An 87,801-nucleotide genomic window follows, 5' to 3' on the forward strand; every position below is an offset into this window, starting at 1 on the left:
CACTGGTTGGCGGCGAAGTCGGCGGTCCAGATGACGTCGAGAGCCATGACGTCGTAGTCGGAGTTGCCGGCCTGCAGCGACTGCACGAGGGTCTCACGCTGGGCGTCGGCCTCGCCGGCGAGCTCGCGGAGGGTGACCTTCTCCTCCGGGTTCTCGGCGTTCCACTTCTCGATGATCGGGGTGATCTTGTCGGTGTCGTTCTTGCCCATGGCGAAGGTGATCGGACCGCGGCCCTCGGCGGTGGCGGAGGCCGACGTCGTGGTGGTGGCGGTGTCCGTGGTGGTGGCGGTGGTCGTCGTGTCGCTGTCACCGTTGTTGGTGCAGCCGGCGAGAACGACGGTGGAGACGATGGCGATGGCGGCCAGGGAACGACCCGGGCGCTGCAGAGCGATGTTCATCTGTAAATCACCTTTCTTGAGCTTCGGTTGCACCCAAATGTAGTGAGCCAGCTAATAACGGCGGCGTAATTTGTTGTGGATCACCCCCTGCCGGGGGTGGGTTCACAGTCGCTGACCGGAGGCGGGGTCGAAACGGTGCGCTGCCGCGGGGTCAAAGGCGAAGGTCACCGGGGCACCGCGCTCCGGCACCTCCTGCTCGCCCAGCCGGGCCACGAGGCGGACCCCGTCGCTGCTGGCGTAGACATAGGATTCCGATCCCAGCTCCTCCACCAGCTCGACACTCGCCTCCCGGGTGACCCAGCCCTCCGGGGCCTGCCCGGCGGCGACCACGCGCATCGCCTCGGGGCGCACCCCGAGGGTGACGCCCTCCCCGGGGAAGAGATTCATCGACGGCGATCCGATGAAGCCGGCGACGAACTCGTTGACCGGGGTGTCGTAGAGCTCCCGCGGGGGAGCCACCTGCTGGAGGATGCCGTGGTTGAGCACCGCCACGCGGTCGCCCATCGTCATGGCCTCGACCTGGTCGTGGGTGACGTAGACCGTCGTGGTGCCCAGGCGGCGCTGGAGGGCGGCGAGCTCCGCGCGGGTCTGCACGCGCAGCTTCGCGTCGAGGTTGGACAGCGGCTCGTCCATGAGGAAGACCTTGGGGTCGCGCACTATCGCCCGTCCCATGGCCACGCGCTGACGCTGACCACCCGAGAGATCCTTGGGCTTGCGGTCGAGGAATTCCTCCAGGCCGAGCATCTCGGCGGCGGCGGTGACGCGCTTGGTGATCTCCGCGGACGGCATCTTCGCCAGCTTGAGCGCGAAACCCATGTTCTTGGCCACGCTCAGGTGCGGGTAGAGCGCGTAGTTCTGGAACACCATCGCGATGTCCCGGTCGCCCGGCTCCACCCCGGTGACGTCCTTGCCGTCGATGAGCAGGTGGCCCGAATCCACCGGCTCCAGACCGGCGAGCGCGCGCAGGGTCGTGGATTTGCCGCAGCCCGAGGGGCCCACCAGCACGAGGAACTCGCCGTCCGCGATCTCCAGGTCCAGATCCTGGACCGTCGGGCGCTCAGCGCCGGGGTAGCGGATGGACACCTTGTCGAATGTGACCGTTGCCATGTGTGCACGATAACACCGGGGAGGGGCGCGGCGGCCGCCTCTGCGTACGGACGTACCCCGGTGTTTCGCCCGCCCCGCGAAACCCCAGGTGAAAAACGCGCCCCGCGCACAGGCGGGTACGCGAGAACGGCCCCCTCAGAGCCGCGCGGTCACCTTCTCGGCGCTGGCGATCTCGTCGAGGCGCCCGGCGTCGACCATGCCGGCCACGACCACGGCGGATCCGCCCGCCGACAGGGGCTGGAGTACCGCCTCCACCAGGCCGTCTTCGGTGGTCCAGCCCGTGGACAGGAGGCGTTCCGGGGTGCCCGCGGCGACCACGATGTCGACCAGCGCCGGAGCCGGGCCGTAGAAGTCATCGCCGTAGAAGCGGACTGTGGGCCCGAAGTCGATGGCCCCGGCGGGCAGTTGGCCCCCGGATTCGACCACCCCGCGGCCGAAGGGGTCGTCGGTGACCAGCACGATGTCGCGCCCCTGCCCCGTCCACTCCTCGAAGGAATCGGGCGAGGTGAAGACCACATCGCCCGGGCCGGAGAAGCCCCACTCCACCTCGGCGGCCAGCGCCCCGAGCACGATGGCGGCGGCCTGCCAGCTCACGGGCAGGTCGATGACGATGCGGGAGGTGGAGTCGAGGTCGAGCTCCTCGAGCAGCATGTTGCCCACCTTGGCGGCCCAGTTGTCCAGCGTGAGGGCGGAGAAGTCGAGGCGGGCGCCGGTGGATTCGTTGTACACGGTCAGTCGCGGCGCGGAGGGATCGGTGCGAAGCAGGTGTGAGAGAAGCTCCATGCCGCCCCATCGTAGGCAGATGAGGTGGGATACGCTTATGACCCATGTCAGAGAAGGTGGATCCCCTGCGCAGGTTCGACCGGATGGCTCAGCGGGCCGCCGGTGAGGTGATCGGCAGTTACTCCACCAGCTTCTCTCTGGCCGCCCGCCTGCTCAGCCCCACCATCCGCCGGGACGTGCGCAACATCTACGCCATGGTGCGGGTGGCCGACGAGATCGTCGACGGCCCGGCGGCGGAGGCCGGGGCCGCGCCCGCGGCGCTGCTGGACACCTACGAGCGCGCCGTCCGCGCCTCCCTCACGGGCCGTTTCTCCGCGGACCCGGTCGTCCACGCCTTCGGACTCACCGCGCGGCGCTGCCGCATCCCGGAGGAGTACGTGGAGGCGTTCTTCTCCTCGATGCGCGCCGACCTCACGGCGCGGGTGCACACCCGCGAATCGCTCGCCTCCTATATTTACGGCTCCGCCGAGGTGGTGGGCCTCATGTGCCTGGCGGTGTTCCTCGCCGACCACCCGGTCCCCGCCGGCGAGCGCGCCCGGCTGGAGGACGGGGCGCGCGCGTTGGGGGCGGCGTTCCAGAAGATCAACTTCCTCCGCGATCTGGCCGAGGATTCCGGCGAGCTGGGCCGCAGCTACCTGCCCTGGCTGGACGCCGAGACCAAGCCCGCCTTCATCGCGGAGATCCGGGGGGAGCTGGAGCGGGCCCGCGCGGTACTGCCGCTTCTGCCCGGGCAGGCACGTGTCGGGGTGGCCGCCGCCACGGAGCTCTTCGCCGAGCTCACCGAGCTTCTCGACACCGCCTCCGTCGCCGACCTCCGCACCCGCCGCGTCAGCGTGCCGCGGCGCCGGAAGGTGGGCATCACGCTGCGCACGATGCTCCGGTCCGGCCGATGAGCCGGGCTGTGGTCATCGGGGCGGGCGTCGCGGGTCTGGCCACCGCCGCCCTGCTGGGGCGGGAGGGCCATGACGTCATCGTCGTGGAGCGTACGGACGTTGTCGGCGGGCGCGCCGGGATCCACGAGGTCGCCGGTTTTCGTTTCGATACCGGCCCCTCCTGGTACCTCATGCCGGATGCCTTCGAGCAGTTCTACCGCTTGCTGGGAACGTCGAGCGAGGAGCAGCTGGACCTGGTGCCGCTGGATCCCGCCTACCGTCTGTTCCCCGAGGGGGAGGCGCCGCTGGACGTGCCCTCCGGGGAGGCGGTGTTCGCACTCGCGGAATCTCTGGAGGCCGGGGCGGGGGAGCGGCTGCGCCGGCACCTGGCATCAGCGGGCGAGACCTATGACATTTCCGTGGACCGCTTCCTCTACACCACATTCCCGGACCCGCGGGCCTTCCTGCGGCCCTCCACCCTGGCGCGTTCGGGGAAGCTCACGGGCTTGATCACGCAGAGCCTGGCGGGGTACGTGAACAAGCGTTTTGCCGATCACCGGCTCCGGCAGATGCTCACCTACCCGGCGGTGTTCCTTTCCTCGCACCCCGAGCGGACCCCGGCGCTCTATCACCTCATGAGCCACACGGACCTCGTGCAGGGCGTGCGTTTTCCGCTGGGCGGATTCGCAGCGGTGGTGGCCTCGCTGGAGAGGCTCGCCCGGGAGCAGGGGGCGGAGATCCGTCTCCGCACGGAGGTGACCGCCATCGAGTCCGTCGGGGGTCGCGCGACCGGGGTGCGCCTGGCGGACGGCTCGCTCATCGACGCCCCCCTCGTCGTCTCCGCCGCCGACCTCCACCACACCGAAACTCGGCTCCTCCCACCTGAGCTGCGGACCTACCCGGAGAAGTACTTCGCGCGCCGGGAGCCCGGCCTGGGAACGGTGCTCGTGCTGGCCGGCGTGCGCGGGGAACTGCCCGAGCTCACCCACCACAACCTCTTCTTCTCCCGCGACTGGACCCCGGACTTCGACGCGGTCTTCGACACCCCGGAATCGGGTGCTGCCTCCCGGTCCATCTATGTGTCGAAGACCTCCGCCACGGAGGGTGACGTCGCCCCGGCGGGCCATGAGAACCTCTTCCTCCTCGTGCCCGTGGCCGCCGACCCCGACCTCGGGCACGGCTCCCTCTACCGCGGGACAGGCTCGGCCCGGGTCGAGGCCATCGCGGACGCCGCTCTCGCGCAGCTGGGGGAGTGGGCCGACATCCCGGATCTCACCGAGCGTCTCGTCGTGCGGGAGACCCTCGGCCCCGCCGACTTCGCGGAGCGCTTCCACGCCTGGTCCGGTGGGTCCATCGGCCCGGCGCACACGCTGTGGCAGTCGGCCTTCCTGCGGGGGCGCAACGCCTCCCGCAAAGTCCGCGGCCTCTACTACGCCGGGGCCACGACGGTGCCCGGGGTGGGGGTGCCCATGTGCCTCATCTCCGCGGAGAACGTCATCAAGCGTCTGCGCGGGGACCGCAGCTCGGGGGCGCTGGAAGGCTGAGCGGGCCGTCTCACAGCACGATCCGAAACAAAGTCTCCCGTGCGCCTCTCCGCCTGGGCGACTGATTCTGGACACCCAGGGAACCTTTCCCGTCCGGCGGCAGTCTAAGTAGGGTGACCCCGCGCATCCGACGCGGGCTGACCCAGGGGGGAACCCATGTCCGTCATCACCGCCGACCGTCTCGCCCGCATCCAGGAACTGAGCCTGGCCCGTGCCCGGGAGTTTTTCCCGGGTGCCTTCTTCCTCGACGACACGGAAATGATGCTCATCTCCGTGGTCAACGCCGGGGGCAGTATTCGCCTGCTGCTGGAGCAACTCGAAGACAGTGAGGAAAGCCGAGAACAGGAGATTGTTGACGCCTACTGGGACTCGATCCTCCGGGTCTTTCTGGAGATCAGGAACAACGGGAGCTGACACGGCGTGCCCTGCGGGGCGGCTTAGGCGAATCCCCAGAGTTCGCGCGAGAGAAGCCGGGTGTTGTCGATGTGCACTAGACCGTCGTCCAAGGTGCGAAACTGTTCGTAGAGCCGCCGCATGTGACCTCGGTCGGCGATGAGACCGCGGTGTGCGCCCACGGTGAGAATGTCCATTGTGGACAACAGTCGGAGAGTTCCGCATCCGCCATTCGCACTTCTCATCCTCTCCAACCGAGCAGACTCCCGGTGGGCGATTCGTGTTCCCGCGGCTTCGTCGATGAGAATGATGACGTCGGTGCCGGCTTCCGCACGCACGACCGCATGAGCGATGACCATCGTCTCTCCCAGGTCCTTCTTGGGGAGGTGATGTAGCTCGATCCCCTTGCCGCGGATGCGGTAGATGACCTCGCCCAACTCCTCTGTCTGGGTGTCCGGGAGAACGTGGAGAAGCTTGTCGGGAAGCTTCCCCAGGACCGAGGCCGCGGGCTGGAAGCGAGTATCTCGGGAAGCCTTGCCGAGTATCTCCTCTTCCACGATCTGAGGAATACTCACTGCCCCGACAATCTGGAACAGGAGGCGCTCCTGTCTGGCGGAAAAGAACGTCAGTCCGGGTCCGGCATCCATGATTGTCGGGGGAGGGGTCATTCGTCGTCCAGCCCCGCGATCAGTTCAGTGAGTTCTTCAGTAATCGCGGGGAGATCCTCCTGTGAGGCGCGGAACTGCCCGGTGCCGGCCTCTCCTCCGTGTCTGATCCCGGAGGCGAGGAGTTCCTCCTCCAGTAGATCCACCGGCATGGAGCGGAGGGTGGCGATCGTCTGCGCGGAGATCACGCCGGCTTCATAACCCGCGATCGCCCGGGCCACCAGCCGCTGCGGTACCCGCGGTGTCGAGGAGTCCCGGGCCAACGCCGCATAGCGATCGGACCAGCCGAAACGGGTGGCGAGTCGGGGGGTCGTCATTCGCCTCCACTCGTCCTTGGTGACGTCGTCGATAACCCCGTGATCGCAGAGGGCGATGGCGGCCAGAGCAGGAGAGACGAGGAAATGCTGCACGACGGCGGAGAGGTCGGAGAGGGTCAGTGGCCCGCTCTCCCGGTGCCGAGTCAGCCGGAGAAAATCAGTGATCCCCTGTTGCGGAATGAGCAGGTGCCGGGCGAAGGCGTCGGCGCGAATCTCCTCGAAGGGTCGCGCAGAAAGATCGCCGGCATACTGAATTTCCCAGTCGTCGTGGAGGACATGGGAGACCTCGTGGGCCAAGGTGCTGCGCTGTCGCATGGGGTGGTGGGTTGCTGCGACACCGATGAACACGGCCCCGGTGCCGGTGTCGCGGAGAGTCATTCCGTGCTGGTCGGGATCGCCGCCGATGTCGACGACGGCCACGTCGTACCCGAGCGTCTGATCGATGAGAGTGACCAGGTCACCCAGCGGCTGCTCGCCCAGGCCGTGGGTCTGTCTGAACTTCAACGCCGCCTGTCGACCCGCGTCCTCGGCCGCCCCCCGATGCCGCCCCACGTCAGCGAACCTCCGGGATCGCGTAGTCGTCCAGGTAGTCGTTGAGCTCCACGTAGAACATGAGCTTGTCGCGCATGATGGCCATGTCGGAGCCGTTGGTGGCGCGGGCCGCCTCCTGCACGCGAGCGCTGAGATCCGCATGGCCGGTGAGCTGGCCAGTCGTCCAGCCGGTGGCCTCCGCGAGGAGGATGAGCTCCGGCATCGTCGCCGGTCGGGTGCCGTTGATGATGCGGGACAGGGTCGCCTGCGCGATTCCCGACTTCTGCGCGAGGGCACGCTGGCTGAGGCCGGCGGCCGCGCGCGCCCGCTCGATGGCGAGGCGTGAGTGCTCCGGGTCCATGTGGTTCACCTCCTGAATCACTAGAAAAGTTATGATTCACCCTAGTGGGGCGCAGAACAATTAGCAATGGACACTCCGGGGAACCATTCCCGTTCGGCGGCAGTCTAAGTAAGGTGACCCCGCGCATCCGACGCGGGCTGATCCAGGGGGAACCCATGTCCGTCATCACCGCCGACCGCCTCGCCCGCATCCAGGAACTGAGCCTGGCCCGCCTCGCGGAGCTCTTTCCGCACGCCCGCTTCATCGACGACACCGAGATCATCCTCGACGCCGGCATCGGCGCTACGGCCGACATCACGAACCTGCTCACTCTCCTGGAGAAGAACGATGCCCTGCTGGAGGAAGAAATCCTCGAGCATTTCTGGGGATCGCTGTTGCCTGCCATGCGCGATGCCTCCGAAGGACGATGCGTACCGCAGTTGGAGCGTCGGGAGGTGCTCGCCACCGTCACGAAGGTGGTCCACCACCGGGACGCCCTCCCGGATTTCTGCGAGGGATTCCCCGTCGCCGAGGAGCTCATCTTCGTCTACGCCCTCCGTGTGGATGAGATCCTGCAGGTGATGCCGCTCTCGCTCCTCACCGACCTCGTCGATCTGGAGGTCCTCGACGCTGCCGCCAACGCCAAGATCAAGGCCTACTCCCGAGGCCTCGACGTGATCCGCGAGATGGGAGGGGTCCTCGTCCGCGGCCTCCGGCAGACTCCGTCCATCGCGCTGCTTATCGACGACTGCGCCCGGAACCTTAAACTCACCCCCTGCGACGAGGGCTACTTCGTGGCCGTGCCCACCCGTGAACACGTGGCCATCGTCCCCGCGACCCGCGCTGACATGCTGCTCCCCCTCGTCGAGCTCACATTAGGCACCTACGCGCAAGGCGAGGCACAGCCACTCGTGCCCTGGGTCTACCACGTCCGCCAGGGACACTTCCACCAGCTCTTCGGGCCGCAGGGCGTGACGCTCAACGACGAGCTCCGGGCACTGCACGGGCCTTTTGCGGCCTGGCCGCTGGAGGAGGGCTACTGGGGCGATAACTATTCCGGCGATCTGAGCGATGTCGGCGGGTGGTAGTCCCTTTCAGGGGTGGTCGCGTGAAATAGTGGCGGACGTCACGGTGTCCGGACATTATGGGGGGAAGATCTGTTCAGAAAGGACACGTTCATGCAGCCGACCTCCGACCACCCTTATTCGATGGCCAAGCGTGCCGGCGATTTCATCTTCGTCTCCGGGGCCCTGTCCGTGGACCGGGACTTCCAGCCGGTCGAGGGTCGTAAGGAAGCGCTCGCCGCGGCGCTGGAGCGGATGACCGAGCGCCTGGCTACCGCCGGCGGTGAACTCAAGGACCTGGTCAAACTCACCTACTTCGTCACCGACATCACGCTGCGGGAGGAGGCCAACGAGCAGTTCTCGGAGCATTTCGCCGAGGCCCGCCCGGCCCGCACCTTCCTGGAGGCCTCCAACCTGCCCTACGGCGCCACCGTGGAGATTGACGCGATCGCGTACGTGGGGGAGTAAGGGGCCTCGATACCTGGCCAGGCGAAAGCTCTCACGTGACCGCGACGTGCAGGTCTTTATAGTTGTCTAGATATTCAGACATGCTGAGGTGTGGATCTCGGTCACTGTGAGCGAATCCATGTGATTCCCCGCCGGGTCGGGGTCCTGGCACCACAGACGTCACTAGTTCACACACTTGGGGCCGTCGCCCCCGGCGTCGATCTCCGGGGCCACCTCGGCGGCGCCGAAGTCGGAGCCCGGGGTGCCCACGGCCTCGCCGGCGCCGACTCCGGCCCCGGAGGAGGGGCCGACGGAGGAGTCGCCGACGAGGGACGCGTCGCCCAGGGGGCCGTTCCAGTCGTCGTGGGTGACCACGATGAGGGTGTCGGAATCCAGTCCGGCGTTCTCGGTGACGGTGAGGCCGCCGAGGGCCTCGGCGAGCGCCAGGGCGTCGGGGTCATTGGCATCCGCGGCCACCACCTGGGAGAAGGTGTAGATGCCGGGGAGAGCGTTGGTGACCTCGACGACGTCGTAACCCTCCTGCCGCAGCCAGCCGCCGGCGTTGCCCGCCAGGCCGGTGGTGGCGCCGGCGTTGAGGACGTGGATCTCCTTGCCCGCCAGCCGCGCCTCGGCGGAGGGGGCCGCCTCCTGCGTCTCCTCCTCGGGGCCGCCGAGCAGCTCCTCCATGAAGGCGTGCACGGTGGGGATGTCGACGGTGACGATGGACTCGCCGAAGTCGCCGACGCCGTCGATGGAGGTGACGGGAATGGTGTTGAACACGACGTTGCCGCCGGCCAGGTTGGCCAGCTGGGTGGCAAACGACATGATGTCCCAGTTCTCGTCGATGACCACGGAGCGCTCGACGGCGGTGCCCATGTCGGAGAGCTTCGTCGGGTTGGTCAGCGTGCCCGCCGCCAGGACCTTGTTCACCAGGGAGGCCATGTAGGCCTGCTGGCGGACGATGCGGTCGAGGTCGCCGCGGGGCAGGCCGTGGCGCTGGCGGACGAAGGCCAGGGCCTGCGCGCCGTCGAGGGTCTGCACGCCGGCGTGGAAGTCGGCGCCGGAGAGCTCCTCCTGGACGTCCTCGTTGAGGCAGACCTCGACGCCGCCGACGGCGTCGGTAAGCAACACGAAGCCGAAGAGGCCGATCTCGGCGTAGTGGTCGACCTCCACGCCGGTGAGGTCGGAGACGGCGCCGATGAGGCCCTGGCGGCCGGCCTCGGTGCCGGACTTCTCCAACTGCTGCTCGCTCACGGTGCCGCTGGTGTTGAGCTCCTCCATCTTCGCCAGTTTGTGGACGGCGAAGACGCCGTTGATCTTCATGTTCCCGTGCTCGGAATCGGCGACGTAGGTGTCGCGGGGGATGGAGATCGCCGTGGCGGAGGAGCCGTCGTTGGGGACACGGATGACCATGATGGTGTCGGTGTTCTCCTCGCCGTCGTCGACACCCGCGCGCAGCCGGTCGAGCTCCTCCCGGGAGAGGGGGTTGCCCTGGGCGTCGGTACGCGAATCGGAGCCGACCAGCAGGATGTCGGTCGCCCCGTCCTCGGCCCGGCCCTTGAGGCCCTGCCCACCGCCGAGGGTGAGGTTGCCGGCGGAGGCGAGGTCGGTGCCCAGTCGGCCGACCGCGAAGTACCCCAGTCCGGAGAGGAGGAGAGTCAGTACGGACAGGATCGCCAGGATCGTCTTCACCGGCGCCGGACCGTACTGGCGCGCGCGGGCGGCGGCGGTCGGGGCGGGCTGGATGTCGCGGACACGGCGATACTTGTCACTCACGGGGCCTAAGTCTAGGTCATCGGGAGTGGCGCAGCGGCCGCGTGACAACGAATCCCACTATGCTCAACGCATTGTGACCACCTCGCAGAGACCACCGGTTGGCGTCATCACCGTGACCTATTCCCCGGGACGCCACCTTCGCAGCTTCCTCGACAGCCTGCCCGCCGCCACCACCCGGGGCGTGCACGTCGTGCTCGCGGACAACGGATCGACGGACGGGGTGCCGGAGGAGGCGGCGTCGAGAAGCGATAACGTCGAGTTCCTGCCCACGGGAGGCAACCTGGGGTACGGCACCGGCATGAACGTCGGGGCCCGCCACCTGCGGCCGGCGCGCGACGCCGGGGACATTGACCCGCGCTACCTGCTGCTGAGCAACCCGGACGTGGTGTTCGGGGAGGGTGCGATCGACGCGCTCATCGAGTGCATGGAGCGTCATCCCGACGCCGCGGCCGTCGGCCCCCGGATCGTCGAGCCGGACGGCACGATCTACCCCAGCGCCCGCACTGTGCCGACCCTGCGCAACGGCATCGGGCACGCCCTGTTCGGGCAGGTCTGGCCGCGTAACCCGTGGACGCGCGCTTATCAGGACGACGCCGACATGTCTTCCGAGCGGGCGGCCGGCTGGCTGTCCGGGTCCTGCCTGCTCGTGCGGTGGGACGCCTTCGACGCCGTCGGCGGTTTCGACGAGCGCTACTTCATGTACATGGAGGACGTCGACCTCGGCGACCGTTTCGCCCGCGCGGGCTACCGCAACATCTTCTGCCCGAGCGCGGAGATCACCCACGCGAAGGGGCATGTCGCCGGCCAGCACGCGGACACGATGCTGCCCGCCCACCACGAATCGGCCTACCGTTTCCAGGCCGACCGCCTGCCGCACTGGTGGCAGGCGCCCCTGCGGGGGCTGATCCGCCTCGGCCTCCGGACGCGCAGCGCCCTCGCCGTCGCCCGCACCCGACATTCCCGAAAGGACTCCTAGTGTCTGATCTCACCGTCGACCCCGCGCGTACCGACGCCGTCATCCTCGTCGGAGGCCGCGGCACGCGCCTGCGTCCGCTGACCGTCAACACCCCCAAGCCCATGCTCCCGACGGCCGGATACCCCTTCCTGCAGCATCTGCTCGCCCGCATCAAGGCGGCTGGCATCACCCACGTGGTGCTGGGCACGTCCTACCGGGCGGAGGTCTTCGAGGAGTACTTCGGCGACGGCTCCGACATGGGACTGGAGATCGAGTACGTCGTCGAGGAGGAGGCGCTCGGCACCGGCGGCGGTATCCGCAACGTGTATGACCGCCTGCGCCACGACACGGTCATGGTCTTCAACGGCGACGTCCTCGGCGGCACGGACCTGCGCGCCATCCTGGCCACCCACGCGGAGAAGGAGGCGGACGTCACCCTGCACCTCGTGCGCGTGCCCGACCCGCGCGCCTTCGGCTGCGTGCCCACCGACGAGGACGGCCGGGTGCTCGAGTTCCTGGAGAAGACCGAGGACCCGCCGACCGACCAGATCAACGCCGGCTGCTACGTCTTCCGCCGCGAGCTCATCGCCGGGATCCCCGCCGGGCGCGTCGTCTCCGTCGAGCGCGAGACCTTCCCCGCGTTGCTCGCGGAAGGCCGCCGTGTCTTCGGCCACGTCGACTACGCCTACTGGCGCGACATGGGCCGCCCGGACGACTTCGTCCGCGGTTCCTCCGATCTCGTGCGCGGCATCGCGCACTCCCCGCTGCTCGAGGGCCGCACCGGCGAGTCGCTTGTCGACGACACCGCGGGCGTCGCCGCCGGCACCATCCTGGTCGGTGGCACGTGGGTCGGCCGGGGCTCGGAGATCGGGGCGGGCTGCCGCCTCGACGACACGGTCGTGTTCGACGGCGTGACCATCGAGCCGGGGGCCGTCATCCGCGATTCGATCATTGCCTCGGGGGCGCGGATCGGCGCCAACGCCCGGATCACCGGGTGCGTCATCGGTGAGGGGGCGCAGATCGGGGCGCGTTGTGAGCTGGAGGGCGGTATGCGCGTCTGGCCAGGTGTGATCATTCCGGACAACGGGGTGCGTTTTTCCTCGGATGCGTGACGACACGCCGGGAAACGCCCAGATTCCTGTCAGTTGTTGTCAGGGTGGGGCGGCACCACCATATGTCGTACCCCCGCGGTTTACCCCCTAGGTGATTCGAGTGGTGCGGTTGTTACTGGTGTGAATAGTCGCCTGCGGAAACGGGAAATAAGGCGATATTCCCCCCGGATTCGGTTGACGACATTTAGTGATCGCGTGTGTAATCACATCAGTGTAAGAAACACCACAAGCAACCACCGACCGGAGAAGGGGGACACCGTGGAAGACATGGCTGACGGCGCCGTTCTCCGTGGAGGAGTGGCCAGCATCAACGGAGCGGCTGCAGAGATGAGCCTCGACGAACTATTCGGGGCGGTGGAGCAGGAATGGCAGGACCAGGCCCTCTGCGCCCAGACAGACCCGGAGGCGTTCTTCCCCGAGAAGGGCGGCTCCACCCGCGAGGCCAAGCGCATCTGCCAGGCCTGCGCGGTCCGCGACGACTGCCTCGAGTACGCGCTCGAGCACGATGAGCGCTTCGGTATCTGGGGTGGGCTCTCCGACCGTGAGCGCCGCCGCCTGAAGAAGCAGATCGGCTGACGGACAGTCCCGGGCGACCCTGCGGGGTCGCCTTTTCGCGATTCCGGGACTCTCCCCGCCGCGCTAGAAGGGGAACTCCGGGTCGATGTCCCGCGGATCCAGGTTGAGGAACTGCGCCACCAGCGCGGTGAGGATCCCCGTGAGCAGTTCCTCCCGCTCCTCCGGCGTGGCGCTGCGCTGCTCGATGGGCATGCGGAAGAGGACGAGGCGGGCGCGGGTGGGCTGCCCCTGGGCGTCGATACCGGCGGGGATGACGCGGCCGAGCGGTACGGGGCCGTCGGCGACGATCTCGTCGGGAAGCACGGACATGTCGGCCCGCAGCCGCATGCGGGGCACCGTGTCCACCGCGATGTCGAGGTGGGCCAGCTGCTCCGGATAGGAGTGCTGGAGCGGGGCGTAGGCCTCCAGGACGGCGACGTCGAAGGCTTCGGCGCGGGTGCGGTAGCGCGGGGCGTCCATGGGGAGCAGGGGGCCGCGCACCCCGCGGCCGCGGCGGTCGCGGAACGTCCTGGTGTGCATGGTCCCTGATCTTAGGCAGCGCGCCCGGCGGGCCGGTCGCGGCGCGCGGGGGTTCCAGATTCTCAAGCAAGGGTTTAGACTTGGTGCTCGTGAGCCAGTTCCGACGTTGTTCCCGCCCGGGCTGCGGCAAGCCTGCCGTCGCCACCATGACCTACGCCTACGCCGAGTCCACGGCCGTCGTCGGCCCGCTGGCGCCCGCCGCCGAGCCCCACAGCTGGGACCTGTGCGACCACCACGCCGAGAAGATCACCGCCCCGCTGGGCTGGGAGATGCTCCGCGTGGACCACATCGACATCGACGATGACGAGGACCTCACGGCGCTGGCCGAGGCCGTCCGGGAGGCGGGCCGCGTGACCAGCGGTCTCGTCGACTCCACCGGGCCGCAGCTGCACCCCGAGGATCCGGCCGACCCGGACACCTCCCTGCATCCGGTGCACCGGGCCCGTCGCGTCTACGACGAGAAGCAGCGGCGTCGGGCCCACCTGCGGATCATCAGCTCGGACGATACCGGCACCGGCACCGACACCGAGGACACCCAGGCCTGAGCCCGGCTGCACTGCGCAGGCCACGGGGTATCATCTGACCTCATGACCCAGCGCAGCCGTGAAGATGTGTCCCGTGTGATCAAGGCCTATGACGTCCGAGGCGTCGTCGGTACGGAAATCACCCCTGAGTTCATCCGGGACACCGGTGCCGCCTTCGGCAGGATCCTGCGGGAGGAGGGGGAGACGACCGTGGCCGTGGGCCATGACATGCGTCCCTCCTCCCCGGAGCTGGCCGCCGCCTTCTCCGCGGGGGTGCGGGCGCAGGGCCTGGACGTCATCATGTTGGGCCTGACCTCGACGGATCAGCTCTACTTCGCCGCCGGCACCCTGCAGTGCGCGGGCGCGATGTTCACCGCCTCCCACAACCCGGCGCAGTACAACGGCATCAAGCTGTGCCGCTCGGGCGCGCGCCCGGTGTCCCAGGATTCGGGACTGCGGGAGATCACCGATCTGCTGGTGGCGGGCGTGCCGGAGTACGCGGGGGAGCGGGGTGCGGAGAAGCAGCAGGACTGCCTCGAGGTCTACGGCGAGTACCTGCGCGACCTGGTGGATCTGCACAGCATCCGGCCGCTCGTCGTGGCGGTCGACGCCGCGAACGGCATGGGTGGGCACACCGTCCCGGAGGTGTTCAAGGGGCTGCCGCTGGACGTGCGGGCGCTGTACTTCGAGCTGGACGGCACCTTCCCCAACCACGAGGCCAATCCGCTGGACCCGGAGAACCTGCGGGACCTGCAGAAGTTCGTCGTCGAGCAGAAGGCGGACATCGGGCTCGCTTTCGACGGGGACGCCGACCGCTGTTTCGTCATCGATGAGAACGGCGACCCGGTGAGTCCCTCGGCGGTGACGGCGATCGTCGCGAAGCGGTATCTGCAGGAGCATCCGGGGGCGACGATCATCCACAACCTCATCACCTCGCGCTCCGTGCCGGAGATCATCGCCGAGAACGGCGGCACCGCGGTGCGTACCCGCGTGGGCCACTCCTTCATCAAGGCGAAGATGGCCGAGACCGGCGCCGTCTTCGGCGGCGAGCACTCCGCGCACTACTACTTCACCGAGTTCTTCAACGCCGATTCCGGCATCCTCGCCGCCATGCACGTGCTGGCCGCGCTGGGGTCCCAGGAGCAGCCGCTGTCGCAGATGATGGCCGAGTACGAGCGCTATGAGGCCTCCGGGGAGATCAATTCGACCGTCGCCGATCAGGCCGCCAGCACGCAGGCGGTGCTCGACGCCTTCGCGGCGCGGACCGCGTCCGTCGATGAGCTCGACGGCGTCACCGTCGAGCTGCGGGACTCGAAGGCGTGGTTCAACGTCCGCGCCTCCAACACGGAGCCGCTGCTGCGCCTCAACGTCGAGGCCCCCACCCGCGCCGAGGTCGAGGAGCTCGTCGCCGAGATCCTCGCCGTCATCCGCGCCTGAACACGCGGCTGAGCATGCCGCGGCGGGCGCCCGGGTAGAGGTCCTCGGCCAGCTCGACCGCCGCTTCTCGACGCCCCGTCACATCCTCCACCCCCGGCCCCGGCCGGGTGGGCTCCGCGAGATCGGTCACCGGCCACCCGGAGCTCACGGAGGCGTGCTTGACCTCGTAGTAGTCGCGCTCGTGGACGGAGACGGCGATACCCTGGGCGCCGCGGGCGGCGGCGATGAGGTGCGGGTGGAAGCGGGTGGAGATCCACGTCTGACCTGCACGGGCGGGCAGGCCGTGCGCCCACAGGTCGTCGAAACCGACGTAGCGGGCCCCGGCCGTCAGCTCCGGGTCGAGCCGGCACATCGCGTCCCACACCACCCAGTCCCCGCCCGGGATGCACTCGACGAAGGCCAGGTCATCGCCCGTCGTGCCCAGCTCCCGCAGCTGGCGGACGATGCGTTGCGCCAGCTCCTCGACCGGGATGCGCAGCAGGTCGGACTGGGCGGAGACGATCGTGCCGCGCAGCCGCGCGTCCTCGGGGCCGTGCCCCAGCCCGCCGCGCGCGCGGGGATCGGCGGCCGCCAGCCAGGAGTCATCCTCGCCGGGGAGGGCAGGTGCGAAGTCGAGGGAGGGGGTGTCGCGGACGGTGAGGACGTCGAACAGCGACCACCAGTGCGCCAGCTCCCCGGCGCTCCCGTGTCCCGGGAACAGGCCCATCCCGGTGGCGAATCGACGGGCCCCGTCCCTTCCGAGGGAGGCCGCCGCCGCGATGACGCGGATGTGCTGCGGCCACAGGTCGGTCACCCAGCCGCCCCCCAGGACGTGGACGACGTCGACGGACTTCGCCAGGTTGAGTCCCGGGATGAGCGTCGGCAGGCGGGTCGGGTCCGCCACGGCGGTGGCCACCTCGGCGGGCGAGGAGCACTGGTTGGCCAGGCGCCACACGGTGTCGGTGACCGTGAGGTCCGGGTGGGCGGCGTAGTGCAGCACGGCGGCGGAGCCGGGGGAGTGGCAGTCGAGGATGACGCGGGCGCGGGGGCGTCGATAAGCGAGCTCCCGCAGCCACGACGAGACGATGAACTCATCGCCGAAGTTGGGGTGTCCGGCCGGGGCGATCAGGTAGATGACGTCCGTCATGCCCCCATCGTCGCACACAGGCTGCCCACAGGTGGTGAGCACTATCCTGGACCGCATGGACAACAGCTCTCTCGACGCCTATCTCGACGGCTCCACCTACAAGCGGGAGACGGTGAAGTTCTATGACGTGGCCCACGAAGGCGCCCAGGTGAGGGCGCTCGCCGGGGCCGTGCCGCAGTTGGCGGGACTCTACCGCCTGCAGCCGCGCAGCCTCGTCGTGGTGGCCACGGACCAGGTGGCCGCGGCCGCCGCGCGTTTCGTCGTGCGGATGCGTTCGCCGTTGCGGGTGCCGGTCGTCGTCACCGACGCGCTGCCGGCCTATGTCGGCGCCCTCGACATCGTCCTGGTGGTCGGCGACCGCGCGGATGACCCGGAGACCTCCCAGGGGCTCATCGCCGCCGACCGGCGGGGCGCGACGACGGTGCTCGTCGGGCCGCCGCGGGGGCCGATCCTCAGCGACCGCCCGACGGACACGATCCTGGTGCCGGCGCTGCCGACCGTGTTCGGGGCATCGCCGGCGCGCTCGATCATCGCCATCGGCACGGTCCTCGATCTGCTCGAGGAGGACCCGGACCTGGTGACCCAGCGGCTGGAGGGGATCGCCGCCGTCATCGACGAGGAGCTCGAGCAGCTCTCGCCCGAGCGCGACGACGTGGTCAACCCCGGCCGCCAGCTGCGCGAGTTCGCGGAGCTGGCCCGCGTGCTGCACACGGGCCGCTCCCGGCACGGTTTCGCCATCGCCGAGCTCATGTCCGTGTTGTGGTCGCTCAAGGGCCTACCCTCCGGGGTGGCCGCGATGGATGAGCTGGAGGTGCTGCCCCAGGCGCCCGTCCGCGATGTGTTCCACGACCCGCTCCTGGACGGCCCGCTCGATTTGGTACCGTTGAGGACTGTTGTCTGGGCTGAAGACCCGGACGTGGCCGCCACCCTGCCCGACGCGCTCGCCGTCAACTGCGACACCCCGGGCATCGGGCCCCTGGCCGGCGCCCTGCAGTTGATCACGCGGGGGCTGGCTGCCACGACGTACGACCTTCCTGAAGCACCAACTGAGGACTACTGAATGCAGAAGCTCACCGGCACCCCCCGGAGCTACCCCTGGGGTTCCCGCACGCTCATCCCTGAGCTGCGGGGTGAGCCGACCCCGTCCTCCCGCCCGGAGGCCGAGGTGTGGTTCGGTGCCCATCCGGTCGGCTCCTCGCTTATCGACGGCCGCCCCCTCACCGACATCATCGCCGCCGACCCCGCAGCCGCGCTGGGGGAGCGCGTCCGCGCGCAGTTCGGCGACGGCCTGCCCTTCCTGCTCAAGCTCCTGGGAGCCGCCGAGCCTCTGTCCCTGCAGGCCCACCCCTCCGCCGAGCAGGCCCGGGAGGGTTTCGAGCGGGAGAACGCCCAGCGCATCCCCCTCAACGCCCCCGACCGCAACTACCCCGACGCCTCTCACAAGCCCGAACTGGTCGTCGCGCTCACCGATTTCCACGCCATGGTCGGCTTCCGCCCCCTCGACCGCACCCGCGAACTCTTCGCGGCGCTGCACTGCCCGGAGCTGGACCGCTACCTCACCATCCTCGACCCCGAGGCGGAGGAGGACAGCCTCCGCGGCCTGTTCACCACGTGGATCACCATTCCCGCGGCCGCCCGCACCGCGCTTATCGACGCCGTCGTGGCCGCCGCCCGGGAGGAACTCGACCGCGGCGACTGGATCTCCGACGTCCTGGCCACCATCCTCGAGCTGCAGGAGCGCTACCCCGGCGACACCGGCGTGCTCGGTGCGCTGCTGCTCAACCACCTGGTGCTGCGCCCCGGCGAGGCCCTCTACCTCGACGCGGGGCACCTGCACGCCTACGTCTCCGGCCTCGGGGTCGAGGTGATGGCCAACTCGGACAACGTCCTGCGCGGTGGCCTGACCTCCAAGTACGTCGACGTCCCCGAACTGGTGCGCATCCTGCGCTTCCACTCCATCAGCGATCCCGTGGCCACCTGCGTCGACGGGGAATACCAGGTGCCGGCCGACGAGTTCCGCCTGCACCGCCACGACCTCGCCCCCGCCGGGGCCTTCACCTTCTCCCACGACGGTCCCGCCATCGCGCTGTGCACCGCGGGAGAGGTGCAGCTGGGCAACCTGGGTCTGCGCCCGGGGGAGGCGGCGTGGATCCCGGCCTCGGACCCCGCGTGGGAGGTCTCGAGCGTCGAGGGTGGCGAACTGTTCATCGCCAGCGTGTAGCGGGCGTCAGGAACTGAAGGGGAACCAGCGGGCGGGGTTCCACCAGGCCGACTGCGGCTGGGTGACCGCGGCCTGCTCGACCTCGGGCTCGGTGGGCTCGGTGGGCTCTGCAGGCTGGTCGGGTTCAGACTGCGGCTGCTGCCCGTTCGGCTCGCTCGGGGTGGCGGTCGGCGTCGGCGTCGGGGTGGCCGTCTCGCTCGGGGCCGGGGCCGGGGAGGTCGTCGTGGGCGCCGGAGCGGTGGTCGGGGTGTCCGACGTGGTCTGGAGCTCCGGCTCGACGGCGTCGGTCGGCGCGGCAGTCTCCGTCGGTTCCATCGGGGCGGTCGAGGTGGACGTGGCGCTGGGGCGCACGTTCTCCGGCCGGTAGACCGTGGTGGGCGCGATGACGCTCGGCACGGCCTGGACGAGGGCGTGGGGGGCGAGGAAGGGGTCGTCGTTACGCGGGGGTGCGGGGGTCTGCGCGGCCGCCTCCGTGCTGGTGTCCGGCTCGGGGGAGGGGGTGGTGACCTGCGGCAACTGGGTGTGCTCCGAAATTGTGGCTACCTCGGGGGTCTGCGTGGCAATATCAGAGGCGGAAGGGGTCGCGGGAGTACTGGCCCGCCAGACTCCGTATCCGATGGCGGCCGCGGCAAGTAGACCGACGACGATGAAGATGTAGACGCGACGCGCTTCGGTGTTCACCCTGCCTGTCCCTTCCTGGTATCGGTAACAACTCGGTAACAACATAGCAGACGAATAAGTAGGACACGACTAGTTTTGCGAGCCTCATGTTCCCCTCAGGGAAACTCAGCTTCGCATGAGAGTCGCTGGAGAGAGGAAAACAACACCATGAGCACCTGGGATGTCACCATCTTCGCCGAGGACGACAACATCGACTTCCTCGATGATCTCAACGAACTCGACGAGGACGACGTGGTGGAGGCCGTCCGCGACGCCTGCCTGCTGGTCCTCAAGCAGCCCAACGTCTCCGAGGTGGAGCGGCTCAACGGACTGGCCGCCGCGACCATCGCCGCCATCTGGGCCGGGGCCCCCTTCTCCGCCGGGGACGTCGCCGACAGCTACCCCTACATCCGCGAGCTCATCGGCTCCGGCGACGAGTCCCTCAACGAGGCCGCCGCGGAACTGCTCGAGAGCGTCGAGGCGGACGAGGACGTCGAGGCCTTCACGGAGGCGCTGTCCTAGATGATCATCGCCATCGAGGGCATCGACGGAGCCGGCAAGAACACCCTGGTCCGCGCCATCCGTGAGCGTGTCGACGCCGATGTCCTGGCGTTCCCGCGCTACGACACCTCCGCACCCGCCCAGCTGGTGCAGGAGGCCCTGCACGGCCGGATGGGGGACCTCACCGACTCGGCGTACGCCATGGCGACGCTGTTCGCCCTCGACCGGCACGGCGCCCGCGCGGAACTGGAACGCTACGTCGACTCCGCGGACATCGTCCTGCTCGACCGTTATGTCGCCTCCAACGCCGCGTACTCCGCGGCCCGGCTGCGCGACGACGCGGTCATGGACTGGGTCCATCAGCTCGAATTCGAACGCCTCGGCCTGCCCGTCCCTGACCTGCAGGTCCTGCTGGCGACGGAACCGGCGACGGCCGCGCAGCGGGCCCGGTCGCGGGAAGCGCTTGACGCCACCCGGGAGCGCGACCGCTACGAACGCGACGCGGACCTGCAGCAGCGCACCTATGATGCGTATCTGAGGCTGGCGGAGCAGGGCTGGGCGGGTCGGTGGCTTGTGACCACCGACGCGGACGTAATATTGCAAGAGATCGCACACATAACTCAAGGACTGTGATTTTCCATGGCGCCCAAGATTCTGGTGGTCGACGACGACCCGTCGATCTCCGACATGCTCACCCTGGTTCTCGAGACCGAGGGTTTCGATCCGGTGGCCGTCATGGACGGCAATGAGGCCGTGCCCGCCTTCCGCGAGCATCAGCCGGACCTCATCCTCCTCGACCTCATGCTGCCGGGCATGAACGGCGTCGACATCTGCCGGGCGATCCGCCTGGAGTCGCGGGTGCCCATCGTCATGCTCACCGCCAAGACCGACACGGTCGACGTGGTGCTCGGCCTGGAGACCGGCGCCGACGACTACATCACCAAGCCCTTCAAGCCGAAGGAGCTCATCGCCCGCATCCGGGCGCGCCTGCGCCGCACCGACTCCGAGCCCACCGAGATCCTCGAGGTCGGCGACCTCACCATCGACGTCCCGGAGCACACCGTCAAGCGCGGCTCCGAGGAGATCTCGCTGACGCCGCTGGAGTTCGACCTGCTCCTGGAGATGGCCCGCAAGCCCCGCCAGGTGCACACCCGTGAGGAACTGCTGGAGAACGTGTGGGGTTACCGCCACGCCTCCGACACCCGCCTGGTCAACGTCCACGTCCAGCGGCTGCGCGCCAAGATCGAGAAGGACCCGGAGAACCCGCAGATCGTGCTCACCGTGCGCGGCGTGGGCTACAAGACGGGCCTGGCGGAATAGGGGGTCGGCCCATCCTCGCCCAGATCCCCGCCTTCTTCAACCGCGCCTTTGACCGGGTCAGCGAGATGTGGCGGACCTCGCTTCAGGTCCGGGTCATCGGCTCGATCTTCGTCGCGTCCGCGGTGGTCATGTTCATCCTGGGGATGGCGCTCATCTCGGTGGTGACCTCGCGTCTCGTCGACTCGAAGTACGACATCGCCAACTCCGAGATCGACCGGGCCCGCGCCGCCGTGGAGCAGCAGATCGACGCCACCTCCGCCACCTCGACGCTGCAGGTGCGGCTCAACTCGGCCCGGGCGGCGCTCACCCAGCGCACGGACCAGTCGGGGACGGCCGCCGTCTACGAACCGGTCCTCGTCGTCTCCCAGCCGGACGGCAACACCGTCACCTCCCCGGAGGGCTACCGCATCCCGGAGAAGCTGCGGCGCTTCGTCTCCGAGGACCAGGTCTCCTACCAGTTCGCCACCGTCGACCGCACGGACGGCTCGGCGTACAACGCGCTGGTCATCGGCACCCCGACGGATTCGGACATCCCCGATCTGCAGGTCTTCCTCGTCATGTCGATGGAGTCGGACGAATCGACCCTGGCGCTGCTGCGCGGCCTGCTCTCCGCCGCCGGCGTGGTGGTGGTCGTCCTCCTCGTCGGTATCGCCTGGCTGGCCACCCAGCAGGTCACCGCACCCGTGCGCTCGGCGTCCCGCATCGCCCAGCGCCTGGCGGCCGGCCACCTGCGGGAGCGGATGATCGTCGACGGCGAGGACGAGATGGCGCGCCTGGCACTGTCCTTCAACGACATGGCGGAGAAACTGTCCAAGCAGATCCACCAGCTCGAGGAGTACGGCAACCTCCAGCGCCAGTTCACCTCCGACGTCTCCCACGAACTGCGGACCCCGCTGACCACCGTGCGCATGGCGGCCGACATGATCGCCTCCGACCCCGACAGCCTCGAGCCGCACGCCCGCCGCGCCTCGGAGCTCATGGTCCGCGAGCTCGACCGTTTCGAGGAACTCCTCGCCGATCTGCTGGAGATCTCGCGCCACGACGCCGGGGTCGCCGATCTCGCCGAGGCCCGTATCGACGTCCGCTCCTGCATCACCGCCGCCTGGGAGCAGACCCGCCACCTGGCGCAGAAGCTGGAGGTGGACGTCACCTTCGACACCCCGGAGGCGCCGGTCATGATCACCGGCGACCCGCGCCGCATCGAGCGGGTCCTGCGCAACCTCCTCGCCAACGCCATCGACCATTCCGAGGGCAACCCCGTCGAGGTGGAACTCGCCGAGAACGACGACGCCGTGGCCATCACCGTCACCGATCACGGCGTCGGCCTCAAGCCGGGGCAGGAGGAGCTCGTGTTCAATCGTTTCTGGCGCGCCGATGCTTCCCGACGCCGCCATTCCGGCGGCACCGGCCTCGGCCTGGCCATCGCCCGCGAGGATGTCGTCCTCCACGGCGGGCAGCTCGACGCCTCCGGCACGATCGGGGTGGGCTCGCAGTTCCGCATGGTGCTGCCGCGTGAGCCCCGACAGCCGGTGCCCGCCAGCCCCCTGGAACTGGAGGCCCCGTCCGCATGACACGTTTCCCGCGCCTGAGAACCCTGGCGGCCGTTGCCGCCTCCTGCGGCCTGCTCGTCGGCTGCACCACCCTGCCCACCAACACCGAGCCGCAGGCCATCCGCTCCTTCGAGCCGCAGATCGAGGAAGGCTCCAATCTGGGCCCCCAGCCCGGGCGGGAGCCGGACCTGCTGCTGCGTGACTTCTACACCGCCAACGCCCATCCCAGCCAGGACTATCAGGTGGCGCGCTCCTTCCTGGCGCGGGAGACCTCGCAGCAGTGGGATCCGCACGATTCCGTGTTGGTGGTCAACCGCATCGACCTGGTCACCGCCCCCGGCGCCACGAGCGAGCGGCGCACCTTCAACGTGCGTGGCGCGGTGGTCGGCCGGATCGCCACGGGTGGTGCCTATGAGCCGGAGAACGGGGTCTACGAGGCCACCATCGAGATGATCCGGGCCAACGGGGAGTGGCGCATCGAGTCCCTGCCCTCCGGCGTGGTCCTCGAGCGCACGGAGCTGCGCAACCAGTTCCAGCCGCAGCGCCTCTATTTCCTCGATCCCAGCGGCCAGGTGCTCGTGTCCGACCGGCGGTGGATCTACTCGGGCCACCAGTCCCTGGATTCCGCGCTCATCACCCTGCTGCTCGAGGGGCCCTCGCCCTCGCTGGCGCCGGGTGTGCGGCAGGTGGTCCCGCGCGGGGCGACCTTCGCGGGCGTGGTCGACGGGGCCTATCACTTCACCGGTTTCGCGGACGTCGAGCCGGAGGATCGCCTGCTCTTCGCCGCGCAGCTCGTCTGGACCCTCGCGGTGGCCAACATCCCGGAGCCCTACACCGTCGTCGTCGACGGCGAGCCCCTGGCCCCGGGCTACGAGACCTTGAGCAGCGACGATGTCGCGGAGTTCAACCCCCGGGTCAACGCCACCGCGCCGGTGCCGCTCTACGCGCTCACCGACGGTCGCGTCAGCCGCGTGGCCTCCAACCAGGTGAGCCCGGTGGAGGGGGCGCTCGGGCAGCTCGGTGGCCTGGAGTCCGTCGACATCTCCGCCTCGGGCAACGTCGCCGTCGTGCGGCGGGAGGGGGAGGAGTCCGTGCTGCTCACCGGGATGGTCGACGGCGAGCTCTCCGAGGCGGTGCGCGCCCGGACGATCTCCCGGCCCACCTTCGAGTTCGACCGCAACAACCAGTGGGTTGTCGTCGACGGGGACCGTATCGTCCGCGTCGTGCTCTCCGGGCCCTCGGGGGAGCGCAGTGAATCGGAGGTGGACACCTCCGCGCTGGAGTCCACCGCGGGGGAGATCTCGGTCATCCGCCTGTCGAACTCCGGAGCCCGCATCGCCATGATCATCGAGGGCCGCATCCACGTCGGCGTCGTGGAGCGGACCGGGCCGGCGGAGCGGCGCATCGTCAACGTCCGCGAGCTGGCTCCCCAGCTGGGCGGCACGGCCCTGTCGCTGGACTGGCAGCCGGACGGTTCGCTGTTGGTGGGCACCTCCACCCCGGAGACCCCGGTCTGGCGCGTCGAGCAGGACGGCTCCGCGGCGACGTCGCTGCCCTCGGGCAACATCACCGCGCCGGTGGTGGCGGTCGCCGCCACCCCGTCCATGCTCTACCTCACCGATGCGCAGGCCACGCTGCAGTTGCCCACCACCGGCGGCGACAACGTCTTCTGGCGCGAGGTCTCGGGGCTGCAGGGCCAGCGTGCCGCGCCGGTGACCGCCGACTGACATGGACCTGCTCCTCCCGCGGCGGTGCGCCGGGTGCTCCGCGCCGGGGGAGCACCTGTGCCCGCGGTGCCGGGAGCGCCTGCGCACCCCGCCGCGGCGGATCAGCACCCGCGTCGACCCGCACGTGCCCGTGTGGTCCTTCGGCCCCTACGCCGACACCCACCGCCGCGTCGTCCTGGCCATGAAGGAGCGGCGTAACCTCGCGGTCCGCCGCCACCTGGGGGCGGTCCTCGCCGCCGGGATCGCGGCTCTCCAGGCCCGCGGCGAGCTTATCGACGCCCCTCTCCTCGTCCCCGCCCCCACCCGGCCCCGCCAGGCCCGCCTGCGGGGTGGGGACCCCGTCGCCGACGTGTGCCGGGCGAGCGGACTGCCCGTGATCCGGGCGCTGCGTCACGCCGGGCGGGTGGTCGACCAGGTGGGGTTGGGCGTCGAGAAGCGGCGGGAGAATCTCGCCGGAGCGGTCGAATTGGAGCGCGTCCCGGGTGCTCCGGTGCTGCTGGTCGATGATGTGGCCACCACCGGAAGCACCCTGGCAGCCAGCTCAGAGGTGCTTTTCGCGGCCGGGTGCACCGTCGTCGGGGCGATTGTGATCTGTCACGCATGAAACGCGGGGGGTGATGGCCGCCCGGTTATGACCAGATGTACGATGGGTGTTACTGAAGTTGTCCCACCACTAGTAGGGAGGAAGCAGATGACATCACCTGCTGAGAACACCGATGTCCTGAGCCCCGAGGCACAGGTCACCATCACGGGCCGCAACGTCGAGGTGCCGGAGCACTTCGCCGAGCGCGTCAACTCCAAGCTCGCCAAGATTGAGCGGCTCGACCCGACCCTGACCTTCTTCCACGTGGAACTCCAGCACGAGCCGAACCCGCGTCGTGAGTCGGAGTCCGACCGGATCCAGATCACCGCCACCGGCAAGGGCCACCTGGCGCGCGCCGAGGCCAAGGAGGACAGCTTCTACGCCGCACTCGAGACCGCACTGGCCAAGATGGAGCGTTCCCTGCGCAAGGTCAAGGCACGTCGTTCCATCTCGCGCTCCGGCCACCGCGCACCCACCTCGACCGGCGTCGCCGCCGCCGAGATGGTCGCCGAGGCCCAGAAGATCCGCGAGGAGAACCAGTACGACGTCGACCCGTACGCCGACTCCGTCAAGGACGTTGTCCCGGGCCAGGTCGTGCGCTCCAAGGAGCACACCGCCACCCCGATGAGCGTGGATAACGCGCTGTCGGAGATGGAGCTCGTCGGCCACGACTTCTACCTCTTCATCAACGAGGAGAACAACCGTCCGTCCGTGGTGTACCGTCGCCACGCCTTCGACTACGGTCTCATCTCCCTGGCTGAAGAAGAGAAGTAGTTCTCAGCGTCGGATCCTGCGCCGCCGTTCCCCTCCCGGGGGCGGCGGCGTTGGCGTCGGCGCGTACAATGACCCGGAAGAAACTTGTACCCCTCACACCCTTAAGGACGACTGCACGTGTTCGGACTGTCCAAGCTGCTTCGCGCCGGTGAAGGGCGCACCGTCAAGCGTCTCGACAAGATGGCTGAGCAGGTGCTCGCCCTCGACGACGAGTACACCGCGCTCAGCGACGAGGAGCTCAAGGGTAAGACCGCGGAGTTCCGCGCCCGCCTGGCCGACGGCGCCTCCCTCGACGACATCTTCCTCGAGGCCTTCGCCACCGCCCGCGAGGCGGCGTGGCGCGTCCTCGGGCAGAAGCCCTACCACGTGCAGGTCATGGGCGGTGCCGCCCTGCACTTCGGCAACGTCGCCGAGATGAAGACCGGTGAGGGCAAGACCCTGACCTCGGTGCTGCCCGCCTACCTCAACGCCCTCGAGGGCCAGGGCGTGCACATCGTCACGGTCAACGACTACCTGGCCAAGCGTGACGCGGAGATGATGGGCCGTGTCCACCGCTACCTCGGGCTCGAGGTCGGCGTCATCCTCTCGGAGATGCAGCCGGACCAGCGCCGCACGGCCTATGCCGCCGACATCACCTACGGCACGAACAACGAGCTCGGCTTCGACTACCTGCGCGACAACATGGCCCGCTCCCTGTCGGATCTGGTCCAGCGCGGCCACCACTACGCCATCGTGGATGAGGTCGACTCGATCCTCATCGACGAGGCCCGTACCCCCCTCATCATCTCCGGCCCGGTCGACGGCTCCTCGCAGTTCTACAACGTCTTCGCCCAGCTCGCCCCGCGCATGAAGGAGGGCATCCACTACGAGGTGGACCACCGCAAGCGCACCGTCGGCGTGCTCGAGGACGGCGTCGGGTACGTCGAGGACCAGCTGGGTATCGACAACCTCTACGCCCCGGAGCACTCCACCCTGGTCAGCTACCTCAACAACGCCATCAAGGCGAAGGAGCTGTTCACCCGGGACAAGGACTACATCGTCCGCAACGGCGAGGTCATGATCGTCGACGCCTTCACCGGGCGCGTCCTCGGCGGACGCCGCTACAACGAGGGCATGCACCAGGCCATCGAGGCCAAGGAGCAGGTGGAGATCAAGAACGAGAACCAGACGCTGGCCACCGTCACCCTGCAGAACTACTTCCGCCTCTACGACAAGCTGGCCGGCATGACCGGTACCGCCGAGACCGAGGCCGCCGAGCTGCACCAGATCTACAAGCTCGACGTCGTCCCCATCCCGACGAACCGCCCCAACGTCCGCGAGGACCTCACCGACCGCGTGTACAAGACGCAGGAGGCCAAGTTCGCCGCCGTCGCCGACGACATCGCCGAGCGGGTCGCGAACGGCCAGCCGATCCTGGTGGGCACCACCTCCGTCGAGCGTTCCGAGTACCTCTCCGAGCTGCTCCAGCGCCGGGGCATCGCGCACAAGGTCCTCAACGCCAAGCACCACGAACAGGAGGGCCAGATCATCGCGCAGGCCGGCCTGCCCGGTTCCGTCACCGTGTCCACCAACATGGCCGGCCGTGGTACCGACATCGTGCTCGGCGGCAACCCCGAGGTCATCCTCGACATCAAGCTGCGCGAGCGCGGCCTCGACCCCTTCGCGGACGAGGAGGCCTACCAGGCCGCCTGGGACGAGGAGCTGCCGCGCGCCCGCGCCCGCGCCGCCGAGCTGGGCGACAAGGTTCGCGAATCGGGCGGCCTCTACGTCCTCGGCACCGAGCGCCACGAGTCCCGCCGCATCGACAACCAGCTCCGCGGCCGTTCCGCCCGTCAGGGCGACCCGGGCTCGACCCGTTTCTACCTCTCCATGCGCGATGAGCTCATGGTCCGCTTCGTGGGCCAGACCATGGAGAACATGATGAACCGCCTCAACGTGCCGGACGACGTCCCGATCGAGGCGAAGATGGTCACCAACTCCATCAAGGGCGCCCAGGCGCAGGTGGAGAACCAGAACTTCGAGATGCGCAAGAACGTCCTCAAGTACGACGAGGTGCTCAACGAGCAGCGCAAGGTCATCTATGCCGAGCGCCGCGAGATCCTCGAGGCGAAGGACATCCAGCAGTACATCCGGAACATGATCGACGAGACCGTCTCCGCCTACGTCGACGGCGCCACCGCCGTCGGCTACGTCGAGGACTGGGATCTCGAGCAGCTGTGGAACGCCCTCGAGTCCCTCTACGGCCCGACCTTCACGTGGCAGCAGCTTCTCGACGACCACGGGGGCGAGGTCTCCGCCGAGCAGCTCCGCGCCGCGCTCATCGCCGACGCGAACGCCCAGTACGACGAGCTGGAGGCGAATGTCAGCACCATCGGCGGGGAGGCCCAGATGCGCAACATCGAGCGCATGGTCATCCTGCCGGTCATCGACACCAAGTGGCGCGAGCACCTCTACGAGATGGACTACCTCAAGGAGGGCATCGGCCTGCGCGCTATGGCGCAGCGCGACCCGCTGGTCGAGTACCAGAAGGAGGGCGGCGACATGTTCAACGGCATGAAGGAGGGCATCAAGGAGGACACGGTGCGCAACCTGTTCATGCTGCGCAAGCAGTTCGCCCCGCAGGAGGATCCGGCCACTACAGCACCCGAAAGCTGAGGAGCCGGATATCCTCCACCCGCCCGGTGAAGGCGTAGGCCTGCCCGGCGGAGACGGCGGTGCCGAAGATCTCGCCGTCGGCACGCAGGTGGAGGGTGTCCACGCGCACGGGGGCGCGGGCCGTGATCCGCTGCCGCGCGGCCACGTGCAGGCGGACCGGCCCGGAGAACTGCGCCGGGCGCAGTTGGTGGAGGGAGCGCAGGCCGAAGGCGGCCTCGAGGGCGATCCGCACCAGGGCCTCCGCGCGGCGCTGCGCCCCCGTCTCGCGGGGTGCGGGGGGCGGTGGGGCGTCGATAAGCGGCGGTGCGGGGGTGAGCACCTTGAGGTGCGTGAAGCCGGGGACGGGGGACAACATGGCTGCTCCAGTGAGTCACCGGGGACAGACGCGGGGCGGGCTGGGTACTATTGTGGCACGCAGAGAGCGAATTGACATGAGGGAGCAGCGAGTGCGTGGACTGATCGTGGACTTTGTCGGGGTACTGGACGGGCCGGAGGAGGATCAGCGCCGCTGGCGGGAGCTGCTCGCGGCGGCGAAGACCAACGGTGTGTCCACCGCCATCCTGTCCAATGATCCGGGCGGCCCGGGGGCGGAGCACATCCGTGAGTGGGAGTACAAGGGCATCGTCGACGCCGTCGTGCTCTCCGGGGAGATCGGCGCCGAGAAGCCGGAGGCGGAAGCCTTCGCCGCCGCGGCCGCCGCCATCGACCTGCCGATGAACGACTGCGTCCACGTCGACGATTCCATCCTCAACGTCCGGGGCGCCGTCGAGGCGGGCCTGGTGGGGGTGCTCTACCAGGTCTTCGACCGGGCGGTCATCGAGATCTGCTCGATCTTCGACATCGAGGGTGAGTTCTAGCGTGCGGGTCTACCTGCCGGCGACGTTCGCCATGCTCAGCGCCCTGCACGAGACGGGGACGATGACCGCGCGTTCCGGCTGGGGCTTCGCGGCGACGCCCGCTCTGGTGGAGTTCTACACCTCCGGGGACGAGGACGAGATCGGCTACGCCGCCTTCCTCGACGCCGCTGAGGCCTCCCTGCGCCTGCTCGCCATCGGCGACGAGGAGACGTTCCCGCACCGCCGGGTGGTCGTTTCCGTCGACGTGGCGGACGAGGCGGTGACGCTGGCCCCGGAGAACGGGGAATCCGTCGTCGCGCTGCGCCCGCCGCAGATCCGGGTGGAGGACATCGCCGCGATCCACATCGACATCGCGGAATCGGAGGAGGCGACGCAGGCCGCGGTCGCGGTCATCGACGCCGCCGATCTCGGCGACGAGGACGCCGAGCTGACGGTCGGGGACGCGCAGGACAATTTCATGGCGTTCTACGACCCCACCGAACTGCCCTTCCTCATCGAGTTGCTCTGATAGTTTTGTCCGGTGATGGACAACACGGTTACGTTGACGTAGGCTACGCTGACGTAACCTACGATTTCAAGGAGAGGCCGATGACCGAATCGCCCGACCGGCTCGCACGCTTCCGCAGTGTCCTGCGCCGATTCACCACCCCGTTGCTGCCCGACGACTACACCGTCCTGGCCAACCCCCTGTGGTCCAAGCGAGAGCTCCGCGGCAAAATCGAGAGCGTCGAGCGCTTCCCGGACGACACCATCCACATGGTCATCCGCCCGGGCTGGGGCGTTCCGGTCTCCTTCGAGGCGGGCCAGTACATCGGCATCGGCCTGCGCGTCGACGGCCGCTACACCTGGCGCTCCTACTCCCTGACGAACACCCCCGACACCACCGACGGGCTGTTCTCCATCACCATCCGCGCGGTGGAGAAGGGCAAGCTGTCCAACCACCTCGTCGGCACCGCGCGCCCGGGCATCAACGTCCGCCTCGCCGCCCCGGCCGGTGACTTCCACCTGACGGACCCGCTGCCGGAGAAGCTGCTCTTCGTCACCGCCGGTTCGGGTGTCACCCCGGTCATCGCCATGCTCCGCAGCATGGAGGGCCGCCGCGAGGACACCGACATCAAGGTCGTCCACTCGGTGCGCCACCGCTCCGACCTCATCTTCGAGGACGTCCTCGCCGACTACGACGCCCACATCCAGGTCACCTCCGAGGACGGCCGCGTCTCCCCGGAGGTGCTGGAGACGCTGGTCCCGGACTTCCGCGAGCGCGTGGTCTACGCCTGCGGCCCGGCCACCATGCTCGACGAGCTCGAATCCTGGGCCTCCGACAACGACCTGGAGATCCGCGTCGAGCGCTTCACCCTCGACCGTGCCTCCGACGCCAAGGGTGGCACCATCACCTTCGCCAAGCGCGGCATCGAGACCACCGTCGACGGGGCCACCACCATCCTCGAGGCCGGCGAGGCCGCCGGCGTCCAGATGCCCTTCGGCTGCCGCATGGGCATCTGCCAGACCTGCGTCCGCGAGCTGGTCGACGGTCATGTCCATGACCTGCGCACCGGCGACACCAAGGAGCCCGGCTCCCGCATCCGTACCTGCGTCGGCGTGGCCGCCGGCGACGTCGTCATCGACGCCTAAAGGAGACCTCACACCATGGCTATCGACAACATCAAGGCATACTCCCACCTCAGCGACGAGGACATCCGCGAAATCGGCCGGCGCCTCGACGCCATCAAGGAGGAGTTCGAGGCGGACCTCGGCGAGAAGGACGTCCGCTACATCAAGAGCCTCATCCGCACCCAGCGCTACATCGAGATCGCCGGCCGCGGCGCCCTCATCTTCTCCGGCTACCGCCCGGCCTGGCTGGCCGGCGTCGCCCTGCTCTCGCTGTCCAAGATCCTCGAGAACCTCGAGATCGGCCACAACGTCATGCACGGCCAGTGGGACTGGATGAACGACCCGGAGATCCACTCCACCACCTGGGAATGGGACAACGTCTGCCCCTCCTCCCAGTGGATGCACACCCACAACTTCGCACACCACAAGTACACCAACATCCTCGGTATGGACACCGACGTCGGCTACGGCGTCCTGCGCGTCACCCGCGACCGCAAGTGGACCCCCATGCACGCCTTCCAGCCGGTGATCAACCTCACCCTGGCCTCGCTGTTCCAGTGGGCCGTCGGCTTCTACGACGTCGAGCTGGGCAAGATCCCCGCCGGCCGCGCCACCTGGGAGGAGACGGCACCGAAGTTCTGGGAGACCATGCGCAAGGCCGGCACCCAGGGCCTGCGCGACTACATCCTCTTCCCCGCGCTCTCGGGCCCGAACTTCATGCACACCGTCGCCGCCAACGCCACCGCCAACTTCGCGCGCTCCGTGTGGGCCTACGCCGTCATCTTCTGCGGACACTTCCCGGATGAGGCCGAGACCTTCACCAAGGAGCAGTGGAAGAACGAGACCCACGACGAGTGGTACCTGCGCCAGATGCTCGGGTCCGCGAACTTCAAGGGCGGCAAGATCCTCACGATCCTGTCCGGCAACCTCAACTACCAGATCGAGCACCACCTCTTCCCGGACATGCCGTCCAACCGCCTGGCGGAGATCGGCACCCGCGTCCAGGCGATCTGCGAGGAGTTCGACCTGCCCTACAACACCGACTCCTTCCCGATGCAGCTGCTCAAGGTCCAGCGCACCCTGCTCAAGCTGAGCCTGCCCAACAAGTACCTGGCCGCCGACCGCGACAACGCCCCTGAGGTGCGTTCCAACGCGGCGTTCACCAAGTACCCCTCCGTGTCGGAGAAGCTGCACGTCGGCGCCTCCGAGACCGGCGAGCGCGCCGGCCTGCGCACCGGCCTGGGCCTGCTCGCCCAGCTGCGCCCCACCGTGAAGGAGGCCGTGCTCAACTTCAGCGGCCGTACCCCGGAGTGGCGTAAGAAGGTCGCTGCGGCCGAGCCGCAGAAGGCCGTCTAAGGCATATCACGGTAGGCACATCTCGGAGGATATAGGTCGAGTGGTCGCCCTCTCTGCGAGGGGGGCCACTCGACCTATTCATGTCAGGCTATGCCTGGGGTGGTATGCCTTTCGCGAACTCCAGGGCCGGGCCGGTGAAGACACGGCCAATGGTGGCCAGGTGGGCGTCGAACAGCGCATCGCAGGGGCGGCCAGCGAACTGGCCGAGGATGCCGACGATCCCGGACGCCATGAACGCGGTGACCGCCTGCACGTCCTCCCGGGTGGTGTCGAGGTCGAAGCGGCGGACCCACACCTGCTGTAGGAGCTCCTTGAGGTGGCTGATCAGCAAGGGGGAGCCGCCGTCGCCGACGAGCAGGCACAGTCGCTCGACAGCGGACCGGGTGTGGGCATCGAGATGCACGCCCGCGACGGCCCCGCCCAGGAGGCGCTCCATGAGGTCGATGATCTCCACGGGGACCGAGGCCGCCACGGCCCGGAGAGCGTGGTTGTCGACTGAGTCGAAGTAGTAGTAGAACGTCGCCCGGTTGCAGCCGACCTCCCAAATGATCGAGAAGGCGGTGACTTCAGCGAAGGGGACGCGCGCGACCTGCCCCCAAAAGGCAGTGATCATGCGTTCGTCTGCCCCGATCGCTGACTTCGGTGGTCGTCCCATGCCTCACCTTCCCGACACTTGACACTCCTGGATCGGTCAGATTGAAAGTGGAGTAACTCTCATCTTGCACCGGCCAGGGCCCCTACATGTTGTGTGACCCTGCACCCCGCCCCGTGAACGTTCACACCTTGCTACGCACCCTCGATCCGGAAGAGCCCGTTTTCCCGGTGTTCATTTCCTGCTGGCCTACGACGAACAGACGGTGACCGAAACACTGTCTGAGACCGGCATCGCCGGAAAAGGGACGGCTGCGGGTAGAAAGTTTCTAGAGAAGATCGTTCAATATCGTTTGGCCATCCCGCCGTTGGTGCCGACCCAGCTCTTGACTCGGATCGATGAAGCCCTAGGGGGCATTGACGTCAAAGAACTTGTACGCCGGGCCATCGCTTCATTACCTGATCACGGCCCTCTTTGTCTATGGATGATCCATCCGGAAAAATAGTCGAACCGCTCACCCTTGCTCCGTCGAAGGTGTCTAAATTGCACGTGGCCCCGGTAAAGTCGGCCTGGTCGAGATTTGCACCGTCAAAGATACATCCTTCCAGATTGGAACCGGTGAAAGAGGCAAAAGCTAGTTCGCATCCTATGAACGATGATTTGGTCATATTCCCACGAACGATCAATCCTGTTGCTCTAGATTGTTCAAAACTGGAGCGCCAGAAATTGCCATTGAAGGTGGTGGATTCAAGATTAGCACCGGAAAAATTTGCTTCATTAGCCGTGGCGTCATCGAATTCCGTGTAACTGAGGTTTGCTCCCTGGAAAAGTAGTCTGGAGAGGGTCACCCCGCTAACCCTGAGGTGGGACAGGTTGATATCCGAAAAATCTACCCTTACTTCGACAGTTGGATTCTCAGGTTCGAGAGAGGCGGCTTTCCACTGATAGTTGGGGACGAACTGTGGCATATCGAAGATGGTGACAACTTGTCCACGCTCTTCGCTCGGCGGGCCAGCAAATCGTGAACACAACCCTGACAATGCCGCTTCTCGAGCACGAACAGTTGGATCTTTGTGGCGGGCGAGTACGTCCCCGGAGTCGATAAAGGTTATAAGAAGGTTGATTATCTCCTGCAATCTTCCTGTGGCGGAGTTCAGGTCAGTGATGGACCAGGAGTCTGCGAGGTGAAGCAGATCGTACACAGCGACGAGCCGAAGAAGAGAGGACCTGGATCTTAGGCTTCGGGAGGACTGGAAGAATCGTTCATCTAATCGCTGGCTCATCGTGATGTCTTTCATGGCCCCTTAGTACCTCAACTTGTTCCAGAGGTTGACGTAGTCGGGACAGCGGGAAGCTCGGGGCTCAGTGCGTTCATCACTCTTGCTGTGATGGCACCACGCTGTCACTACGCCCACCGGAAAATTATCACTAGATTTGGCGGGATAATTCTTATATTTGTTCAAGGTGCTCTTGGGTGCAGGAAGGGCAGCGTTCTTATCTGCAGCGATTACGACTTGCTGTTCATATTCAGCAACTACCTCTGGATGATCCAGTTCATACTGAATCAGCTGATCTTCAACCGACGGCTCGTTCCTATCCGGAACATGATCGGATTGCTCGATCCCCATCTCTAGCTCAAACGGCACTAACTCTTCTGGCTGGGCATGGGCGACCGGGGATACCACCCCGAGTGCTATTAACGCCATAGGACCGCACCAACGGTCTTTCTCCGAATCGCCTAGAGCACTCCTTCCTGAAAGATTAATATGATCTTCCTAAACATAAACTGCCAGAAGGCCTGAATCAGGGCAATGAAAATTAAGCAGACAAACGGTACCCCTGAACGGGTTGAAATCCCTAGTCTTAACCTCGATTCACCGAGGGCACATCGGTGGATCGAGGCTTAGAGCTCCCACTCCTCCTTGGAGCGCAGCGCCTCCAGCAGCTTGCGCACCGCATCCCGGCGTCGCGCCGAGGCGGTGTCCGGCTCGAAGTTATCGAGAGCGCACTCCGGGTCGGCCGGGGGACCGAGGTGGGTGCAGCCGCGCGGGCAGTTTTCCACCGCCGCCGCCAGGTCATCGAAGACGCCGATGACGGTGTTGTCGTCGACGTGGGCCAGGCCGAACGACCGGATGCCCGGGGTGTCGATGATCCAGCCCCCGCCCTCCACAGGTAGGCGCAGGGCCACGGACTGGGTGGAGGTGTGGCGGCCCTTGCCCACCCCGGAGACGGCGCCGGTTTCGCGGTAGGCATCGGGGACGAGGCGGTTGACCAGGGTGGACTTACCCACCCCGGAGTGGCCGACCAGTGCCGTGACCTTCCCGGAGACGAGGTCGACGACGGGGTCGAGGGGGTCGTCGACACCCGCGATGACGACCGTGACGTCGAGGTCGGCGAATTCGGCGGCGAAGGGCGTGGGGTCGGCGAGGTCGGATTTGGTCAGGCACAGCACCGGATGGACGTTGCCCACGAAGGCCGCGATGAGCGCGCGCTCGACGAAACCGGAGCGCGGCGGGGGATCGGCGACGGCGGTGACGATGAGCAGCTGATCGGCGTTGGCCACGACGATGCGCTCATAGGGGTCGGTGTCATCTGCGGTGCGCCGCAGCACCGACACCCGCTCCTCGAGTTTGACGATGCGCGCGAGGGTGCCCTCGTTGCCGGAGGTGTCCCCGACGACTCCGACGCGGTCGCCGACCTCGACCGGGGTGCGGCCCATCTCGCGGGCGCGCATGGTGACGATGGGGTCGGTGCGGCCGTCGAGCACGACCCCCCATCTGCCGCGGTCCTTGGTGACGACCATGCCGAATTCGGCGTCGTCATGGGCGGGGCGGTCCTTGGTCCGCGGACGGGTGCCGCGGCGCGAGGGTCGGACGCGGACGTCGGACTCATCCCACTGCCTACCCACGCGCGACCATGTCCTCCCACATCGTCTCGAAACCCGGGAGGGTCTTGGCGGTGGTCTGGACGTCCTCCACCTCGACGCCCTCGACGCGCAGCCCGATGATGGCGCCCGCGGTGGCCATACGGTGATCGGCGTAGGAGTGCCACACGCCGCCGTGCAGCGGAACGGGGGTGATGCGGAGGCCGTCGTGAAGCTCCTCGCACTGGCCGCCCAGCTTGTTGATCTCCGCGGCCAGCGCGGCGAGGCGGTTGGTCTCGTGCCCGCGCAGGTGCGCGATGCCCGTCAGCTCGGAGGGGGAAGAGGCCAGCACGGCCAGGGCGGCGACAGTGGGGGTGAGCTCGCCGATGTCGGACATGTCGAGGCTGATGCCCCGGAGGACGCCGTCATCCGGGCCCGTCACCTGCAGGTCGTGGCCGGGGCCGGAATCGGCGGTGAGGATGTCGACCTGGCAGCCCATCGTCTCCAGGATGAGGCGGATGGCATCGCCCGGCTGGGTCGTGGACAGCGGCCAGTGACGGACCTTGACGGTTCCTCCGGTGACCGCGGCGGCGGCGAGGAAGGGGGTGGCGTTGGACAGGTCCGGCTCGACGATCCAGGTGCGGCCCTGGATGGGGCCGGGGTGGACCTTCCAGGAGTTCTCGGTGACGTCGACCTTCACCCCGGCGTGGCGCAGCATGGCCACGGTCATCTCGATGTGCGGCAGGGAGGGCAGGCGGCCGCCGACATGGCGGACGGTGATGCCCTTGGCGAAGCGCGGGCCGGCGAGGAGCAGGCCGGAGACGAACTGGGAGGAGCCGGAGGCGTCGATCTCCACGACGCCGCCCTCCGGGGTGCCGCTGCCGTTGATGGTGAACGGCAGGGTGTCGCCGCGGACGGTGACGCCGAGGGTGCGGAGTGCGTCGAGAATCGTGTTCATGGGGCGGACCCGGGCCTGCGGGTCACCGTCGAAGACGACGACGCCGTCGGCCATGGCGGCCACCGGCGGGACGAAGCGCATGACGGTGCCGGCCAGACCGCAGTCGACCTCCCCGCCGTGGAGGCGACCGGGTTCAATGCGGACGGCGCCGTCGGTGTCGCGGATCTTCACCCCGAGGCTGCGCAGGGCACCGGCCATGAGGTCGGTGTCGCGGGAGTGCAGTGCGTTCTCGATGACCGACGGGTAGTCGGCGAGAGCGGCGAGGATGTAGGCACGGTTGGTGATCGACTTGGATCCGGGGACGTGCTGGGTCCACCGGATCGGTCCAGAGGCAGTGGGCGCAGGCCAGGGGGCGGTCATGGGGTCCATAATAGAGACTATGTGCGGTCGTTTCGTCTTGTTCACCACCGACGAGTCGCTTCTGGCGGCTGTCGGTACCCTGCCGGGGGTCACCGAGGTCCATGCGCCGGAGGGCACCCCCGGCCCCCGCTACAACCTGGCGCCCACCCAGACGGTGCCGGTGGTGCGGCTCGATCTGCCGACGGCGCAGGTGGACCCGGCCCGCTGGGGCCTGCTGCCGCACTGGAAGAAGGATGATTCCGGCCCGCCGCTGTTCAACGCGCGCGGGGAGACGGTGGCCACCAAGCCGAGTTTCCGGGACGCGTTCAAGAAGCAGCGCGGCCTCATCCCCATGGACGGCTACTACGAGTGGCACGACGACGGCAGCGGGAAGCGCCCCTACTTCGTCTCGTTGGGGGAGGTCATGTGGGTAGCGGCGCTGTGGGCGACGGGGCTGGACCGCCTCTCCGCCACGATGGTCACCACCGATTCCCACGGCCCGCTGGAGTGGCTGCACAACCGTCTGCCCCGCCTGCTGCGCACCGACGAGGTCGAGCAGTGGGTCACCGGCACGCCCGCGCAGGCCGCGGAGCTGCTGCATCCCACCCCGGTGGACTACCTCGAGCGCCTCACGGTGCGGCCGGTGGACAAGGCCGTGGGCAGTGTCCGCAACGACTACGCGGAGCTGATCGCCGAGAACTGAGCGCCCGTCAGGCGGGCGAGGTCCGCCGGGGCGAGGGCGATGTCGAGCCCGCGGCGCCCGCCGGAGACGTAGATGGTCGGCTGCTTCTCGACGCTCGCGTCCACCACCGTCGGCAGCGCCTGTTTCTGGCCGAGGGGGGAGATGCCGCCGGGGACGTAGCCGGTGGAGCGCTGGGCCTTCCGCGGGTCCGCCAGGGTCACGGCCTTGCACCCCAGGGCGGCGGCCGCCTTCTTGAGGGAGAGCCGGCGGTTGACTGGGACACAGCACACCGCCAGGCCGCGGCCGGTGTCGACGATGAGCGTCTTGAGGATCAGCCCCGGGTCCACGTCGAGCGCGGCGGCCGCGTGCTCCCCGAAATGCGAGGTGCCGGCCTCGAAGGTGTGGAGGTGATGGGGGACGGCGGCGTCGATAAGCACGTGAACAGCGGGAGTGGGCACTCCACTATGATGGAACAGACCCGTCCTGCTGACAAGAAAGGCGCCGATGTCGGAGACTGCAGGCACTGATCTCGCCACCCGCTTCGAGGAGGAGGCCCTGCCCCTGCTCGATCAGCTCTACGGCGGCGCCCTGCGCATGACCCGCAACCCGGCGGATGCGGAGGATCTGGTGCAGGAGACGTACCTCAAGGCGTTCAAGGCCTTCGACTCCTTCAAGGAGGGCACCAACCTCAAGGCCTGGCTCTACCGGATCATGACGAACACGTACATCAACGTCTACCGGAAGAAGCAGCGCCAGCCCGCGCAGACACCCACCGAGGAGATCAGCGACTGGCAGCTCTACACCACCAGTTCCCACGATTCGACGGGGCTGGAGTCCGCCGAGGTGGAGGCGCTGAAGAACATTCCCGACGGGGCCATCGCGGACGCCATGAACCAGCTCTCGGAGGACTACCGCATGGTGGTCTACTACGCCGACATCGAGGGCCTGGCGTACAAGGAGATCGCCGAGATCATGGACACTCCCATCGGCACCGTCATGTCGCGGCTGCACCGGGGAAGAAAACAACTCCGGAAGCTGTTGAAGGAAGTGGCACATGACCAGGGGATCGGCCTCGGCCATCCCGACATGGACATCACGACCCCGGAAGCGAGCGAGTAAATGACAGACCCCTGTATCGGCCGTTGCGAGGAGATCCAGGCCCAGCTGTGCGCGCTCTTCGACCCGTCGACCACCAGTGAGCAGAAGCGCGAGATCCTCCAGGGGATCGCGGAGTGTCCGGACTGTCGCGGGCGTCTGGAATCCGAGCAGGAGATCCGTTCCCTGCTGCGCAAGTGCTGCACTGCGGAGGCCTCCGCCCCGGCCACGCTGCGCCAGCGCATCACCATGGAGATCCGCCAGGTGCGGATCACGCGCTTCCGGTAGGCAACAAGAAACCGCCCGCTGAGCTGGTGCTCAGCGGGCGGTTTCGCCGCGTCAACGTCCTGGATCAGGAGTTAGGGCGCTTGCCGTGGTTGGCGCCCTTCTTGCGACGGGCACGACGCTTGCTACCACGCTTGCTCATGTGATTCTCCTTGGGTGAGATGGTTGTCAACTGGGGACAACTCTAGCGTTCGGGCCCGGTCGCAGACAATTAAGGTCCGGGTTGCCTGGTTCGCTCAGGCGGGGTGCGGTTAAGCGGCGACGCGGGTGCGGCGGCCGCGGGAGTTGCGACGCTTCAGTGCGCGACGCTCGTCCTCGGACATGCCGCCCCACACGCCGGCATCCTGGCCGCTCTCCAGGGCCCACTTGAGGCACTGGGAGGTGACGGGGCAGCGGTTGCAGACGATCTTGGCCTTGGCGATCTGGGTCAGAGCCGGGCCGGAGTTACCGACCGGGAAGAACAGCTCCGGATCCTCGTCGCGGCAGACGGCCTCATGGCGCCAATCAGACATGGGTTATTCTCCTTACACAGTTGGTGGAACGCGGGCGTAGATGTGCACACCAAGGACAGGTCACGAGTGTGACCAGGGAAAGAACTGCATCCCCCACGGTGTCGGGTCTGAGCCGGGGCTCTACCTCGGTTCACGTGACGTTAACTCTGTGGTGTGTCAGAGTTAAGGGCCGGTTAACTACCCGGCCGTTTTTGCTACCCGAGAATAATGACACGTGAACACAAAGTGCGCTAGGGGTAAACGCTCAAAAGTGAGGGAACTCACATGAATATATGGCCTGTGAAGGTTGTGAAGTGGCCTGTGTCACTGTTTGGGTTCGTGTAGACAACTTGCGTGACCTGCGGAAACAGTGTTCGTCCGGGAAGCATGTTCTTCCGCAAAACGTCAAATCTCCCTGCCCCTGAGCGGCCCCCGGGGTCCCTCCCGGTGGTCACGGCTATAGAATCAGTACCCGTGACTGACGTGAACTCCCGCTTCCAGCGCCCCCGCCCGCCCGCGCAGATCCGCTGGGCCGGGATCATCGCCATCATCCAGTCGGTGATCATCCTCGCCCTCGCCTCGCTCCTCGTCTACCGCGACGCCACCGGGCACGTCGAGGAGGACCTCATCTCCGACAGCGCGAACATCAACTGGGTGGGCACCGGCACCGCCCTGTTCCTGTGGATCATCTTCGGAGCGGCGATCTTCGCCGCCGTCTGGATGATGCGCGGCCACCAGTGGGGCCGCGGGCTCATCGTCTTCCTGGAGATCATCACCCTGGGCCTGTCCTGGTTCATGTTCTCCGCCGGCGTGTGGTGGGCGGGCCTCATCACCGCCGCCTCCGCGCTCGCCGCGCTGGTCTTCCTCTTCCACCGCAACTCCCTGGAGTGGGCCGAGGCCACGCACGGCTTCTAACGCAGGGCGTGGAGGGTGTTGCCCCGCTTCTCGACGACCGTCTCACCCGCCACGCCGAGCGTCACCGTCCCCCGGTACTCCCCGCGGTCGACGGGGATGGTGTGCAGTGTCTCGCCGTTCTCCCAGTCGATGACCGCGATCCCGCCCTCCACGGGCAGCAGCAGCCGCCCGCCGACCGCGACCCCGGTGCCCAGGGCCTGCTCGAAGACGTGCCGGACCTCGAGCTCGGCGGGGGAGAAGAGCACGAGCCGTTCGCCGTCGAACCAGCTCATGTGGTGCGGCAGGTCGGCAGTCACCGGGGAGAACAGGCCCTCCTCGGCGGCAGTCGTCCCCGCCTCCCGTCGGTGGAGCTCCACTCCTTCGTCGGAGTAGGAGATGAGCGCGGGGCCGTCGGCTACCGCAGCGGCGGAACCGCCGAGCGCGACCAGGCGGGCCGTGGGGGAGTCCAGCTGCACCGAGGAACGGATCTCCGGTTCGCGGGACTGCTCGGGGCTGGCCTCCTGCAGGCGCAGCCACGTGCCGTCCTCGCAGTTCTCGGTGACGGCCAGCAGGTCGGAGCGCGTGAGTGCGCTGGTGAGGCGGCACCCGGGGTGGGGCTGGAGGTCGGGCTCCTGGATGCCCTCCACCTCGCCGTACTCCACGGTGCGCACGAGGTCCGAGCGCCACAGCTCGAGGCGTTCCGCCCCGATGGTGCCCACCCGGTCGTTGGAGGTCACCGCGGCGACCTCGCCGGGGGATATCGCGCTGCGGGTGCGGTGGTAGCGGCCGGTCTCGGCGTCGATGCTCACCACATCACCGCAGCCGTTGCCGGCCCGCCACGTGGTGACCACCCGGCCCCAGGCCCCGCCGAGGGAACACAGCTCGAGGTCGCGGGTGTAGGACCACACGGTCTCCCCGGTGGTCGGATCAACGCCGCGGACCGCCTGCTCTTCCGGCACCGCGACCAGCCCGTCGACGATGACGGGACGGTGCACCCCGGGCAGGTCGAGAGTGGGCGCGGACCACGCCTCCGTCAGGGTCTGCGGGACCGTGTCCAGGGGGGCCGGGGAGGTGAACTCGGACTCCGCGGGAATGAGTTCGGAGGAACGGATCGGGGCGCTCGCCCACACTCCCGCCACCGCCAGCAGGGACACCCCCGTGATGGCGGCGGAGGCGATGAGATCCCCGCGCGTCCGACGCAGCGGCCCGCTCATCGACGACGGTCCCGCGGCGCACGGCCCCGCGGGGAGCGGGCGCGGACGGCGGCCGCCGCGCCCCCGAAGACGCGGCGCGGCTTGCCGACCGATTCCTGGGCGCCCTCGGGGATCGAGAGGGCGTCGAAAAGCTCGGGCGACGTGGAGAACCACTGCGGGGGCTCGGGCATGTCCAGGCCGAGTTCCTCATTGATGGCCTGCCATTTGGGCAGCTCATCGTAGCCGACGAGGGTGACGGCGGTGCCGGAGTGGCCGGCGCGCCCGGTGCGGCCGATGCGGTGGACATAGGTCATCGGATCGTCCGGGGTCTGGTAGTTGAGGACGTGCGTGACGTCGTCGATGTCGATGCCGCGGGCGGCGACATCCGTGGCGACGAGGATCTCGATGGTGCCCTCCCGGAAGGCGTTGAGCGACTTCTCGCGGGCCGGCTGGCCCATGTCGCCGTGCACCGCCCCGACGGCGAAACCGCGGCCGGCCAGTTCCTCGGCCACCTCGGCCGCGGTGCGCTTGGTGCGGGCGAAGATGATGGTGCGCCCGCGCCCCTGGGCCTGCAGGATGCGCGCGGTGACGGCGGCCTTGTCCATCCGGTGCGCCATGAACACCACCTGCTCCGTCGTGGAGTGGGTCTGCGCGGCCCCGGCGTCCTCGGCGCGGATGTGCACCGGCTGCGTGAGAAAACTGCGGGCCAGGGTGATGATCGGCCCCGGCATCGTCGCCGAAAAGAGCATCGTCTGGTGCGGATGGGTGAGGGCCGTGAGGATCTTCTCGATGTCCGGGAGGAAACCCAGATCAAGCATCTCGTCCGCCTCGTCGAGCACGAGGATGGCCACCTTGTCCAGCTGCAGATCACCGCGCTGGTAGAGGTCGATGAGGCGCCCCGGGGTGCCCACCACCACGTCGACGCCCTTCTCCAGGGCCTCGATCTGCTCCTCATAGGGACGACCGCCATAGATGGTGGTCAGGCGCACCGGGAGCTGCGTCGCCGCCCGGGCCAGATCCTCCCCGACCTGGACCGCCAGCTCGCGGGTGGGCACCACGACGAGCGCGCGCGGGGTGCCGTCGAGCTCGTCCACATCCGCGGAGTCGAAGACCCGGTCGAGCAGCGGGACGCCGAAACCGAGGGTCTTGCCCATACCGGTGCGCGCCTGCCCGATGAGATCCGTGCCGTCGAGGGCCAGTGGGAGCGTGAGCTCCTGGATGGCGAAGGTGCGGGTGATGCCCTGCGCGGCCAGGGCCTCGACGATCTCCACCGCCACGCCCAGTTCAGCGAAAGTCGGGGGCTGAGGAGTTGCCGGGGACGAAGAAGACGAGGTAGATGCGGACACAACCTAGATACTATCGCCCTCGGTCTATGATGGGCCCCATGGATATCAAGATCGGTTTTGCAGATTCGCCCCGTGAACTCGTCATCACCACGGAAGAGAGCCAGGACGACGTGGCCCAGCGGGTCGCCGAGGCCCTGGATAACGACCACGCGACGCTGCAGCTCACCGACGCCAAGGGCGTGCGCTACATCGTCCGCGCCCGTCAGATCGCCTACGTCGAGCTGGGCACCACCACGCAGCGCTTCGTCGGTTTCGCGGGCGCCTAGGTCCCCGTCACGTCCCTCATGACCTTCCGTTCCGCCCCCTCGCCGCTCGCGCGCTACGCCCGTGAACTGGGCTGGCGCGCCTACGCCATCCCGATTCTCCTCGTCATCACCATCTGGGTGCTGGTCGACGTCTTCACCTCGCCCGGCGGTTCCCGGGAGGCGGCGGAAACGTCCGTGTCGGCGACGTCGGAGACCCGGGACGGCGCGGGGACGGAGGGGCGCCCGGGCCCGGATCCCGCGGACGACCCCGAGCAGAAACTGGCCGTCAACCAGCTGCCCCCCGGCGGCCCCTACGCCGAACGCGGGGAGGGCACCTACCGCACGGTGGGCACCCCCGGCATGACCGCCGGTGAGGGAGCAGAGACGGTGGTCCGCTTCGTCGTCGAGGTGGAGAACGGCGTCGACACCGCCGGAGTCGGCGGCGACGACGCCCTGTCCGCCATGGTCGACGCGACCCTGTCCAACCCCAAGGGCTGGACCAACGACAAGGCCTACCGCTTCGAGCACGTCGGGCCCGAGGACAACCCCGACATGCGCATCCGCCTCACCAGCGTGGGCACCACCCGTGACATCTGCGGCGGCGAGGAACTGGAGCTGGAGACCAGCTGCCACATCCGCCTCGACGACGTCAGCCACGTCATCCTCAACGAATCCCGCTGGGTCCGCGGTGCCGCCCCCTTCAACGGCGACCTGGGCTCCTACCGCCAGTACCTGGTCAACCACGAGGTCGGCCACGGGCTGGGGTACGCGGCCCACGAGGCCTGCGGCGCCGACGGCGCCCTCGCCCCGGTGATGATGCAGCAGACGCTCTCTCTCACCAACGCCGAGCTGCACTCGCTCAACTCCGACGAGGTCTACCCGGATGAGCCGGTGACCTGCGTGTACAACCCGTGGCCCTACCCGCGGCCGGCGGTGCTCTAGGAGATGGCCGTGTACCAGGAGACCGTTCCCGCGCACGTGGTCGACGCCTTCCAGGGTGCGCCCGGACTGCCCGAACCCGCAGGCCACGGTTGGGACCACGGCTGGCGGATCGGCCCCTACGTCTACTCCCGGGCCTCCGGGGTGGCGGTCGGCTGGTCGGCGAAGCTACGCGGCACCCTCCAGGTGGAGGGCGTCCGCCTGGCCCGCCCCGTGCGTTCCACCGACGGCCGCTTCGTGGTCGCCGGATGGAAGGCCTCCACGTGGATCGACGGCAGCCTGGCGCGCCGGGTCGACGAGACCGTACTCGTGGCCCAGCGACTGGCCACGGCGCTGGCCCCGCTGCCGGCGCCTCCGGAACCCGAGCGGGCCGACCCCTTCGTCCTGGCCGACCAGCGGGCCTGGGAGGAGGACGCCCCGGAGTACCGCCCCCTCACCGGGCCCCTCCAGGTCGGGCATGCCGACCTCCTGGCCACCACGCTCTACCACGGGACCCAGGCGCCGGTGATCACGGATCTGGTGCCCTTCCCGGTGCCGCGCCCGGCCGGCTACACGGCGGCGCTGGTCATCGTCGACGGGCTCATCGCGGGCGCGGTGGATGACGGCATCATCGATCGCTTCCGCCACCTGCCGGACATGGATCAGCTGCTCCTGCGGGCCGTGAGCTACCGCCGCCACGTCAACGACCTGCACCCGGACTCGAACTCGAACGCACGCGCGCACATCCGGCGGGTCGAGGATCTCCTCATGTCGGGGGTACCTGATACAAACTAGGGCATGACGTCACCTGCCCCGACCCCCGTCGTCCGCCTGGTCCCCCGGGCGCGGAGCCTGCCCGCACGCACGTGGCCCGTCGAGTTGCCGACAGCGGGGCTGTGGCGCGTGACCGGCCCGGCCGGCTCCGGGGTGTCCAGCCTGCTCGTCGACACGGTCCTCGCGCGTATCGACGCCGGGGTCGACCCCACCGGCATCCTCGTCGTCGCCTCCTCCAAGGAGAGCGGCGCGCTCCTGCGCCGGGAGCTCACCGACCGCTTGGCGGGCACCACCTTCGCCTCCCAGGCCCCGCTGGTGCGTTCCGTCCACTCCCTCGCCTTCGCCCTGCTGCGCGCGAACTCCGCCGACCCCGTCCGCCTCATCACCGGCGCCGAGCAGGACGCCGTCATCCGGGAGCTTCTCGCCGGGCACGCCGAGGAGGGCCGAGGGCTATGGCCGACGGAGCACCGCCCGGCGCTCACCTTCGTCGGATTCGCCCGCCAGCTGCGTGACTTCCTTCTGCGCGCCGCCGAGCGCGGCCTGTCCCCGGAGGACCTGGAGCGGCTCGGGCAGCGCCACGGGCTGCCGATCTGGAGCGCGGCCGGTGATTTCCTCCGCGAGTACGAGCAGACGATGGCCCTGTCCGCGGCGTCCAGCTACACCAGCTACTCCGCATCGGAGCTGGTCAGCGCGGTGCTGGAGAAGCCCGTGGAGTCGATCTGGCACACCCTGGTCGTCGATGACGCCCAGCACCTCGACCCCACCTCCGCCGAACTCATCCGCCGTCTCATCCCGGGCACCGGGCTCGTCGTGGTGGGAGGTGACCCGGAGCAGTCCATCTTCCGCTTCCGCGGCGCCAGCCCCGAGTTCCTCACCACCCTGCCCGTCGACGGGGAGATCCGCCTGCCCGCCACCCGTCGCCGCCCCGCCCGGGAGGTGATCATCGTCGATTCCCCCTCCGTGCAGCACGCGCTCATCGCGGATCACCTCCGCCGCGCGCACCTGCTCGACGACGTCGCCTACTCGGACATGGCCGTCATCGTCCGCTCCACCGGCCAGCTGGCCCCCGTGCGGCGCGCCCTGCTGGCCGCCGGGGTGCCCGTGCACCTCAACCCGACGGACGTGGTGCTCTCGGAGCAGCGCATCGTGGCCAACCTGTTGCTCGGCATCCGTGCCTTGAACGAGGAACTCGGCCCCGCCGACCTGGAGGAGCTACTGCTCGGCCCCGTCGGCGGCGCCGATCCGGTGACCTTGCGTCGCCTCATCCGCGGCCTGCGCCGCTTCGATCCGGCGACCCGGGGCATGGACACCCTGCGCTCCCTGCTGCGTCCCGACGCGCCCCTGCCCGACTTCGGCACCCTGCTCACCGACCGGGAGCAGGCCATCCTCGGCCGCATCCGGGGGGTGCTCGACGCCGGGCGGCAGGCGCTCGGCGGGGGAGTGGAGGAAGTCCTGTGGGCCGTGTGGTCGGCGACGGGCCTGTCCGACCACCTCCTGGCAGCTTCCCTGCGCGGCGGGGCCACCGGCTCCCAGGCCGACCGGGACCTCGACGCCCTCATGTCGCTTTTCGACGCCGCCGGCGACTACGCCGAGCGCCGCCCCACCGGCTCCCTGCGTGGCTTCCTCACCCACATCGCGGAGCAGGAACTGCCCACCGGCGTCCGCGACCGCCGCGCCGCCACCCCGGAAGCCGTGACACTGCTCACCGCCCACGGCACCGTCGGCGCCCAGTGGAGCCACGTCGTCGTGGCCGGGGCGCAGGAGGGGGCGTGGCCCTCCCTGGGGTCCACCGGCTCCCTCTTCCGGCAGGAGGAGCTCGTCGAGCTGCTCGACTCCGGCATCGACCCCGACCTGCCCGTCTCCCACACCGCCGACCGGCTCCGCGAGGAACGCCGTCTCTTCCACGTGGCCACCTCCCGTGCGACGGAATCACTGCTCATCACCGCGGTGCACGCGCCCGCCGCCGACGAACCCACCGAACCCTCCCGCTTCATCGAGGAGTTCTGCACGGCGCATGACATCACGGCGCAGCGTTACGCTGCGGACCCGGCCGATGAGAAGGCCGAGTACCAGCCGCTCCACGTGCGCCTGCTGTCCGTGCCGGGCCTGCTCGCCGAACTGCGCCGCGTCGTCTGCGATGTGTCCGCCCGGGCCGATGAGCGGGGGCAGGCCGCCCGCCAGCTGGCACGCCTCGCGGAGGCCGGGGTTCCGGGCGCGGATCCGGAGGAATGGTGGACCACGACGACCCCCTCCACCTCCGCGCCCCTGGCCGCGGTGACCTCGCTGTCGCCCTCGCGCATCGAGGGGCTGCTCACCTGCCCGCTGCGGGAGGTGGTGGGCAAGCTCTACGACGAAGAAGACTCACCCGTCGCGCTCACCCGCGGCAACCTGGCCCACTATTTCCTCGAGGCCCTCGGACGGGGAGTCGACCCCGTCCTGGCGGCCCAGCTGACGGAGGAGGCATTCGCGGAGATCCAGGACGATCCCGTCTGGAGGGAGGGAGCCGCGCAGGAGGACTTCGCGCGCCTGCTGGCGCGTACCCGGACGTGGTACGAGAACTCCCAGGTCAACCACACCCTCGTCGGGGTGGAGATCCCTCTCGACGTGGCCGTCGCGCCGGGAGTGCGTATTGCAGGCCGCATGGACCTGCTCAACGTCGATGAGGCCGGGCGTCACACCATCGTCGACCTCAAGACCGGCCGCACCGCCCCCTCGGGGAAGCAGGTCGCCGACCACGCGCAGCTCAAGGCCTACCAGCTGGCGCTCAACCGCGGGGCACTGGTCGATGGAGCCGTCGTTGATCCGCCTCCGGGCCACCCCACCCTGGACGTCGCCGAGGGCGTGCTCGTCTTTCCGGGCACCGACTCCTCCGGCATCACCACCCGTCAACAGGCGGCGGCGAGCGCCGAGGAGCTTGCAGACTTCGCCGCGCTGTTGCCTCCGCTCCTGGCGGAACTCACCGGCCCCGAACTCACCGCCCGTGCAAATGACACGTGCGACCGTTGCCCCGTCCGCGCCATCTGCCCCATCCAGACCGAAGGAAAGCTGAGCATCGATGCCTGAGATCCCCGCCCCGAAGGTGTCCCCGGAGCTGCTCTCCGCCTGGCTCGGCCAGGAGCACCGGCCCACCCCGCAGCAGTCCGAGATCATCGGAGCCCCACCCGGGCCTCTCCTCGTCGTCGCCGGCGCAGGCGCCGGCAAGACCGAGACGATGGCGGCCCGGGTCGTGTGGCTGGTGGCCAACGGCTACGTCACGCCCGAGCAGATCCTCGGCCTCACCTTCACCCGGAAGGCAGCCCAGGAACTCGGTGCCCGAATCCGACGTCGCCTGGAGGTGCTCGCCGGCATCCCGAAGATCCGGGAGCTTGACCCCACCGGCCAGCTCGCCGACGACCTGCTCAATCTGGCCCCCACCGTATCCACCTACGACGCTTACGCGGCCCAGTTGGTCCGGGAGTACGGGCTGCTCGTCCCCGTCGAACCCGCTGGACGGATGATCACCGCCGCCGAACTCCACGGCATCGCCCACCGGGTGGTCACCGACTATCGCGGGCGGCACTCGGCGACGGGCCGGGTGGACACGGTTACCGAGCGCATCCTCGGACTCATCACCGAAATGGGCAATGCTGTCGCCCGGGAAGAGGACGTCGTCGAGGAGACCCTCGCCTTCATCCGGGAGCTGGAATCCCTGCCCCCCTACGGCAAGAAGGCCCCCGACTACTTCACCGTCGAGCAGAAGAAGTGGCTCAAGGCCCAACGGGAGAGGCTCGACCACTTCCCCCTCATCCGGGAGCTCCGCGCGGAGCTCGCCTCCCTCGGGGTGACCACCTTCAACGAGCAGATGTCCGTTGCCGCGCGCCTGGCGGCGACGAACCCCATGGTGGGGGAGTCCCAGCGACGCCGCTACCGGGTGGTCATGCTCGACGAGTATCAGGACACCTCCCATTCGCAGCGCGTCCTTCTCTCCAGTCTCTTCGGCGGTCAGGACGGAGAGGATGCCGGGCTCACCGTCACCGCGGTGGGCGACCCCATGCAGGCGATCTACGGGTGGCGCGGGGCCACCGCGGAGAACCTGCGCGAGTTCGTCAATGATTTTCCGGTCGGCGGCTCCCCAGCCCCGAAGAAGCAGCTGACCACCTCGTGGCGTAACCCGCCGGAGATCCTCGATCTGGCCAACGCCGTCTCCGCTGAGCTGCTGGGCACCGGACGGGACCGCGCCGTCGAGGCCCTGGAACCGCGCCCCGGAGCGCCCGCGGGAGAGGTGGCCCTCGGCTACTTCGCCACCGCCGCGGAGGAGATCACCTTCGTCGCTGATCGATTGGCGGCGGAGTTCCGGGAGAAGCAGCAGGCCAAGGCAGAGGCGCTGCAGCTGGGCGATGACGCGGAGCGCGCCCGCGCCCTACGGAAGGCCGCCTTCACCGGGGCGGTCCTGGTGCGCAAGAACAAGCACACCGCCGACATCGCCCACGCGCTCGACGTCCGCGGCATCCCCTATGAGATTTTCGGCCTCGGCGGCCTGCTCTCCCTCCCGGAGATCGCGGACATCGTCGCGGTGGCGACCATGCTCATCCGCCCCCAGGACTCCACGGCTGCTCTGCGTCTACTCACCGGGCCCGCCGTGGGGCTCGGTCTGGCGGATCTGGTGGCTCTGCGTCAGCGGGCCCGCAATCTCAGCGCCAGCGGAGCATCGGCGGAGCGCCGGGACGTCGACCCGGGCCTCGCGCCCGAGGAGCGGCTGCGTGCCCAGCTGGAGAGTGTGGTCGCTGACCCGCCGGAGCAGGTGGCAGGTCTCACCGACGCAGTGGCCGACCTGGGCGAACTCTCCCGCTATTCGGAGGAGGGGGTCCGGCGTCTCCAGAGGTTCAGTTCCCTCCTGCGACATCTGCGCACCCACAGCCTGAGCAAGGCCCTGCCGGATCTCTTTGCCGACATCATCGACGTCTTCGGCGTGCGCACCGAGGTGCTCGCCCGGCCGGGCGTCGTCGGGGCGGTCAACCTCGATGCCTTCCTTGACATGGTCTCCTCCTATCCGGGCGACAGTCTTGGCGCCCTGCTCGACTACTTCGATCTGGCCCGCGAGCACGAGGACGGGTTGGCACCGGGTGACGCCACCGTCAAGGATGAGCGGGTCCAGATCATGACGGTCCACAAGGCCAAGGGGCTGGAGTGGGATGTCGTCAGCGTCCTCCATGCCGATAAGCAGACCTACATGGGGAAGACAGAGACTTTCCTCACCCAGTCGCCGCGCATTCCGGACGCCGAGGTGGACACCTCGGAGGCCGAGAACCGTTCGCAGTTCGCCAAGATCTACGAGGGCTACAAGAGCGAGAAGAAGGGCGACCTGGCTCAGGAGAACGCCCGCCTCTTCTACGTGGGTGTCACCCGCGCGGAGCGGGTGCTTACCGTGACGGCCTCCCCCTCGGGCAAGAGCCCGGGCCCCTATGAGCACCTCGAGGTCCTGCGCCGCTACGCGCCTCAAGCCGTAGTCGAGTGGGCGGTCACAGAAGCAGACACCGACATTCCGGCCCCCGAACCGGAGACCGGCACCTTCCCGCAGCTGCATCCGCAGCCGGCGGCTCTGGCCGGGGCGGAGCTGGTGCGCCAGGCCATGGCCGAGCTGCCGGCGCAGGCCGCGGGCGAGACCTTCGACTTCTGGGAGGCGGAGACCACGGCCCTCATCGAGGAACACCGGGCGGCGCAGGCCCCGGTCGTCGAGGTGGAGCTGCCGGGCGAGCTCACGGCCACGGACCTGGTCAACCTGCGGGCCGATGCGCTGCAGTTCGCGCGTCGCCAGCGCCGCCCCGTGCCCTTCAAGCCGAACCAGTACGCCAAGCGGGGCACCGCCTTCCACGAGTGGCTGGAGGAGCGTTTCGGGGCCAGCTCGCTGCTCGACGAGGATCAGCTGCCCGGCCTGGACGAGCCCCCGGTCGACGCCGATCAGCTCGCGCGCCTCAAGGAGTCTTTCCTGGCCAGCGAGTGGGCGGAGCGCACCCCGGAGCACGTGGAGGAACCCTTCGAGGTGACCATCGGGGAGTCGGTGGTGCGCGGCCGTATGGACGCCATCTTCCGCGATCCCCAGGACCCAACCGGGTGGCTCATCGTCGACTGGAAGACCGGTCGCCCGCCGAAGGGTGCGGACCGCCGGGCCGCCATCATCCAGCTGGCTGTGTACCGGGAGGCCTGGCGCCGGATTCTCGGCGACGACGCGGTGTCGGTGCGGGCCGCGTTCCACTACGTCGGCTGGGGGGAGACCCTCGAACCGCACGACCTGCCCGGGCGAGAGGAGCTGGAGGGACTGCTGGCGGACGCGGTCGTCGATAAGCAGTAAAGTCAGGTCCACGACAGGAAGGAGACCGGGCATGCGCAACCGCATCCGCGAGAGGTTCCGGGGTGACACGGAGCTGAGCAAGCTGCCGGATCACGCGCTGCTCGGGATCATCAACATCCCCGGCTCCGTGGAGGCGAGCCCGTGGGCGCTCATCGGGCGCCGCGTGCTCTACGCCTTCGCGCTGCTCTTCCTCGTGGCGTTCATCGTCTACCTGGACAAGGACGGGTACACGGAGGACCTGACGTTCATCGACGCGTTCTACTACTCGGCGGTGTCGTTGTCGACGACGGGCTACGGCGACATCACCCCGGTGACGCAGTCGGCGCGCCTGGTCAACATCGTGGTCATCACCCCGATCCGTATCGCCTTCGTTATTTTGCTCGTCGGCACGACTCTGTCGGTGCTCACCGAGAATTCCCGCAAGACCCTGCAGATCCAGCGTTGGAGGAAGTCCGTGCGCAATCACACCATCGTCATCGGTTACGGCACGAAGGGACGCTCGGCGGTCGCCGCGCTGCTCGCCGACGGTGCCGCCCCCAACCAGATCGTGGTCATCGACACGGACAAGCAGGCGCTGGCCCGCGCCGAGAATCAGGGGCTGGTCACCGTCTACGGCTCGGGTACGAAGGCGGATGTGCTCAAGATCGCCGGTGTCACCCGCGCCCGCGCCGTCGTGGTGGCCCCCAGTGTCGACGACACCGCCGTGCTGGTCACCCTGTCCGTCCGCGAGATCGCGCCCTCGGCGATGATCGTGGCCAGTGTCCGGGAATCCGAGAATCAGCACCTCCTGGAGCAGTCGGGGGCCGATTCGGTCGTCATCTCCTCGGAGACCGCCGGCCGCATGCTCGGCCTGGCCACCGTCACGCCCTCGGTCGTGGAGATGATGGAGGATCTCCTCAGCCCGGACGAGGGTTTCTCCGTCGCCGAACGCCCGATCGCCGAGGACGAGGTCGGGGCGAACCCGCGGCACCTGGCAGACATCGCGCTCGGCCTGGTCCGCTCCGGCGAGCTCTACCGCATCGATTCGCCCGAGGCGGAGACCGTTGAGCCGGGCGATCGACTGCTGTTCATCCGCCATGTCACCGGGGAGGACGGGAAGCATGTTCCTGCCGATCGGTCCCGCGGGTGAGCTGGCGGTAGACGCCCACGGCACCGTCCTCCGCTTAGCGACGCCCCCCGTCTCCTCCCTCATCATCCCCGTCACCGCCACCGAGTCGGCGGCGCGGGTGAGCCGCGAGGTCCTGGAGTCTGTGGTGCCCGCCGGGGGAGCGGTGGCGGACCCGCGCACCTTCGGCGGGGACCGGGTGATCTCCCGGGCGGTGGCCCTGCTGCGGCATCGGGAGAATTTGCTCTTTGACCCCGTCGACGGCACCCCGCTGAGTTTCGAGGCGGACGGCGTCGTGGCGGTCGGCGGGGAGGGCCGCCGCATCTTCCCGCGCGTTGACCCGGCCGTCATCGGCCTGGTGCAGCTGCGCGGCGAGGAGCGCATCCTGCTCGGCCGCAACGCCCGGCGCGGCAGCTACTACTCGCTCATCGCCGGGTACGTCGAGCACGGGGAGAGCCTGGAGGAGGCCTTCGGCCGGGAGGTCCGCGAGGAGACGGGGCGGCGGGTGAGCGACGTGCGCTACTGGGGTTCGCAGCCGTGGGGCGTGAGCGGCTCGCTCATGGTGGGCTTCACCTCCGAGACCGCCGATGAGCACCCCGTGGGGGAGACCGACGGTGAGCTGCTGGAGACCCGCTGGGTCTCGCGCCGCGAACTGCCGGACCTGCCCCTGCCCCGCCCCGGTTCCATCGCGCATGCGATGATCACCCAGTGGATGGCCGACAGGAGGAACGCATGAACCGCCCCATTCTCGACCTCTCCGATCTGGATGAGGATCAGCGGGTCGCGGCCACCGCGCCCCGCGGGCCGGTGTGCATCCTGGCCGGCGCGGGCACGGGTAAGACCCGCACCATCACGTACCGCATCGCGCACCTGATCAACCAGGGTTTCGTCAGCCCCAACCGGGTGCTGGCCGTCACCTTCACCTCGCGTGCGGCAGGCGAGATGCGCCACCGTCTGCACCTCATGGGTATCGGCGGGGTGCAGGCGCGGACCTTCCATGCGGCGGCGCGGCGCCAGCTCTCCTACTTCTGGCCGCAGGTCGCCGGATCCCTGCCGTGGCGCCTGCTGGACAACAAGTTTCCCCTGGTGGGCCGCGCCGCCCGCGGGGTGGGCGTGGAGTCCACGACGGAAAACGTGCGTGACCTCCTCGGGGAGATCGAGTGGGCGAAGGCCAGCCTCATCACCCCGGACCAGTACGCCGAGCGGATCATCGGCACGGACCGCACCCCGCCGGTGCCCGCTGCGACGGTGGCGGAGGTCTACCGGCGTTACGAATCTGCCAAGACGACCGAGGAGGGCATGCTCCTCGACTTCGACGACCTCCTCCTCCACGTCGCCGCCGCGCTGGAAAACGCGCCGGGCGTGGCGGAGGAGTTTCGGGAGCAGTACCGCACCTTCGTCGTCGACGAGTACCAGGACGTCACCCCCCTGCAGCAGCGAGTGCTGCAGGCCTGGCTGGGGGACCGGGACGACCTCACCGTCGTCGGCGACGCCAACCAGACCATCTACTCCTTCACCGGCGCCACCCCCAGCTTCCTCCTCGATTTCCCGCGGACCTACGAGAACGCGACCCTGGTCAAGCTGCAGCGCGACTACCGCTCCACCCCGCAGATCACCGACCTGGCGAACACGGTCATCGGGCAGGCGACCGGGCGGGTCGCCGGCACCCGCCTCCAGCTGCAGGGCATGCGCCCCGACGGCCCCGAGCCGACCTTCCACTCCTACGATGACGAACCGACCGAGGCCCGGGAGGTCGCCGGGCAGATCCTCAGCCTGCTCAATCGCGGGGTGCCGGCGAGTGAGATCGCGGTGCTCTACCGCATCAACGCCCAGTCCCAGGTCTTCGAGCAGGCGCTGGCCGACGCCGGCATTCTCTACCAGGTCCGCGGCGGGGAGGGCTTCTTCAACCGCGCCGAGATCCGCCAGGCGGTCTCCGAGCTCGTCCGCGTGGCGCAGCGCACCGATCTTCCCGACGACCCCGTCGCGGTCACCCGCGCGGCCCTCGCCCCGCTCGGCCTGACCCCCACCGAGCCGGAGGGCGCGCAGGCCCGGGAGCGCTGGCAGTCGCTCGTGGCGCTGGTCGATCTCGTGGAGGAACTCGTCCGCGCGCAGCCGGATCTATCCCTCACCGGGGTGCTCCAGGCTCTGCGGCAGCGTGCCGAATCCAAGCATCCGCCCACCGTGGAGGGCGTGACCCTGGCCAGCCTCCACGCCGCGAAGGGCCTGGAGTGGGATGCCGTGTTCCTCGTCGGTCTGGTGGAGAACACCCTGCCCATCTCCCACGCCATCAAGGCCGGGGCGCATCAGGTGGAGGAGGAACGCCGCCTCTTCTACGTCGGCATCACCCGCGCGCGTGAGCACCTGCACCTGTCCTGGGCGCTGGCCCGGCAGGAGGGCGGGCGGCAGTCGCGCACCCGCTCCCGCTTCCTCGACGGGGTGGTGCCCGCCCTGGAGATCGAGGAGGTCCCCGCCCGCACCGTGCGCCCCAAGCGCTGCCGCGTGTGCGGTGGCCCGCTGGGCACGCCGGGGGAGAAGGTGCTCGGACGCCACGAGGGCTGCCCCTCCGGGGCGGACGAGGAGGTCTTCGAGACCCTGCGCGCCTGGCGCGCCGAGGTCTCCCGCGAGGCCGGCGTCCCCGCGTATATCGTCTTCTCCGACGCCACGCTCATGGCGCTCGCCGAGGCGCTGCCCGGCAGCCGCACCGAGCTTCTCGACGTCCCCGGGGTCGGCCCCGTCAAGGTCGAGCGTTACGGTGCGCAGTTGCTCGCCGTCATCGCCGCATTCCGGTAAGTGAGGCTGAAACACACCGGGCACCGGGGGTGGGTGCCCAGCACCTCGCGGGTGGACTCCGCCCACGGGTCGGTGACGAGGATCTCGCCCGGCGTCGGTGCCAGGGGTAGGACGCCCGGTGGGGCGGGCACCCCGGCCAGGGCCGAGACGAGCGCCGTGGCCTGTCCCGCCACCATGCCGAGGGCGGCGGGGGCGGGCCGCGCCGGGCCGCCGGGCAACTGGGTGACCACGCGGTGCCACAGCGCGTCCCGGTCGGTGCGGTGCAGGTCGTGGCACAGGGGGCAGGGCCCGTGCGCGTCGATACGCAGCGGCCCGATGACCCCCCGATGATCGACCAGCGACACCGGCACCGACGTCGGCGCGAAACGCGTGAGCATGGGGGCCATGGAACGGGAATGCGCCAGGCGGTCCACGACGACGACCGGGACCGTGATCTCGGTGGCCGCGAGGTAGGCGTACTCGGATTCGCCCCGGATGGGGGAGCGCACGCTCACCCCGGCGCTGGTGAGCAGCTCCGTGAGCAGCTGCGCCAGCCGCCCGCGGCCCAGCAGGATCACCGACGCCCCCGCGTGCGGGATGAGGATGCGGTAGGCCAGCAGATCATCGAGGAGGCTGTCGGCGGCCGCGCGGTGCAGGCCGGCCCCGGTCAACCCGGCCACCAGGTCCGGGCGGGTGCGTGGGCGGCGGCTGCCCAGGAGCGTGGCCATGATGAGCGGCGCCTGCGAGGTCTCGATGACCCCGGCCCGCGTCGCATCCACCCCGAACTGCAGCGCATCGCGGCCCCGCAGGTAGACGTGGGCCCCGTCCGCCAGCCGCAGCTTCTTCCCATCCCCCATGGGCATATCTGACCACAGATACAATGCCGTGTCATGCCCACCGTTGAGGTCATCCGCTCCGCCCGCCGTACGCGTACCGTCCAGGCGCGGCTGGTGGGCGACACCGTCGAGGTCCGCATCCCCGCCCGCATGAGCGCCGCGGAGGAGGAGAAGGCGGTGGCCGACATCCTGGCCAAACTCCGGCGCCGCACCGCCTCCTCGGCCACCTCGGATGAGGACCTGCAGGCCCGGGCGGAGGGACTCAACGCCCGCCACCTCGAGGGGCAGGCGCAGATCGGGTCAATCAGGTGGGTGTCCAACCAGAACACCCGGTGGGGTTCCTGCACGCCGTCGACGGGGGCGATCCGCATCAGCGACCGCCTACGGAGGGTCCCCGACTACGTCCTCGACGCCGTCCTCCTCCACGAGCTGGTGCACACTTTCATTCCCGGGCACGGGCCCGAGTTCTGGGCGTGGGCCGACCGGGCCCCGCAGGCCGAGCGGGCCAAGGGCTACCTGGAGGCCTATCAGCGATTCGGGTGAACGTGCCCGCGCGCCGCCTCCACGGCCCCTTCGATGGCCTTCCGGGCCTGCGGCGAGTTCCGCCAACACGTCGATCCGGTGGCGGCCGCGCCGCCGTCGAGAATCTCCTCGACATCGGCGGTGGCGAGGTCCTGCAGGCTGGTGTAGCCGAGCTGTTCCAGACGGGTGAGCACCGTCGGGCCGAGGAATCGCACCGCCAACAGCAGGTCGCGTTCCTCCGGGGGGAACCCCACTAGTCCTGCTTGCCCGGGTTTTCCTCGCCCGGGTTCTCGTCCTGCTCGCGCAGCATCTCCTCGAGCTTGGCAAATTCGCGGTCGAACTCATCGGACTCACCCTCGCCGAGGAGCCCGTCAATGAAGTCGGCGGAGTTGTCCAGCTGCTCGGCAGAGGGCATGAGGTCGGGGTGCTCCCAGATGCCGTCGCGGCGCTCCTGGCCCACGGCGACGTCGACGCGGCGCCACAGCTCCACGGCCTCGGCGACCTTGGGGGCGGCGAACTCGATGCCGACGATCTTGGCGAAGGCCTGCTCGGCGGAACCGCCGGTCGCGCGGCGGCGACGCCACGCCTCGGTCATCGTCTTGGTCGAGGGGATCCGCTCGCTCATCGCCTGGTCGACGACGTACTCGACCCAGCCTTCGACGAGCGCCAGCAGGGTCTCCAGGCGGGAGACGGCCTGGGCGTTGCGGGAGGAGATCCGCGGGGAGAGGTCCATGCCCTGCAGGCGCTGCATCGCGTCCTGGATGGCGGCGGGATCCCCGGACTCGAGGTTGAGCTCGCGGGTGGCCTCCTCGATGTGGGAGGTGTCGATGACCAGCCCGGCGGCGTACTCCTCGACGGAGGAGACGAGGCGCTCCACCAGCCACGGGACGTGCCGGTAGAGGCGCTGGCGGGCCGATTCGCGGGCGGCGATGTAGACCATGAGCTCCTGGGCGGGCACGGTGAGCTCGCGGCCCGCGGCAGTGATGTTCGCCGGCAGCAGCGCCGTGACGTCGGTCGGGGCGACGGGCAGGCCGAAGTCGGAGCCGGTGAGCGCCTGCTTGGCCAGATCCCCCAGCGCGTTGCCCAGCTGCATGCCGAAGTTCATGCCGGACATCTGGTTCATCATCTGCAGCATCGGGCCGACCATCTCCCGGGCCTCCTCCGGCAGGGACGCCAGCTGGGCCTCACTCATGTGGGTGGCCACGGGGCTGACCAGCCGCTTCCACATCGGCAGGGTCTGCGTCAGCCAGTCCTCGGCGTTCCACGCCACGACCCGGCCGCCCGCGGTGGGCATCTGCGTGGTGTCGTCGAGCCACAGCTCGGCGAGGCGGGCGGCCTCCTCGACGGCGGCGCGTTCCTGCTCGCTGACGGCGGTGGTCTGGCCGATCTGCTGCCGCGCGATGCGTTCCGCCAGGGCGTAGTTGACGGGGCCCTGCCCCTCGGGCGAGTTCATGGAGGAACCCATGCCGGAGAGCATCTGGCCGAACTGGTTGAGCATGTCGCCCAGCCCGCCGGATCCGTCCGCCCCGCCGAAACCGAAGGGGCCGAAGGGATTCTGGTCGCGCCGCGACTTGTCATCGTCGTCGTCGCCTGGTCCGAAAGAGAAGCCGAATCCACCTGTGTTCATGGCCCCCAATCTACCGGCGTGCGGCAACCGGAGGCCACGATGTGGGCAACGCTGACAGCGAACACAGGTACCCTGATTCTCCGTGAACGATTCCGCCACCCCCGCCTCCCGCCGACTGCGCACCCTCGTCTGGGGTGCCGTGCCGGTGCTGGCGCTCACCGCCCTGGTGTCGATGGACCACATCCCCGGCACCGACATCTCCCTCACCGTGCCCTATGCGGCGGAGGGGCCGGGGCCGATGTTCGACACCCTCGGGGAGGTCGACGGCACCCCGGTCGTCGAGATCAGCGGCGCGCCGGCGGACGGCACCGCCGGTGAACTGCGCATGACCACGGTGTCCGTGCGCTCCGGCATGACCCTGGCGCAGGCCCTGAGCCGCTGGCTCACCACCGAGGACACCCTCGTGCCCATCGAGCAGGTCTTCCCCCCGGATCTCAGCCCCGAGCAGGTGGAACAGGCGAACAAGGCGGCCTTCTCCTCCTCCGAGGCGGCGGCCACCGTCGCCGCGATGAACTGGCTGGGCCGGCCGGTGGAGATCGTCGTGGCCGAGGTCATCGAGGATTCGGCGGCGACCGGCCACCTGGACAGCGGTGACGTGATTACGGCGGTGGACGGACGGGGCGTCGATAAGCCGGGTCAGGTGCAGGAACTGGTGCGTGCGAAATCACCCGGGGACGAGGTCACCGTCTCGCTGCGCCGCGGCGGCGAGGAGCGCGAGGAGAAGATCGCCCTGGGCGCCAACCCGCAGGACGAGTCGGTGGCGATGCTCGGCGTGTACATGGATTCGCAGCCCGTCGACGGCGTCGAGGTGTCCTACAACCTGCAGGACATCGGAGGGCCGAGTGCGGGCATGATCTTCTCGCTGGCGGTGATCGACAAGCTCTCCCCGGGCGAGCTCAACGCCGGTCGCCGCGTGGCCGGCACCGGCACGATCGCCGAGGACGGCACCGTCGGTTCCATCGGCGGCATCGAGCACAAGGTGCGCGCGGCGGCCGACGACGGCGTCGAACTCTTCCTCGCGCCCACCGCCAACTGCGCGGAGGCGTTGCAGGGCAAGCGCGGGGACATCGTCGTCGCGCAGGTGGACACGCTCGATGACGCGATCACCGCGATGAAGGATTTCGGGGCCGGACGCGATGTCGTGACCTGCGGTTAAGCTTCCGCCTCGGCGGTCTCCTCCGGCTCCGCGGAGGGGCGTTCGACGAGGCCGAGATCGTAGATCCGCTCCTCCGGGTCGACGCGGTCGGAGGAGACCATCTGCTGCATGACCAGGCCCTCCTCATTATCGACGACCGTGATCACCGCCGTGGTCCCCAACGTCGACCACCCCACGACCGTGCGGCCGGTGTCCTCGACGACACGCGAGCTGCGCAGCTCCGTGATGAGTTGCGTCGTCGAGGCCGCCTTCGACATCGACCGGAAGAACTGGAACTGACCCACCTCCGGGCCCGAGCACTCCCAGGAATCATTGATCCCGCTGTCATTGCACGACTCGAACTGGCGGAACAGGGACGCGGGCGCGACCGAGCCGAAGATCTTCTCCACCTTCGCCACGTCGTCGGGCACGCCCCGCTTGCTTGTCGACGACACCGTGGTCCCCGTCGTGCTCGTGGCCTCCGTTGTCTGTGGCGCGCGGCTTGTCGACGGCGGGGTGGTCGGGGTGGTGGTGGGGGTGGTGGTCGCGGTCGCGGTCGTGGTCTCGGCCGGGGGAGCCGGCGGTTCCTCCGTGCCGCACGCCACCAGACCGGCGCAGAACAGAACAGCGCACGAGGCGGCGGTGACGCGGGGGAATCGCACGGGGCTCAGACTCCTAGGGTTGAGACGTTCCGGGCCAGTCTAGTCGACGTCCCCGAGGTCCTGCTCGAGGCCGAAACGCAGCGCGGACAGCACCCCGGGGGCCACCTCCGGTCCGCCGCGCAGCTGAATGTCATCCTCGGCGAAGGCACCGCGCTCCGCCAGCTCCTCCTCGGTGGGGCGCAGCTGCAGCAGGGTGAGCTCGACCCCCTCCGGGCGCAGGACGCCGGAGTAGAGGCGGGCGGGGCGGGCGGGGGCGTCGTCAAGCGAGGCCTCCCGGAACATGATCTCCTGCGCCAGCACGACACCCTCGACCTCCGCGGGCCAGGCCAGGCGGGCGAGGTAATCGCCCAGCTCATCGGAACCCGGGAGGATGTGCTCGGGCAGGTCCTGCACGACGAGAGTGAGGGGAGCGGCGTCATCGGGGTCCGCCAGCTGGTCGGCCAGCAGCCGGGTCGGCACCAGTGCGAAGAGGGTCGGGGCGGCGTCCCATCCTTCGGCGTGCACGAACTCGACAGCCTCCATCATGGCCTTGTTCAGCGCCTGCACGGTGTTTTCGGGAACTGTCACGGTCCATCCTTCGTTGGTCACACAGTGGTGTACTTCTCTAGGCTAAGGACAGTACACCGGCAAAAAGTATGTCTTAAATAATTAGGAGCAAGGACTTGGCCACCGGCCTCTCACAACCCTCCCCGTCCCTCAACCGGCCCCCACGGCTGCTGAGCTGGATCGTCGGCGTCGTCGCCGCGCTGTTCATCCTCACGCCCATGGCGATCGGTTTCTACACCGACTGGCTCTGGTTCGGTGAAGTTGATTTCCGCGGCGTGTTCACCAAGGTGCTGCTCGTGCGCCTGGCGTTGTTCTTCGTCTTCGCGTTGATCGCCGGCTTCATCGTCTGGCTGGCCGGATACTTCACCTGGCGCAACCGCCCCGACACCCTCGAGACCCTCGACCTCAACTCCCCGGTCCACCAGTACCGGCAGGCGCTGGACAAGTCCGTCCGCGCCCTGCTCATCGGCATCCCCGTCGTGGTGGGGCTGTTCGCCGGCTTCGTCGGCCAGGGCACGTGGCGCACCGTCATGATGTTCCTCAACGGCAGTGACTTCGGGGTGCAGGACCCCCAGTTCGGGCACGACCTCGGCTTCTACGCCTTCAGCCTGCCGATGATCGTCCTCGTCGTGGAGACCCTCTCCGTGCTGCTGGTCGTCGCCTTCGTCATCGCGCTCATCGGGCACTACCTGCTGGGCAGCATCCGCATCGGCAACCAGGCCATGGGCGTCAAGGGGCACATCTCCCGCGCGGCCCGCATCCAGCTCGCCGTCACCGGCGGACTGTGGATGCTGCTGCAGGCGGGCTCGTACTTCCTCGACCGCTACACCCTGCTGTACTCCACCCAGTCGCAGGGCACCTTCACCGGCGCCGGATACACCAACATCCACGCGCACCTGCCCGCCAAGATGATCCTCATGATCATCGCGATCTTCGTCGCCGTGGCGTTCTTCTCGGCGATCGTGCTCAAGGACCTGCGGATCCCGGCGCTCGGTGTCGTGCTCCTGCTGCTGTCCTCCTTCGTCGTCGGCGTCGCCTGGCCGCTGCTCATGGAGCGCTTCTCCGTCCAGCCGAACCGCGTGGCGAAGGAAGCCGAGTACATCTCCCGCAACATCGAGTCCACCCGCCAGGCCTATGGGCTTACCGACGACCAGGTCACCTACCTGGAGAACTGGGGCCAGGGCGGGGCCTCCGACGAGGCCGTCGCCGCCGACGAGGCCACCATCTCCAACATTCGCCTCCTGGACCCGGAGATCCTCGCCCCGACGTTCACCCAGATGCAGCAGCTGCGCAACTTCTACGGCTTCCCGGAGACCCTCAACGTCGACCGCTACGAGGTGGACGGCCAGCTGCGTGACTTTGTCGTCGCGGCCCGTGAGATGGACCCCAACGCCCTGCGCGAGAACCAGCGCGACTGGATCAACCGCCACACCGTGTACACCCACGGCAACGGCTTCATCGCCGCGCAGGCCAACACCGTCGACGAGGCTGCCCGCGACGCCGGCTCCACCCGCGGTGGTTTCCCGGTGTTCACCGTCTCCGACCTGCAGACCAACGCCGCCCGCCAGGCCGCCGAGGAGGCGGAGGAGCTGGGCATCAAGGTTGACCAGCCGCGGATCTACTACGGCCCGGTCATCGCCAACGCCTCCGACGGCGCCGACTACGCCATCGTCGGCGAGAACGGCACCGGAGCGGTCGAGTACGACACCGACACCTCCTTCTACACCTACGACGGTGAGGGTGGTGTCGACATCGGCAACATCATCAACCGCGGTGCCTTCGCCATGCGCTACCAGGAGATGAACCTCATCCTCTCCGACCGCGTCCACGGCAACTCCAAGATCCTCTTCGAGCGTGACCCGCGTTCCCGCGTGGAGAAGGTCGCCCCCTGGCTGACCACCGACTCCAAGACCTACCCGGCCGTCATCGACGGCCGCATCAAGTGGATCGTCGACGGCTACACCACCCTGCGCGCCCTGCCGTACACCGAGCAGACCTCGCTGACCGAGACCACTGCCGACGCCCTCAACCCGGACGGCACCACCCGCGCGCTGATCACCGACAACGTCGGCTACATCCGCAACTCCGTCAAGGCCACCGTCGACGCCTACGACGGCACCGTCGAGCTCTACGAATTCGACACCGAGGACCCCGTCCTCAAGGCGTGGAAGGGCATCTTCCCCGACACCGTGAAGCCGGAGTCGGAGATCTCCGCCGAGCTGCGCCAGCACCTGCGCTACCCCGAGGACCTGTTCAAGGTGCAGCGCGACCTGCTGGCCCGCTACCACGTCGACGATCCGGGCGTCTTCTTCACCAACGACGCCTTCTGGTCCGTCTCCGAGGATCCCACCGCACCGGAGGGGCGCAACAACCTCAACCAGCCGCCGTACTACGTCGTCGCCGCTGACCCGGAGACCAAAGAGCCTAGCTTCCAGCTGATCACCCCGTTCCGCGGCCTCGAGCGCCAGTTCCTCTCCGCGCACATGGCCGTCAGCTCCGACCCGGAGACCTACGGGCAGATCACCGTCCGCGTCCTGCCGACCAACACCCAGACCCAGGGTCCGAAGCAGGCGCAGGATGCGCTCATGTCCTCCGACCAGGTGGCGCGTGACCGCACCCTGTGGGAGGGCACCAACCAGCTGCACAACGGCAACCTGCTCACCCTGCCGGTCGGCGGCGGGGAGATCCTCTACGCGGAGCCGATCTACTCCCAGCGCAAGAACCAGGAATCGGCCTTCCCGAAGCTGCTGCGCGTGCTCGTCTCCTACAAGGGCCGCGTCGGTTACGCCCCGACGATCTCCGAGGCGCTCGCCCAGGTGGGCATCGACCCGCGCGCCGCGCAGGACATCGCCGGCACGCCCGCCGAGGTGACCCCGGAGACCGGCGACACCCCGGAGGAGCAGGACACCCAGGCCCCGACCCCGCCGGCCGCCGGCGGCGGAACCGAGGGAGAGGCCATCGACCGCATCAACGACGCACTGCGCAAGATCGAGGACGCGCGCAACGGCTCCTTCGAGGAGTACGGCAAGGCCCTCGACGAGCTCGACCGCGCCGTCGCCGATTACCGCTCCGCGGGCGGCAACTAACCCGTCGTAGCCTGGGGATTTGTGAAGATCCCCGGGCTGTGGGTATAGTTCAACATCTGCCACGGAAACGTGGTCAGGTGCACAAAGTGAATAGCACCCGTCGCGGGGTGGAGCAGCTCGGTAGCTCGCTGGGCTCATAACCCAGAGGTCGTAGGTTCGAATCCTGCCCCCGCTACCAATTCACCACGACACCCTCCCAGCCTCACGGCCGGGAGGGTGTTGTCGTTGGTGGGGGAGGGCACTGGTCTTGTCGGGGACGGGGCGTCGATAAGCGGGCTGCCTGGGGATTTGGGGGAAGCGGCGGCAGGTTGCTATAGTCACACATGTCGTTAAGGCGACGGTGAAAGTGAATAGCACCCATCGCGGGGTGGAGCAGCTCGGTAGCTCGCTGGGCTCATAACCCAGAGGTCGTAGGTTCGAATCCTGCCCCCGCTACCAATTCACCACAACACCCTCTCAACTCCGGTTGGGAGGGTGTTGTCGTTGGTGGGGTGCGTGCCTCGGTAACCTTTCGGACACGACATTCATGTCCATCCTCGGGAAGTGGGCGGGCGTGGCATGATGTGGAGGTATTCATTCGGCTCCACCAGAAGAGGACCCCACCCACATGCGACGGCACGCCCGCATACACAAGATCATGACGGCAGTACTGGTGACCGGAGCGGTGACGTGGGCGATGCCGTCCGTGGCGGCGCAGGAGCAGCCCCTTGAGGTGGCCTCGGCGGATGTCATCAACGGGGTGCGGGCGCAGCTCGCCTCCCTCGGGGTGCAGACCGCGCCGGTGGACCCGGCGCTCACCGATGCCGTTGACCAGGCGATCATCACCCATCTGCCCAACACCCGTCTCCGCGAGGAACCGGCCCCGGCCCCGTACGCCAACGGCGAGGCCTGGGTCGAAGGCGCGGAAGCCGCCCTGGACCAGAACTACCTGTGGACCGATCATCCGATCGACAAGGCCATGGCCGGCAAGCCCGCCGCGGAGTGGGTCCTGCACCGCGTGCCGGGTTCCTGGTTCGATGCCCCGCGCATCCCGGAGGAGTCGGTGGTGGTGCAGAACCAGGACAAGTCCCTCTACGGGCCGGGCACCCCGATTTTCGTCGGTGACCAGATGATGTGCACCCTCGGCGTGGTGGGTACGGACGCCGCCGGCCGCAAGGTCGGCATCACCGCCGGTCACTGCGGCGATCCGGGGGACAAGGTCTGGTCCGCCGACTCCTGGCAGGTGGGGGCTTCGGGCACCGTCGCCGCCAGCAACAAGCTGCACGACTACTCCGTCATCGAGCTGGGCTCCAACACGGAGATCTCCCGCACCTACAACGGCGTGACCGTCAACAGTGTCGGCGGCCCGGTCGTGCCGGGGCAGATGCTGTGCAAGCAGGGTGTGGCCACCGGCACCACCTGTGGACATGTGTGGTCCGCAGATGAGGCGATGCAGATCTCCCAGCTGTGCGCCATGGTCGGCGATTCCGGCGCTCCGGTGCTCGCGGGGGACCGCATGGTGGGCATGGTCTCCGGCGGTGTTCTCGCTGATCAGCGCTACTCCTGCCGGACCCCGCTGCAGGGTGGACTGTTCATGCCGACCGTGTCGACGAACGTGGACAACGTCCTCGCGGACATGAACAACCGGGGCGGTGTCGGCGCCGGTTTCCACCTCGCCGACTAGCTTATCGACGCCCCCTTCAACGCCTCGGCCCCCACTGTCACCGGACAGTGGGGGCCTTAGTGTTGCGGGGGTTATCCGCGGAGGGCGTCGAGGGCGGCGTCATGGAGCAGGCCGTTGGTGGCGATGGCGTCCCCGCCGTGGGGCCCGTCCTGCCCGGCGAGTGAGGTGAAGCGCCCGCCGGCCTCGGTGACCAGCACCGACAGGGCGGCCAGGTCCCAGAGGGAGACCTCGGGCTCGGCGGCGATGTCCACCGCCCCCTCGGCGACGAGGCAGTAGGAGAAGAAGTCCCCGTAGCCGCGCAGTCGCCAGGTGGCATCGGTGAGGGCGACGAAGTTCTCCCGCAGTCCGCGCGCGGCCCAGCCTTCGAGGGAGGAGAAGGAGAGGGAGGCGTCGGCAAGCGAGGCGACCCCGGAGACGCCGAGCTTCTTCGGGGAGCCGCCGCTGAAGGTGCGCCAGGCGCCGGACTCGGCGGCGGCGTACCAGCGCCGGGCCAGTGCCGGGGCGGAGACGACGCCGACGACCGGGACGCCGTCGACCAGCAGGGAGATGAGGGTGGCCCACACGGGCACGCCGCGGACGAAGTTCTTGGTGCCGTCGATGGGGTCGATGACCCACTGGCGGCCTTCGTGGCTGGCCTCCCCACCGAACTCCTCGCCGAGGATGGCGTCCGCGGGGCGGGCTTCCGCGAGCTTGGCGCGCAGGGCCTCCTCGCACGCGAGGTCCGCGTCGGAGACCGGGGTCATGTCGGGCTTGGCGGTGACGTTGAGGTCCGTGGCCTCGAAGCGCTCGAGGGTCAGCGAATCGGCGAGGTCGGCGAGTTCGAGGGCGAGGGCGAGGTCATCGGCGTAACTGGTCATGCCGTCATCCTAGCCAGCGCCGCAGCGACGTGTTCCACGGCGCGGGAATTGCCGGCCACGCACCACGTGACCCCTCCGGCCTCGACCTTCACCCCGACACCCCCGGCGCCCTCGACCAGCGCGAGGCCGGGCAGCCAGTCCCAGTCGGCGACGGAATGCTGCACCCACACGCCCAGGGTGCCGTCGGCCACGGAGGCCAGGTCGACGGAACCCGCACCCAGCATGCGCAGGGTCGCCACTTCGGTGACCGCCCGCATCCAGGCCTCCGCGCGCTCCGGCCGGGCCAGGGAGGTGGGGTGGATGTAGGTGCCCAGGCTCAGCTGCGAGGCGTCGACCTCCTGCAGTCGCGCCACCTCCTGGCCGTCCCGCGTGGTGGGAATCTCGGGCCCGCCCACCCAGGTGTAGCCCATCGCCGGGCGATGGACGGCGCCGAGGATGATCTTCTCCGGGTTATCCGGGCTCCCCTCGACGAGCGCCAGGGCGGAGCACCAGTAGTCCGAACCGGAGGCGAAGTTGTAGGTCCCGTCGACCGGGTCGACCACCCAGTAGCGGGTGGAGCTGGAGGGACGCTCGGCGCCCTCCTCGCCGAGGATGCCGTCCTCGGGCCGCAGCTGAGCCAGCGCCCCGGAGATGAAGTCCTCGGCGGCGCGGTCGGCGATGGTGACGACATCCGAGACCGAGGTCTTCTGTTCGGTGGGCAGGCCCTGCTCCCGCAGCCGCCACGCCAGGCGGCCGGCGTTGTAGACGAGCGTCTGGGCGAGGTGGAGATCGGAATCCTGCTCGTGCGCGATGACGAAGGTCTTCGTGATGGCGGCGATCATGTCGTCGAGGGAGGCGGCGGGATGCTGTTCGTTCATGCGCACCATTGTGCCCGGAGCGCCAGCGGGTGTCCGGATGAGGGTTGGTCGCGGCGACAGGCATATCACCCCAGGCATAGCTTCCCATGGATAGAGCGAGAGGTCCGGGTGGCTGGGGTCCCGCGTACTCGACCTATAGCTGCCCTGATATTGCTGCCGAGATATGCCTTCCGGCGTAGCGTGAAGGCATGCTCTTCCTAGTGCTGTTGACCATCGCCAGCGGCTTCGCCCTGGCTGGGGGATTCTGGGCCCGTCAACTTGACGGGACCGGGCAGCTGACAGGGGTGCTCAGGCTGCGGAGGGCGGCGTGAGTGCCGTCGGGCTCATCGTGGCGGGGGCCCCGCTCCTCTGGCCGCTCGGCATGATGGTCATCGCCGGGCTCTCCCTGCGGGCTTGAGGCTCGCTCATCCTGGGGGTGGCCGGTGGTTTCGTCATCTGGATGATCACCATGCCCCGGATGCTGCTGGGCCACGAGTACCACTGGGCGCAGGTGGTGGCGTGCGGGCTGGCCTCGGTCATCCTCGTCATCGTCCTGGGCACCAAGGTCTCCCCCAAAGGGCTCCTGCCGGCGTGGGCCACGTCCTTCGGCCTCACGCTCGGCTTCCTGGTCGCCGAGGTGATCCCGGATGAGACCAGCATGAACGCGATGGGGCTGCCCTTCATCGCCGCCGGCACCGCCCTCGGGTTGGCCGTGCCCGCGGGGTTCGCGCGCGCCTTCGCGGAGCCGGGGCAGGGGGCTGCGGAGGGGCGTCGAGAAGCACAGTAGAGTAGGGCCTTATGCGACCGGATATTTCTGCAGCACTCGATGACCTCAACGCGACCCTCACCACGATCGAGAAGGTGATGGACCCGGAGGAGATGTCGGCCCGCGTGCGCGAGCTCGAGCAGCAGGCTGCGGACCCGGGTCTGTGGGACAACCCGGATCACGCCCAGCAGGTGACGTCGGAGCTCTCGGCGGTGCAGGGGAAGCTGCGCAAGCTCACCGACCTGCGGCAGCGGCTGGAGGATCTCCCGGTCATGTACGAGCTGGCCGAGGAGGAGGGGGAGGGCGATGAGTTGGCCGATGAAGAGCTGGCCGACATGCGCACCCAGATCGAGGCGCTCGAGGTGCAGACCATGCTCTCGGGCGATTATGACCAGCGTGAGGCGCTGATCAACATCCGCTCCGGTGCCGGTGGCGTCGACGCCGCGGACTGGGCCGAGATGCTCATGCGCATGTACACCCGCTGGGCGGAGAAGAACGGCCACAAGGTCGACGTCTACGACATCTCCTACGCGGAGGAGGCGGGCATCAAGTCCGCGACCTTCGTCGTCCACGGCGATTACATGTACGGCCAGCTCTCGGTGGAGCAGGGGGCGCATCGCCTCGTGCGCATCAGTCCCTTCGACAACCAGGGCCGCCGCCAGACCTCCTTCGCGGAGGTGGAGGTGCTGCCGGTCGTCGAGCAGGTGGACTCCATCGAGATCCCGGACAACGACGTGCGTGTCGACGTCTACCGGTCCTCGGGTCCCGGCGGCCAGTCGGTGAACACGACCGACTCGGCGGTGCGGTTGACGCACATCCCGACGGGCATCGTCGTGACCTGTCAGAACGAGAAGTCCCAGATCCAAAACAAGGCCTCGGCCATGCGGGTCCTGCAGGCGAAGCTGCTGGAGCAGAAGCGTCAGGAGGAGCGCGCCGAGATGGATGCGCTCGGCGCCGGCGGGCAGGCCTCGTGGGGTAACCAGATGCGCTCCTACGTGCTGCACCCCTATCAGATGGTCAAGGACCTGCGCACGAACTTCGAGGTCAATGACCCCTCCAAGGTGCTCGACGGCGACATCGACGGTTTCCTCGAGTCGGGGATCCGCTGGCGGATGGCCGAGCAGCAGGGGGAGTAGCGCTTGCTTTCCGGTTGCCTGTGAATGGTCACACTCGCCCCATGCGTCACACGGGGTTGGCTACAGTGTGAGAGGTGATCACCTTCGATTCCGTCACCAAGGTCTATCCGACCTCGACACGGCCGGCGCTGGACAACATCTCGCTCACCATCGACAAGGGTGAGTTCGTGTTCCTCATCGGCCCCTCGGGGTCGGGCAAATCCACCTTCCTCGAGCTGATGATCCGGGAGGAGAACGTCTCCTCCGGCGACATCCACTTCGCGGACTTCCACGTCAACCGCCTCAAGGGCGGGCAGGTCAACCAGCTGCGCCGCCGGATCGGCTACGTGTTCCAGGATTTCCGCCTCCTGCCGAAGATGAACGTCCACGACAATGTGGCCTTCGCCCTGGAGGTCATCGGCAAGTCACGCGCCCAGATCGCCAAGGCGGTGCCCGAGGTGCTCGACATGGTGGGCCTGGCCGCCAAGGCCGACCGCATGCCCAACGAACTCTCCGGTGGTGAGCAGCAGCGCGTGGCCGTGGCCCGCGCCGTGGTCAACCGCCCGCTGCTCCTGCTCGCCGACGAGCCCACCGGCAATCTGGACCCGGAGACCTCCGACGACATCATGGCCCTGCTCAATCAGATCAACCGCGGAGGCACGACCGTCATCATGTCGACCCACAACGCCCGCACCGTCGATGACATGCGCCGCCGCGTCGTCGAGCTGCACCTGGGCAAGCTCGTGCGCGACGATGCCCGCGGCGTCTACGGCGAGACCCGCTAGGGAAGGAAGCAGCACATGAAACTCGGATTCGTCTTCCGCGAGGCCTTCCGCGGCCTGGGCCGTAACTTCACCATGACCATCGCCCTTATCATCACCACCGCCATCTCCCTGGCGCTGCTGGCCACCGGTTTCCTGGTGACCAAGATGACCGAGGACACCAAGGACATCTACCTCGACCGCGTCGAGGTAATGGTCCAGCTCGACGAGGACATCTCCGCCAACGATGCGGACTGTTCCTCCGCGGCGTGCCGCGAGGTCCGCGAGCTTCTCGACGGCGCCGAGGGCGTCGACTCCGTCACCTACCGTTCCCGCGAGCAGTCCTTCGAGCGTTTCGTCGAAGTCTTCGGCGACACCGACCCGCAGCTGGTGGCCGAGACCTCCCCGGATGCCCTGCCTGCCGCCCTCCACGTGCGGCTCAGCGATCCGCTGGATCAGTCCCCGCTGGAGCCCATCCGGGACCTCGAGCAAGTGGACACCATCGTCGACCAGGTCGATGACCTGCGCGGCGCCACCGAGAACCTCGACGCCGTCCGCAACGCCACCTTCCTGGTGGCGGGCGTGCAGGCCATCGCGGCGATCTTCCTCATCGCCAACATGGTGCAGATCGCGGCGTTCTCGCGCCGCGATGAGATCTCCATCATGCGCATGGTCGGCGCCTCCCGCTGGTACACGCAGGCCCCCTTCGTCCTCGAGGCCGTGCTGGCCACGATCATTGGTGCCCTGCTGGCCACGGCGGGGCTGTTCCTGGGCAAGCAGTTCGTCATCGACAAGGCGCTGCGCGGCCTCTACGATTCGCAGCTCATCGCCCCGGTCACCACGGCGGACATCTGGCTGGTGGTGCCCATCGTCGCCGTCATCGGCATCATCTTCGCCGGCCTGACCGCACAGGTGGCCTTGCGCAGCTATGTGAGAAAGTAGAGCCCATGACCTGGACCCTGGCGTTGACCGCCACCCCCTTAGGCCTCGGCGCCGCCAAGCTCGGCGCCGCCGGCACCCCGGAGATCACCGGCTTCTTCCCGGAGGTCGACCGCGCCGTGCGCCTGTCCTCCGAGGGAGAGGAATCCCGCTCCCCGGAAAAGGCGATCCTCATCGTCGAGACCGACCTCAAGCCGCACGAGCTCAAGTGGTACCTCGGCGAACTCATCATCTCCGGCATCCCGGGGCACAAGGTGCAGGTCCGCACGGACGTCGAGGTGCTCTCGACCGCGGAAGGGGAGCAGGCCACCCTCGTCGAGTACCCGGTCGAGGCGCCGAAGAAGAACCTCTTCGGCGCGCAGCCCGAGCCGGTGCCCACGCCCGTCACCGTCACCTTCCCCACGGCGGGGGAGAAGTCCTACGAGCGTGTCGACGTCGCGCAGCTCGCCCTCGAGCACCCGAGTTCCGAGTCCCTCATCTCCGTTCCCGAGCCTTCCGACGCGCCCCAGGACCTCGCCCCGGAACGCAGCTCCAGCGCGACCCGCTTCGTGCTCATCCTGGCCATCGCACTCATCGTCGTGCTGGGAGTCGTGTTCCTCCTCTGATGTGGGAACTGGGGCTGTCGTACGGGGAGAGCGGCGTCGGGTCGGCCGCCGGAAAGCACCTTATGGGTGTGTTCCCCACGGTGGCCCGCGCCGTCCATGCCGCCGCCCAGCTCGGCGACGGCCCGCCCGCGCGCGTCGTCCTCGTCCACCCCTCCGGGATGTCCGTCACTGACCTCGGCCGCGTCGTCGGTGAGCTGGCCATCGCCGGCGTCGCCGACGATGACGTCCAGCTGCTCGCCGACATCGAGGTCCTGCACCGCCTCACCGGTCACCGCGTCCTGCTTATCGACGCCGACCGGGACCTCCTCACCACCTACCCCGGCCGGAGCGAGACCTTCGATGCGGATCGGGTGGCGGCGCTCGTCGCGAAGCAACCCTATGAGACGACCGTGGCGCTGACCGGCCACCCGGAGCTGCGCGACCGCTTCCACGTCGCCGTGCGCGACTACGCTCCGATGATCGTCGAACGCGCCGCGCTCGCTGCGCTGGCGCTGCAGGTGCCCGCCACCACCGAACTCAGTTCCACCCCGCGCACCGCCGGGGCCCTACGTCGGCGGCCCATTGCGCCGCTCGTGGGGTCCGCGATACTGGTTGCGGCGATCATCGTGCTGATTCTCCTGCTGTAACATGGTTCGGACTATGGGCAAGAAGAAGAAAACACAGGACCGCAGCGTCCTGGCCACCAACCGCCGGGCCCGGCACGACTACCACATCCTGGAGACCTACGAATGCGGCGTCGTGCTGGTGGGCACGGAGATCAAGTCGCTGCGCGAGGGCAAGGTGTCCATCGCCGATGCCTTCGCCACCGTCGACGAGGGCGAGGTGTGGCTGCGCAACCTCCACATCCCCGAGTACTCCCTGGGATCGTGGACCAACCACTCGCCGAAGCGCACCCGCAAACTCCTGCTCCACCGCCGGGAGATCGATTCCATCATGGGCAAGGTCCGCGACGGCAACCGCACCCTCGTGCCGCTGCAGCTCTACCTCAAGGACGGTCGCGTCAAGCTCGAGCTCGGGCTCGCGCAGGGTAAGCAGGACTACGACAAGCGCCAGGACATCAAACGCCGCACCGAGGAGCGCGAGATCACCCGCGAGCTCGGACGCCGCGTCAAGGGCATCGCCGGGTGATCCGCGCGGCGAAGCTGCACGACGTCCTGCACGGCACGGATGTTGTGTCAGGCCGCGGCGTGCTCGTCGACCGGCTGTGGCCGCGCGGCGTGTCGAAGGAGGACATGCCGTGGGACTGGGAGCCCTCCGTGGCCCCCTCGCCTGAACTGCGGAAGTGGTTCGGACACGACGTGTCCAGGTGGGAGGAGTTCCACCGCCGCTACCGGGCTGAGCTTGCCGCCGGGGCCGGCGCCGCCCTGGCCGGGGAGGATGACCTCACGCTTCTCTACGCCGCCGCCGACCGTGAGCACAACCACGCCATCGTGCTCGCCGCATGGTTGACAGAGCAGATTCACAGCAGTTAACATGGGCCATCCTGCGGAAAGATTGCACAATCCCGTCCGCAGAGTACGGGGCTGATTTTGGTTTCGACTTCGTACATTGAGCCAGGGGAAGCGTGCCGGTGCAGGCTGAGGACCACCGTGAGCGTCGCAGCAAACCCATAAGCGCCGAGAACACTCAGCGCGACTACGCCCTCGCTGCCTAAGTAGCGACCGCGTGTCTGTCAGACCGGGCTCGTTCCCGACCCGGACCCTGGCATCGACTAGGGAACTTGCCGTCTCGCCGCGTCAGCGGGGTGAGACGGGACTCTTACCGCTGACTGGGCCCATCATCCGGAACGTGTTCGTCCGAGCCGGAGGGTCGAGCAGAGATCTGGCGCGAACTGCGCACGGAGAAGCCCTGGCGAGGTGACGGAGGACCCGGGTTCAATTCCCGGCAGCTCCACAAATAGGCCCCTGACCTGCACTAATAGGTCGGGGGCCTTCCCTTTTCCTGTCCCGCGGGGCCACCGGCCACTACAGTGGTGCCATGTCGAGAGTCAGGACCCAGGACATCGTCGTCGACCCCGCGAAGTCGGCCGTGATCATCGTGGTGAGTGTCCACGCAGGTAGTGAAGGCCCGGTGCGGAGTCTGCTCGCGGATGTGCCCGCCCTCATCCGCTCGGTCGGGTTCCGGGCGAAGGAGGATCAGCTGTCCGCGACCGTCGGGGTCGGCTCCGACGTGTGGGACCGTCTCATCGGTGGCCCGCGGCCGGCGTCGCTGCATCCCTTCCAGCGTCTCGACGGCGCGGTGCACCACGCACCCGCGACGCCCGGCGACCTCGTCCTCCACATCCGTGCGCAGCGCTTCGACCTCTGCTTCGAGCTGGCGCGGGTCATCATGGACCGTCTCGACGGACACGTGGATGTCGTCGACGAGACCCACGCCTTCAAGTACTTCGACGAGCGCGACCTGCTCGGTTTCGTCGACGGCACGGAGAACCCGGACGGGGACGAGGCCGTGGAGGCCGTGCTCGTCGGTGACGAGGACCCGGGGTTCCGGGGTGGCTCCTACCTCATCGTCCAGAAGTACCTGCACGATCTCGGCGCCTGGCATGCGCAGCCGGTCGAGGAGCAGGAGAAGGTCATCGGCCGCACGAAGCTCGACGACATCGAGCTTCCCGACGACATCAAGCCCTCCAACTCCCATGTCGCCGCCAACTCCATCACCGATGAGGACGGCAATGACCTGGCCATCCTCCGCGAGAACATGATCTTCGGGGAGGTCGGCGCCAAGGAGTTCGGCACCTATTTCCTCGGTTACGCGGGGGATCCGGCGGTGACGGAGAAGATGCTGCACAACATGTTCATCGGGGATCCGCCCGGGAATTACGACCGCATCCTCGACTTCTCGACGCCCGTGACCGGCACCCTCTTCTTCATCCCCACCGTCTATCAGCTGGAGGGTCTGGACCGCCCGTCGGACTGACGTCCCGAGTCGAGACCGGTCGCGCCCTGGGGAAACGCGGGCGCGAGGTCAGCCGGACGGGCGGCGCCCCGTCTATCCCTTCACCGCCCCCGTGATGCCGGAGACGATGTAGCGCTGCAGCACGATGAAGAGCAGCACCACCGGGGCTGCGGCGATGACGGCGCCGGCGGTGAACACGCCCCAGTTCTCGCCGAACTGGACGGAGACGAACTGGTAGAGGCCGACGGCGAGGGTCCACTTCTGCGGGTCCTGCAGGACGATCTGCGCCATGAGGAAGTCGGAGAAGCTGGCCACGAAGGCGAGCATGCCGACCACCACGAGGGACGGGGTGATCAGCGGCAGGACGATGCGCCAGTACACCTGGGAGTGGCTGGCGCCGTCGATGACCGCGGCCTTGTCGATCTCGGTGGGCACCGTGTTGAAGAAGCCGAACATGAGGAACGTGTTCGAGCCCAGCGATCCGCCGAGGTAGATGAGGATGAGGCCGGGCAGGGAGTTGAGGCCCAGCCAGGGGTAGACGGACTTGATGGAGAACATGAGCAGGAAGATCGCCACGAAGGCGAGCAGCTGCGGGAACATCTGCACGATGAGCAGGGCGATCAGTCCGGGGCGGCGGGCCCGGAAGCGGTAGCGGGAGAACGCGTACGCCGCCGCGGCACCCATGAGGACGGTGCCGATCGCCGTCACGGAGGAGACGATCATCGAGTTGAGGAACCACCGCAGGTAAGGGTGCTGCTCATCGGTGAGCAGGTTCTGGTAGTTCTCGGCCCCGATGGACTGGAAGAGCTGGTTGGAGCCGGTGAGGGTGCCCTCGGAGGACAGGGACGCCGAGACCACGTAGAGGATGGGGAACAGCGCGTAGACGATGATGATCCAGGCGACGATGTGGCGCCAGCCGCCCCGCTTGAACTGGAGCCACGCTGAACGGCGGTGGATGTCGGTGACGGGGGCGGACATCAGTCGATCTCCTTGAGCGAGTTGGAGCGGATGAGGGTGATGGCGGAGACCACCGCGACCATGATGAAGATCAGCAGGGAGATGGCGGAGGCGACGCCGTACTGGTTCTCACCCGAGGCGAAGGCGATCTTGTAGACGAAGCTGATGAGGATGTCCGTGGCGCCGACGCCGGTGGGGGAGTCGAGGTCGCGGGGGCCGCCGCCGGTGAGCAGGTAGATGACGTTGAAGTTGTTGAAGTTCATGGCGAAGCTGGCCACCAGCAGCGGGCCGACGGCGACCATGAGCAGCGGCAGGGTGATCTTCCGGAAGGTGGTTCCGGCACCGGCGCCGTCGATCTTGGCGGCCTTGTACACGTCGTCCGGGATGGACTGCAGCGCGCCGGTGGTGACCAGGAACATGTAGGGGAAGCCCAGCCAGAGGTTGACCATGACGGCGGAGAGCCGCGCCAGCCAGGGGTCGCCGAGCCAGTTGATGTCGGCCCCGCCGAAGAGCACCTGGTTGAAGAAGCCGAAGTCGGTGTTGAGCAGTCCGGCCCAGATGAGGATCGACAGGAAGGCGGGGAAGGCGTAGGGCATGATGACCAGTGCCCGGTAGAAGCCGCGGAACTTCATGTTCGGGTCATTGAACAGCAGGGCCATGAGCAGCCCGGCGAAGAAGGTGAGCGCCACGGAGAGGAAGGCGAAGACGAAGGTCCAGGCGGTCACCTTGAGGAAGGGGCCGGCGTAGGTGGAGTCGGCGAAGACCTGGGTGAAGTTGGACAGTCCGACGTTGACGCGCCAGCCGGGGAGCAGTTCCGTGCCGTTGGGGGACTGGAAGCTGCCGGTGTCGTTGGGGGTGTAGACGGTGCCGTCGGCGGCGATCATGGCGTCGCGCGCCTCGTCGTAGGTCATCGTCGAGGTGTAGGTGGTGGCGGTGCGGGCGTCGTTGGTGCGCACGACGTCGCCGTCGTCGGGGGAGAGGACGCGGACGTCGAGAACCTCCTGTTGGCGGGCCATCGCGTCCGCGGTGGAGAGCACCTCCCAGCCCTCGACCGCGGTGATGCGCCCGTCCTCGACGGTCGCCTCGACCGGGGTGAGCTGCTCGCCGGTGGGGGCGGCGAGGACGCGGGCGTCGTCAAGCACGGCGAGGCCGAGCCCCGCATCGCTGTCCAGGACCGCGACCGGGCGGACCGGCGCGTCGGGGACGGGCTCGTCGTATTTCAGCTCGATGGCGGTGATGGCGTCGGATTTGGTGGAGTTGTGGCCGTCGCCGTAGTTGGTGAACGCGATGCCCGCGGTGTAGATGACCACGAACACCTGGAAGATGAGCAGCATGATCGCCGCGGGATAGAGGTATTTCCAGGGCAGGGTGCGGCGGTCGTTCCAGAAGTAGACGACGTTCGCGCCGATGAGCGCGAGCACCAGGAAGACCAGCATGCCCCACTGCCCGGCGAGCCAGGAGGCGGCGATGCCGTAGAACCCGAAGGCATTGAGCGCGGCCATGACCAGGAGTTTCAGCCACAGTCCGGCACCTGCTTGTCGACGCCGCGGTTCGAGTGCGGTGGTCACGATTCAATCGCCCTCTCGATGTTGGTGATCATGTTGTCCCAGAGTTGCGCGGGGTCGCCGGCGCCGGTGACGATGCCGTTTTCCGTGGTGCCCCAGAAGTTCCACACCGCACCCATCTGCGGGATCGACGGCATGGGGGCGCCGTCCTCCTGGGCGATGCGGGCGTACTCGGCGAGCACGGGGTCGTCCATACCCGCGAGGGCCTCCCGGTTGGCGGGGGGACGTTGGTTGTTGGTGAACAGCTCCAGCTGGACCTCGGGCCGGGACAGGTAGTTGAGCGCCAGGTCGCGCGCCGCGAGCGGGGAGGCGGAGTTGGCGTTGATCATGAAGGAGGACACGCCGACGAAGGGGATCGCGGGCCGCCCGCCGGCCGAGGGCACGGAGAGGACCGCGATGTCCATGCCCGCGGCCTGGATGTCCGGCAGATTCCAGGGGCCGGCGATGAAGTAGGGTGTCTCGCCGTCGATGAAGGCCTGCTTGGAGATGTCCGGGGTCATGGTGACGATGAGGTCGCGGTTGCGCCCCAGCTCCGCCAGGTAGGCGGCGAAGGCGCGCCCCTCCTCGCCGCCCATGCCCAGCTCCGTGGTGTAGGCGCCGTCCGCGTCGCGACGGAACACCTCGGCGCCGAAGGAGGACTGGAGGGGATAGAGGTGATACGGGTCGCCGGAGGCCTCGGACTGGCTGGTGGTGAAGGCGTACTTCGCCGCACCCGCGTCGATGAGGCGGTGGCCCTCGGCGAGCAGATCGTCGAAGGTGTCCGGGGTGTGCTCGGTGAGGGCGTTGTTCCGGAGCAGGGCGACGTTCTCGATGATGAAGGGCACGCCGTAGTAGCGGCCGTCATAGGTGATCGCCTGCAGGGCGATGTCGAGGAAGGTCTCCTCCGGGTCGATGAGGTCGACGGGGGAGACCGCGCCGTTGTTCACCACCTGGCCGAGCACGTCGTGCGGGGCGACGATGATGTCCGGGCCCTCTCCGGTGGGGACCTGCGTGAGGAAGTCCGAGAGCATCTGGCCGTTGTAGTTGCGCTGGATGACGCGGATGCTCACACCCGTGTCCTCCTGGAAGCGCGCGGCGACCTTCTCCAGTCCCGGGACCTCATACTGGCTGGCCCAGATGGTCAAGGGGCGGGGCCCGCCGAGGAGAGCCCCGGACGTTGTCGGCTGCCCGCCCCCGCAGGCGCTGAGCGCACCCCCGGCGAGGAGGAGACCGGTCGCGCCGAGGAAGCCGCGCCGGGAGATTCTGCGGTCTTTCACCGGGCCAGCACCTCATCCGCACGCAGTGCCTGGCCGTTCTCGCCGTCGAAGAGGTAGAGCGACTCGGGGCTGAACCACAGGTCCATGGCCTCGCCGGTGGCGACGCGGGTGGCGTTGCTCAGGCGGGCCACCAGTTCGCCACCGAGCTCATCGACGCCCGCCTCACGCGCCGCCTGCCGCGCCTCCTCGGTCGGTTGCTCCACCTCGGGCGGGGAGAAGTACACGAAGCGGTCGGCGCCGGTGGATTCGACGAGGTTGAGGGTGGCGGAGATGGTCATGCCGGAGTCGCGCTGCTCCGGGGCGACGAGGTAGGCGTCCTCGAAGGCCTCCGGGCGGATGCCGAGGATGACGGAGTCGCTGGTGGCGCGGGAGGCGGCGTCGATAAGCGCGTCGGGGAGGAGGATCGCTCCGAAACCGGTGCTGACGACGCCGTCGTGGAGGCGTCCCGGCATGAAGTTCATCGACGGCGAGCCGATGAAGCCGGCCACGAAGAGGTTCTCGGGGGAGGCGTAGAGCTCGTCAGGCGAGCCGACCTGCTGGATGACGCCCTTGCGCATGACGACGACGCGGTCGCCGAGGGTCATGGCCTCGGTTTGGTCGTGGGTGACGTAGACGGTGGTCACGCCGAGGTCCTGCTGGAGGCGGGCGATTTCGGCGCGCATCTGGACGCGGAGTTTGGCGTCGAGGTTGGACAGGGGCTCGTCCATGAGGAAGACCTTCGGCCGGCGGACGATGGCGCGGCCCATGGCCACGCGCTGGCGCTGGCCGCCCGAGAGCTGGGCGGGCTTGCGGTCGAGGTACTCGTCGAGGCCGAGGGAGGCGGAGACCTCCGCTACCTTGCTCTGGATCTCGGATTTCGGGAGGCGGGAGAGTCGGAGGGGGAACTCGATGTTCTCCCGGACCGTCATGTGCGGGTAGAGGGCGTAGGACTGGAAGACCATGGCGATGTCGCGGTCGCGGGCGGAGAGGTCGTTGACCACCTGGTCGTCGAAACGCAGTTCTCCGCCGGTGATGTCCTCCAGGCCGGCGATCATGTTGAGGAGGGTGGATTTACCGCAGCCGGAGGGTCCGACGAGGATGACGAATTCTCCGTCACGGATATCCAGGTTCGCGTCCTTGATGGCGTGGTAGCCGTTGGGGTACAGCTTGTCCACATGGTCCAGGGTGATGGTGGCCATTCAGTAGTCCTTCAGTGGGGGAGTGCAGACCGATGCTTCCGAGTGTATATGTGAGGCCTGACCATGCGCAGCCTATGGTGTGATCTGTATCTACTTGTCCGGAGGGTGGTTGACGGGACGCTGTACATTCGGCTACCTTGTGGATACGTCAACAACAACACCTCAAGGGGAAACAATGTCCAAGATTTCTGATGTCATCCTGCGCGGCGTGACCGGCGCCTTCATCACCAACTCCGGCGTGGGCAAGATCGGCATGCCCGCCGAGCACTCCGCCGGCCTCCAGCAGGCCGCTGCCTCCGGCATCCCGCTGATGGCCAAGCTGCCCTCCGACAAGTTCGGCACCTTCATCGGCTACTCCGAGGTCGGCATCGGCGCAGCTCTCCTCGCCCCCTTCGTGCCGAACAAGATCGCCGGCGCGGCCCTGACCGCCTTCACCGGTGGCCTGCTCTCCATGTACTTCCGTAACCCGGAGAACACCCAGGCTGACGGCATCCGCCCCACCCAGGAAGGCATGCCCCTGGCCAAGGACTTCTTCATGCTGGCCATCGGCCTGGCGCTGATGACGCAGAACGAGAAGTAGTCTCCCTCTGAGGCTCGTGCCCCGCTCCAGATCTGGAGCGGGGCACAGTGCTTTGTTGCTCTGATTTCCGGGTCCGCACGACGCTGGCGGTGGTGTTAGCCTGCGGGCATGGAGAAGGACTTCCAGGACCTGGCCCGCGAGCTGGGCCAGGCCATCGCTGAGGTACTGCGCGCCCACGCCACAGCTTTCGACGGGCGCCCAGTCGCGGGCCTGGCGTTGTGTCCCGTGGACGACTACCTGGTTCCTTACCTGGCGGTGGTGTGTGCGGAGGGGGATGCTCCGCCTGAGGACCTCCACGATCCGTGGAGCCCGGAGGAAATGGGCGAGCAGATCAGCAACGAACGCCTCGACCAGGCCACCGGACGTACCCATGACCTGGCCGATGCCTGGCCGGACGAGGACTGGGACAGCTTCGGACCCCTCCTGCGAGAAGCGCTGGTGACGGCACTCGGATCGGGAGAGGTGCAGGAGGCGCTGGCCAGCATCGGGTGGGACCCCATGCTGTACCTCTACCTGGTGGAGGAAGGGCGGGTGGACAGAGCGTCACTGGCCACCCTCAACCCCGGTCGGCAGGGCGATCCGGAGTACCGGGCCCTGGCGCGCCTGGGGTGAGGGGTGCGGTGGTTCACTCCGGCCGCGAGACCCTGCGGATCCGGTCGAGCCGAAAGATGCGGTCCTCAGAGCGCAGGTGGCAGTAGCCGCGCAGGAGGGTCTTGTTCACCAGGGTGGGGTTGGAGACGGTCCGCAGCGACTCGACGCCCGCCTCGTTCCGGTACTCGATCTCCACGGCGGTGCCTAAGGTGACCGCTTCCGCGAGGATCCCGGCTTCCGAAGCTGTGAAATACTCCGCCAACTCGGTCTCCGTGCGCGCCATCTCGATGCGGGTGCGCAGGGAGAGAGCCGGGGCCTCCTCCCGCACCTCGATGCCGAGGGCGCGGAAAAGTGGGGTCGCGTCGCGCCGCGTGACCATGAGTCCGCCGCCGATGACCTGCGGCTCGTATTCGGCGAGCAGGGGATCGGAGGCCGCCCGCGAACCGGCGAACTGGGAGGCCTCGAAGACGTAGAGGTAGGAACGTCCGAGGGCGCGGACGGGGGATTCCGCCAGCACGATGGGGGTGCGGACCTCAAAGGTCGGGTAGAGGTACAGCTCGGCGCGGCTCAACTGCTGCATGTCGAAGATCCAACGCTGCGGGTCGACGTCCGCCAACAGGGCCGCATATTCCTCGACGGCCAACGCCCGGCCGTCGGCGGACAGCACCCGGCGCACGGGATCGAGCTCCGGGTGGCTGCCTTCCCACCCCAGGACGCGGCAGAGCGCGGTCTCGCCGGCGCTGAGGTTGAGGCGGGCGGCGAAGGTCCGGTCCTGCAGACCTGCCACCTCCCGGTTCGCGGCGGCCAGCAGGAAGGCCGGGTCGAGGGGTTCGGGCTGGGCCGCCACGGCGTCGCGGAAGCGGGAGGACGCCAACAGGTGGCCCGCGGCGGTGGCGAACACCGAACCCTCGGGGTACTTCTGCGGCAGGCTGCGGCGCAATCGGTGGGCCAGCAGCGTCAGGGCGGCGGCGGAGCGGGAGAGCGCTTCGCGGATGTCCACCGTCCAGTCGGTGACCTCGAAGATCGGATGCTCGGGAAGCCCTTGCTCGGACAGATCCAGCAGCTCGCGGGCGGGGAGCTGGAAGGTCGTGCCATCGGTGTCGAGGCGGCCGGCCATGACCAGGTCATGGAGCTGCCAGGCCAGCTTGTCGACGTGCGCGGGCACCGGCCAACCGCACGGGTCGAGGACCCGGGTCTGCTGGGCGGCGTCCTGCAGGGTGAAGGTTTCCCCGAGGTGAGGCAGGGCGTGGAGGAGGTGCTCGGCGGGTGTCATGGCTGCAGACTAGGACGCGGCCCCGACATGACCCCGGGTGCGCGTTCGAATCCGCAGGTCAGGGCATCGAACGCGCATCCCGTGGGGCACGTCAGTAGATGTAAGGGCAATCGGCCAGGATGACGGAGTTGATGTGATCCTTGTGGACGAGCTTTTCGTGGCCCGAGAGCAGGAAACCGCGCACATAGGTGTTCCCGACGAGCGTCGGGCTCGCCATATGGGATGTGTGTTCGCTGGAGTGTGGGGTCCAGTAGTCGACAATAATGGGCCAGCCGTGATAGACCCCGCGCGCCAAAGCGTCGGCGGAGGACTCGTCGGCCCATTCCTCCAGGGTGGCACGGAGATCGATGATCTCATCCCGGCCGTTGTAGGGCTCGCCTATGTGGGCGTCCTCCGGCCTGCTGATGGAGAAGTCGGGCCAGTAGGTCACCTCGGCGCCGTGGAGGAAATTGTCCTCGACGTAGTACCAGATCTCTTCGCGGCTGTCCGTACCTTCGTCGCCGAGAGCACTGAAGATGTTCTTGGCCAGCTGAGGGGTGGCGAGGCCGGGGGTGAGGAGGTCGACGATGATGGGATCCCAGGTGTCCTGCGGGCCGAGGCAGGCGAAAGGGACACCGACGTACTGCTGCACGTCCTCGTCTTCCTCGAGCGCCTGGGCGATCTCTGTGGCGGTGACGGCCAGCACCCGGTAGGGGTCGAGGGGTTCGGGCAGGGCGAGGATCCGGTCGATGAAGGTGGTGCGGTCGTGGAGGAAATAGGTGAGTCGATCGAGTCCGTAGTGGCCGGTATCGGTCGCCTGCAGCTGCGCGCGGCGCGCTCTGTGGGCGATGAGCAGGAGGGCGGCGGTGGTGCGGGCCAGCCCCTCCTCGAGGGAGTGGCCGTAGAAGTCCTCGAGGGCAGGGGTGATGAAGGCGGGCAGGTCATCGGAGGTTTCGGAATTGGGATTCCGCAGGGTGTAGAGGCGGCCGTCGAGAAGCAGATCACCGCGGTCGATGAGGGCGGAGAGCCCGAGCCGCAGGTTGTGCGTGTGGGCTGGGACGTACCATCCGCACGGGTCGATGGTGCGGAGGGTGCGCTGGGCGTCGGCGAGGGTGAAGGGGCTGGGTAGGTGGGTGAGAGCGGCGCGGAGGTCGTTCGCGAAATCGTTGAAGGTGAACATGGGGCAGACCCTAGGGGATGGGACCGACACGAGGGGGCGCTCTACCGAACGGGCGTGTGAGGGGAATCCCCGGAATGCTCCCAGGGGGGTGGGCACAAACCGCAGGTGGCGCGGTTCGCGCGCCGCACGGCCTCTGAGCAGGGGTGTTGTAGGGCACAGTCCGGTGGCTATGGTGAGCCACAGCAAAGGCATGGGACCAGCGACGCCAAGATAGGCTTGCCTTACTTAGGGTCGCCTTGTAACGTTCCCGCGCAGGGGTTCCCCACACTGCCAGGACGCTGGTTTCCCACGCTTCGACACCTGAAGGACACAACAGACACCATGGCTCGCATCCGCCACTCCCTGATCGCCGCCGTCGCGGCCTCCGCCCTGTTCCTGGGAGCCTGCTCCGACAGCACCGGCACCTCCTCGACCGAGACGAGCGCCTCCGCTGCCGCCGAGGCCCGCACGATCACCGTCGAGGACAACCACGGCACCCAGGAGATCCACCTTCCCGTCGAGAAGGTGGCGGCCACGGACAACCGTTCCTTCGAGATTCTCGACGCCTGGGGCGTCGACCTCGTCGCCGCGCCGAAGCAGCTCGTGCCGTTTACCGTCGAGAAGTACAAGAACGACGAGAACATCATCGATCTGGGCACCCACCGTGAGCCGAACCTCGAGGCGCTGGCCGCCGCGCAGCCTGACCTCATCGTCAACGGGCAGCGCTTCGCGCAGCACTACGACGCCATCACCAAGCTCACCCCCGGCGCCGCCATCGTCGAATTCGAGCCGCGCGAGGGCGAGCCCCTCGCCGCCGAGCTCAAGCGCCAGACCGCGGAGCTGGGCACGATCTTCGGCAAGGAGGCCGAGGCGGACAAGCTCATCGCCGACTTCGACGCGGCCCTCGAGCGCGCCAAGGCGGCCTACGACCCGGCGCAGAAGGTCATGGCCGTCAACGTCTCCGGTGGCACCATTGGCTACATCGCGCCGAAGGTGGGTCGCACCTACGGCCCCGTCTTCGAGATGCTCGGCCTCACCCCCGCCCTCGAGGTGGCCAACGCCTCCGACGATCACCAGGGCGATGACATCTCCGTGGAGGCCATCGCCTCCGCCAACCCGGACTGGATCCTCGTGCTCGACCGCGACGGCGCCACCAACACCCGCAACACAGAGGAGTACATCGCCGCCTCCCAGGTCATCGAGGAGTCCGCGCCGCTGAAGAACGTCACCGCCATCAAGGAGGGGAAGGTCGTCTACGCCCCGGAGGACACGTACACCAACGAGTCCATCATCACCTACACCGAGATCCTCAACGGACTGGCCGACGCCTTCGAAGGCAAGAACTAACAGGCTCAAGGACACCGACTGATGACGACGACTGCGCCACCGCGCCGGGACGCCCGGACGAGGAAGAAGCTCTTCGACTGGAAGCTCATCCTCGGGATCCTCGTGGTCCTCGGGCTGCTCGTGGCGTCGCTGTCGGTCGGTGAATACGACATCCTCAGCACGGACGACGGCTGGGAGATGTTCGCCGAAACGCGCATCCCGCGCACCATCGCGCTCGTGCTGGCCGGCGCGGCGATGGCCATGTCCGGCCTGGTCATGCAGCTGCTCACCCAGAACCGCTTCGTCGAGCCGACCACCACGGGCACCACCGAGTGGGCCGGCCTCGGCCTGCTCGCGGTGACCTATTTTCTCCCGGCCGCGACCATCATGGAGCGCATGCTCGGCGCGGTGCTCTTCGCGTTCATCGGCACCATGGTCTTCTTCCTCTTCCTGCGCCGGGTGTCCCTGCGTTCGAGCCTTATCGTCCCGATCATCGGCATCATGCTCGGCGCCGTCGTCAGCTCGGTGTCCACCTTCTTCGCCCTGCAGACAGACATGCTGCAGAGCCTGGGCGTCTGGTTCGCCGGATCCTTCACCGACATTCTCCGCGGCCAGTACGAGGTGCTGTGGGTGGTCGTGCTCGTGGTGGTCGCGATCTTCCTCTTCGCCGACCGTCTCACCGTGGCGGGGATGGGCGAGGAGGTGGCCACCAACGTCGGACTCAACTACAACCGGATGGTGCTCATCGGCACCGGGCTCATCGCGGTCGCCACCGGCGTGGTCACCGTCGTGGTCGGAAGCCTGCCGTTCCTGGGGCTCATCGTCCCCAACATCGTCTCCCTGTTCCGCGGCGATGACCTGCGGTCCAACCTGCCGTGGGTGGCCCTGCTGGGCATCGGCATCGTCACCACGTGCGACCTCATCGGGCGCACCATCATCTCCCCCTTCGAGATTCCCGTGTCGGTCATCCTGGGCATCATCGGCGCGATCGTCTTCGTCACCCTGATCGTGAGGCAGCGCCGTGGATAAGAACCGCTACGTCGAGAGCATGGTGGATGAATCCACCGCGGACGGCGTCGACGCCTACCTCCGTGACATCGACCCGGAGGCCCGCCGCTCCGAGCGCGCCGAGCAGTCCTGGCCGCCCCACGCGGTGAAGCCGCAGGTCGCCCGCCGGGCGGGCGCCTTCCGGGACGCCGCGGCGGCCCGCCGGTACTGGATCGCGCTGGGCTCGCTCCTTTTCGCCGGGGCGCTCTTCGCCTTCGGCCTGCTGGCGTGGAACAACCCCATGCCCTTTGGGTCGGAGACCTTCTGGCTCATCGCGGAGCGGCGAGCCGACGCCGTCATCGCCATGCTCATCGTGGCCATCTGCCAGGCCGTGGCCACCGTCGCCTTCCAGACGGTGACCAACAACCGGATCATCACGCCGTCGATAATGGGCTTTGAATCGCTGTACACGGCGATCCACACCTCGACGATCTACTTCTTCGGCGCCGCCGGACTCATCGGGGCCCGCACGCTGGAGACGTTCCTCGTGCAGCTGGCGCTCATGATCGGGCTGTCGCTGGTGCTCTACTCCTGGCTGCTCACGGGGCGGCACGCCAACATGCACGCGATGCTGCTGGTCGGCATCGTCATCGGCGGCGGCCTGGGGTCGGTGTCCACGTTCATGCAGCGCATGCTCACCCCGAGCGAGTTCGACGTGCTCACCGCGCGGCTGTTCGGCTCCGTCAACAACGCGGATCCGGCCTATTATCCAATCGCCATTCCGCTGGTCGTGGCGGCAACGGCGCTGCTCTACCTCAACTCCCGCAAGCTCAACGTCCTGGCCCTCGGGCGCGACACCGCCCTCAACCTGGGGCTCAACCACAAGGTGCTGGCGATCTCCACCCTGGTGCTCATCTCGGTGCTCATGGCCGTGTCCACCGCGCTTGTCGGCCCCATGACCTTCCTCGGTTTCCTCGTGGCCACCCTGGCCTACCAGTTCGCCGACACCTACGATCACCGCTTTCTCTTCCCCATGGCGGCAGCAATCGCGTTCGTGGTGCTCAGCGGCGCGTACTTCATCATGAACCACGTCTTCTACGCGCAGGGTGTCGTGTCCATCATCATCGAGCTCGTCGGTGGTTCCGTGTTCCTCTTCGTCATCCTCCGAAAGGGTCGACTGTGATCACTCTCAGCAATGTCCGCAAGGACTACAACAGCGATGTCGCCATCGGTCCGGTGAACCTGGAGATCCCCGCGGGCGGCATCACCGCCCTCGTCGGACCCAACGGCGCCGGCAAATCGACGCTGCTCACCATGATCGGGCGCCTGCTGGGGATGGATTCCGGCGACATCAAGGTCGCGCAGTATGACATCACCACGACGAAGTCGAAGGACCTGGCGAAGATCCTGTCCATCCTGCGCCAGGAGAACCACTTCATCACCAAGCTCACCGTCCGCCAGCTCGTCGGCTTCGGCCGTTTCCCCTACTCGCACGGCCGGCTCACCGCGGAGGACGAGGAGATCATCTCCCGCTACATCGACTTCCTCCACCTCACCGACCTGGAGGACCGCTACCTCGACCAGCTCTCCGGCGGCCAGCGCCAACGCGCGTACGTGGCGATGGTGCTGTGCCAGGAGACGGACTACGTGCTTCTCGACGAACCCCTCAACAACCTCGACATCGCCCACTCCGTCGAAATGATGACACACCTGCAGTCCGCCGCCCGCGAATTCGGCCGCACCATCATCGTCGTCCTGCACGACATCAACTTCGCCGCCCGCTACGCCGACTACATCTGCGCTGTGAAGAACGGGAAGATCGTCGAGTTCGGATCGCCCGCCGAGGTCATGCGCGATGACACCCTCACCGCGATCTTCAACACTCCGGTGCAGGTCATCGACGGTCCCCACGGTCTGCTCGCGGTCTACCACTAGATGATCCGCTGGCTCATCCTCGCCGTCGTCGCCGGCCTGCTTATCGACGCCCCCGCCCTCCGGCCCCTGTCCACCCCGGTGCTCGGGGCGCTGCTTTTTGTCACGTTCCTGTCTATACCCCTGCGCCGACTGCGTATCGACGCCCGCTTCCTCACCGTCCTCCTCCTGCTCAACTTCGTCGTCGTCCCCCTGGTCGTCGCAGCGTTGACCTGGCCGTTGCGGGACTCCGGGGTGGTCTACGTGGCCGTCCTGCTCGTCCTGCTCGCGCCATGTATCGACTACGTCATCGCCTTCAGTGGCCTGGCCGGCGGGGACCGGCAGCAGTTGCTCGCCGCCACGCCCCTGCTGCTCCTGGGGCAGATGCTCCTGCTGCCCGTGTACCTGGGCCTTCTCGCGGGTTCCGCAGAACTGCTCGCGCCCGGCCCCTTCCTCAAGGCCTTCCTGCTGCTCATTGTCCTGCCCCTTGCCTTGGCGGCGCTGGTGCAGCGCAGCCGGCGCGCGGCGTGGTGGGAGCAGGCCGGGGAAAAGGCGATGACTCCGCTCATGATGGCCACGCTCTTCCTCGTCACCGCCGGCTACGGGCGCGACGCCGTGGGGGAGTGGCGCCTGCTGCTCGTCCCCGCCGCGCTGTTCCTGGCGTTCGCGGTGCTCATGGCGGTGCTCGGCTGGGCGGTGGCCGGGCTCTTCGGCTTATCGACGTCCGCGCGCATATCCGCCATCTTCAGTGGCGTCACCCGCAACTCACTGGTGGTCCTGCCTTTCGCGTTGGCGATGCCCGGCTCCCTCGCCCCGGTCGTGGTGGTGGGACAGACGATGGTGGAGCTGGTTGTCATGGTTGCGATGGTGTGGACCCTGCCCCGCGTCACTCGTCTTTTGCTGGGTTGACGTGGGGATTTGCTTTGTGTGGTGTGAAGTTCGTATAGTTTCACTCGTTGCCAAGAACGGTTGCCAGCAGGTGGCCGGGAGGGAAACGAAAAAAGAACTTC

89 protein-coding genes, 2 tRNA genes, 1 other RNA gene and 1 pseudogene (1 of these 93 cut by a window edge) are annotated in these 87,801 nt (G+C 68.3%); 60 read left to right on the forward strand and 33 right to left on the reverse strand.

Annotated features, from left to right (window positions below; translation table 11 throughout):
* The 3 genes from ACFPUZ_RS12100 to ACFPUZ_RS12110 form a co-directional block, all read right to left on the reverse strand.
* Positions 1 to 398, reverse strand: partial view of an ABC transporter substrate-binding protein gene (locus tag ACFPUZ_RS12100; RefSeq protein WP_377002153.1) — the start only. The gene continues 904 nt to the left of window position 1, outside the view; only the first 398 of its 1,302 coding nucleotides appear in the window; its start codon is at positions 396 to 398; its stop codon lies off the left edge, out of view.
* A gap of 102 nt (positions 399 to 500) precedes the next feature.
* On the reverse strand, positions 501 to 1,505 hold the full coding sequence (locus tag ACFPUZ_RS12105) for an ABC transporter ATP-binding protein (protein ID WP_377002154.1): 1,005 nt from the start codon (positions 1,503 to 1,505) through the stop codon (positions 501 to 503).
* A gap of 135 nt (positions 1,506 to 1,640) precedes the next feature.
* The gene (locus ACFPUZ_RS12110) at positions 1,641 to 2,288 is read right to left on the reverse strand and encodes a TIGR03089 family protein (RefSeq protein WP_377002155.1); all 648 of its coding nucleotides are present in this window, start codon (positions 2,286 to 2,288) and stop codon (positions 1,641 to 1,643) included.
* A 44-nt stretch (positions 2,289 to 2,332) separates the two neighbouring features.
* Between ACFPUZ_RS12110 and ACFPUZ_RS12115 the strand changes: the two genes are divergently transcribed.
* The 3 genes from ACFPUZ_RS12115 (at position 2,333) to ACFPUZ_RS12125 (ending at position 5,118) form a co-directional block, all read left to right on the forward strand.
* Positions 2,333 to 3,181 (forward strand): phytoene/squalene synthase family protein, encoded by an 849-nt coding sequence (locus tag ACFPUZ_RS12115; protein ID WP_377002156.1) that lies wholly within the window; start codon positions 2,333 to 2,335, stop codon positions 3,179 to 3,181.
* Complete coding sequence (gene crtI, locus ACFPUZ_RS12120) at positions 3,178 to 4,704, forward strand: phytoene desaturase family protein (protein ID WP_377002157.1); 1,527 nt, start codon at positions 3,178 to 3,180, stop codon at positions 4,702 to 4,704. The genes ACFPUZ_RS12115 and crtI overlap by 4 nt, the downstream gene beginning before the upstream one ends.
* A 156-nt stretch (positions 4,705 to 4,860) precedes the next feature.
* Entirely contained in the window at positions 4,861 to 5,118 is a 258-nt protein-coding gene (locus ACFPUZ_RS12125; protein WP_377002158.1) for a hypothetical protein, read from the forward strand.
* A 23-nt stretch (positions 5,119 to 5,141) separates the two neighbouring features.
* On the opposite strand, the gene ACFPUZ_RS12130 is transcribed toward ACFPUZ_RS12125, so the two are convergent.
* The 3 genes from ACFPUZ_RS12130 to ACFPUZ_RS12140 are packed head-to-tail and all read right to left on the reverse strand — an operon-like array spanning position 5,142 to position 6,971.
* Complete coding sequence (locus ACFPUZ_RS12130; RefSeq protein ID WP_377002159.1) at positions 5,142 to 5,744, reverse strand: PIN domain-containing protein; 603 nt, start codon at positions 5,742 to 5,744, stop codon at positions 5,142 to 5,144.
* Between the two features lie 17 nt (positions 5,745 to 5,761).
* Complete coding sequence (locus ACFPUZ_RS12135) at positions 5,762 to 6,583, reverse strand: ImmA/IrrE family metallo-endopeptidase (protein ID WP_377002160.1); 822 nt, start codon at positions 6,581 to 6,583, stop codon at positions 5,762 to 5,764.
* A 49-nt stretch (positions 6,584 to 6,632) separates the two neighbouring features.
* Positions 6,633 to 6,971 carry a helix-turn-helix domain-containing protein gene (locus tag ACFPUZ_RS12140; protein WP_377002161.1) on the reverse strand — a complete coding sequence of 113 codons (339 nt, stop codon included), beginning with the start codon at positions 6,969 to 6,971 and terminating at the stop codon, positions 6,633 to 6,635.
* A gap of 113 nt (positions 6,972 to 7,084) precedes the next feature.
* Here ACFPUZ_RS12140 and ACFPUZ_RS12145 point away from each other — a divergent pair, with 113 nt between their 5' ends.
* Positions 7,085 to 8,038, forward strand: a complete 954-nt coding sequence (locus ACFPUZ_RS12145; protein WP_377002162.1) for a hypothetical protein — start codon at positions 7,085 to 7,087, stop codon at positions 8,036 to 8,038.
* A 90-nt stretch (positions 8,039 to 8,128) separates the two neighbouring features.
* Positions 8,129 to 8,482, forward strand: coding sequence for a RidA family protein (locus tag ACFPUZ_RS12150; protein WP_377002163.1), 354 nt, complete (start codon positions 8,129 to 8,131; stop codon positions 8,480 to 8,482).
* Between the two features lie 162 nt (positions 8,483 to 8,644).
* Here ACFPUZ_RS12150 and ACFPUZ_RS12155 read toward each other — a convergent pair whose 3' ends face one another.
* The gene (locus ACFPUZ_RS12155) at positions 8,645 to 10,237 is read right to left on the reverse strand and encodes an LCP family protein (protein WP_377002164.1); all 1,593 of its coding nucleotides are present in this window, start codon (positions 10,235 to 10,237) and stop codon (positions 8,645 to 8,647) included.
* 70 nt (positions 10,238 to 10,307) lie between these two features.
* On the opposite strand from ACFPUZ_RS12155, the gene ACFPUZ_RS12160 reads away from it, so the two are divergent.
* From ACFPUZ_RS12160 to ACFPUZ_RS12170, 3 genes are all read left to right on the forward strand, one after another.
* A complete protein-coding gene (locus tag ACFPUZ_RS12160; RefSeq protein ID WP_377002272.1) occupies positions 10,308 to 11,213 on the forward strand; it encodes a glycosyltransferase family 2 protein in 906 nt (301 codons plus the stop codon).
* Entirely contained in the window at positions 11,213 to 12,304 is a 1,092-nt protein-coding gene (manB, locus tag ACFPUZ_RS12165) for a mannose-1-phosphate guanylyltransferase (RefSeq protein WP_377002165.1), read from the forward strand. The genes ACFPUZ_RS12160 and manB overlap by 1 nt, the downstream gene beginning before the upstream one ends.
* Positions 12,305 to 12,571: 267 nt before the next feature.
* Complete coding sequence (locus ACFPUZ_RS12170) at positions 12,572 to 12,880, forward strand: WhiB family transcriptional regulator (protein ID WP_377002166.1); 309 nt, start codon at positions 12,572 to 12,574, stop codon at positions 12,878 to 12,880.
* Between the two features lie 63 nt (positions 12,881 to 12,943).
* Here ACFPUZ_RS12170 and ACFPUZ_RS12175 read toward each other — a convergent pair whose 3' ends face one another.
* Positions 12,944 to 13,399 carry a metallopeptidase family protein gene (locus tag ACFPUZ_RS12175; protein ID WP_377002167.1) on the reverse strand — a complete coding sequence of 152 codons (456 nt, stop codon included), beginning with the start codon at positions 13,397 to 13,399 and terminating at the stop codon, positions 12,944 to 12,946.
* Positions 13,400 to 13,488: 89 nt separating this feature from the next.
* On the opposite strand from ACFPUZ_RS12175, the gene ACFPUZ_RS12180 reads away from it, so the two are divergent.
* Both ACFPUZ_RS12180 and ACFPUZ_RS12185 read left to right on the forward strand, forming a co-directional pair.
* A complete protein-coding gene (locus tag ACFPUZ_RS12180; RefSeq protein WP_377002168.1) occupies positions 13,489 to 13,944 on the forward strand; it encodes a DUF3499 domain-containing protein in 456 nt (151 codons plus the stop codon).
* A gap of 42 nt (positions 13,945 to 13,986) precedes the next feature.
* Positions 13,987 to 15,360 (forward strand): phosphomannomutase/phosphoglucomutase, encoded by a 1,374-nt coding sequence (locus ACFPUZ_RS12185; protein ID WP_377002169.1) that lies wholly within the window; start codon positions 13,987 to 13,989, stop codon positions 15,358 to 15,360.
* Here ACFPUZ_RS12185 and ACFPUZ_RS12190 read toward each other — a convergent pair.
* Entirely contained in the window at positions 15,347 to 16,486 is a 1,140-nt protein-coding gene (locus ACFPUZ_RS12190) for a polysaccharide pyruvyl transferase family protein (protein ID WP_377002170.1), read from the reverse strand. The genes ACFPUZ_RS12185 and ACFPUZ_RS12190 overlap by 14 nt on opposite strands.
* 55 nt (positions 16,487 to 16,541) lie before the next feature.
* Between ACFPUZ_RS12190 and ACFPUZ_RS12195 the strand changes: the two genes are divergently transcribed.
* Both ACFPUZ_RS12195 and manA read left to right on the forward strand, forming a co-directional pair.
* Entirely contained in the window at positions 16,542 to 17,546 is a 1,005-nt protein-coding gene (locus ACFPUZ_RS12195; RefSeq protein WP_377002171.1) for a hypothetical protein, read from the forward strand.
* Positions 17,547 to 18,707, forward strand: a complete 1,161-nt coding sequence (gene manA / locus ACFPUZ_RS12200) for a mannose-6-phosphate isomerase, class I (protein ID WP_377002172.1) — start codon at positions 17,547 to 17,549, stop codon at positions 18,705 to 18,707.
* A gap of 6 nt (positions 18,708 to 18,713) precedes the next feature.
* Here manA and ACFPUZ_RS12205 read toward each other — a convergent pair whose 3' ends face one another.
* Positions 18,714 to 19,388, reverse strand: coding sequence for a hypothetical protein (locus ACFPUZ_RS12205; RefSeq protein WP_377002173.1), 675 nt, complete (start codon positions 19,386 to 19,388; stop codon positions 18,714 to 18,716).
* Between the two features lie 147 nt (positions 19,389 to 19,535).
* Between ACFPUZ_RS12205 and ACFPUZ_RS12210 the strand changes: the two genes are divergently transcribed.
* From ACFPUZ_RS12210 to secA, 8 genes are all read left to right on the forward strand, one after another.
* Positions 19,536 to 19,889, forward strand: a complete 354-nt coding sequence (locus ACFPUZ_RS12210) for a DUF4259 domain-containing protein (RefSeq protein ID WP_377002174.1) — start codon at positions 19,536 to 19,538, stop codon at positions 19,887 to 19,889.
* Complete coding sequence (locus tag ACFPUZ_RS12215; protein WP_377002175.1) at positions 19,890 to 20,501, forward strand: dTMP kinase; 612 nt, start codon at positions 19,890 to 19,892, stop codon at positions 20,499 to 20,501.
* 6 nt (positions 20,502 to 20,507) lie between these two features.
* The gene (gene mtrA / locus ACFPUZ_RS12220; RefSeq protein WP_377002177.1) at positions 20,508 to 21,188 is read left to right on the forward strand and encodes an MtrAB system response regulator MtrA; all 681 of its coding nucleotides are present in this window, start codon (positions 20,508 to 20,510) and stop codon (positions 21,186 to 21,188) included.
* A 65-nt stretch (positions 21,189 to 21,253) separates the two neighbouring features.
* Complete coding sequence (gene mtrB, locus ACFPUZ_RS12225) at positions 21,254 to 22,759, forward strand: MtrAB system histidine kinase MtrB (protein WP_377002178.1); 1,506 nt, start codon at positions 21,254 to 21,256, stop codon at positions 22,757 to 22,759.
* Positions 22,756 to 24,465: an MtrAB system accessory lipoprotein LpqB gene (lpqB, locus tag ACFPUZ_RS12230; RefSeq protein ID WP_377002179.1), complete on the forward strand. Its 1,710-nt coding sequence runs from the start codon at positions 22,756 to 22,758 to the stop codon at positions 24,463 to 24,465. The genes mtrB and lpqB overlap by 4 nt, the downstream gene beginning before the upstream one ends.
* A 1-nt stretch (position 24,466) precedes the next feature.
* Positions 24,467 to 25,069, forward strand: a complete 603-nt coding sequence (locus ACFPUZ_RS12235; RefSeq protein ID WP_377002180.1) for a ComF family protein — start codon at positions 24,467 to 24,469, stop codon at positions 25,067 to 25,069.
* An 87-nt stretch (positions 25,070 to 25,156) separates the two neighbouring features.
* Positions 25,157 to 25,822, forward strand: coding sequence for a ribosome hibernation-promoting factor, HPF/YfiA family (gene hpf / locus ACFPUZ_RS12240; RefSeq protein WP_377002181.1), 666 nt, complete (start codon positions 25,157 to 25,159; stop codon positions 25,820 to 25,822).
* Positions 25,823 to 25,939: 117 nt separating this feature from the next.
* Positions 25,940 to 28,477, forward strand: a complete 2,538-nt coding sequence (gene secA / locus ACFPUZ_RS12245; protein WP_377002182.1) for a preprotein translocase subunit SecA — start codon at positions 25,940 to 25,942, stop codon at positions 28,475 to 28,477.
* Here secA and ACFPUZ_RS12250 read toward each other — a convergent pair.
* Positions 28,458 to 28,832: a hypothetical protein gene (locus tag ACFPUZ_RS12250; RefSeq protein WP_377002183.1), complete on the reverse strand. Its 375-nt coding sequence runs from the start codon at positions 28,830 to 28,832 to the stop codon at positions 28,458 to 28,460. The genes secA and ACFPUZ_RS12250 overlap by 20 nt on opposite strands.
* 91 nt (positions 28,833 to 28,923) lie before the next feature.
* On the opposite strand from ACFPUZ_RS12250, the gene ACFPUZ_RS12255 reads away from it, so the two are divergent.
* From ACFPUZ_RS12255 to ACFPUZ_RS12270, 4 genes are all read left to right on the forward strand, one after another.
* Positions 28,924 to 29,334 carry an HAD-IA family hydrolase gene (locus ACFPUZ_RS12255; RefSeq protein WP_377002273.1) on the forward strand — a complete coding sequence of 137 codons (411 nt, stop codon included), beginning with the start codon at positions 28,924 to 28,926 and terminating at the stop codon, positions 29,332 to 29,334.
* A 1-nt stretch (position 29,335) separates the two neighbouring features.
* The gene (locus ACFPUZ_RS12260) at positions 29,336 to 29,842 is read left to right on the forward strand and encodes a DUF6912 family protein (protein WP_377002274.1); all 507 of its coding nucleotides are present in this window, start codon (positions 29,336 to 29,338) and stop codon (positions 29,840 to 29,842) included.
* Between the two features lie 80 nt (positions 29,843 to 29,922).
* A complete protein-coding gene (locus ACFPUZ_RS12265) occupies positions 29,923 to 30,966 on the forward strand; it encodes a ferredoxin reductase (protein ID WP_377002185.1) in 1,044 nt (347 codons plus the stop codon).
* A gap of 15 nt (positions 30,967 to 30,981) precedes the next feature.
* Complete coding sequence (locus ACFPUZ_RS12270) at positions 30,982 to 32,301, forward strand: fatty acid desaturase family protein (RefSeq protein ID WP_377002186.1); 1,320 nt, start codon at positions 30,982 to 30,984, stop codon at positions 32,299 to 32,301.
* Positions 32,302 to 32,389: 88 nt separating this feature from the next.
* On the opposite strand, the gene ACFPUZ_RS12275 is transcribed toward ACFPUZ_RS12270, so the two are convergent.
* Positions 32,390 to 32,914: a hypothetical protein gene (locus ACFPUZ_RS12275; RefSeq protein ID WP_377002187.1), complete on the reverse strand. Its 525-nt coding sequence runs from the start codon at positions 32,912 to 32,914 to the stop codon at positions 32,390 to 32,392.
* A gap of 211 nt (positions 32,915 to 33,125) precedes the next feature.
* On the opposite strand from ACFPUZ_RS12275, the pseudogene ACFPUZ_RS12280 reads away from it, so the two are divergent.
* Positions 33,126 to 33,398 (forward strand): annotated as a pseudogene (locus ACFPUZ_RS12280) (P-loop NTPase fold protein); the annotation flags it as partial.
* Here ACFPUZ_RS12280 and ACFPUZ_RS12285 read toward each other — a convergent pair.
* The 3 genes from ACFPUZ_RS12285 to aroA all read right to left on the reverse strand — a co-directional run bounded on the left by ACFPUZ_RS12285 (position 33,316) and on the right by aroA (position 37,074).
* Entirely contained in the window at positions 33,316 to 34,191 is an 876-nt protein-coding gene (locus tag ACFPUZ_RS12285; RefSeq protein WP_377002188.1) for a pentapeptide repeat-containing protein, read from the reverse strand. The pseudogene ACFPUZ_RS12280 and the gene ACFPUZ_RS12285 sit on opposite strands and share 83 nt — an antisense overlap.
* A gap of 605 nt (positions 34,192 to 34,796) precedes the next feature.
* Positions 34,797 to 35,801: a ribosome small subunit-dependent GTPase A gene (gene rsgA / locus ACFPUZ_RS12290; protein WP_377002189.1), complete on the reverse strand. Its 1,005-nt coding sequence runs from the start codon at positions 35,799 to 35,801 to the stop codon at positions 34,797 to 34,799.
* Complete coding sequence (gene aroA / locus ACFPUZ_RS12295; RefSeq protein WP_377002190.1) at positions 35,794 to 37,074, reverse strand: 3-phosphoshikimate 1-carboxyvinyltransferase; 1,281 nt, start codon at positions 37,072 to 37,074, stop codon at positions 35,794 to 35,796. The genes rsgA and aroA overlap by 8 nt, the downstream gene beginning before the upstream one ends.
* 19 nt (positions 37,075 to 37,093) lie before the next feature.
* On the opposite strand from aroA, the gene ACFPUZ_RS12300 reads away from it, so the two are divergent.
* Entirely contained in the window at positions 37,094 to 37,756 is a 663-nt protein-coding gene (locus tag ACFPUZ_RS12300) for an SOS response-associated peptidase (RefSeq protein ID WP_377002191.1), read from the forward strand.
* On the opposite strand, the gene ybaK is transcribed toward ACFPUZ_RS12300, so the two are convergent.
* On the reverse strand, positions 37,729 to 38,193 hold the full coding sequence (ybaK, locus tag ACFPUZ_RS12305) for a Cys-tRNA(Pro) deacylase (RefSeq protein WP_377002192.1): 465 nt from the start codon (positions 38,191 to 38,193) through the stop codon (positions 37,729 to 37,731). The two genes, ACFPUZ_RS12300 and ybaK, sit on opposite strands and share 28 nt — an antisense overlap.
* Before the next feature lie 46 nt (positions 38,194 to 38,239).
* On the opposite strand from ybaK, the gene ACFPUZ_RS12310 reads away from it, so the two are divergent.
* Complete coding sequence (locus tag ACFPUZ_RS12310; protein WP_377002194.1) at positions 38,240 to 38,854, forward strand: sigma-70 family RNA polymerase sigma factor; 615 nt, start codon at positions 38,240 to 38,242, stop codon at positions 38,852 to 38,854.
* A complete protein-coding gene (locus tag ACFPUZ_RS12315) occupies positions 38,855 to 39,118 on the forward strand; it encodes an anti-sigma factor (RefSeq protein WP_377002195.1) in 264 nt (87 codons plus the stop codon).
* A gap of 64 nt (positions 39,119 to 39,182) precedes the next feature.
* Here the strand turns inward: ACFPUZ_RS12315 and ACFPUZ_RS12320 are convergent, their stop codons facing one another.
* On the reverse strand, positions 39,183 to 39,257 hold the full coding sequence (locus ACFPUZ_RS12320; protein WP_377002275.1) for a 50S ribosomal protein bL37: 75 nt from the start codon (positions 39,255 to 39,257) through the stop codon (positions 39,183 to 39,185).
* 109 nt (positions 39,258 to 39,366) lie between these two features.
* Positions 39,367 to 39,627 (reverse strand): WhiB family transcriptional regulator, encoded by a 261-nt coding sequence (locus tag ACFPUZ_RS12325; RefSeq protein ID WP_303359228.1) that lies wholly within the window; start codon positions 39,625 to 39,627, stop codon positions 39,367 to 39,369.
* 453 nt (positions 39,628 to 40,080) lie between these two features.
* On the opposite strand from ACFPUZ_RS12325, the gene ACFPUZ_RS12330 reads away from it, so the two are divergent.
* Positions 40,081 to 40,521, forward strand: a complete 441-nt coding sequence (locus tag ACFPUZ_RS12330) for a hypothetical protein (protein ID WP_377002196.1) — start codon at positions 40,081 to 40,083, stop codon at positions 40,519 to 40,521.
* Here ACFPUZ_RS12330 and ACFPUZ_RS12335 read toward each other — a convergent pair.
* Positions 40,518 to 41,714 carry an Rv3212 family protein gene (locus ACFPUZ_RS12335; RefSeq protein WP_377002197.1) on the reverse strand — a complete coding sequence of 399 codons (1,197 nt, stop codon included), beginning with the start codon at positions 41,712 to 41,714 and terminating at the stop codon, positions 40,518 to 40,520. The two genes, ACFPUZ_RS12330 and ACFPUZ_RS12335, sit on opposite strands and share 4 nt — an antisense overlap.
* On the reverse strand, positions 41,711 to 43,039 hold the full coding sequence (locus tag ACFPUZ_RS12340; RefSeq protein ID WP_377002198.1) for a DEAD/DEAH box helicase: 1,329 nt from the start codon (positions 43,037 to 43,039) through the stop codon (positions 41,711 to 41,713). Before ACFPUZ_RS12340 ends, ACFPUZ_RS12335 begins: the two co-directional genes overlap by 4 nt.
* 38 nt (positions 43,040 to 43,077) lie before the next feature.
* On the opposite strand from ACFPUZ_RS12340, the gene ACFPUZ_RS12345 reads away from it, so the two are divergent.
* From ACFPUZ_RS12345 to ACFPUZ_RS12380, 8 genes are read left to right on the forward strand one after another with little or no spacing between them, the layout of a single operon-like run.
* A complete protein-coding gene (locus ACFPUZ_RS12345; protein ID WP_377002199.1) occupies positions 43,078 to 43,305 on the forward strand; it encodes a DUF3107 domain-containing protein in 228 nt (75 codons plus the stop codon).
* An 18-nt stretch (positions 43,306 to 43,323) separates the two neighbouring features.
* Positions 43,324 to 44,226: a DUF3152 domain-containing protein gene (locus ACFPUZ_RS12350; RefSeq protein ID WP_377002200.1), complete on the forward strand. Its 903-nt coding sequence runs from the start codon at positions 43,324 to 43,326 to the stop codon at positions 44,224 to 44,226.
* 3 nt (positions 44,227 to 44,229) lie between these two features.
* Positions 44,230 to 44,997 carry a TIGR02569 family protein gene (locus ACFPUZ_RS12355; RefSeq protein ID WP_417291729.1) on the forward strand — a complete coding sequence of 256 codons (768 nt, stop codon included), beginning with the start codon at positions 44,230 to 44,232 and terminating at the stop codon, positions 44,995 to 44,997.
* A 3-nt stretch (positions 44,998 to 45,000) separates the two neighbouring features.
* Positions 45,001 to 48,039 carry a PD-(D/E)XK nuclease family protein gene (locus ACFPUZ_RS12360; protein ID WP_377002202.1) on the forward strand — a complete coding sequence of 1,013 codons (3,039 nt, stop codon included), beginning with the start codon at positions 45,001 to 45,003 and terminating at the stop codon, positions 48,037 to 48,039.
* Positions 48,032 to 51,304, forward strand: coding sequence for an ATP-dependent helicase (locus tag ACFPUZ_RS12365; protein WP_377002203.1), 3,273 nt, complete (start codon positions 48,032 to 48,034; stop codon positions 51,302 to 51,304). The genes ACFPUZ_RS12360 and ACFPUZ_RS12365 overlap by 8 nt, the downstream gene beginning before the upstream one ends.
* Positions 51,305 to 51,335: 31 nt before the next feature.
* Positions 51,336 to 52,433, forward strand: coding sequence for a potassium channel family protein (locus tag ACFPUZ_RS12370; RefSeq protein WP_377002204.1), 1,098 nt, complete (start codon positions 51,336 to 51,338; stop codon positions 52,431 to 52,433).
* Positions 52,405 to 53,145 carry an NAD(+) diphosphatase gene (locus ACFPUZ_RS12375; RefSeq protein WP_377002205.1) on the forward strand — a complete coding sequence of 247 codons (741 nt, stop codon included), beginning with the start codon at positions 52,405 to 52,407 and terminating at the stop codon, positions 53,143 to 53,145. The genes ACFPUZ_RS12370 and ACFPUZ_RS12375 overlap by 29 nt, the downstream gene beginning before the upstream one ends.
* Positions 53,146 to 53,153: 8 nt before the next feature.
* Complete coding sequence (locus ACFPUZ_RS12380; protein WP_377002276.1) at positions 53,154 to 55,199, forward strand: ATP-dependent DNA helicase UvrD2; 2,046 nt, start codon at positions 53,154 to 53,156, stop codon at positions 55,197 to 55,199.
* On the opposite strand, the gene ACFPUZ_RS12385 is transcribed toward ACFPUZ_RS12380, so the two are convergent.
* Positions 55,157 to 56,035 carry a hypothetical protein gene (locus ACFPUZ_RS12385; RefSeq protein WP_377002206.1) on the reverse strand — a complete coding sequence of 293 codons (879 nt, stop codon included), beginning with the start codon at positions 56,033 to 56,035 and terminating at the stop codon, positions 55,157 to 55,159. The two genes, ACFPUZ_RS12380 and ACFPUZ_RS12385, sit on opposite strands and share 43 nt — an antisense overlap.
* A 33-nt stretch (positions 56,036 to 56,068) precedes the next feature.
* Here ACFPUZ_RS12385 and ACFPUZ_RS12390 point away from each other — a divergent pair, with 33 nt between their 5' ends.
* Positions 56,069 to 56,557, forward strand: coding sequence for a M48 metallopeptidase family protein (locus ACFPUZ_RS12390; RefSeq protein ID WP_377002207.1), 489 nt, complete (start codon positions 56,069 to 56,071; stop codon positions 56,555 to 56,557).
* On the opposite strand, the gene ACFPUZ_RS12395 is transcribed toward ACFPUZ_RS12390, so the two are convergent.
* Both ACFPUZ_RS12395 and ACFPUZ_RS12400 read right to left on the reverse strand, forming a co-directional pair.
* The gene (locus tag ACFPUZ_RS12395; RefSeq protein ID WP_377002208.1) at positions 56,542 to 56,790 is read right to left on the reverse strand and encodes a helix-hairpin-helix domain-containing protein; all 249 of its coding nucleotides are present in this window, start codon (positions 56,788 to 56,790) and stop codon (positions 56,542 to 56,544) included. The genes ACFPUZ_RS12390 and ACFPUZ_RS12395 overlap by 16 nt on opposite strands.
* A complete protein-coding gene (locus ACFPUZ_RS12400) occupies positions 56,790 to 58,163 on the reverse strand; it encodes a zinc-dependent metalloprotease (RefSeq protein WP_377002209.1) in 1,374 nt (457 codons plus the stop codon). Before ACFPUZ_RS12400 ends, ACFPUZ_RS12395 begins: the two co-directional genes overlap by 1 nt.
* An 82-nt stretch (positions 58,164 to 58,245) precedes the next feature.
* Between ACFPUZ_RS12400 and ACFPUZ_RS12405 the strand changes: the two genes are divergently transcribed.
* A complete protein-coding gene (locus ACFPUZ_RS12405; protein WP_377002210.1) occupies positions 58,246 to 59,319 on the forward strand; it encodes a YlbL family protein in 1,074 nt (357 codons plus the stop codon).
* Here ACFPUZ_RS12405 and ACFPUZ_RS12410 read toward each other — a convergent pair.
* Both ACFPUZ_RS12410 and ACFPUZ_RS12415 read right to left on the reverse strand, forming a co-directional pair.
* On the reverse strand, positions 59,316 to 59,969 hold the full coding sequence (locus ACFPUZ_RS12410; protein ID WP_377002277.1) for a hypothetical protein: 654 nt from the start codon (positions 59,967 to 59,969) through the stop codon (positions 59,316 to 59,318). The genes ACFPUZ_RS12405 and ACFPUZ_RS12410 overlap by 4 nt on opposite strands.
* Positions 59,970 to 59,999: 30 nt before the next feature.
* Positions 60,000 to 60,485 (reverse strand): PPA1309 family protein, encoded by a 486-nt coding sequence (locus ACFPUZ_RS12415; RefSeq protein WP_377002278.1) that lies wholly within the window; start codon positions 60,483 to 60,485, stop codon positions 60,000 to 60,002.
* A gap of 137 nt (positions 60,486 to 60,622) precedes the next feature.
* Between ACFPUZ_RS12415 and ACFPUZ_RS12420 the strand changes: the two genes are divergently transcribed.
* The 4 genes from ACFPUZ_RS12420 (at position 60,623) to ACFPUZ_RS12435 (ending at position 65,255) form a co-directional block, all read left to right on the forward strand.
* Positions 60,623 to 63,592, forward strand: a complete 2,970-nt coding sequence (locus tag ACFPUZ_RS12420; protein ID WP_377002211.1) for a UPF0182 family protein — start codon at positions 60,623 to 60,625, stop codon at positions 63,590 to 63,592.
* Between the two features lie 101 nt (positions 63,593 to 63,693).
* A tRNA-Met gene (locus ACFPUZ_RS12425) sits at positions 63,694 to 63,770 on the forward strand.
* 183 nt (positions 63,771 to 63,953) lie between these two features.
* Positions 63,954 to 64,030, forward strand: a tRNA-Met gene (locus tag ACFPUZ_RS12430).
* A gap of 169 nt (positions 64,031 to 64,199) precedes the next feature.
* The gene (locus tag ACFPUZ_RS12435) at positions 64,200 to 65,255 is read left to right on the forward strand and encodes a S1 family peptidase (RefSeq protein WP_377002212.1); all 1,056 of its coding nucleotides are present in this window, start codon (positions 64,200 to 64,202) and stop codon (positions 65,253 to 65,255) included.
* 71 nt (positions 65,256 to 65,326) lie between these two features.
* Here the strand turns inward: ACFPUZ_RS12435 and hisN are convergent, their stop codons facing one another.
* Both hisN and ACFPUZ_RS12445 read right to left on the reverse strand, forming a co-directional pair.
* The gene (gene hisN, locus ACFPUZ_RS12440) at positions 65,327 to 66,112 is read right to left on the reverse strand and encodes a histidinol-phosphatase (RefSeq protein ID WP_377002214.1); all 786 of its coding nucleotides are present in this window, start codon (positions 66,110 to 66,112) and stop codon (positions 65,327 to 65,329) included.
* Positions 66,109 to 66,978, reverse strand: coding sequence for an inositol monophosphatase family protein (locus ACFPUZ_RS12445; protein WP_377002215.1), 870 nt, complete (start codon positions 66,976 to 66,978; stop codon positions 66,109 to 66,111). The genes hisN and ACFPUZ_RS12445 overlap by 4 nt, the downstream gene beginning before the upstream one ends.
* A 430-nt stretch (positions 66,979 to 67,408) precedes the next feature.
* On the opposite strand from ACFPUZ_RS12445, the gene ACFPUZ_RS12450 reads away from it, so the two are divergent.
* The 10 genes from ACFPUZ_RS12450 to ACFPUZ_RS12495 all read left to right on the forward strand — a co-directional run bounded on the left by ACFPUZ_RS12450 (position 67,409) and on the right by ACFPUZ_RS12495 (position 74,050).
* Positions 67,409 to 67,735, forward strand: coding sequence for a hypothetical protein (locus ACFPUZ_RS12450; protein ID WP_377002216.1), 327 nt, complete (start codon positions 67,409 to 67,411; stop codon positions 67,733 to 67,735).
* Positions 67,736 to 67,746: 11 nt separating this feature from the next.
* On the forward strand, positions 67,747 to 68,850 hold the full coding sequence (gene prfB, locus ACFPUZ_RS12455; RefSeq protein ID WP_377002217.1) for a peptide chain release factor 2: 1,104 nt from the start codon (positions 67,747 to 67,749) through the stop codon (positions 68,848 to 68,850).
* Between the two features lie 74 nt (positions 68,851 to 68,924).
* The gene (ftsE, locus tag ACFPUZ_RS12460; protein ID WP_377002218.1) at positions 68,925 to 69,614 is read left to right on the forward strand and encodes a cell division ATP-binding protein FtsE; all 690 of its coding nucleotides are present in this window, start codon (positions 68,925 to 68,927) and stop codon (positions 69,612 to 69,614) included.
* Positions 69,615 to 69,629: 15 nt separating this feature from the next.
* The gene (gene ftsX / locus ACFPUZ_RS12465) at positions 69,630 to 70,532 is read left to right on the forward strand and encodes a permease-like cell division protein FtsX (protein ID WP_377002219.1); all 903 of its coding nucleotides are present in this window, start codon (positions 69,630 to 69,632) and stop codon (positions 70,530 to 70,532) included.
* 5 nt (positions 70,533 to 70,537) lie between these two features.
* Positions 70,538 to 71,134 carry a hypothetical protein gene (locus ACFPUZ_RS12470; protein ID WP_377002220.1) on the forward strand — a complete coding sequence of 199 codons (597 nt, stop codon included), beginning with the start codon at positions 70,538 to 70,540 and terminating at the stop codon, positions 71,132 to 71,134.
* Positions 71,135 to 71,202: 68 nt separating this feature from the next.
* A complete protein-coding gene (locus ACFPUZ_RS12475; protein WP_377002221.1) occupies positions 71,203 to 71,760 on the forward strand; it encodes a hypothetical protein in 558 nt (185 codons plus the stop codon).
* A gap of 13 nt (positions 71,761 to 71,773) precedes the next feature.
* Positions 71,774 to 72,262: an SsrA-binding protein SmpB gene (smpB, locus tag ACFPUZ_RS12480; RefSeq protein ID WP_377002222.1), complete on the forward strand. Its 489-nt coding sequence runs from the start codon at positions 71,774 to 71,776 to the stop codon at positions 72,260 to 72,262.
* A complete protein-coding gene (locus ACFPUZ_RS12485) occupies positions 72,259 to 72,606 on the forward strand; it encodes a DUF488 domain-containing protein (RefSeq protein WP_377002223.1) in 348 nt (115 codons plus the stop codon). Before smpB ends, ACFPUZ_RS12485 begins: the two co-directional genes overlap by 4 nt.
* Before the next feature lie 47 nt (positions 72,607 to 72,653).
* Positions 72,654 to 73,030: a transfer-messenger RNA gene (ssrA, locus tag ACFPUZ_RS12490) on the forward strand.
* Between the two features lie 81 nt (positions 73,031 to 73,111).
* Positions 73,112 to 74,050 (forward strand): Dyp-type peroxidase, encoded by a 939-nt coding sequence (locus ACFPUZ_RS12495; protein ID WP_377002224.1) that lies wholly within the window; start codon positions 73,112 to 73,114, stop codon positions 74,048 to 74,050.
* A 72-nt stretch (positions 74,051 to 74,122) separates the two neighbouring features.
* Here ACFPUZ_RS12495 and ACFPUZ_RS12500 read toward each other — a convergent pair whose 3' ends face one another.
* The 4 genes from ACFPUZ_RS12500 to ACFPUZ_RS12515 are packed head-to-tail and all read right to left on the reverse strand — an operon-like array spanning position 74,123 to position 78,985.
* Positions 74,123 to 75,007 (reverse strand): sugar ABC transporter permease, encoded by an 885-nt coding sequence (locus ACFPUZ_RS12500; protein ID WP_377002226.1) that lies wholly within the window; start codon positions 75,005 to 75,007, stop codon positions 74,123 to 74,125.
* Positions 75,007 to 76,554 (reverse strand): ABC transporter permease subunit, encoded by a 1,548-nt coding sequence (locus tag ACFPUZ_RS12505; RefSeq protein ID WP_377002227.1) that lies wholly within the window; start codon positions 76,552 to 76,554, stop codon positions 75,007 to 75,009. The genes ACFPUZ_RS12500 and ACFPUZ_RS12505 overlap by 1 nt, the downstream gene beginning before the upstream one ends.
* A complete protein-coding gene (locus ACFPUZ_RS12510; RefSeq protein ID WP_377002229.1) occupies positions 76,551 to 77,807 on the reverse strand; it encodes a sugar ABC transporter substrate-binding protein in 1,257 nt (418 codons plus the stop codon). Before ACFPUZ_RS12510 ends, ACFPUZ_RS12505 begins: the two co-directional genes overlap by 4 nt.
* Positions 77,804 to 78,985 carry an ABC transporter ATP-binding protein gene (locus tag ACFPUZ_RS12515; protein ID WP_377002231.1) on the reverse strand — a complete coding sequence of 394 codons (1,182 nt, stop codon included), beginning with the start codon at positions 78,983 to 78,985 and terminating at the stop codon, positions 77,804 to 77,806. Before ACFPUZ_RS12515 ends, ACFPUZ_RS12510 begins: the two co-directional genes overlap by 4 nt.
* Positions 78,986 to 79,160: 175 nt before the next feature.
* Here ACFPUZ_RS12515 and ACFPUZ_RS12520 point away from each other — a divergent pair, with 175 nt between their 5' ends.
* Positions 79,161 to 79,565: a hypothetical protein gene (locus ACFPUZ_RS12520; protein WP_377002232.1), complete on the forward strand. Its 405-nt coding sequence runs from the start codon at positions 79,161 to 79,163 to the stop codon at positions 79,563 to 79,565.
* A 108-nt stretch (positions 79,566 to 79,673) separates the two neighbouring features.
* Positions 79,674 to 80,177: a hypothetical protein gene (locus tag ACFPUZ_RS12525; protein ID WP_377002233.1), complete on the forward strand. Its 504-nt coding sequence runs from the start codon at positions 79,674 to 79,676 to the stop codon at positions 80,175 to 80,177.
* 13 nt (positions 80,178 to 80,190) lie between these two features.
* Here the strand turns inward: ACFPUZ_RS12525 and ACFPUZ_RS12530 are convergent, their stop codons facing one another.
* Together ACFPUZ_RS12530 and ACFPUZ_RS12535 are read right to left on the reverse strand one after the other, a co-directional pair.
* Positions 80,191 to 81,429 carry a WYL domain-containing protein gene (locus ACFPUZ_RS12530; RefSeq protein WP_377002235.1) on the reverse strand — a complete coding sequence of 413 codons (1,239 nt, stop codon included), beginning with the start codon at positions 81,427 to 81,429 and terminating at the stop codon, positions 80,191 to 80,193.
* Positions 81,430 to 81,520: 91 nt separating this feature from the next.
* Positions 81,521 to 82,588 (reverse strand): hypothetical protein, encoded by a 1,068-nt coding sequence (locus tag ACFPUZ_RS12535; RefSeq protein ID WP_377002236.1) that lies wholly within the window; start codon positions 82,586 to 82,588, stop codon positions 81,521 to 81,523.
* A gap of 321 nt (positions 82,589 to 82,909) precedes the next feature.
* Here ACFPUZ_RS12535 and ACFPUZ_RS12540 point away from each other — a divergent pair, with 321 nt between their 5' ends.
* Genes ACFPUZ_RS12540 through ACFPUZ_RS12560 form a run of 5 tightly spaced genes read left to right on the forward strand, consistent with a single transcriptional unit; the run spans position 82,910 to position 87,700 of the window.
* Positions 82,910 to 83,914 carry a siderophore ABC transporter substrate-binding protein gene (locus tag ACFPUZ_RS12540; protein ID WP_377002238.1) on the forward strand — a complete coding sequence of 335 codons (1,005 nt, stop codon included), beginning with the start codon at positions 82,910 to 82,912 and terminating at the stop codon, positions 83,912 to 83,914.
* A 21-nt stretch (positions 83,915 to 83,935) separates the two neighbouring features.
* Complete coding sequence (locus ACFPUZ_RS12545) at positions 83,936 to 84,922, forward strand: ABC transporter permease (protein WP_377002239.1); 987 nt, start codon at positions 83,936 to 83,938, stop codon at positions 84,920 to 84,922.
* Entirely contained in the window at positions 84,915 to 86,063 is a 1,149-nt protein-coding gene (locus tag ACFPUZ_RS12550) for an iron chelate uptake ABC transporter family permease subunit (protein WP_377002240.1), read from the forward strand. Before ACFPUZ_RS12545 ends, ACFPUZ_RS12550 begins: the two co-directional genes overlap by 8 nt.
* Complete coding sequence (locus ACFPUZ_RS12555) at positions 86,060 to 86,815, forward strand: iron ABC transporter ATP-binding protein (RefSeq protein ID WP_377002241.1); 756 nt, start codon at positions 86,060 to 86,062, stop codon at positions 86,813 to 86,815. Before ACFPUZ_RS12550 ends, ACFPUZ_RS12555 begins: the two co-directional genes overlap by 4 nt.
* Complete coding sequence (locus ACFPUZ_RS12560; RefSeq protein WP_377002242.1) at positions 86,816 to 87,700, forward strand: arsenic resistance protein; 885 nt, start codon at positions 86,816 to 86,818, stop codon at positions 87,698 to 87,700.
* Positions 87,701 to 87,801 lie beyond the last annotated feature (101 nt).

This window comes from Corynebacterium nasicanis (genome assembly GCF_042658165.1).
GTDB lineage: Bacteria > Actinomycetota > Actinomycetes > Mycobacteriales > Mycobacteriaceae > Corynebacterium > Corynebacterium nasicanis.

What these genes read in the sequence shown, in the direction of transcription:
- ACFPUZ_RS12285 (WP_377002188.1), bottom strand. Translation starts at nt 34,191, where the DNA reads ATGAAAGACATCACGATGAGCCAGCGATTAGATGAACGATTCTTCCAG.
- hpf (WP_377002181.1), top strand. Translation starts at nt 25,157, where the DNA reads ATGACATCACCTGCTGAGAACACCGATGTCCTGAGCCCCGAGGCACAG.
- ACFPUZ_RS12560 (WP_377002242.1), top strand. Translation starts at nt 86,816, where the DNA reads ATGATCCGCTGGCTCATCCTCGCCGTCGTCGCCGGCCTGCTTATCGAC.
- ACFPUZ_RS12140 (WP_377002161.1), bottom strand. Translation starts at nt 6,971, where the DNA reads ATGGACCCGGAGCACTCACGCCTCGCCATCGAGCGGGCGCGCGCGGCC.
- ACFPUZ_RS12445 (WP_377002215.1), bottom strand. Translation starts at nt 66,978, where the DNA reads ATGGTGCGCATGAACGAACAGCATCCCGCCGCCTCCCTCGACGACATG.
- ACFPUZ_RS12415 (WP_377002278.1), bottom strand. Translation starts at nt 60,485, where the DNA reads ATGATGGAGGCTGTCGAGTTCGTGCACGCCGAAGGATGGGACGCCGCC.
- mtrA (WP_377002177.1), top strand. Translation starts at nt 20,508, where the DNA reads ATGGCGCCCAAGATTCTGGTGGTCGACGACGACCCGTCGATCTCCGAC.
- ACFPUZ_RS12130 (WP_377002159.1), bottom strand. Translation starts at nt 5,744, where the DNA reads ATGGATGCCGGACCCGGACTGACGTTCTTTTCCGCCAGACAGGAGCGC.
- prfB (WP_377002217.1), top strand. Translation starts at nt 67,747, where the DNA reads ATGCGACCGGATATTTCTGCAGCACTCGATGACCTCAACGCGACCCTC.
- ACFPUZ_RS12375 (WP_377002205.1), top strand. Translation starts at nt 52,405, where the DNA reads ATGTTCCTGCCGATCGGTCCCGCGGGTGAGCTGGCGGTAGACGCCCAC.
- ACFPUZ_RS12250 (WP_377002183.1), bottom strand. Translation starts at nt 28,832, where the DNA reads ATGTTGTCCCCCGTCCCCGGCTTCACGCACCTCAAGGTGCTCACCCCC.
- ACFPUZ_RS12365 (WP_377002203.1), top strand. Translation starts at nt 48,032, where the DNA reads ATGCCTGAGATCCCCGCCCCGAAGGTGTCCCCGGAGCTGCTCTCCGCC.
- ACFPUZ_RS12265 (WP_377002185.1), top strand. Translation starts at nt 29,923, where the DNA reads ATGACCGAATCGCCCGACCGGCTCGCACGCTTCCGCAGTGTCCTGCGC.
- ACFPUZ_RS12170 (WP_377002166.1), top strand. Translation starts at nt 12,572, where the DNA reads ATGGCTGACGGCGCCGTTCTCCGTGGAGGAGTGGCCAGCATCAACGGA.
- ACFPUZ_RS12115 (WP_377002156.1), top strand. Translation starts at nt 2,333, where the DNA reads ATGTCAGAGAAGGTGGATCCCCTGCGCAGGTTCGACCGGATGGCTCAG.
- ACFPUZ_RS12105 (WP_377002154.1), bottom strand. Translation starts at nt 1,505, where the DNA reads ATGGCAACGGTCACATTCGACAAGGTGTCCATCCGCTACCCCGGCGCT.
- ACFPUZ_RS12400 (WP_377002209.1), bottom strand. Translation starts at nt 58,163, where the DNA reads ATGAACACAGGTGGATTCGGCTTCTCTTTCGGACCAGGCGACGACGAC.
- ACFPUZ_RS12540 (WP_377002238.1), top strand. Translation starts at nt 82,910, where the DNA reads ATGGCTCGCATCCGCCACTCCCTGATCGCCGCCGTCGCGGCCTCCGCC.
- ACFPUZ_RS12495 (WP_377002224.1), top strand. Translation starts at nt 73,112, where the DNA reads ATGTCGAGAGTCAGGACCCAGGACATCGTCGTCGACCCCGCGAAGTCG.
- ACFPUZ_RS12355 (WP_417291729.1), top strand. Translation starts at nt 44,230, where the DNA reads ATGGCCGTGTACCAGGAGACCGTTCCCGCGCACGTGGTCGACGCCTTC.
- mtrB (WP_377002178.1), top strand. Translation starts at nt 21,254, where the DNA reads ATGTGGCGGACCTCGCTTCAGGTCCGGGTCATCGGCTCGATCTTCGTC.
- ACFPUZ_RS12515 (WP_377002231.1), bottom strand. Translation starts at nt 78,985, where the DNA reads ATGGCCACCATCACCCTGGACCATGTGGACAAGCTGTACCCCAACGGC.
- ACFPUZ_RS12210 (WP_377002174.1), top strand. Translation starts at nt 19,536, where the DNA reads ATGAGCACCTGGGATGTCACCATCTTCGCCGAGGACGACAACATCGAC.
- hisN (WP_377002214.1), bottom strand. Translation starts at nt 66,112, where the DNA reads ATGACCAGTTACGCCGATGACCTCGCCCTCGCCCTCGAACTCGCCGAC.
- ACFPUZ_RS12345 (WP_377002199.1), top strand. Translation starts at nt 43,078, where the DNA reads ATGGATATCAAGATCGGTTTTGCAGATTCGCCCCGTGAACTCGTCATC.
- ACFPUZ_RS12195 (WP_377002171.1), top strand. Translation starts at nt 16,542, where the DNA reads ATGGACAACAGCTCTCTCGACGCCTATCTCGACGGCTCCACCTACAAG.
- ACFPUZ_RS12150 (WP_377002163.1), top strand. Translation starts at nt 8,129, where the DNA reads ATGCAGCCGACCTCCGACCACCCTTATTCGATGGCCAAGCGTGCCGGC.
- crtI (WP_377002157.1), top strand. Translation starts at nt 3,178, where the DNA reads ATGAGCCGGGCTGTGGTCATCGGGGCGGGCGTCGCGGGTCTGGCCACC.
- ACFPUZ_RS12360 (WP_377002202.1), top strand. Translation starts at nt 45,001, where the DNA reads ATGACGTCACCTGCCCCGACCCCCGTCGTCCGCCTGGTCCCCCGGGCG.
- ACFPUZ_RS12450 (WP_377002216.1), top strand. Translation starts at nt 67,409, where the DNA reads ATGATCACCATGCCCCGGATGCTGCTGGGCCACGAGTACCACTGGGCG.
- ACFPUZ_RS12435 (WP_377002212.1), top strand. Translation starts at nt 64,200, where the DNA reads ATGCGACGGCACGCCCGCATACACAAGATCATGACGGCAGTACTGGTG.
- ACFPUZ_RS12545 (WP_377002239.1), top strand. Translation starts at nt 83,936, where the DNA reads ATGACGACGACTGCGCCACCGCGCCGGGACGCCCGGACGAGGAAGAAG.
- ACFPUZ_RS12370 (WP_377002204.1), top strand. Translation starts at nt 51,336, where the DNA reads ATGCGCAACCGCATCCGCGAGAGGTTCCGGGGTGACACGGAGCTGAGC.
- ACFPUZ_RS12275 (WP_377002187.1), bottom strand. Translation starts at nt 32,914, where the DNA reads ATGATCACTGCCTTTTGGGGGCAGGTCGCGCGCGTCCCCTTCGCTGAA.
- ACFPUZ_RS12315 (WP_377002195.1), top strand. Translation starts at nt 38,855, where the DNA reads ATGACAGACCCCTGTATCGGCCGTTGCGAGGAGATCCAGGCCCAGCTG.
- ACFPUZ_RS12300 (WP_377002191.1), top strand. Translation starts at nt 37,094, where the DNA reads ATGTGCGGTCGTTTCGTCTTGTTCACCACCGACGAGTCGCTTCTGGCG.
- ACFPUZ_RS12110 (WP_377002155.1), bottom strand. Translation starts at nt 2,288, where the DNA reads ATGGAGCTTCTCTCACACCTGCTTCGCACCGATCCCTCCGCGCCGCGA.
- ACFPUZ_RS12310 (WP_377002194.1), top strand. Translation starts at nt 38,240, where the DNA reads ATGTCGGAGACTGCAGGCACTGATCTCGCCACCCGCTTCGAGGAGGAG.
- ACFPUZ_RS12390 (WP_377002207.1), top strand. Translation starts at nt 56,069, where the DNA reads ATGCCCACCGTTGAGGTCATCCGCTCCGCCCGCCGTACGCGTACCGTC.
- ACFPUZ_RS12525 (WP_377002233.1), top strand. Translation starts at nt 79,674, where the DNA reads ATGGAGAAGGACTTCCAGGACCTGGCCCGCGAGCTGGGCCAGGCCATC.
- aroA (WP_377002190.1), bottom strand. Translation starts at nt 37,074, where the DNA reads ATGACCGCCCCCTGGCCTGCGCCCACTGCCTCTGGACCGATCCGGTGG.
- ftsX (WP_377002219.1), top strand. Translation starts at nt 69,630, where the DNA reads ATGAAACTCGGATTCGTCTTCCGCGAGGCCTTCCGCGGCCTGGGCCGT.
- ACFPUZ_RS12520 (WP_377002232.1), top strand. Translation starts at nt 79,161, where the DNA reads ATGTCCAAGATTTCTGATGTCATCCTGCGCGGCGTGACCGGCGCCTTC.
- smpB (WP_377002222.1), top strand. Translation starts at nt 71,774, where the DNA reads ATGGGCAAGAAGAAGAAAACACAGGACCGCAGCGTCCTGGCCACCAAC.
- ACFPUZ_RS12535 (WP_377002236.1), bottom strand. Translation starts at nt 82,588, where the DNA reads ATGTTCACCTTCAACGATTTCGCGAACGACCTCCGCGCCGCTCTCACC.
- ACFPUZ_RS12470 (WP_377002220.1), top strand. Translation starts at nt 70,538, where the DNA reads ATGACCTGGACCCTGGCGTTGACCGCCACCCCCTTAGGCCTCGGCGCC.
- ACFPUZ_RS12235 (WP_377002180.1), top strand. Translation starts at nt 24,467, where the DNA reads ATGGACCTGCTCCTCCCGCGGCGGTGCGCCGGGTGCTCCGCGCCGGGG.
- ACFPUZ_RS12190 (WP_377002170.1), bottom strand. Translation starts at nt 16,486, where the DNA reads ATGACGGACGTCATCTACCTGATCGCCCCGGCCGGACACCCCAACTTC.
- ACFPUZ_RS12125 (WP_377002158.1), top strand. Translation starts at nt 4,861, where the DNA reads ATGTCCGTCATCACCGCCGACCGTCTCGCCCGCATCCAGGAACTGAGC.
- manA (WP_377002172.1), top strand. Translation starts at nt 17,547, where the DNA reads ATGCAGAAGCTCACCGGCACCCCCCGGAGCTACCCCTGGGGTTCCCGC.
- lpqB (WP_377002179.1), top strand. Translation starts at nt 22,756, where the DNA reads ATGACACGTTTCCCGCGCCTGAGAACCCTGGCGGCCGTTGCCGCCTCC.
- ACFPUZ_RS12350 (WP_377002200.1), top strand. Translation starts at nt 43,324, where the DNA reads ATGACCTTCCGTTCCGCCCCCTCGCCGCTCGCGCGCTACGCCCGTGAA.
- ACFPUZ_RS12325 (WP_303359228.1), bottom strand. Translation starts at nt 39,627, where the DNA reads ATGTCTGATTGGCGCCATGAGGCCGTCTGCCGCGACGAGGATCCGGAG.
- ACFPUZ_RS12500 (WP_377002226.1), bottom strand. Translation starts at nt 75,007, where the DNA reads ATGTCCGCCCCCGTCACCGACATCCACCGCCGTTCAGCGTGGCTCCAG.
- ACFPUZ_RS12530 (WP_377002235.1), bottom strand. Translation starts at nt 81,429, where the DNA reads ATGACACCCGCCGAGCACCTCCTCCACGCCCTGCCTCACCTCGGGGAA.
- ACFPUZ_RS12215 (WP_377002175.1), top strand. Translation starts at nt 19,890, where the DNA reads ATGATCATCGCCATCGAGGGCATCGACGGAGCCGGCAAGAACACCCTG.
- ACFPUZ_RS12385 (WP_377002206.1), bottom strand. Translation starts at nt 56,035, where the DNA reads ATGGGGGATGGGAAGAAGCTGCGGCTGGCGGACGGGGCCCACGTCTAC.
- ACFPUZ_RS12270 (WP_377002186.1), top strand. Translation starts at nt 30,982, where the DNA reads ATGGCTATCGACAACATCAAGGCATACTCCCACCTCAGCGACGAGGAC.
- ACFPUZ_RS12175 (WP_377002167.1), bottom strand. Translation starts at nt 13,399, where the DNA reads ATGCACACCAGGACGTTCCGCGACCGCCGCGGCCGCGGGGTGCGCGGC.
- ACFPUZ_RS12185 (WP_377002169.1), top strand. Translation starts at nt 13,987, where the DNA reads ATGACCCAGCGCAGCCGTGAAGATGTGTCCCGTGTGATCAAGGCCTAT.
- ACFPUZ_RS12335 (WP_377002197.1), bottom strand. Translation starts at nt 41,714, where the DNA reads ATGAGCGGGCCGCTGCGTCGGACGCGCGGGGATCTCATCGCCTCCGCC.